The 111,940-nt window shown below is 74.3% G+C and carries 112 protein-coding genes and 1 pseudogene (1 of these 113 cut by a window edge); 64 read left to right on the top strand and 49 right to left on the bottom strand.

The window, feature by feature from the left end:
• Window positions 1-65 carry the 3' end of a LysR family transcriptional regulator gene (locus tag Ae331Ps2_RS24675; protein WP_075306227.1) on the top strand. Its footprint begins 835 nt before the window's first position, so 65 of the gene's 900 nt are visible here — the last part of the coding sequence; its start codon lies off the left edge, out of view; its stop codon occupies window positions 63-65.
• A 34-nt stretch (window positions 66-99) separates the two neighbouring features.
• On the opposite strand, the gene Ae331Ps2_RS24670 is transcribed toward Ae331Ps2_RS24675, so the two are convergent.
• Window positions 100-894: a hypothetical protein gene (locus Ae331Ps2_RS24670; protein ID WP_075306229.1), complete on the bottom strand. Its 795-nt coding sequence runs from the start codon at window positions 892-894 to the stop codon at window positions 100-102.
• A 145-nt stretch (window positions 895-1,039) separates the two neighbouring features.
• Between Ae331Ps2_RS24670 and Ae331Ps2_RS24665 the strand changes: the two genes are divergently transcribed.
• The 3 genes from Ae331Ps2_RS24665 to Ae331Ps2_RS24655 all read left to right on the top strand — a co-directional run bounded on the left by Ae331Ps2_RS24665 (window position 1,040) and on the right by Ae331Ps2_RS24655 (window position 3,778).
• Window positions 1,040-1,879, top strand: a complete 840-nt coding sequence (locus Ae331Ps2_RS24665) for a DUF3097 domain-containing protein (protein ID WP_075311749.1) — start codon at window positions 1,040-1,042, stop codon at window positions 1,877-1,879.
• A 113-nt stretch (window positions 1,880-1,992) separates the two neighbouring features.
• Complete coding sequence (locus Ae331Ps2_RS24660) at window positions 1,993-2,442, top strand: NfeD family protein (RefSeq protein ID WP_075306231.1); 450 nt, start codon at window positions 1,993-1,995, stop codon at window positions 2,440-2,442.
• Between the two features lie 88 nt (window positions 2,443-2,530).
• Window positions 2,531-3,778: an SPFH domain-containing protein gene (locus tag Ae331Ps2_RS24655; protein WP_075306233.1), complete on the top strand. Its 1,248-nt coding sequence runs from the start codon at window positions 2,531-2,533 to the stop codon at window positions 3,776-3,778.
• A gap of 123 nt (window positions 3,779-3,901) precedes the next feature.
• On the opposite strand, the gene Ae331Ps2_RS24650 is transcribed toward Ae331Ps2_RS24655, so the two are convergent.
• The 7 genes from Ae331Ps2_RS24650 to Ae331Ps2_RS24620 form a co-directional block, all read right to left on the bottom strand.
• Complete coding sequence (locus tag Ae331Ps2_RS24650) at window positions 3,902-4,336, bottom strand: type II toxin-antitoxin system VapC family toxin (RefSeq protein WP_075306234.1); 435 nt, start codon at window positions 4,334-4,336, stop codon at window positions 3,902-3,904.
• Between the two features lie 5 nt (window positions 4,337-4,341).
• Window positions 4,342-4,584 (bottom strand): AbrB/MazE/SpoVT family DNA-binding domain-containing protein, encoded by a 243-nt coding sequence (locus tag Ae331Ps2_RS24645; RefSeq protein WP_075311751.1) that lies wholly within the window; start codon window positions 4,582-4,584, stop codon window positions 4,342-4,344.
• 204 nt (window positions 4,585-4,788) lie between these two features.
• Window positions 4,789-5,547 carry an energy-coupling factor ABC transporter ATP-binding protein gene (locus Ae331Ps2_RS24640; protein ID WP_075306236.1) on the bottom strand — a complete coding sequence of 253 codons (759 nt, stop codon included), beginning with the start codon at window positions 5,545-5,547 and terminating at the stop codon, window positions 4,789-4,791.
• On the bottom strand, window positions 5,544-6,308 hold the full coding sequence (gene cbiQ / locus Ae331Ps2_RS24635) for a cobalt ECF transporter T component CbiQ (RefSeq protein ID WP_075306237.1): 765 nt from the start codon (window positions 6,306-6,308) through the stop codon (window positions 5,544-5,546). Before cbiQ ends, Ae331Ps2_RS24640 begins: the two co-directional genes overlap by 4 nt.
• Entirely contained in the window at window positions 6,308-6,658 is a 351-nt protein-coding gene (locus Ae331Ps2_RS24630) for a PDGLE domain-containing protein (RefSeq protein WP_075306239.1), read from the bottom strand. The genes cbiQ and Ae331Ps2_RS24630 overlap by 1 nt, the downstream gene beginning before the upstream one ends.
• A complete protein-coding gene (locus Ae331Ps2_RS24625) occupies window positions 6,655-7,368 on the bottom strand; it encodes an energy-coupling factor ABC transporter permease (RefSeq protein WP_170918281.1) in 714 nt (237 codons plus the stop codon). Before Ae331Ps2_RS24625 ends, Ae331Ps2_RS24630 begins: the two co-directional genes overlap by 4 nt.
• 194 nt (window positions 7,369-7,562) lie before the next feature.
• On the bottom strand, window positions 7,563-8,444 hold the full coding sequence (locus tag Ae331Ps2_RS24620; RefSeq protein WP_075306241.1) for a glycosyltransferase: 882 nt from the start codon (window positions 8,442-8,444) through the stop codon (window positions 7,563-7,565).
• 556 nt (window positions 8,445-9,000) lie between these two features.
• Here Ae331Ps2_RS24620 and Ae331Ps2_RS30675 point away from each other — a divergent pair.
• The 5 genes from Ae331Ps2_RS30675 (at window position 9,001) to Ae331Ps2_RS24595 (ending at window position 14,505) form a co-directional block, all read left to right on the top strand.
• Window positions 9,001-10,071 carry a glycosyltransferase family 2 protein gene (locus Ae331Ps2_RS30675; protein ID WP_233147547.1) on the top strand — a complete coding sequence of 357 codons (1,071 nt, stop codon included), beginning with the start codon at window positions 9,001-9,003 and terminating at the stop codon, window positions 10,069-10,071.
• Window positions 10,072-10,171: 100 nt separating this feature from the next.
• Complete coding sequence (locus tag Ae331Ps2_RS24610) at window positions 10,172-10,549, top strand: hypothetical protein (RefSeq protein WP_020623972.1); 378 nt, start codon at window positions 10,172-10,174, stop codon at window positions 10,547-10,549.
• Between the two features lie 13 nt (window positions 10,550-10,562).
• A complete protein-coding gene (locus tag Ae331Ps2_RS24605) occupies window positions 10,563-12,110 on the top strand; it encodes a lipopolysaccharide biosynthesis protein (RefSeq protein ID WP_075306243.1) in 1,548 nt (515 codons plus the stop codon).
• Window positions 12,107-14,176, top strand: a complete 2,070-nt coding sequence (locus Ae331Ps2_RS24600) for a hypothetical protein (protein WP_075306245.1) — start codon at window positions 12,107-12,109, stop codon at window positions 14,174-14,176. Before Ae331Ps2_RS24605 ends, Ae331Ps2_RS24600 begins: the two co-directional genes overlap by 4 nt.
• Window positions 14,173-14,505, top strand: a complete 333-nt coding sequence (locus Ae331Ps2_RS24595) for a hypothetical protein (RefSeq protein ID WP_020623378.1) — start codon at window positions 14,173-14,175, stop codon at window positions 14,503-14,505. The genes Ae331Ps2_RS24600 and Ae331Ps2_RS24595 overlap by 4 nt, the downstream gene beginning before the upstream one ends.
• A gap of 64 nt (window positions 14,506-14,569) precedes the next feature.
• Here the strand turns inward: Ae331Ps2_RS24595 and Ae331Ps2_RS24590 are convergent, their stop codons facing one another.
• A complete protein-coding gene (locus Ae331Ps2_RS24590) occupies window positions 14,570-16,042 on the bottom strand; it encodes an NAD-dependent succinate-semialdehyde dehydrogenase (RefSeq protein WP_075306247.1) in 1,473 nt (490 codons plus the stop codon).
• A gap of 64 nt (window positions 16,043-16,106) precedes the next feature.
• Here Ae331Ps2_RS24590 and Ae331Ps2_RS24585 point away from each other — a divergent pair, with 64 nt between their 5' ends.
• Window positions 16,107-17,309: an acyl-CoA dehydrogenase family protein gene (locus tag Ae331Ps2_RS24585; RefSeq protein ID WP_060714566.1), complete on the top strand. Its 1,203-nt coding sequence runs from the start codon at window positions 16,107-16,109 to the stop codon at window positions 17,307-17,309.
• Window positions 17,309-18,418: an acyl-CoA dehydrogenase family protein gene (locus tag Ae331Ps2_RS24580; RefSeq protein ID WP_075306249.1), complete on the top strand. Its 1,110-nt coding sequence runs from the start codon at window positions 17,309-17,311 to the stop codon at window positions 18,416-18,418. The genes Ae331Ps2_RS24585 and Ae331Ps2_RS24580 overlap by 1 nt, the downstream gene beginning before the upstream one ends.
• Window positions 18,419-18,495: 77 nt before the next feature.
• Here the strand turns inward: Ae331Ps2_RS24580 and Ae331Ps2_RS24575 are convergent, their stop codons facing one another.
• Complete coding sequence (locus tag Ae331Ps2_RS24575) at window positions 18,496-18,954, bottom strand: pyridoxamine 5'-phosphate oxidase family protein (RefSeq protein WP_020623247.1); 459 nt, start codon at window positions 18,952-18,954, stop codon at window positions 18,496-18,498.
• A 131-nt stretch (window positions 18,955-19,085) separates the two neighbouring features.
• Between Ae331Ps2_RS24575 and Ae331Ps2_RS24570 the strand changes: the two genes are divergently transcribed.
• The 9 genes from Ae331Ps2_RS24570 to Ae331Ps2_RS24530 all read left to right on the top strand — a co-directional run bounded on the left by Ae331Ps2_RS24570 (window position 19,086) and on the right by Ae331Ps2_RS24530 (window position 28,885).
• A complete protein-coding gene (locus Ae331Ps2_RS24570) occupies window positions 19,086-20,255 on the top strand; it encodes a type III PLP-dependent enzyme (protein ID WP_249265562.1) in 1,170 nt (389 codons plus the stop codon).
• 11 nt (window positions 20,256-20,266) lie between these two features.
• On the top strand, window positions 20,267-21,583 hold the full coding sequence (gene speD / locus Ae331Ps2_RS24565) for an adenosylmethionine decarboxylase (RefSeq protein ID WP_249265563.1): 1,317 nt from the start codon (window positions 20,267-20,269) through the stop codon (window positions 21,581-21,583).
• Window positions 21,584-21,775: 192 nt separating this feature from the next.
• The gene (locus Ae331Ps2_RS24560; protein ID WP_083695942.1) at window positions 21,776-22,759 is read left to right on the top strand and encodes an SGNH/GDSL hydrolase family protein; all 984 of its coding nucleotides are present in this window, start codon (window positions 21,776-21,778) and stop codon (window positions 22,757-22,759) included.
• A 40-nt stretch (window positions 22,760-22,799) separates the two neighbouring features.
• Entirely contained in the window at window positions 22,800-25,289 is a 2,490-nt protein-coding gene (locus Ae331Ps2_RS24555) for an FUSC family protein (RefSeq protein ID WP_075329799.1), read from the top strand.
• Window positions 25,286-26,026 carry an enoyl-CoA hydratase gene (locus Ae331Ps2_RS24550; protein ID WP_075306252.1) on the top strand — a complete coding sequence of 247 codons (741 nt, stop codon included), beginning with the start codon at window positions 25,286-25,288 and terminating at the stop codon, window positions 26,024-26,026. The genes Ae331Ps2_RS24555 and Ae331Ps2_RS24550 overlap by 4 nt, the downstream gene beginning before the upstream one ends.
• Before the next feature lie 172 nt (window positions 26,027-26,198).
• Window positions 26,199-26,705 (top strand): L,D-transpeptidase, encoded by a 507-nt coding sequence (locus Ae331Ps2_RS24545; protein WP_075306253.1) that lies wholly within the window; start codon window positions 26,199-26,201, stop codon window positions 26,703-26,705.
• A 74-nt stretch (window positions 26,706-26,779) separates the two neighbouring features.
• A complete protein-coding gene (locus Ae331Ps2_RS24540) occupies window positions 26,780-27,121 on the top strand; it encodes a BlaI/MecI/CopY family transcriptional regulator (RefSeq protein WP_139318712.1) in 342 nt (113 codons plus the stop codon).
• A gap of 79 nt (window positions 27,122-27,200) precedes the next feature.
• On the top strand, window positions 27,201-28,106 hold the full coding sequence (locus Ae331Ps2_RS24535) for a M56 family metallopeptidase (protein ID WP_075306255.1): 906 nt from the start codon (window positions 27,201-27,203) through the stop codon (window positions 28,104-28,106).
• Complete coding sequence (locus tag Ae331Ps2_RS24530) at window positions 28,103-28,885, top strand: hypothetical protein (RefSeq protein WP_075306257.1); 783 nt, start codon at window positions 28,103-28,105, stop codon at window positions 28,883-28,885. Before Ae331Ps2_RS24535 ends, Ae331Ps2_RS24530 begins: the two co-directional genes overlap by 4 nt.
• On the opposite strand, the gene Ae331Ps2_RS34015 is transcribed toward Ae331Ps2_RS24530, so the two are convergent.
• Both Ae331Ps2_RS34015 and Ae331Ps2_RS24520 read right to left on the bottom strand, forming a co-directional pair.
• Window positions 28,873-30,042 carry an oxygenase MpaB family protein gene (locus Ae331Ps2_RS34015; protein WP_075306259.1) on the bottom strand — a complete coding sequence of 390 codons (1,170 nt, stop codon included), beginning with the start codon at window positions 30,040-30,042 and terminating at the stop codon, window positions 28,873-28,875. The genes Ae331Ps2_RS24530 and Ae331Ps2_RS34015 overlap by 13 nt on opposite strands.
• The gene (locus tag Ae331Ps2_RS24520; protein WP_075306261.1) at window positions 30,039-30,734 is read right to left on the bottom strand and encodes a TetR family transcriptional regulator; all 696 of its coding nucleotides are present in this window, start codon (window positions 30,732-30,734) and stop codon (window positions 30,039-30,041) included. Before Ae331Ps2_RS24520 ends, Ae331Ps2_RS34015 begins: the two co-directional genes overlap by 4 nt.
• Before the next feature lie 104 nt (window positions 30,735-30,838).
• Here Ae331Ps2_RS24520 and Ae331Ps2_RS24515 point away from each other — a divergent pair, with 104 nt between their 5' ends.
• Together Ae331Ps2_RS24515 and Ae331Ps2_RS24510 are read left to right on the top strand one after the other, a co-directional pair.
• The gene (locus tag Ae331Ps2_RS24515; RefSeq protein ID WP_075311761.1) at window positions 30,839-32,233 is read left to right on the top strand and encodes a sigma 54-interacting transcriptional regulator; all 1,395 of its coding nucleotides are present in this window, start codon (window positions 30,839-30,841) and stop codon (window positions 32,231-32,233) included.
• The gene (locus tag Ae331Ps2_RS24510; protein ID WP_075306262.1) at window positions 32,226-34,184 is read left to right on the top strand and encodes a VWA domain-containing protein; all 1,959 of its coding nucleotides are present in this window, start codon (window positions 32,226-32,228) and stop codon (window positions 34,182-34,184) included. Before Ae331Ps2_RS24515 ends, Ae331Ps2_RS24510 begins: the two co-directional genes overlap by 8 nt.
• Window positions 34,185-34,213: 29 nt before the next feature.
• Here the strand turns inward: Ae331Ps2_RS24510 and Ae331Ps2_RS24505 are convergent, their stop codons facing one another.
• The 3 genes from Ae331Ps2_RS24505 to Ae331Ps2_RS24495 are packed head-to-tail and all read right to left on the bottom strand — an operon-like array spanning window position 34,214 to window position 36,799.
• The gene (locus Ae331Ps2_RS24505) at window positions 34,214-35,095 is read right to left on the bottom strand and encodes an NAD(P)H-binding protein (RefSeq protein WP_075306264.1); all 882 of its coding nucleotides are present in this window, start codon (window positions 35,093-35,095) and stop codon (window positions 34,214-34,216) included.
• Window positions 35,096-35,135: 40 nt separating this feature from the next.
• Window positions 35,136-35,912, bottom strand: a complete 777-nt coding sequence (locus tag Ae331Ps2_RS24500; RefSeq protein WP_075306266.1) for a transporter substrate-binding domain-containing protein — start codon at window positions 35,910-35,912, stop codon at window positions 35,136-35,138.
• Window positions 35,913-35,923: 11 nt separating this feature from the next.
• Entirely contained in the window at window positions 35,924-36,799 is an 876-nt protein-coding gene (locus Ae331Ps2_RS24495) for a LysR family transcriptional regulator (RefSeq protein ID WP_075311763.1), read from the bottom strand.
• Between the two features lie 78 nt (window positions 36,800-36,877).
• Between Ae331Ps2_RS24495 and Ae331Ps2_RS24490 the strand changes: the two genes are divergently transcribed.
• The 3 genes from Ae331Ps2_RS24490 to mshC all read left to right on the top strand — a co-directional run bounded on the left by Ae331Ps2_RS24490 (window position 36,878) and on the right by mshC (window position 39,372).
• Window positions 36,878-37,870, top strand: coding sequence for a bile acid:sodium symporter family protein (locus Ae331Ps2_RS24490; RefSeq protein ID WP_075306268.1), 993 nt, complete (start codon window positions 36,878-36,880; stop codon window positions 37,868-37,870).
• Entirely contained in the window at window positions 37,867-38,046 is a 180-nt protein-coding gene (locus tag Ae331Ps2_RS24485; protein ID WP_075306270.1) for a hypothetical protein, read from the top strand. The genes Ae331Ps2_RS24490 and Ae331Ps2_RS24485 overlap by 4 nt, the downstream gene beginning before the upstream one ends.
• 87 nt (window positions 38,047-38,133) lie before the next feature.
• On the top strand, window positions 38,134-39,372 hold the full coding sequence (gene mshC / locus Ae331Ps2_RS24480) for a cysteine--1-D-myo-inosityl 2-amino-2-deoxy-alpha-D-glucopyranoside ligase (protein WP_075306272.1): 1,239 nt from the start codon (window positions 38,134-38,136) through the stop codon (window positions 39,370-39,372).
• Between the two features lie 147 nt (window positions 39,373-39,519).
• Here the strand turns inward: mshC and Ae331Ps2_RS24475 are convergent, their stop codons facing one another.
• Window positions 39,520-40,650 (bottom strand): MFS transporter, encoded by a 1,131-nt coding sequence (locus Ae331Ps2_RS24475; RefSeq protein WP_233147544.1) that lies wholly within the window; start codon window positions 40,648-40,650, stop codon window positions 39,520-39,522.
• A gap of 8 nt (window positions 40,651-40,658) precedes the next feature.
• Entirely contained in the window at window positions 40,659-41,549 is an 891-nt protein-coding gene (locus Ae331Ps2_RS24470; RefSeq protein ID WP_075306274.1) for a PAC2 family protein, read from the bottom strand.
• 69 nt (window positions 41,550-41,618) lie between these two features.
• Between Ae331Ps2_RS24470 and metH the strand changes: the two genes are divergently transcribed.
• From metH to hisG, 4 genes are all read left to right on the top strand, one after another.
• On the top strand, window positions 41,619-45,341 hold the full coding sequence (metH, locus tag Ae331Ps2_RS24465) for a methionine synthase (RefSeq protein ID WP_256371352.1): 3,723 nt from the start codon (window positions 41,619-41,621) through the stop codon (window positions 45,339-45,341).
• Window positions 45,334-46,035, top strand: coding sequence for an HAD family phosphatase (locus tag Ae331Ps2_RS24460; protein ID WP_075306277.1), 702 nt, complete (start codon window positions 45,334-45,336; stop codon window positions 46,033-46,035). The genes metH and Ae331Ps2_RS24460 overlap by 8 nt, the downstream gene beginning before the upstream one ends.
• 165 nt (window positions 46,036-46,200) lie before the next feature.
• On the top strand, window positions 46,201-46,464 hold the full coding sequence (locus Ae331Ps2_RS24455; RefSeq protein ID WP_075306279.1) for a phosphoribosyl-ATP diphosphatase: 264 nt from the start codon (window positions 46,201-46,203) through the stop codon (window positions 46,462-46,464).
• A gap of 56 nt (window positions 46,465-46,520) precedes the next feature.
• Window positions 46,521-47,411 (top strand): ATP phosphoribosyltransferase, encoded by an 891-nt coding sequence (hisG, locus tag Ae331Ps2_RS24450; protein WP_075306281.1) that lies wholly within the window; start codon window positions 46,521-46,523, stop codon window positions 47,409-47,411.
• A gap of 99 nt (window positions 47,412-47,510) precedes the next feature.
• Here hisG and Ae331Ps2_RS24445 read toward each other — a convergent pair whose 3' ends face one another.
• Both Ae331Ps2_RS24445 and Ae331Ps2_RS24440 read right to left on the bottom strand, forming a co-directional pair.
• Window positions 47,511-48,356 (bottom strand): thioesterase family protein, encoded by an 846-nt coding sequence (locus tag Ae331Ps2_RS24445; protein ID WP_083695939.1) that lies wholly within the window; start codon window positions 48,354-48,356, stop codon window positions 47,511-47,513.
• 7 nt (window positions 48,357-48,363) lie between these two features.
• Entirely contained in the window at window positions 48,364-49,290 is a 927-nt protein-coding gene (locus tag Ae331Ps2_RS24440; protein WP_083695937.1) for a PD-(D/E)XK nuclease family protein, read from the bottom strand.
• A gap of 101 nt (window positions 49,291-49,391) precedes the next feature.
• Between Ae331Ps2_RS24440 and Ae331Ps2_RS24435 the strand changes: the two genes are divergently transcribed.
• From Ae331Ps2_RS24435 to Ae331Ps2_RS24425, 4 genes are all read left to right on the top strand, one after another.
• On the top strand, window positions 49,392-50,399 hold the full coding sequence (locus Ae331Ps2_RS24435; protein ID WP_083695935.1) for a tRNA (adenine-N1)-methyltransferase: 1,008 nt from the start codon (window positions 49,392-49,394) through the stop codon (window positions 50,397-50,399).
• Window positions 50,400-50,625: 226 nt separating this feature from the next.
• A complete protein-coding gene (arc, locus tag Ae331Ps2_RS24430) occupies window positions 50,626-52,446 on the top strand; it encodes a proteasome ATPase (protein WP_075306283.1) in 1,821 nt (606 codons plus the stop codon).
• Between the two features lie 157 nt (window positions 52,447-52,603).
• Complete coding sequence (locus Ae331Ps2_RS32215) at window positions 52,604-52,750, top strand: hypothetical protein (protein WP_020624749.1); 147 nt, start codon at window positions 52,604-52,606, stop codon at window positions 52,748-52,750.
• Window positions 52,751-52,804: 54 nt separating this feature from the next.
• Entirely contained in the window at window positions 52,805-53,203 is a 399-nt protein-coding gene (locus tag Ae331Ps2_RS24425; RefSeq protein WP_075306285.1) for a VOC family protein, read from the top strand.
• A gap of 18 nt (window positions 53,204-53,221) precedes the next feature.
• Here Ae331Ps2_RS24425 and Ae331Ps2_RS24420 read toward each other — a convergent pair whose 3' ends face one another.
• The 3 genes from Ae331Ps2_RS24420 to Ae331Ps2_RS24410 are packed head-to-tail and all read right to left on the bottom strand — an operon-like array spanning window position 53,222 to window position 56,141.
• Window positions 53,222-53,542: a hypothetical protein gene (locus tag Ae331Ps2_RS24420; RefSeq protein ID WP_043279251.1), complete on the bottom strand. Its 321-nt coding sequence runs from the start codon at window positions 53,540-53,542 to the stop codon at window positions 53,222-53,224.
• Complete coding sequence (locus Ae331Ps2_RS24415; RefSeq protein WP_075306287.1) at window positions 53,529-54,830, bottom strand: acyclic terpene utilization AtuA family protein; 1,302 nt, start codon at window positions 54,828-54,830, stop codon at window positions 53,529-53,531. The genes Ae331Ps2_RS24420 and Ae331Ps2_RS24415 overlap by 14 nt, the downstream gene beginning before the upstream one ends.
• Window positions 54,831-54,839: 9 nt before the next feature.
• Entirely contained in the window at window positions 54,840-56,141 is a 1,302-nt protein-coding gene (locus tag Ae331Ps2_RS24410; RefSeq protein WP_075306289.1) for a CitMHS family transporter, read from the bottom strand.
• A gap of 110 nt (window positions 56,142-56,251) precedes the next feature.
• On the opposite strand from Ae331Ps2_RS24410, the gene Ae331Ps2_RS24405 reads away from it, so the two are divergent.
• On the top strand, window positions 56,252-57,211 hold the full coding sequence (locus Ae331Ps2_RS24405) for a LysR family transcriptional regulator (protein WP_075306291.1): 960 nt from the start codon (window positions 56,252-56,254) through the stop codon (window positions 57,209-57,211).
• Here the strand turns inward: Ae331Ps2_RS24405 and Ae331Ps2_RS24400 are convergent.
• Both Ae331Ps2_RS24400 and Ae331Ps2_RS24395 read right to left on the bottom strand, forming a co-directional pair.
• A complete protein-coding gene (locus Ae331Ps2_RS24400) occupies window positions 57,208-57,972 on the bottom strand; it encodes a helix-turn-helix domain-containing protein (protein ID WP_198932179.1) in 765 nt (254 codons plus the stop codon). The two genes, Ae331Ps2_RS24405 and Ae331Ps2_RS24400, sit on opposite strands and share 4 nt — an antisense overlap.
• Window positions 57,973-58,047: 75 nt before the next feature.
• Window positions 58,048-58,608, bottom strand: coding sequence for a YceI family protein (locus tag Ae331Ps2_RS24395; RefSeq protein ID WP_020626581.1), 561 nt, complete (start codon window positions 58,606-58,608; stop codon window positions 58,048-58,050).
• A 90-nt stretch (window positions 58,609-58,698) separates the two neighbouring features.
• Here Ae331Ps2_RS24395 and Ae331Ps2_RS24390 point away from each other — a divergent pair, with 90 nt between their 5' ends.
• Together Ae331Ps2_RS24390 and lpdA are read left to right on the top strand one after the other, a co-directional pair.
• A complete protein-coding gene (locus tag Ae331Ps2_RS24390; RefSeq protein WP_020626582.1) occupies window positions 58,699-59,217 on the top strand; it encodes a MarR family winged helix-turn-helix transcriptional regulator in 519 nt (172 codons plus the stop codon).
• Between the two features lie 9 nt (window positions 59,218-59,226).
• The gene (gene lpdA / locus Ae331Ps2_RS24385) at window positions 59,227-60,630 is read left to right on the top strand and encodes a dihydrolipoyl dehydrogenase (protein WP_075306293.1); all 1,404 of its coding nucleotides are present in this window, start codon (window positions 59,227-59,229) and stop codon (window positions 60,628-60,630) included.
• Between the two features lie 61 nt (window positions 60,631-60,691).
• Here the strand turns inward: lpdA and Ae331Ps2_RS24380 are convergent, their stop codons facing one another.
• On the bottom strand, window positions 60,692-60,886 hold the full coding sequence (locus tag Ae331Ps2_RS24380) for a hypothetical protein (RefSeq protein WP_020626584.1): 195 nt from the start codon (window positions 60,884-60,886) through the stop codon (window positions 60,692-60,694).
• Window positions 60,887-61,052: 166 nt separating this feature from the next.
• Window positions 61,053-61,610 carry an NUDIX domain-containing protein gene (locus tag Ae331Ps2_RS24375; RefSeq protein ID WP_075306295.1) on the bottom strand — a complete coding sequence of 186 codons (558 nt, stop codon included), beginning with the start codon at window positions 61,608-61,610 and terminating at the stop codon, window positions 61,053-61,055.
• Between the two features lie 109 nt (window positions 61,611-61,719).
• Between Ae331Ps2_RS24375 and dop the strand changes: the two genes are divergently transcribed.
• From dop to Ae331Ps2_RS24345, 6 genes are all read left to right on the top strand, one after another.
• Window positions 61,720-63,228, top strand: coding sequence for a depupylase/deamidase Dop (gene dop / locus Ae331Ps2_RS24370; RefSeq protein WP_075311775.1), 1,509 nt, complete (start codon window positions 61,720-61,722; stop codon window positions 63,226-63,228).
• A 118-nt stretch (window positions 63,229-63,346) separates the two neighbouring features.
• Complete coding sequence (locus tag Ae331Ps2_RS24365) at window positions 63,347-63,544, top strand: ubiquitin-like protein Pup (protein ID WP_020626587.1); 198 nt, start codon at window positions 63,347-63,349, stop codon at window positions 63,542-63,544.
• Between the two features lie 165 nt (window positions 63,545-63,709).
• A complete protein-coding gene (gene prcB, locus Ae331Ps2_RS24360) occupies window positions 63,710-64,597 on the top strand; it encodes a proteasome subunit beta (protein ID WP_020626588.1) in 888 nt (295 codons plus the stop codon).
• Window positions 64,598-64,637: 40 nt separating this feature from the next.
• Window positions 64,638-65,453, top strand: coding sequence for a proteasome subunit alpha (prcA, locus tag Ae331Ps2_RS24355; RefSeq protein ID WP_075306297.1), 816 nt, complete (start codon window positions 64,638-64,640; stop codon window positions 65,451-65,453).
• A gap of 35 nt (window positions 65,454-65,488) precedes the next feature.
• Window positions 65,489-65,968 (top strand): hypothetical protein, encoded by a 480-nt coding sequence (locus Ae331Ps2_RS24350; protein WP_075306299.1) that lies wholly within the window; start codon window positions 65,489-65,491, stop codon window positions 65,966-65,968.
• 102 nt (window positions 65,969-66,070) lie between these two features.
• Complete coding sequence (locus Ae331Ps2_RS24345) at window positions 66,071-67,096, top strand: LLM class flavin-dependent oxidoreductase (protein WP_075306301.1); 1,026 nt, start codon at window positions 66,071-66,073, stop codon at window positions 67,094-67,096.
• Window positions 67,097-67,182: 86 nt separating this feature from the next.
• Here the strand turns inward: Ae331Ps2_RS24345 and Ae331Ps2_RS24340 are convergent, their stop codons facing one another.
• Window positions 67,183-68,130, bottom strand: coding sequence for a LysR family transcriptional regulator (locus tag Ae331Ps2_RS24340; protein WP_020626592.1), 948 nt, complete (start codon window positions 68,128-68,130; stop codon window positions 67,183-67,185).
• Window positions 68,131-68,203: 73 nt separating this feature from the next.
• Between Ae331Ps2_RS24340 and Ae331Ps2_RS24335 the strand changes: the two genes are divergently transcribed.
• The gene (locus tag Ae331Ps2_RS24335; RefSeq protein ID WP_075306303.1) at window positions 68,204-69,160 is read left to right on the top strand and encodes a DMT family transporter; all 957 of its coding nucleotides are present in this window, start codon (window positions 68,204-68,206) and stop codon (window positions 69,158-69,160) included.
• A 22-nt stretch (window positions 69,161-69,182) separates the two neighbouring features.
• Here Ae331Ps2_RS24335 and fdhD read toward each other — a convergent pair whose 3' ends face one another.
• Entirely contained in the window at window positions 69,183-70,010 is an 828-nt protein-coding gene (gene fdhD, locus Ae331Ps2_RS24330; RefSeq protein ID WP_075306304.1) for a formate dehydrogenase accessory sulfurtransferase FdhD, read from the bottom strand.
• Window positions 70,011-70,060: 50 nt separating this feature from the next.
• On the opposite strand from fdhD, the gene Ae331Ps2_RS24325 reads away from it, so the two are divergent.
• Window positions 70,061-70,849, top strand: coding sequence for a molybdenum cofactor guanylyltransferase (locus Ae331Ps2_RS24325; protein ID WP_198932178.1), 789 nt, complete (start codon window positions 70,061-70,063; stop codon window positions 70,847-70,849).
• A gap of 73 nt (window positions 70,850-70,922) precedes the next feature.
• On the opposite strand, the gene Ae331Ps2_RS24320 is transcribed toward Ae331Ps2_RS24325, so the two are convergent.
• Entirely contained in the window at window positions 70,923-71,477 is a 555-nt protein-coding gene (locus Ae331Ps2_RS24320; protein WP_075306307.1) for a TetR/AcrR family transcriptional regulator, read from the bottom strand.
• Between the two features lie 45 nt (window positions 71,478-71,522).
• On the opposite strand from Ae331Ps2_RS24320, the gene Ae331Ps2_RS24315 reads away from it, so the two are divergent.
• Window positions 71,523-72,431 (top strand): SDR family oxidoreductase, encoded by a 909-nt coding sequence (locus Ae331Ps2_RS24315; protein WP_075306309.1) that lies wholly within the window; start codon window positions 71,523-71,525, stop codon window positions 72,429-72,431.
• A 4-nt stretch (window positions 72,432-72,435) separates the two neighbouring features.
• Here the strand turns inward: Ae331Ps2_RS24315 and Ae331Ps2_RS24310 are convergent, their stop codons facing one another.
• The 4 genes from Ae331Ps2_RS24310 to Ae331Ps2_RS24295 form a co-directional block, all read right to left on the bottom strand.
• Complete coding sequence (locus Ae331Ps2_RS24310; protein ID WP_337819503.1) at window positions 72,436-73,668, bottom strand: MFS transporter; 1,233 nt, start codon at window positions 73,666-73,668, stop codon at window positions 72,436-72,438.
• A 64-nt stretch (window positions 73,669-73,732) separates the two neighbouring features.
• Window positions 73,733-74,383 (bottom strand): methyltransferase, encoded by a 651-nt coding sequence (locus tag Ae331Ps2_RS24305; RefSeq protein WP_075306311.1) that lies wholly within the window; start codon window positions 74,381-74,383, stop codon window positions 73,733-73,735.
• Between the two features lie 2 nt (window positions 74,384-74,385).
• Window positions 74,386-75,888, bottom strand: a complete 1,503-nt coding sequence (locus tag Ae331Ps2_RS24300; RefSeq protein WP_337819504.1) for an amidohydrolase — start codon at window positions 75,886-75,888, stop codon at window positions 74,386-74,388.
• Between the two features lie 5 nt (window positions 75,889-75,893).
• Window positions 75,894-77,471 (bottom strand): phosphatase PAP2 family protein, encoded by a 1,578-nt coding sequence (locus Ae331Ps2_RS24295; RefSeq protein WP_226358165.1) that lies wholly within the window; start codon window positions 77,469-77,471, stop codon window positions 75,894-75,896.
• A gap of 42 nt (window positions 77,472-77,513) precedes the next feature.
• On the opposite strand from Ae331Ps2_RS24295, the gene pafA reads away from it, so the two are divergent.
• Window positions 77,514-78,875, top strand: coding sequence for a Pup--protein ligase (pafA, locus tag Ae331Ps2_RS24290; protein WP_075306313.1), 1,362 nt, complete (start codon window positions 77,514-77,516; stop codon window positions 78,873-78,875).
• Window positions 78,876-78,919: 44 nt separating this feature from the next.
• Here pafA and glsA (Ae331Ps2_RS24285) read toward each other — a convergent pair whose 3' ends face one another.
• The 4 genes from glsA (Ae331Ps2_RS24285) to Ae331Ps2_RS24270 form a co-directional block, all read right to left on the bottom strand.
• Window positions 78,920-79,915: a glutaminase A gene (gene glsA, locus Ae331Ps2_RS24285; RefSeq protein WP_075306315.1), complete on the bottom strand. Its 996-nt coding sequence runs from the start codon at window positions 79,913-79,915 to the stop codon at window positions 78,920-78,922.
• A 65-nt stretch (window positions 79,916-79,980) separates the two neighbouring features.
• Window positions 79,981-80,634, bottom strand: a complete 654-nt coding sequence (locus tag Ae331Ps2_RS24280; RefSeq protein WP_075306317.1) for a DUF6226 family protein — start codon at window positions 80,632-80,634, stop codon at window positions 79,981-79,983.
• Window positions 80,635-80,707: 73 nt separating this feature from the next.
• On the bottom strand, window positions 80,708-81,769 hold the full coding sequence (gene glsA, locus Ae331Ps2_RS24275) for a glutaminase A (protein WP_075306319.1): 1,062 nt from the start codon (window positions 81,767-81,769) through the stop codon (window positions 80,708-80,710).
• 63 nt (window positions 81,770-81,832) lie between these two features.
• A complete protein-coding gene (locus Ae331Ps2_RS24270) occupies window positions 81,833-82,072 on the bottom strand; it encodes a hypothetical protein (RefSeq protein ID WP_075306321.1) in 240 nt (79 codons plus the stop codon).
• Window positions 82,073-82,265: 193 nt separating this feature from the next.
• On the opposite strand from Ae331Ps2_RS24270, the gene Ae331Ps2_RS24265 reads away from it, so the two are divergent.
• The 8 genes from Ae331Ps2_RS24265 to Ae331Ps2_RS24230 all read left to right on the top strand — a co-directional run bounded on the left by Ae331Ps2_RS24265 (window position 82,266) and on the right by Ae331Ps2_RS24230 (window position 91,837).
• Entirely contained in the window at window positions 82,266-83,051 is a 786-nt protein-coding gene (locus tag Ae331Ps2_RS24265; RefSeq protein ID WP_075311783.1) for a YafY family protein, read from the top strand.
• A complete protein-coding gene (locus tag Ae331Ps2_RS24260; RefSeq protein ID WP_075311781.1) occupies window positions 83,048-84,079 on the top strand; it encodes a YafY family protein in 1,032 nt (343 codons plus the stop codon). The genes Ae331Ps2_RS24265 and Ae331Ps2_RS24260 overlap by 4 nt, the downstream gene beginning before the upstream one ends.
• A 160-nt stretch (window positions 84,080-84,239) precedes the next feature.
• The gene (gene tatA, locus Ae331Ps2_RS24255) at window positions 84,240-84,542 is read left to right on the top strand and encodes a Sec-independent protein translocase subunit TatA (RefSeq protein ID WP_075306322.1); all 303 of its coding nucleotides are present in this window, start codon (window positions 84,240-84,242) and stop codon (window positions 84,540-84,542) included.
• Between the two features lie 61 nt (window positions 84,543-84,603).
• On the top strand, window positions 84,604-85,620 hold the full coding sequence (gene tatC, locus Ae331Ps2_RS24250) for a twin-arginine translocase subunit TatC (protein ID WP_139319006.1): 1,017 nt from the start codon (window positions 84,604-84,606) through the stop codon (window positions 85,618-85,620).
• Window positions 85,621-85,721: 101 nt separating this feature from the next.
• Window positions 85,722-86,468: a UMP kinase gene (pyrH, locus tag Ae331Ps2_RS24245; RefSeq protein ID WP_020625403.1), complete on the top strand. Its 747-nt coding sequence runs from the start codon at window positions 85,722-85,724 to the stop codon at window positions 86,466-86,468.
• Between the two features lie 73 nt (window positions 86,469-86,541).
• Window positions 86,542-89,445 (top strand): RNA helicase, encoded by a 2,904-nt coding sequence (locus tag Ae331Ps2_RS24240; protein WP_075306324.1) that lies wholly within the window; start codon window positions 86,542-86,544, stop codon window positions 89,443-89,445.
• Between the two features lie 114 nt (window positions 89,446-89,559).
• The gene (locus Ae331Ps2_RS24235; RefSeq protein ID WP_075306326.1) at window positions 89,560-90,504 is read left to right on the top strand and encodes a DUF4333 domain-containing protein; all 945 of its coding nucleotides are present in this window, start codon (window positions 89,560-89,562) and stop codon (window positions 90,502-90,504) included.
• 67 nt (window positions 90,505-90,571) lie between these two features.
• Window positions 90,572-91,837: a GNAT family N-acetyltransferase gene (locus Ae331Ps2_RS24230; protein ID WP_075306328.1), complete on the top strand. Its 1,266-nt coding sequence runs from the start codon at window positions 90,572-90,574 to the stop codon at window positions 91,835-91,837.
• Window positions 91,838-91,956: 119 nt separating this feature from the next.
• Here Ae331Ps2_RS24230 and Ae331Ps2_RS24225 read toward each other — a convergent pair whose 3' ends face one another.
• Window positions 91,957-92,733, bottom strand: coding sequence for a cyclopropane-fatty-acyl-phospholipid synthase family protein (locus tag Ae331Ps2_RS24225; RefSeq protein ID WP_083695927.1), 777 nt, complete (start codon window positions 92,731-92,733; stop codon window positions 91,957-91,959).
• Between the two features lie 66 nt (window positions 92,734-92,799).
• Between Ae331Ps2_RS24225 and Ae331Ps2_RS24220 the strand changes: the two genes are divergently transcribed.
• Window positions 92,800-93,402 carry a helix-turn-helix domain-containing protein gene (locus Ae331Ps2_RS24220; RefSeq protein ID WP_233147542.1) on the top strand — a complete coding sequence of 201 codons (603 nt, stop codon included), beginning with the start codon at window positions 92,800-92,802 and terminating at the stop codon, window positions 93,400-93,402.
• Between the two features lie 21 nt (window positions 93,403-93,423).
• Here Ae331Ps2_RS24220 and Ae331Ps2_RS24215 read toward each other — a convergent pair whose 3' ends face one another.
• Both Ae331Ps2_RS24215 and Ae331Ps2_RS24210 read right to left on the bottom strand, forming a co-directional pair.
• The gene (locus tag Ae331Ps2_RS24215; RefSeq protein ID WP_212567660.1) at window positions 93,424-94,782 is read right to left on the bottom strand and encodes a M20 family metallopeptidase; all 1,359 of its coding nucleotides are present in this window, start codon (window positions 94,780-94,782) and stop codon (window positions 93,424-93,426) included.
• The gene (locus Ae331Ps2_RS24210; RefSeq protein WP_075306332.1) at window positions 94,779-95,744 is read right to left on the bottom strand and encodes a 5'-3' exonuclease; all 966 of its coding nucleotides are present in this window, start codon (window positions 95,742-95,744) and stop codon (window positions 94,779-94,781) included. The genes Ae331Ps2_RS24215 and Ae331Ps2_RS24210 overlap by 4 nt, the downstream gene beginning before the upstream one ends.
• A 70-nt stretch (window positions 95,745-95,814) precedes the next feature.
• On the opposite strand from Ae331Ps2_RS24210, the gene Ae331Ps2_RS24205 reads away from it, so the two are divergent.
• The 5 genes from Ae331Ps2_RS24205 (at window position 95,815) to Ae331Ps2_RS24185 (ending at window position 100,360) form a co-directional block, all read left to right on the top strand.
• Window positions 95,815-96,669: a GAF and ANTAR domain-containing protein gene (locus Ae331Ps2_RS24205; protein WP_075311786.1), complete on the top strand. Its 855-nt coding sequence runs from the start codon at window positions 95,815-95,817 to the stop codon at window positions 96,667-96,669.
• A gap of 129 nt (window positions 96,670-96,798) precedes the next feature.
• Window positions 96,799-97,926 carry a Xaa-Pro peptidase family protein gene (locus Ae331Ps2_RS24200; protein ID WP_020622649.1) on the top strand — a complete coding sequence of 376 codons (1,128 nt, stop codon included), beginning with the start codon at window positions 96,799-96,801 and terminating at the stop codon, window positions 97,924-97,926.
• Between the two features lie 126 nt (window positions 97,927-98,052).
• Window positions 98,053-98,247 (top strand): PspC domain-containing protein, encoded by a 195-nt coding sequence (locus tag Ae331Ps2_RS24195; protein WP_075311787.1) that lies wholly within the window; start codon window positions 98,053-98,055, stop codon window positions 98,245-98,247.
• Window positions 98,248-98,552: 305 nt separating this feature from the next.
• Entirely contained in the window at window positions 98,553-99,359 is an 807-nt protein-coding gene (locus tag Ae331Ps2_RS24190) for a PIG-L deacetylase family protein (RefSeq protein WP_075306334.1), read from the top strand.
• Window positions 99,360-99,583: 224 nt separating this feature from the next.
• A complete protein-coding gene (locus Ae331Ps2_RS24185) occupies window positions 99,584-100,360 on the top strand; it encodes a polyprenol monophosphomannose synthase (RefSeq protein ID WP_075306336.1) in 777 nt (258 codons plus the stop codon).
• A 26-nt stretch (window positions 100,361-100,386) separates the two neighbouring features.
• Here the strand turns inward: Ae331Ps2_RS24185 and Ae331Ps2_RS24180 are convergent, their stop codons facing one another.
• The 5 genes from Ae331Ps2_RS24180 to ligD form a co-directional block, all read right to left on the bottom strand.
• Window positions 100,387-102,141: a DUF885 domain-containing protein gene (locus Ae331Ps2_RS24180; protein ID WP_075306338.1), complete on the bottom strand. Its 1,755-nt coding sequence runs from the start codon at window positions 102,139-102,141 to the stop codon at window positions 100,387-100,389.
• A gap of 114 nt (window positions 102,142-102,255) precedes the next feature.
• A complete protein-coding gene (locus Ae331Ps2_RS24175; RefSeq protein ID WP_020627709.1) occupies window positions 102,256-102,597 on the bottom strand; it encodes an RNA polymerase-binding protein RbpA in 342 nt (113 codons plus the stop codon).
• A 240-nt stretch (window positions 102,598-102,837) separates the two neighbouring features.
• Window positions 102,838-104,163 carry an MFS transporter gene (locus tag Ae331Ps2_RS24170; RefSeq protein WP_075306339.1) on the bottom strand — a complete coding sequence of 442 codons (1,326 nt, stop codon included), beginning with the start codon at window positions 104,161-104,163 and terminating at the stop codon, window positions 102,838-102,840.
• Between the two features lie 64 nt (window positions 104,164-104,227).
• Window positions 104,228-104,995, bottom strand: a complete 768-nt coding sequence (locus tag Ae331Ps2_RS24165) for a glycerophosphodiester phosphodiesterase family protein (RefSeq protein WP_075306341.1) — start codon at window positions 104,993-104,995, stop codon at window positions 104,228-104,230.
• A 5-nt stretch (window positions 104,996-105,000) separates the two neighbouring features.
• On the bottom strand, window positions 105,001-106,974 hold the full coding sequence (gene ligD, locus Ae331Ps2_RS34385) for a non-homologous end-joining DNA ligase (protein WP_212611718.1): 1,974 nt from the start codon (window positions 106,972-106,974) through the stop codon (window positions 105,001-105,003).
• A gap of 113 nt (window positions 106,975-107,087) precedes the next feature.
• On the opposite strand from ligD, the gene Ae331Ps2_RS24150 reads away from it, so the two are divergent.
• The gene (locus Ae331Ps2_RS24150; RefSeq protein ID WP_075306343.1) at window positions 107,088-107,315 is read left to right on the top strand and encodes a DUF3072 domain-containing protein; all 228 of its coding nucleotides are present in this window, start codon (window positions 107,088-107,090) and stop codon (window positions 107,313-107,315) included.
• 10 nt (window positions 107,316-107,325) lie between these two features.
• Here the strand turns inward: Ae331Ps2_RS24150 and Ae331Ps2_RS24145 are convergent, their stop codons facing one another.
• A complete protein-coding gene (locus Ae331Ps2_RS24145) occupies window positions 107,326-107,718 on the bottom strand; it encodes a VOC family protein (protein ID WP_075306344.1) in 393 nt (130 codons plus the stop codon).
• A 222-nt stretch (window positions 107,719-107,940) separates the two neighbouring features.
• On the opposite strand from Ae331Ps2_RS24145, the gene Ae331Ps2_RS24140 reads away from it, so the two are divergent.
• The 3 genes from Ae331Ps2_RS24140 (at window position 107,941) to serA (ending at window position 110,444) form a co-directional block, all read left to right on the top strand.
• A complete protein-coding gene (locus Ae331Ps2_RS24140; protein ID WP_075306346.1) occupies window positions 107,941-108,165 on the top strand; it encodes a hypothetical protein in 225 nt (74 codons plus the stop codon).
• A 240-nt stretch (window positions 108,166-108,405) separates the two neighbouring features.
• Window positions 108,406-109,056: a hypothetical protein gene (locus Ae331Ps2_RS24135; protein ID WP_139318714.1), complete on the top strand. Its 651-nt coding sequence runs from the start codon at window positions 108,406-108,408 to the stop codon at window positions 109,054-109,056.
• A gap of 188 nt (window positions 109,057-109,244) precedes the next feature.
• Window positions 109,245-110,444 carry a phosphoglycerate dehydrogenase gene (gene serA / locus Ae331Ps2_RS24125; RefSeq protein WP_075306350.1) on the top strand — a complete coding sequence of 400 codons (1,200 nt, stop codon included), beginning with the start codon at window positions 109,245-109,247 and terminating at the stop codon, window positions 110,442-110,444.
• A 3-nt stretch (window positions 110,445-110,447) separates the two neighbouring features.
• On the opposite strand, the gene Ae331Ps2_RS24120 is transcribed toward serA, so the two are convergent.
• The 3 genes and pseudogenes from Ae331Ps2_RS24120 to Ae331Ps2_RS31475 all read right to left on the bottom strand — a co-directional run.
• Window positions 110,448-110,927, bottom strand: a complete 480-nt coding sequence (locus Ae331Ps2_RS24120; protein WP_075306352.1) for a hypothetical protein — start codon at window positions 110,925-110,927, stop codon at window positions 110,448-110,450.
• 189 nt (window positions 110,928-111,116) lie between these two features.
• On the bottom strand, window positions 111,117-111,593 hold the full coding sequence (locus Ae331Ps2_RS24115; protein ID WP_075306353.1) for a GNAT family N-acetyltransferase: 477 nt from the start codon (window positions 111,591-111,593) through the stop codon (window positions 111,117-111,119).
• Between the two features lie 202 nt (window positions 111,594-111,795).
• Window positions 111,796-111,940: pseudogene (locus Ae331Ps2_RS31475) on the bottom strand (IS5/IS1182 family transposase); the annotation flags it as partial.

Raw genomic sequence — 111,940 nt, 5'->3', positions numbered from 1 at the left:
GGCCCGGCGGCCCGGCGGCGCGGGCGCTGCTGGAGTCCCTGCTCCGGCAGCACCCGGCGCCGTGAGATCAGCTGGGATCAGCGGGAGATCAGCCGGGCATCAGCGGGGGACCGACACCAGGACCCGGACGGCCTCGGCGACGGCGGCGCGGCGCGCGACCCGGACCGCGGTGGCGATCGGGCGCAGCGCGTCGGACCGGGCGATCGCCGCCGACGCCGACAGCGCGCCGCCGGGCTCGTCGCCGGACGCTGCGGACAGGATCGCGTCGACCTCGTCGGCCTGCTGCAGGACCCGCAACGCCTGCGGGGGCATCCCACCGGGCCACAGCGCCTGCGGGCGCCGGCGCAGCCAGGCCGCGATCTCCTCGCGCACGCCCGGCCGGTGCCGGGCCACACCCAGGTCGGTCAACGCCGCGGCGGCGGCCCGCACCTGGCCGCGCAGCTCCCGCTCGGCCTCGTTCAGCGCGACGTACTCGGGGACCGGGCCGGCGTCGGTGACCGAGTGCACGGTCCAGCGGACCACCCCGTCCGCGATCGGCGACGGTACGACGCCGAACCCGGCGTCGGGGAACAGCACGCCCTCGCCCGCGGTGATCGCGGCGTCGGAGAACGGGCCAGGGCCGGGCAGGCCACGCACGTCCCCGGGAGCGGGCAGCACCAGACGGGCCTGTCCGCGCGGAGCGGCCCTGCGGACGGCGGCGAGCAGCATCGCCGTCGACGTCGGAGCCGCCCCGGGGCCGGGCAGGCCGGTCGTGGCGGCGGTGACGTCGTCGGCGGCGAGCACGTCGTGCGCCTCCGACCACGGCGCGAGCGCGTCGAGGACGTCGTCGGGTGCGGCGGACCCGGCCAGCCAGGCCGAGGCCCACACGGCGAAGGTCGTGGAGGCACAGGACACGGCGGTCAGGCTAACGGCCCATCCCGCGTCGCACACCCGGCACGTGGGTGACGCAGCGCTACGAGATTCACGCTGAGCGTGACCACCGGAGTGTGGGCGTGTCGTGCACCGGTCACCGACCGACGTCGACCGATACTGGCTCACCATGAGCCGGACCCACGACTACCGGGGCATCTTCGACACCGCGGGCACCCGTGCCCCGCGGGAGAGCCGGGTGACCGAGGTCCCCGCCGAACCGGGCCTGGTCGTCGAGGACCCGGCCAGTGGGTTCTGCGGTGCCGTCGTGACCGTCACCGGCTCGGAGGTGACGCTGGAGGACCGCTTCGGCGGTCGGCGGATCTTCCCGCTGCGCCCCGCCGGGTTCCTCCACGAGGGTCGTCCCGCGACGCTGGTCCGGCCGCAGGCCGCCCCCGCGGGTCGCACGCTGTCCGCCTCCGGGTCGGTGCACGTCGCGAACCTGAAGGCCCGCACCGCGCGCGCCGCCCGGATCTGGGTCGAGGGACTGCACGACGCCGCGCTCGTCGAACAGGTGTGGGGCCACGACCTGCGCGTCGAGGGTGTCGTCGTCGAGCCGCTGCACGGCGTCGACGACCTGGCCGCGGCCGTCCGGGACTTCGACCCCGGACCGCACCGACGCCTGGGCATCCTCGTCGACCACCTCGTCGAGGGCACCAAGGAGACCCGGCAGGCCCGCGAGGCCTACCGCGCCACCCCCGCCGCCCAGCACCACGTGCTGGTGACCGGTCACCCCTACGTCGACGTGTGGCAGGCGGTGAAGCCCTCGGTCGTCGGGATCCGCGAGTGGCCGGTGATCCCGCGCGGCACCGACTGGAAGACCGGGGTCTGCGCGGCGCTGCGGTGGGGCGAGCCCGCCGACGGTGCCCGGCGGGTGCTCGGCGCGGTCCGCAGCTACCGCGACCTGGAGACCCCGATGATCGGCGCGGTCGAGCGGCTCATCGACTTCGTCACCGCCGAGGGGGCCTGACCCCGACACCGGGGTCGAACTCCGGCACCGACCGGTAACGATCGGGCCAAGCAGTGCGGAGCATCCCGACGAAACGCCGACGGTGAATCGGACATTCTGGCACGCTGGGAGCCATGGAACCGGCACTGATCTGGCTGCTCGTCGGTCTCGTGCTGATCGGCAGCGAGCTCGTGTCCGGGGAGCTGTTCCTCGTCATGCTCGGCGGTGGGGCACTCGCCGCGGCGGCCGGGGCCGCCCTCGGGCTGACGCTCCTCCCGGCCGCCGGGCTGGGTGGGGCCGTTGCGGTCCTGCTGCTGCTGGCCGTGCGGCCGGCGGCGAAACGCAGGCTGGACGCGCACCTGGGCACCCTCGAACGCCACCAGGACCGGTTCGTCGGCGCCGCCGCCGAGGTCGTGCAGCGCGTCGACGGCGAGCGGGGGCAGGTCCGGATCGGACGCGAGCTGTGGTCGGCGCGGTCGATGGACGGGGTGGAGGTCCTCGAGGCCGGCAGCACCGTCACGATCCTGCAGGTGACCGGGGCGGCGGTGCTCGTCACCGGTCGGGGGGAACTACCGCCGTCCTGAGCTGCCACCGCGGTAGGACGGCACGACGCCCCGGGGACGCCGGGGCGACACCGGCGCCGGTTCTCCGGCGCGCAGGAGGGGAGTGCACATGGCCGAGCTCATCATCGGCATCATCCTGCTCGTGCTGGTCGTGACGATCGTCGTGAAGTCGGTCGTGATCGTCCCGCAGGAGTGGGCGTACATCATCGAACGGCTGGGTCGCTACCACAGCATCCGCGAGGGCGGCCCGGCGATCCTGGTGCCGTTCGTCGACCGCACCCGCGAGCGGGTCGACCTGCGCGAGCAGGTCGTGTCGTTCCCGCCGCAGCCGGTCATCACGCAGGACAACCTGACCGTCAACATCGACACCGTCGTGTACTTCAAGGTCAACGACGCCAAGGCGGCGGTCTACGAGATCGCCAACTACATCGCCGGTGTCGAGCAGATCACCACCACGACGCTGCGCAACGTGGTCGGTGGCATGACGCTGGAGCAGACGCTGACCTCGCGGGACCGGATCAACACCGCGCTGCGCGGCGAGCTGGACGAGGCCACCGAGCGCTGGGGCATCCGGGTCGCCCGGGTCGAGATCAAGGCGATCGACCCGCCGCCCTCGATCCAGAACTCGATGGAACAGCAGATGAAGGCCGACCGCGAGAAGCGGGCGATGATCCTCACCGCCGAGGGCCAGCGGGAGTCGGCCATCCGCAGCGCCGAGGGCAACAAGCAGTCCCAGATCCTCACCGCGGAGGGCGCCAAGCAGGCCGCCATCCTCGCCGCCGAGGCCGAGCGGCAGTCGGAGATCCTGCGGGCGCAGGGCCGCCGGGCCGCCCTGTACCTCGAGGCGCAGGGTGAGGCGAAGGCGATCGAGAAGAAGTTCGCCGCGATCAAGGCCGGCAAGCCCACCCCGGAGCTGCTCGCCTACGAGTACCTGCAGACGCTGCCGCAGATGGCCGAGGGCGAGGCCAGCAAGCTGTGGGTCGTCCCGTCCGACTTCGGGAAGGCACTGGAGGGCTTCACCCGGATGCTGGGTGCGCCCGGCGAGGACGGCGTCTTCCGCTACGAGCCCAGCCCGGACGACGGCACCGTCTCCAAGCCCGCCGAGGACGACGGCGTCGAGGACTGGTTCGACACCTCCTCCGACCCGGAGATCGCCAAGCAGGTCGCGGCGGCCACCGCGGCGGCCCAGCAGGAGGTCCCGCCGGTGGGCTCGGACGTCCCGCCGGTCCCCGGCACCGAGGTCGGCACCGGCGGCTCTGCGACCCCGGCCCAGCTGGAGTCCTCCCGTGAGGCGCCCGGCATCGGCCTGCCGGATGCGGCGCAGGGCCACCCGAACGGCCAGGAGCAGCGCGGCTGACCCACCCCGCCGCACCACACCGCACCGCACGACACCGCCCCGCCCGGTTCGCCGGGTGGGGCGGTGTCGTGTCGGACCAACACCCGGCGCTCGCACCCACCTCGGGGTGGGGTCGGGGCGGTTCTACCGGATGGGCACGACCGTGACGCCGACGTCGAGGGTGGTCCAGGCGGTGTCCGCGGTGACCGCGGGCAGTTCGAGCCGCGCGGCCAGGGCGAGACATGCCCGGTCACCCAGAGAAAGGCCCGCGGCGCGGGTGACCGGCCACAGCGTTGCCGCCGTGGTCGCGTCGGTGGCGCCGAAGGGCTCCACGTGCACGCCCAGGGTGCGGAGCTGGCGGATGGTCCGGTCGGCGTCGACGCCGTGTTGGGCGAGCTTCTGGTGGACCTCGGACAGATTCACTGCGCTGAGCACAGCTCCGATCCGGGCAGCTCCGCCGGCTGCGGTGAGATAGGGCTCGACCAGCTCCGCCCCGGGCTCGTCGCGCAACCAGGCCAGCACCGCGGAGGCATCCAGCACCGCCGACGTGCCCGGTGACGCCGCGGTGTCGGCGGGCACGGGGGTCAACGGGCGTCCTCGGCATCGGCCTCGGCGCGTCGGTCGGCGAGCAACTCGGCGGCCACGGATCGGGTGGGGGCGCCCTGCCAGGCGGCGGCGACGTCGCGGCGGATGCGCGCCATCAGCTGATCCCGGCTCTCCAAGATCACCCGGCCGTCCTCCACCGAGAGCACCAGCGTCGAGCCCGGGTCGAGCCCCAGCTCCTGGCGGACCTGCTTCGGGATCAACACCCGCCCGTCCCGGTTCATGGTCACGTCTGAAGTCAGTGGGTGATCCACGGATTCTGACACGTCCCTACTCTATCTGACGGGCAAGACCTTCAGATGTCAGACGCGTTCCGACCGCGACAGGAGCTTGCTCGCTGACAGCACTGCGTTCGGCCTGGCGGCGCTGCAGACCTGACCGAGTACGTCGGCCGACCAGCCTCTGGGGGCGCGCAACCCGTCGCCGTACTAGGCGAGGACGAAGCCGTAGGGCAGCTCCAGCCGGTGCCGGGCGAGGAGCTCGGCGTCGGCCAGCAGGTCCCGGGTCGGCCCGTCGGCGACGACGGTCCCCCCGTCGAGCACGACGCTGCGCGGGCACAGCTGCAGCGCGTACGGCAGGTCGTGGGTGACCATGAGCATGGTCCGGTCCAGCCCCAGCAGCACCTCGGCCAGCTCGCGGCGGGCCACCGGGTCGAGGTTCGACGACGGCTCGTCGAGCACGAGGATCTCCGGGTCGCACGCCAGCACCGTGGCCAGCGCCACCCGGCGGCGCTGCCCGCCGGACAGGTGCAGCGGGGAACGGTCGCCGGCGTCGGCCATCCCCACGGCGGCCAGTGCCTCGTCGACCCGCTCGCGCAGCGCCGGCCCGCGCAGCCCGAAGTTCGCCGGGCCGAACGCCACGTCCTCGGCGACGGTGGGCATGAACAGCTGGTCGTCGGGGTCCTGGAAGACGATCCCGACCCGGCGCCGGATCTCGCGCAGGTTCCGCTTCTCCACCCGGAGCCCGCCGACCTCGACCGAGCCCGCCCGGCGGTCCACCCGGCCGTCCGCGCTGCCGCCGAGGATCCCGTTGAGGTGCAGCACCAGGGTGGTCTTCCCGGCGCCGTTGGGGCCGAGCAGCGCGACCCGCTCGCCGGGGGCGATCGTCAGGTCGACACCGAACAGCGCCTGGTGGCCGTCGGGGTAGGCGAAGGCCACGTCGGTCAGCCGCAGCGACGGCGGGCTCATGCGGCCACCCAGCCGGACCCGGCCAGCAGCACCGCGACCCCGGCCACGGTCAGCCCGGCCAGCCACTGCCGCGGGGTGGTCGGGGCGTCGCCCGACGGCGGCATGGTGCCGGTCCAGCCGCGCGACAGCATCGCCAGGTGCACCCGCTCGCCGCGCTCGTAGGACCGCACGAACAGCGAGCCGATCCCACGGGCGGTCGCCCCGGCCTGCCACAGGAACCGCGGGTCGTGGCCACGGGAGATCCGGGACAACCGCATCCGCCGGGCCTCGCCGGCGATCACGTCGGCGTAGCGCAGCATCAGGGTGGCGATCGTGGTGACGATCGCCGGGGCGCGGAGGCGCGCCAGGCCGACGAGCAGGTCGCGCATCGGCGTCGTCGCGGCGAGGGTCAGCGAGGTCAGCACGCCCAGGGTGCCCTTGACCAGGATGTTCCACGCCCCGAGCAGCCCCGGCTGGGACAGCGTGAGACCGAGCCAGTCCAGCGTCGGCGCCGGGCCGGTGAACGGCAGCAGCACCGCGAGGACCACGAAGGGCAGCTCGATGACCGAGCGCCGCAGGATCCAGCCCGGCCGGATGCCCGCCAGCGCCCAGACCCCGGCGAGCAGGACGGCGAACCCGCCGAACACCGCGAACGCCTCCCGCGGGGTCGCGACCACGCACACCGTCACCAGCAGCGCCGAGACGATCTTGACCTCGGGTGGGAGCCGGTGGACGGGGGAGTCGTGGTGCAGGTGGAGCGGGTGGGAGTGCCCGGCGCCCATCAGCCGCCCCGTCGGCGCAGCAGCAGGAACACCCCGCCCGCGACGACGACCGTCACCAGCACCCCGGCCACCCCGGCGACGCCGGTGGTGCCCTCGCCGCCCACGACCGAGTACCCGGCGAGCGGGCTCGACGCCATGGCGTGGTCGCTCTCGTGGGTCGCGATGCAGGTGCCCTCCAGCCGCTCCCCGCCGTCCGGGGTCGCGACGGCGGTGCAGCCCTGCCGGGCGACGGTGTCGAGGCCGTCGGGGTCGGGGGAGGCGAGGGAGGAGACCAGCCCGGCCACGACGAGGGACACGATCAGGAACCCGGCGAAGAACAGCAGCGGACGGCGGTGGGCGGGGGCGGTCATCGCACACCCTCCTCGGAGGTCGGGCGACGGGCGAGCGGGGTCGCGGTGCCGCGCAGCAGGTACACCAGGTCCGGCCGGACGGCGGCCACCGCGCCGACGGTGGCCGCGGTGATCACGCCCTCGCCGATGCCGATCAGCACGTGCAGCCCGCCCATCAGCGCGAAGACGGTGCCGAGGGTGGCCCCACCCGCGCCGCCGATCGCGTACTCCAGGACGAAGCCCATCGCGGCGACGACCGTGTTCAGCAGGGCGGCGACGAACGCGACGACCACCAGCCCGGCCCGCGACCGCACCGCGAACCGACGCAGCGCCCGCGCCACCAGCCAGCCGACGACCACCCCGATCACGGCCATGTTCGTGATGTTGAGCCCGAGGGCGGTGATGCCGCCGTCGGCGAACAGCAGCGCCTGCACGACGAGCACGATCGAGATCGCGATGATGCCCACCCAGGGGCCCACCAGGATCGCGACGAGCGCCCCGCCCAGCAGGTGCCCGCTCGCGCCGGGCAGGATCGGGAAGTTGATCATCTGGACGGCGAAGACGAAGGCCGTGACCAGCCCGGCCATCGGCGCGGTGCGGTCGTCGAGGTCCGCGCGGGCGCGCAGGACGGCAACCGTCAGCGCGATCACCGCGACGACGGCGAACAGCAGCGCCGTCGGGCCGTTCACCAGCCCGTCGCTCATGTGCATGGCGACCGCATGCGTCCGCATCGCGCCCCCTCACCGGTCGGTCCGGCCGCCACCGGGCCGGGTGAGGGAATTCAACGCGACGGCAGTGCTGCCGCAAAGACCTGGCAGCAGATAGGCGACTGCATGTCCCCGATGTCCGGTATCGGCCCCGCCGATCGGGGAGTCCGGGATGCCGTCGGGGCGGCGGCCGCGGCCGCGGCCTGCACCCAGCGCGGTCAGCGGGCCTCGGCGGCCGCGGCCTCGTCGCGCTCGGCGATGAGCTTGTCGTCCTTGCGGGCGGCGATCCGCGACACCTTGAACAGTGCCTTGCGCCGGGCCCGGCCCAGCGGCAGGGCGAGCTGGCCGATCCGCACGTCGATCGGGCGGACGTCGAACACCCCGGAGCCGCCCAGCTCGTCGAACAGCAGCTGCTGCTCCTCGGAGATCTGCTGCTCGAACTCCGAGGAGACCGAGCCGCGGGCGATCCGGAAGGCGGCCAGGGTCTCGGGGACTCCGAGGAAGTCGCCGTACTGGAGCAGACGCATCCAGAGGTCGAGATCCATGATGAAGCGCCGCTCCGGGCGCCACCCGCCCGCGGTGACGAACTGCTCGTGACGGAACAGCACGTTGCCCGGCTCGCCGATCGGGTTCGCCCCGTTGCGGATGACCCGCCGCGCGACCTCGCTGCCCGAGTGCAGCCCGACCAGGCCGCCGCCGAGGCCGCGGCGCGGGACGATGACCCGGCTCTGCTCGTCGATCATGTGCCGGCGCGAGGCCACCACCGACAGCGAGGGGTCGTCGCGCATCGGCGGCACCTGCAGCTCCAGGCAGCGCGGGTGCAGCAGGTCGTCGGCGCACACCAGCTTCACCAGCGGCGCACGGCACAGCTCGACGGCGCGGTTCCAGTTGTCGCCCTGCGGCAGGACCTGCCGGTTGCGCTCGACCCGGATCCGCGGGTCGCGGAAGGAGGTGGCGATCTCCCAGCTCGCGTCGGTGCTGCCGTTCTCCAGCACGACGAGCTCGAAGTCCCGCCAGGTCTGCTCCAGCACGCTGCGGATGGTCTCGGCGAGATAGGCCTCGCCGTTGTGGACCGGGATGCAGACGGACACGCTGGGCACAAAGCCGCCGGGCCTCATCGGGTACCTCGCAGGGGTGGAACGGATCGGACGAGCAGGCGGCGACCCACGCTACCCGCCCCGGTCGACGTGCCGGACGGCGGCGCGGACGTGCGACGTCCGAACGGGACCATCGGGACGGAACGGATACGCACCGTGATCATGGGCCGGGTATCCCGCCGCTCGCCGCCCGACGGTCACCGCTCGTCGGCCGGGGCCCCGCGAGGCGGTCCCGCGCCGCGGTGGTCCGGAGCGCATCCGTAGTATCCGTCGTCGTGTTCGCGTGGTCGGTCCACGCCGCGGCGACGGAGTCCGGGGGCCTTGCACCGTCCGGGCGACACCCGATGCGGTGCGGCTCACGTAACGCGACCGACGGCACCGGAGATATCTCGGATGTCCCCCGTTGTGGGGTAAGGGATCCGGTCGGATCGGGATCGTCGTCACGACCGGACACGCACTGCTCGCCAACCGCGCGCCAGGACCGATCGATTCGGGGGAGAGACCGGTGAACAAGCGCCCTGACCACGGACTACGTCGTCCGAGCCAACCGAGGGTGTCGGTGATCGTGCCGACCCGCAACGAGGCACGGAACCTCGAGGTGGTGCTGCCGGCCGTCGCGGCCGTGCGTCCCGCCGTGCACGAGGTCATCGTCGTCGACGGCGACTCCCGGGACGGCACCGTCGAGACCGCACGCCGTGTCCTGCCCGGCGTCCGGATCGTCCGCCAGACCCGCAAGGGCAAGGGCAACGCGATGGCCTGCGGGTTCGCCGCGGCCACCGGGGACGCGATCGTCATGTTCGACGCGGACGGCTCCGCCGACCCACAGGAGATCCCGCGCTTCGTGGCCGCGCTCGTCGACGGCGCCGACTTCGCGAAGGGCAGCCGGTTCACCAAGGGCGGCGGCAGCGACGACATCACGCTGCTCCGCAAGGGTGGCAACGCCGGGCTGAACCTGATCGCCAACACGCTGTTCGGCACCCGCTACAGCGACCTCTGCTACGGCTACAACGCCTTCTGGGCCGACATCCTGCCGCTGCTGGACCTGCCCGCGGTCGACATGCCCCCGCACCCGGACGGCGGGATGTACTGGGGCGACGGCTTCGAGATCGAGACGGTCCTGAACTGCCGCGTCGCCGCCGCCGGTCTGACGATCACCGAGGTCCCCTCGGTGGAGAAGGAGCGGATGTTCGGCGAGACGAACCTGCGCACCTTCGCCGACGGCACCCGCGTCCTGCGGACCCTCGCCGCCGAGCGGCGTCGCGCCGGTCGCGAGGACCGGCCCGCCGTCCCCGGCCCCGCCGCGGTCGCCCCGCCCGCCGGACACCCGGCGGCGCCCACCACCCCGCCCACGGGCCCGGTGCCGCCCACGACGCCGGACCGGATGGTCCCGCCGGCCCACCAGCGACGCCCGGCCCCGCGACCGCGTGCCGACGCCCCGGCCCCGCAGCGCCGGCAGCAGCCGTCGCGACCGGCCCCGCAGCCGCAGCCCGGCACCGCCCAGCCCGCTCCGGCGCAGCCGGCCCCGTCGCCGGTCGCCCGCGAGCAGCGCCCCGTCGGCGCCGAGCGGGACGGGTCCGCCCGTCCCGAGCGGACCGGTGTGCGGTACGCATGGGGGGAAGAGGCGTCCTGAACGCCCCGGGACCGGATCGATCCGGTCCACGCCCCACCGGCACCCGTCCCACGGGGGACGCCGTGCCGGGAGAACCACCAGTGAAGAGGAGTGAGCCGCGGTGAGCGTGCAGTCCGCAGCAGAGCTGACCCGCGCGAGGACCGCGCGGCGGTACGTCGCGATCCTGCTCGTCCTCGCCGGCATCGTCGCCTGCGGACTGAACGTCGCCGGGGTCACCGGTGGCGCGTTGGGCGAGTTCCGGCTGCTGGTCACCATCGGCTTCCTGCTGCTCGGCCCCGGCTGGGCCGCCGCGGGATTCCTGCGCCGCGCGCCCGCCGCGCACGTCTGGCTGCTGACCCTCGGGGTCGGCACCGCCGTCACCCTGATCGGCGGCCAGCTCATGGTCAGCCTGGGGCTCTGGTACCCGAGCGTCGCCCTGTTCGTCGTCACGCTCCTGTCGGTCCCGTTCCTGCTGCGCCACGCCGTGGTGGCCCAGTGAGCGGGACCTTCCGGTGAGGCCGGTCGGGCCGGCGCGTCCCCGCCCCGCCGCGGGGACGCCCGGTCCCGGCCCCGTCCCCGGACCGCACGCGAGGGGCGTCGACCCGGAAGCCCCGACCCAGCGTCTGTCCACGGCGCACGCCCGGGCGCACTCGCGCCGCAACGCCGAGCAGCACACCGAGTTCCTGCCCCCGCTGGTCGGGCTGCGCGGGCCCGGTGAGAACCCGCCTACCCCGCCGCCCACCCCACCACCCGGACCGGGCGGCGGAGGCGGCGACGGCGAGCAGGTCCCGGACCGCAACGGCGGCATCGGTGACGGCATCGCCCTGACCCTGTGCTCGGGCTTCGGCTCGGTCGCCGGGCTGCTCGGCGTGCTGATCGCGACCCGGATCATGCCGCAGTCCGAGGTGGGCCGGGCCTCGGAGTTCGTGTCGGCCTTCCAGCTGATCGGCGGCGTCGCCCAGCTCAACCTGGGGCTCGCGCTGCTGCGCTGGCTCCCCGGGGCCGGCCGCAAGTCGGTCCGGCTGACCTTCGGCTCGCTGCTGCTGATCATGCCGCTGTCCGGGCTGATCGGCCTGATCTACGGCACGCTCGTGCCCCGGGTCGCGGAGGCCGCCGGCGGCGGATCGTTCGGCTGGGGACTGGTCGTCCTGGTCCTGACCTGTGCCGGCTGGTGCGTGTTCGTCGTCCACGACTTCGTCATGGTCGCCATCGGGCGGCCGTGGGTGGCGGTGTGGCGCAACGGCACCTTCGCCGTGACCCGGATCGTGCTGCTGCTGGCGCTGGGCAGCACGCTCGCGTCCGAGGCGCTGGTGCTGTCCTGGGCGATCCCGGTCGTGCTGTGGATCGCGGCGGGCACCGTCCTGCTCTGGTTCATGGTGCGGCGCTTCGCCCGCGCCGGCGGGCCGGGCACGCTCCCGTCGCGCCCGGAGATGATCGCGTTCCTCGCGCCGACCGCGCTGGCGCAGTGCGGCAACGCGCTGCTCTACAACCAGGTCCCGTTGTTCGCGAACTTCCGGATGGGCAACGAGATCGGCGCGGTCTTCTTCATCTGCTGGCAGGCGGTGACCGTCATCGACCTGGCCGCGACGTTCTTCACCAACTCGTTGACCGTGCAGACCGCCCGGGAGCCGCACCGCGCCGAGGAGTTCGCCCGCGTCGCCCGGCGCCGGATGCTCCTGCTGTTCGTCCCGGCGCTCGGGCTCGGCGCGGCACTGGGCTACCCGGTGCTGTCGCTGCTCGGGGAGGGCTACGCGCCCGGCGCCCCGGCGCTGGCCGTGCTCATGGGCGGGCTGTTCTTCCGGCTGATCGTCGTGTTCGAGCTCGCCCGCCGCCAGGCCGACGGCGACGGCATGGGCTACGCGAAGATCCAGCTGCTCAACACCGGCCTGGTCGTGGCCTTCGCCGGTCTGGTCCCGCTGCCCGAGCCCGGGACCGCGGCGGTCAGCATGACCATGCTGCCGGTCGTCCTCGGCTACGTCGGCGCGCAGGTCCTCTGCGCGCTGGCACTCAGATTCGTCCCGGCGTGGAACCGCCGGAGCACACCGGAGGTGAAGTCGTGACGTCGGAGACCCGCCGGCCGGGCGGCCCCGACCCGTCCACCCGCGGCCACCGCGGCGAGGAGCCCGCCGTCGCGCGGACCCGCGTCGCGGAGGAGAGCGCGAGCGAGCGGACCCAGTTCGTCACGCCGCCGGGTCCGGACTCGCCGACCATGGCCGTCCGCGGCCCGGTCCCGCGCCCGCCCGGTGACGGTCCGCCACCGCCTCCGCCGCCCGCGCCGGAGACCGCCGAGCCGCTGTCCCCGCTGTGGGTCTGGGGCGCCCCGGTCCTGGCCGTGCTCGCGGTGCTGCTGCTGCCCGTCGCCGCGGCGACGACCGACCTGTCCGACCTGGGCGGCTGGGGCCTGGCCCCGGCGCTGAGCCCGTTCGCGTGGGTGGCCCTGTTGCTCGCGATCGGGGCCTGCCTGGTCGAGCTGTGGTCGCGCCGGCCGCGGATCCCGATGCTGGGCGCCGCGACGGGTGTGCTGCTGCTCTGCTCCACCGGTCTGCCCTCGGTCGTGCAGCCCCAGGCGCGGTTCACCACCGCGTGGCTGATCTCCGGCTTCGTCGACGCCGTGGCCAGCAACAACGGCGTCCCGCCCACCGGTGTGGACGCCCGGTTCTACTGGCCGGCGTTCTTCGCCCAGTGGGCGTGGATCCGCGACGCCGCGGGCGCCGACCAGCTCGACACGGTCCTGCGCTGGTACCCGCCCGCCGTCACCGCGGTGTGGGCGATCGGTGTCTACGCGCTCGCCCGCTCGATGCTCGGGGGCACCCGCGCACCGTGGGTGGCGGCCTGGCTGTTCATCGGCCTGAACTGGATCGAGCAGGACTACTTCTCGCCGCAGGCGACCGCGATCGTGCTGCTGCTGACGGTGCTGACCTTCGCGCTCGGCCCGCTGGCCACCCGTCGCGTCGACAACGCAGGTGCCCCGGGCTGGCCACGGGCGCACCGTGGGGCACCACCGCTGCCACGGTGGCGGCGCTGGCTGGTGTCGGCGTTGACCCCGCCGAACACACCGACGCTGCCCGCCCGGCAGCTGCTGCTGATCTACTTCTGCGCGGCGCTGTGTGTGATCGCGGTGGCCCCGGCCCACCAGCTGACCCCGTTCGCCATCATCGGCCAGCTGGCCGTGCTGGCGATCGTGGGCCGGTTCCGCGGCCGCGGGCTGGTGATCGTCGCGATCGCCGCGGTGGCGGTGTTCGTGCTGATCGGCGCCCGCGACTTCTGGATGAACCAGATCAGCATGATCATCGGCAGTGGCGACGAGGGCAGTGCGCTGCAGGCCGGCGTCGCCGACCGGTTCCAGGGCGACACGGGCCAGCTGGTGGGCAAGGGGCTCCGGGTCGTCATGACCGGCCTGACCTACATCATCGGGTTCGCCGGTGCCTGGGTCTACTGGCGCCGCCGTCGCGACCTCGTGCCGATCCTGCTGGCCATCATCCCGATGGGCATGGCGGTCGTGCAGAGCTACGGCGGCGAGCTGCTCCTGCGCGTGCTGCTCTACGGCCTGCCGATCCTGTCGATCCTGGCCGTCGACGCGCTGCGGGCCTTCGCCCGGGTCGACCGCAAACGCGAACGGTTGCTCGCGGTGGGCATGGTGGTGGTCTTCGGCTTGCTGATCTTCATCCGCGGCGGCAACGAGGCCTACACCGACGTCACGACCGAGGACGTCCAGATGACCCGCAAGGCCTACGACGAGGCGCCGCCCGGGGCGACGGTGCAGCCGTTGTCGACGGTCGGGCCGTACGCCCTGGAGGGCGTCGGCGAGCACAACAACATGGCCTCGGGCGGTCAGGGCTGCGCGGTGCTCGCCGCGGACCCGTTCCGCTGCATCGACCAGGTCCAGCCGCAGACACTGCTGTTCTACCCGGCGATCGAGAAGCAGGGCGTCGTCCTGAACGACCGCCAGCCGGGCTGGACGCTCGAGATCCGCAACCAGCTGATCGCGTCGGGCCAGTACCGCGCGACCTACGAGAGCGGCTTCGACGCGATCCTGGTGCGCAACGACCCGCCCCCGGCGCCGGCTGTCCCGGCACCGGCGACGGCCCCGGCCCCGGCGGCCGGCGGGGAGGTGCCGAACCCGTGAACGGATTCGTCCTGACCTGGATCGCCTTCGGCCTGATGCTGGCGGTGTTCGCCGCCCGCGCCTGGGTGGTGGAGACCAGCCGTGGCCGGTTGGTCACCAGCGGGTCCGCGCAACGCGGACTCACCGCGGCCGCCGTCGCCTCGGTGGCGCTGTTGATCGTGATGCTGACCCTCAACGGCGGTGTCGAGCTGGTCGAGCTCGTCTCGGGCGGTCGGGCCGACGTGACCCAGCCCGCCGAGCCGGTGCCCGGGCAGGATGCGGCGGTCCCGATCCAGCCGCAGGCCCCGGCACCTGCGGCACCTGCTGCACCCGCGGCCCCGGCCAACTGACCGGTCCGCGAACCACGAGGGCCCCGGCGCCGTACGGCGCCGGGGCCCTCGTCCGTGCCCGTGGTCAGCCGCTGTAGCCGATGGCCACGTACTTGGTCTCGAGGAACTCGTCGATGCCGATGGCGCCGCCCTCGCGGCCCAGCCCGGACTCCTTCACTCCGCCGAACGGGGCGGCCGGGTTCGACACCAGGCCGGTGTTGAGCCCGATCATGCCGCTCTCGAGGTTCTCGGCGATGTGCAGCGCCCGGTTCAGGTCGCGCGTGTACACGTAGTTGACCAGGCCGAACTCGGTCGCGTTGGCCGCGGCCAGCGCCTCGTCGGCGGTGTCGACGACGGTGATCGGCGCGACCGGGCCGAAGATCTCCTCGTGGTTGAGCCGGGAGTCGACCGGCACGTCGGTGAGCACGGTCGGCGGGTAGAAGTAGCCCGGCCCGTCCTGGGCCTTCCCGCCGAGCGCGACCGAGGCGCCCGCGGCGACGGCGTCGGCGACCAGGTCGGTGACCTTGTCCCGGCCCTTGGCGTCGATCAGCGGGCCGACGTTCACGCCCTCCTCGGTGCCCCGGCCGACCTTGAGCGCACCCATCCGCTCGGCGAGCTTGGCGGTGAACGCCTCGGCGACGCCGCGCTGGACGTAGAACCGGTTCGCCGCGGTGCAGGCCTCGCCCATGTTCCGCATCTTGGCGATCATGGCGCCCTCGACGGCGGCGTCGACGTCGGCGTCGTCGAGCACGATGAACGAGGCGTTGCCACCCAGCTCCAGCGACGAGCGCAGCACCTTGTCCGAGGCCTGGGACAGCAGCAGCTTCCCGACCGGGGTGGACCCGGTGAACGACATCTTCCGGGCGCGGCCGTCGCGCAGGATCGGCTCGATCACCGCGCCGGCGTCGGTGGCGTTGATGACGTTCAGGGCGCCGTCGGGCAGGCCCGCGTCGGCCAGCACCTGCGCGAACGCGAACATCGTCAGCGGTGTCTGCGGTGCGGGCTTGATCACCGAGGCGCAGCCGGCGGCGACCGCCGGAGCGATCTTGCGGGTGCCCATGGCCAGCGGGAAGTTCCACGGGGTGACGAACACGCAGACCCCGACGGGCTGGCGGATGGTGAGGAAGCGGGTCTGGCCGTTCGGGGCGACCTGGTAGCCGCCGTCGATCCGCACGGCCTCCTCGGAGAACCAGCGGAGGAACTCCGCGGCGTAGGTGACCTCGCCCTTGGCCTCGGCGAAGGGCTTGCCCATCTCCAGGGTCATGAGCAGGGCCAGGTCGTCGATCCGCTCGTGGAGCAGGTCGTAGGCGCGGCGCAGGATCTCGCTGCGCTCCCGCGGTGCCATCGCGGCGATCGTGGGCTGCGCGGCGTGCGCGGCGGCGAGGGCGTCCATGCCGTCGGCGGGGGAGGCGTCGGCGACCTCGGTCAGGACCTCTCCGGTGGACGGATCCTCGACCTTCGCGGTCGCACCGTTCTCCGCCTGCCGCCACTGGCCGCCGATGAACAGGCCGGTGGGGACGGCATCCAGCACCCTGCGCTCGTCAGCATTGGTGGTCATGCCCGGAACGTACCCCGGTGAGTCGGCCCATAGACACCGGCGGCGTCGGCGGGGCTGGGTCATGATGAGGCCCGTGGCAGTGACATCGACAGCGGCAGCGACGCTGCCCGAGCTCGTGCCCGACCCGGTCGAGCTCCCCGCCGGGCTGGCGGACCTGCGGGCCGAGGTCCGGTCCTTCCTCGACGAAGAGCGCGACGCCGATCGCTGGACCCCGCGCGCGGACGTGTGGCTCTCCGGCTGGGACGAGTCGTTCTCGCGGCGGCTGGGGGAGCGCGGCTGGCTCGGTATGACCATCCCCACCGAGTACGGCGGGCACGGCCGCACCGCGCTGGAGCGCTACGTCGTCACCGAGGAGCTGCTCGCCGCGGGCGCCCCGGTGGCCGCGCACTGGATCGCCGACCGCCAGATCGGGCCGTCGCTGCTGCGCCACGGCACCGAGGAGCAGCGTCGCGCGTTCCTGCCCGGCATCGCCCGCGGCGAGGTGTACTTCGGCATCGGCATGTCCGAACCGGACTCCGGCTCCGACCTGGCGTCGGTGCGGACCCGGGCGACCCGCGTCGACGGCGGGTGGCGGCTGTCGGGCACCAAGGTCTGGACCTCCGGGGCCCACCACGCGCACGCGTTCTTCGCGCTGGTGCGCACCGAGCCGCGCGACGACGCCCACCGGCACGCGGGGCTGTCCCAGTTCCTGGTCGAGCTGGACTCGCCCGGGGTGGAGATCCGCCCGATCCCGCTGCTCACCGGGGCACACCACTTCAACGAGGTCCGCTTCGACGACGTGTTCATCCCCGACTCGCGGGTCTTCGGCGAGATCGGCAACGGCTGGGCCCAGGTCACCGGCGAGCTGGCGTTCGAGCGGTCCGGACCAGAGCGGTTCCTGTCGACCTACCCGCTGCTGTCGTCGCTGGTCGGAGAGCTGACCGCGGCGTCGGGCGGTGTCGACACCGGCACCCGGCGCCGGGTCGGGTCGCTGGTGTCGCGGCTGTGGACGCTGCGGGCCATGTCGCTGGCCGTCGCCGGGGCCCTGGAGTCGGGTGAGGCGCCCGAGCTGGCCGCAGCCCTGGTCAAGGACCTCGGCACCCGCTTCGAGAACGAGATCGTCGACGCCGCCCGGCTGCTGGTCGACATCCCACCGGACCCCGGCGCGGAGTCCGGGTTCGCTCGGCTGCTCGCCGACGCCGTGCTGCACGCGCCCGGGTTCACCCTGCGCGGCGGTACCAACGAGGTCCTGCGCGGCATCGTCGCGCGGGGGATGGGACTGCGCTGATGGCCCGCAACACCGACCTCGCCGACCTGGCCGCGTCGATCCTGGCCGCCGGGTCCGACGACCGCGAGGGCACCGGCCTGGACACGGCCGCCTGGAAGGCGTGCGCCGGGGCCGGGCTGACCTCGCTGACCGACCCGGAGACCGGCGGCACCCTCGACGACGCCGCCGTGCTGCTGGAGGTCGCCGGCGCGGCGGCGGCCCGGCTGCCGCTGGCCGAGACCGACCTGCTCGCCGGGTGGCTGGCCCGCGCCGCCGGACTCGCCGTGCCCGACGGGCCGCTGGCCGCGGTCGTCACCGACGCGACCGGCGGGGACCGCCCTGCCGGGGCCGCCGGGGGCGCGCTCACCGGCGGCGGCACTCACGGCGGCATTGGTGGTGGCACCGACGGCGGCACCGGCGGCGTCACTGGCAGCGGCACCGTGTCGGCGGAGCTGACCCGGGTGCCGTGGGGGCGCTCGCTCGCCGCGGTCGTCGTGCTCGACGGCGACCGGGTGCTCGTGCTCGACGCGGCCGCGGCGCGGGTCACCGAGGGCGTCAACCTCGCCGAGGAGCCCCGCGACGGACTGACCCTCGACGCGGTCACCCCGACGGCCATCGGCACCGCCCCGGCCGACGCGGCCACGGAGCTGACCCTGCGGGCGGCGCTGGCACGATCGCTGCTGCTCGCCGGCGCGGCCCGCGGCGCGCTGGCCGCCTCGGTCGCCTACGCCGGGGAGCGCACCCAGTTCGGCCGCCCCATCGGCCGCTTCCAGGCGGTGCAGCAGATGCTCGCCGAGGCCGGGTCGGAGGTCGCCGCCGCCTCGGCCGCCTCCGCCGCGGCGACCTCGACCGCGCAGCGCGCGGGGTTCGCCGCCGCGGAGACCGCGTTCGCCGTCGCCGCGGCGAAGGCCCGCTGCTCGGAGGCGGCCACGGCCGTCGCCCGGATCGCCCACCAGGTGCACGGCGCGATCGGGTTCACCCGTGAGCACGCGTTGCGGCTGGTCACGACCCGGCTGTGGGCCTGGCGGGACGAGGACGGCACCGAGGCGTACTGGAACGACCGGGTCGGTGCGGCCGCCCTGGCCGCGGGCGCCGACGGCCTCTGGCCGCTGGTGACCGGGCGGCCCTGACCCGGCCGGAACCCGGTGATCGTCACGGGTGAGGGGATCGGTGCCACATCCGGCACCGATCCCCTCACCCGTGACGATCACATCTTCCGGAAGTCCCAGCTGGTGATCTTCTCCGGGCGCAGCCGCAGCCAGGCGTGCCGGCCGTCGATCACGACCTGCCCGCCGAAGTAGCGGTCGGCCATCGCCTGCTCGACCCGCTCCAGCTCGGGGTGCGGCTCCCCGGTGCGCGGGACCTCGCCGACGACCTCGACCGAGCCACGCAGCTCGACCCCGCGCAGCTCGGAGTAGTCGTGGCCGGCGTCGACGACGACGGCGATCCGCGGGTCGCGCTGCAGGTCGGTCCAGCGCTGCGAGCGCGACAGCGAGGTCAGCCAGAGCGCCTCGCCGTCCCACACGTACCAGAGCGGGGTGGCGTGCGGGCCGTTCACGCCGTTGGTGGCGACCCGGCAGGTGCGCTCGGCATCGAGGAACGCGGTGACCTCCTCCGGGGTCATGGCGATCTTCCGGGCGCGGCGCTGCGGCTTCGGTGCGGTCATGGGTCGAACCTAGATCAGGGGCCCGGCGCCCGGAGCGGTCCGGTCGGGCCGGTCCGGGCCCCGGCGGGTCGTGGCCCCGCAGGTCGTGCCCCGGCGGTGGGGCGCGGCCCGGCCCGGGAGACGATCGCGGTGTGCCCGACACCCTGAGCCCCGGCCTGGAGCGGCTGCTCGCCACCGACCGTCCGACGCCGTACCTGGCGCTGGACCCCGTCGTCGTCGGGGAGCGGTACCGCGCGCTGACCGCGGCGTTCGGCGACGCCCGCATCCTCTACGCCGTCAAGGCCTGCCCGGAACCCGCGGTGCTGCGCACCCTCGTCGCGGCCGGGGCCGGGTTCGACGTCGCCTCCCAGGCCGAGATCGACCTGTGCCTGGCCGCCGGGGCGGACCCGGCGACCCTGCAGCACGGCAACCCGGTGCGCGGCCCCGGTGCCGCCGCCCGGGCCGCCCGCGACGGCGTCACCCGGTTCGTCACCGACAGCGCCGAGGACGTCGACGCCCTCGCCGCCGAGGTCCCCGGCGCCCGGGTGCAGGTCCGCCTCTCGGTCGACGACACCGGCTCGGCGACGCCGTTCCACGGCAAGTTCGGCGCCCCGCCCGACGCCGCCGTCGCGCTGCTGGACCGGGTCGCGGACCGCGGCCTGGTCGCGGCCGGGGTCACCTTCCACGCGGGCTCCCAGCAGACCCGCCCCGCCACCTACGCCGGGGCCGTCGCGCTCGCGCTGCGGGTCGCCGGGCGGGCCGGGCTGCGCCGCCCCGAGCTGGACCTGGGTGGCGGCTGGCCGGTGGCCTACCGCACCGCCGTCGCCCCCGCGCAGGACTACGCCGCGGCCGTGCGCAGCGCGGTGGCCACGGCCGTCGCCGCCGGGCACGTGGACGACGCGACGCTGCTGCTCGAACCGGGCCGCGCGCTGGTCGCCCCGGCCGGGGTGCTGCGCGCCCGGGTGCTGCGGGTGTCCCGCCGCCCGGGGGTCGACCACCGTCGCTGGGTGTACCTCGACGTCGGCCGCTACCAGGGCCTGGCCGAGACCGAGGGCGAGGCGATCGCCTACCCGCTGCGCGTGCCCGGCCGCTCCGGCCCGTGCGGACCGGTCGTGGTCGCGGGCCCCACCTGTGACGGCGACGACGTCGTCTACCGCCGGACCACGGTCGCGCTGCCGCTGGACCTGGCCGCGGGCGACGTCGTCGACCTGCTCGGGACCGGCGCCTACACCTCCAGCTACGCCTCGATCGGGTTCAACGGCTTCGGACCGCTGAACGTGGTCGTCGGCGAGGAGGGGGCGGCGTTCCCACATCGCGGTTAACGTGTCCGGACGTGTCATCTTCCACCTCGCCCACCATGTCCGTGCCCGCCACCGCGGCCGGAGAACTGCATCCGGGCACCGGGCTGGGGACGGGCGCGCCCGCACTGCCCAGCACCTCGTCGCCGGTCGGCAGGCACGTCCTGGCCGAGCTCGGCGGCATCGCCCCCGAGATCCTCGACGACTGCGCCCGCCTGCGCAGCGACCTCACCGCCGCGCTGACCGAGGCCGGAGCCCAGGTCCGCCAGGTGGTCGTCGAACGGTTCGAACCGCAGGGGGCGACCGTCGTCGCGGTCCTGGCCGAGTCGCACGCCTCGATCCACACCTGGCCCGAGCACGGCGGCATGCACGTCGACGTGTTCACCTGCGGCGAGAGCGCCGACCCGGTCGACGCCGTGCGCCGCCTCGCCGACCGCGTCGGCGCGACCGACACCGCGCTGCAGGTCGTCGACCGCGGCGGCGCCCCGCGCACGGTCACCGAACCCCTCTCGCCCGGCCTGACCCGGCGCTGGGACCTCGGCCGGGTCCACCACGTCGCGGACACCGGGTTCCAGCACGTCGTCGTCGCCGACACCGCGCACGGCGTCACCCTCTTCTGCGACGACGAGCGCCAGTCCACCGAGCACACCCAGCTCACCTACCACGAAGCGCTGGTGTGGCCGGGTGCCCTGCTCGCCCGCGAGCTGGACCGGGTGCTGATCATCGGCTCCTCGGAGGGCGTCGCGTCGGAGATGGCGGTCGCGGCCGGCGCGAGCCGGGTCGACCACGTCGACATCGACGCCGAGGCCGTCCGGATCTGCGCCGAGCACCTGCCCTACGGCTACACCCCCGAGTCCCTGGCCGCGGCCGAGCGCGGCGAGGGCCCGGTGCACCTCACCTACGGCGACGGGCGGCAGTTCGTCCTGGACGCGCGCGAGCACTGGGACCTGGTGATCGTCGACCTGCCCGACGAGCGCCCCGACGTGCCCGACGCCCAGATCAACCGGCTCTACGAGGAGGAGTTCGTCCGGGCCTGCGCACAGCGGCTCACCCCCGGCGGGGTCCTGGTGTTCCAGGCGGGCAGCCCGGCCGTGTGGCGGGACGCGACGCTGCGCTCGGCCTGGCAGCGCTTCGCCGCGGTGTTCGGCGAGACCGGCGGTCGCGGGGTCTACATCGGGTGCGAGGAGCACGAGTGGGCGTTCCTCGCCGGCGTCCGCGAGCCGATGGCCGACCCCGGCGCGGTGGCCGCCGAGCGGCTCGCGTCGATGCCGTTGCAGCCGCAGCTGTGGGACGCGACCGCGCTGCGGCACCGCCTGGTCGCGCCGCTGTCGCTGCGCAGGCTCACCGACTGAGCGAGCCCCGTCCACGGTGCGTGACGGGCCGGGCGGTCCCGGCCCGTCACGTGCGCCGAACGGGGCGTAACCGGTCCGCGACGATGATCGTTGGTCGGTCAGGACCGGCGTGCCCACGCCGGCGACGTCCGACCGGAGGTCCGAGAACCCGTGCGCCGTCCCCGCCCGTCCCGGTGGCTCGCCGTGGCGACTATGACCCTGCTGAGCTCGGCCGGGATGAGCGCCCTCGCGCCCGCGCAGGCGGAGGCGCCGACCACGTTCGCCGAGACCACGCTGTCCGCGCGCAACCTCGACTCCGCCCCGGTCGGGCGCTTCGTCGCCCTCGGCGACTCCTACGCCGCGGGCCCGCTGGTCCCGGTGCAGCAGGGCACGCCGTCGGGCTGCCAGCGCTCGAACCAGAACTACCCCTCGGTGCTCGCCCGCTCCGCCGGCATCGGCCGGTTCACCGATGTGTCCTGCAGCGGTGCGACGACCGAGGTCATGACGGCCCCGCAGGAGGTGAAGGCCGGCCCGAACCCGCCGCAGCTCGACGCTCTCGACGGGTCCGAGTCGCTGGTCACGCTGACCATCGGCGGCAACGACATCGGGTTCTCCGGTATCATCGGCGAGTGCGTGCGCCGCTCCTCGGCGAACCTGTTCGGCGCGGCCTGCAAGGACTTCTTCACCGCGGGCGGCACCGACCAGCTCGCCGAGCGGATCGACGGCACCGAGTCGAAGGTCTCCGACGTGCTCGAGCAGATCCGCGAGCGGTCGCCCGCCGCGCGGGTCGCCGTCGTCGGGTACCCGTCGATCCTCCCGGACACCGGTCCCGGCTGCTACCCGGTCATGCCGTTCAGCGCGGGCGACACCGCCTACCTGCGCGAGACCGAGAAGAAGCTCAACGCGATGCTGGCCGGCGCCGCCCGCGACGCCGGGGTGGACTACGTCGACACCTACACCCCGACCATCGGCCACGACGCCTGCACGCTGCCCGGCGTGAAGTGGGTCGAGGGCCTGCTCCCGACCTCCCCGGCCGCGCCGGTGCACCCCAACGCGCAGGGCATGCGCGCGATGGCCGCGGCCGCGGGCGACGTGCTCGGCATCCGGGTCGCCCGGCCCGCCTCGCAGCCGGTCCCGGGGGCGACGAACCCGGTGCCGACCGCGTCGCTGCCGCCGCAGGCCCGCACCGCGGGCTGACCCCCGGAGCGGCGGTCGCGGTGCGTGTCAGACTCGCACCGTGACGCGGACGGTCGAGCGCGGACGGCGCATGCCGGTGCCGGCCCGGTGGGGCGAGCTGCGGACGTGGGCGGCCGCGGTCGACCCCGGCCACACCCGGCTGCACCTGGCCTCGGTCGCGACGGCGGCGATGCTGCTCGCCGCGGTGCTGGCGAGCGTGCTGCGCGCGCTGACCGGGCAGCCGGTCACGATCGTGCTGTTCTCCGTGGTGCTGGCGATGGTCAGCAACCTGGCGGTGAACGAGAACGACCTGCGACGGCGGCGGGTCACCACCGCCCTGATGGTGCTGCCCGCCGCGGCGTCGGCGACGGTGTCCGCGCTGCTGTCGACGAACCGGGTCGCGGCCGACGTCGTGTTCGTCCTGGTCATGGTCGTCGCCGTCGCGGTCCGGCGGTACGGGCCGCGCGGGGTCGCGCTGGGCATGGCGGCGTTCATGCCGTTCTTCTTCGTGCAGTTCCTGCACGCCGGCCCCGCCGAGCTGCCGTACCTGCTGGCCGGCGTGGTGATCGGCATCGGCAGCACCTTCCTGCTGCGCTGCCTGGTGTTCACCCGCCGCTCCGAGGCCGTGCTGGACGCGCTGTTCCGGGCGTTCGAGGCGCGGCTGCACGCGCTGCTGCTCACCGCCGTCGAGGCGGTGGAGACCACCGAGGGCGAGCCCGACCTCGACCCGCTGGTGCGCGCCCAGGCCCGGCTCAACGAGACCGCGCTGCTGGTGACCGACCGGCTCGACGACACCGACCCCGACCCCGACACGAACACCGACACCGACACCGCCGCCGGGACCGACACCCCGACCGACACCGCGACCGACGCTGGGAACGACACCGCCGCCACCGCGGGACCCGCCGCCGGCCTGCGGCAGTGGATCATCGACTCCGAGCTGGCCGCCGAACGGGTCGCGATGTCGGTCCGCCGGTCGGTCGAGCACCACGACCCGATCCCCGACGACGACCGCGCCGCGCTGGCCGAGGGACTGCGGGCCCTCGCCGCGGCCACCGCCGTCGGGACACCCGGCGCGATCGCCGCCCGCCTCTACGACGGCGCCCGGTCGGCCGTCGCCGAGATCGTGGACCGGCCGTCCGGGGTCGGGCCCGCCGCTCGTGAGCAGCGCATCGGGTTCGCCGTCGTCCGGCTCGCCGACGCGATGCAGACCACCGTCGAGCAGGCCCGGCTGCGGATCGCCGAGCACCACGACACCGACCGGGCGACCGCGGGCGGCGACCCGGTCCCCTCCGGCGACCCGGCCCCGCCCGGCGACACCGTTCCCTCAGGTGCCCCTGCTCCCTCCGGTGAGACCGTTTCCTCCGGTGAGACCGGTGGCGACACCCCGGCGGGTCGGGACCGGTTCGAGGGGCTCGCGCTGCACACCCGCCAGGCGGTGCAGGTCGGCGTCGCCACCAGCCTCGCGATCGTGGTCGGCGAGCTCATCTCACCGGCCCGCTGGTACTGGGCGGTGATCGCCGCGTTCGTGGTGTTCGCCGGCACCGCCAGCCGCGGCGACGTCCTGAGCCGCGGCTGGGCCCGCGCGGTGGGCACCGCGGGCGGCGTCGTGGCCGGGATGCTGCTGGCGCTGCTGGTGGGCGGCAACGTCGTCGCCAGCCTCGCGCTGCTGTTCGTCTGCGTGTTCCTCGCCCTGTACCTGGTGCGGATCTCGCAGGCGATGATGGCGTTCTGGATCACCGCGGTGCTGGCCCTGCTCTACGGCGTGATCGGCCAGTTCAGCGTGCAGACCCTGGTCCTGCGGGTGGAGGAGACCGTCGTCGGTGGCGCGCTGGGCATGCTCGCCGCCTACCTGATCCTGCCCACCCGCTCGCGCACGGCCTTCGCCGAGGCCCTCGACGACGCCCTCACCGCGGTCGACGTCTCCCTGCGCACCTCGGTCGACGCGGCACTGGGCCGCCCCGGAGCCGGTGACCCGCTGGAGCGGGCCCGCGCCGTCGACGCCGCGGTGGCCACCGTGCGGACCCGTGCGGTGCCGCTGGAGCACCCCGTCGCCCGCAGGCCGCTGCGCCGCGGGGTGCACCACACCGTCCGCGTCGTCGGGGCCATCGACCACTACACCCGCCAGCTCGCCGCCCAGGCCGCGACGGCGTCGGCGCCCGGCTGGGCCGCGACGCTGGAGCCCGCGGCCGAGCGGGTCCGCGCGGACCTCGACGGCCTGCGCCGCATCCTCGACGACGGCTGGGGCCCCGCCGACCGGCGCGAGCACCCGCCCGGCGCGAGCCCCGCCGACTACGGCGTCGGCTCCGCGGAGGAGCTGCTCGACGCCGCCGAGGCCGACGCCGCGTCGCGGGCGGTGGTCGGCCCCGGGACCGAGCGGACGCGGCGGCTGGCCGCGGCGCGGAGGCTGCGCCGGATCGACCAGCTCGCGGTCGGGCTGGCCCGGGAGCTGTGCGGACAGAGCTGGAGCGAGCCCGCGCCCGCCGGGCGCGGCGCCGGTCACGCGGACGGGTCCGGGGGGGTCGACCGCGGGTTAGGGTCCGGCCCGTGATCTCCGTGAGCACCCACGACGACGTCGGTCTGATCGAGCTGAACCGCCCCGAGCGCCGCAACGCCCTGGACATCGCGACCTGCCGGCAGCTGGTCGACGCCGCCGCCGAGGTCCGCGCGGCCGGCGCGCGGGCGGTCGTCGTCGCCGGGAACGGGTCGGCGTTCTGCTCCGGCGCCGACTTCGGCGAGGTCTACACCGACCAGTTCCTCGACGCGCTCTACACCGGCCTGCACGCGGTCGCCGACCTTCCGATGCCGACCGTCGCCGCGGTGACCGGGCCCGCGATCGGCGGCGGGCTGCAGCTGGCGCTGGCCTGCGACCTGCGGGTCGCCGCCCCGGAGGCGGTGTTCGGGCTGCCGACCGCGCGGCTCGGGCTGGCCGTGGACCCGTGGACGATCGAGCGGCTGGTGCAGATCGCCGGCGGCGGCACGGCCCGCAGTCTGCTGCTGGCCTGCGCCACGGTCGACGCCGCCACCGCGCACGCCCGCGGCCTCGCCGACACCCTCGGCGACCGCGACGCCGCACTCGCCCTGGCCCGTGACGTCGCGACCATGGCCCCGCTCACGCTGGCCTACAACAAGCGTGCGGTGAACGCGTTCGGCCGTGGCGGGCACACCGACCCGGCCGTCGTCGACGGGCTCGCCGCGGACTTCCGCGGCTGCTGGGCCGCCGAGGACATCGCCGAGGGCCGCGCCGCCCGCACCGAGAAGCGCGTCCCGGTGTTCCGGGGCCGCTGACCGCCGCCACCGACCGTCCGGCGCGCCTCGCGTACCGCCGATCGGGGGTATGCGATGCACCCGTTCAGTCCAAGATCGTGATCGAACTACGGTTCGAGGACGACCGGTCGCGCTGTGCATCCGGTCGGTCCGGGCGGGTCGAGCCCGCCGGACCCGACGGAGGAGCGGACGGATGCGGGCACGGGGACGGAGCCGGATCGTCGGGCTCCTCGTGGCGGGTGTCGCACTGAGCGGTGCCCTCGCCGGGCTCGTGGTGGGCCCTGCGCTCGCCGAGCCGTCGGAGCAGCCCGACCCCACCGACCGGCAGGTCGCGACCGGCTCGCTCGTCGCCGGGACGCCGTGCACCTCCTCGGCGCGCGCCTGTGTGGACCTCGCGAGCCGCTCCACCTGGCTGATCGAGGCGGGCCAGGTCGTCGCCGGGCCGGTCGCGATGCGCCCGGGCGACCCGGAGGCCCCCACGCCGACCGGCACCTTCGCGGTGCAGTGGAAGGCCGAGCAGCGGACCAGCCGGGAGCGGCTGACCCAGATGCCGTGGTCGGTGTTCTTCGCCCAGGGCGGGATCGCCTTCCACCAGGGCGACCTCTCGACCCCGTCGGCCGGGTGCGTCAAGCTCGGCGAGTCCGATGCGCGCCAGTGGTTCGAGAACCTGCAGGTCGGCGACCAGGTGCAGATCCACTGACGACACACCCGGGTGTGAGCCATCTCCCGCGGGGGTTCTACGCGCAGTAGAAAGGTTCGCGTAGGATGACCTACGTGACGAGTCTGGGCGAGTTGGAGCGGGCGGTCATGAACGTCCTCTGGGAGTCGGACCGGGACATGACGGCCCGTGAGGTGCAGGATCAGCTCGCCGACCGCGACCTGGCCACGACGACCGTGCTCACCGTCCTCGGTCGGCTCGAGCGCAAGCAGCTGGTCCGGCGCATCCGCGACGGCCGCGCCCACCACTACCGCCCGGTGGCCAGCCGGGAGGACCACGTGGCCGAGCTGATGACCGACGCGCTCGACGACGCGTCCGACCGCGGCGCCGCCCTCGCGCGATTCCTCGGTTCGATGTCGGAGGAGGAGCGGTCGCGCCTGCGTGACCTGCTCGGCTGAGCGCCGGACGGTCGAGGATCCTGTCCGGTCGCGGGGGTGATGCGGCGCCGCGGCGCGCCCTCCGCGACGATGTGACGCGATGGAGCTGACCGCGCTCGGACTCGGGCTGCTCGGCGTACTGCTCGCCGAGCCGGTCAGCCGTGCCCTGGCCCGGGCGCGCTGGCCCGGCCGCGACCCGGTCGGCGCGCTGCTGCTGTGGCAGGCCGTCGGGCTGGGCGGCGGCATTTCGCTGTTCGGTGCCGGGCTGGCCTACGGGCTCTCCCCGATGGGGGAGAGCCTGCCCTCGGCGGCCGCCGCGCTGGCGTCGTCGCTGTCGGCCGGGGAGTGGCCGGAACGGATGGACCCGTTGCACGTCGGGGCGCTGCTCATCGCGGTCGGGGTGCTGCTGCGGCTGCTGTCGGTGCTGGTGATCACCACCGTGCGGACGCTGCGGGCCCGTCGCCGCCACCGCGACCTGCTCGACGTGCTCGCCTCGCCCTGGCCCTACGCCTCCGGTACCCGCGTGCTCGACCATCCCGTACCGGTCGCCTACTGCCTGCCCGGGCGCAGCTCCCGGCTGGTGGTGTCGGCGGGGGTGCTGGACGCGCTCGACACCGCCGGGGTCGTCGCGGTGCTCGCGCACGAGCGGGCACACCTGCGCGAACGCCACGACCTGGTCGTGCTGCCCTTCATCGCGTGGGGTGCGACGGCACCGTTCGTGCGCGGCATGGTGCACGCCCAGCTCGCGGTGGCCCGGCTGATCGAGATGCGGGCCGACGACGTCGCCCGCAAGCTCTGCGACCCGACCGAGCTGGCGACCGCCCTCAAGGCCGTCGGCGGGTCCGCGCCGGCGGCGGCGCTGTCCTCGTTCACCGATGCGCTGGAGGCCCGGATCGACCGGATCACCGCGCCGCCGGCCCCGCTGCCGCGTGTCGTGCACGGGCTGGTCCGGCTGGTCGCGGTCGCGCTGGTGGCGATCCCGGTGTGGCTGCTGGTGGCCCCGTGAGCGGCCCGGTCCGGGCGTTCCCCGGGGCGGAGGCGCTGGTGCGGGTGCACGCGGCGTCGCTGCCCCAGCCCGACCAGCTGGCCGGGCCGTTCGTCGCCCGGCTGCTCGTCGCCGCGCTCTCGCCGCTGCCCGCACCGACGGTGGCGGCGTTCGCCCACGCGGCGGGCACCCGGGTGCGGCCCGGCGACGACGTGGCGTCGCGGCCGCCCGGGGCACCCGCGGACGCCGACTACCTGCAGGGACTGCCGGTCGCCGCGGACGACGAGCCCTCCGGCACCCCGGTGGCCGGCCTCGGACGCGCGGTCGAGGAGTTCTCCGGCGAGTCGCTCGCGGCGGTCCCGGCGGCCGGGGACTGGACCGGCGACCGGCTCGTGGGGCTGCTCGGTGCGGTCACCGGCGACGGCCCGGTCGGGGTGCTCGCGTCGCTCGCGACCGGTGAGCTGGGCGCCGCCGCGACCGCCGTCGCCGACCTCGACGCCGGGGCCCGCCCGGGGCCGGACTGGTCGGTCGCGCACGTCGTCGCACTGTGGGGGCGCCGGGACGGCCCGGCCGGGCCGCTGCTCGCCGTCGCCGACACCTACCCGCAGCTCGGGTCGCCGGACCTCGGCCCGGGTCTGCACCTGCAGCCCGCGGACCGGGTCGCCGCCGCACTCGGCCACGGCGGAGGCATCGTCCTGGTCGGGCCGGACCGGCGGCGCGCCGCGCTGGCCGGGGCCGTCGAGGCCGCCGGGCTGTCGTCGCGCTGGTGGGACGGCCCGGACCGACCTCAGGCGCCGTAGGCCTCGAACAGGGTGGGGCCGTCGTCGGCGAGCAGCGCCCGGGTCGCGGCGATGTTGCGGACCCGCACGGCCTCCAGCGACGCCGGGCTGCGCCGGACCCACCGGCGCTGCAGCGCGACCATCCGGCCGAGGGCCGCGACGGCCAGCTCCCACCCGGGGCTGCGCCGCAGACCCAGCCCGGTGGTCACCGCGGCGCCGTGGAAGCGCCGGGCCAGTGCCCGCAACAGGCGCCGGCCGTGGGGCACGGGCAGGCGCAGCGGCTCGACGAGCAGCACGGCGACGGCCCCGATCAGCGCCCCGGCCAGGGCGCGTGACTCGGGGGCTGGCGGTCCGGTGACGGCGCTGACCAGCGCGTCGAGCTCCTCGGCCGCGGCGTGCGAGGTGACGTCGCGGACCAGCTCGGGGTCGATGCCGAGCTGATGGGCCAGCAGCTGCCAGCAGGCGTAGACCTCGGTGATCTCGGCGGGGGTGAGCCCGAACCCGATCGTCGCCTCGGCCCGCATCGAGACGAGCGTGAAGTCCAGCCAGGTGCGGACCAGGTCGAGCTGGTTGACCGGGGTGCCGTGCACGGCCTCGTCGAGGCCGCGGTCGCGGGCGAGCACGCGCATGTGGGCGTGCAGCACGCGGACCTGCAGGGTGCCGACGTAGCCGGGGCTGCCGGGCCGCATGCCGCCGGGCAGCGTGGCGGCGAGCAGCCAGGCGCCGGTCTCGGTGAGGCGGCGCTCGGCGGACTCCACCAGCCGTCCGGTGGTGCCGAGCAGCACCGCGATCGACGGCGAGCCGTAGGTGCGCAGCAGTGCCCCCGCCGACAGCGACAGGGTGTGCACCGCGGGCGGCGCGGTGAACATCGGTCGGACCCCGGTGTCGAGGATCGCGGGGTCGGTGCCCGCGGGCACCGACTCGGCGGAGCCGAGCAGGGCCGCGACGGCGGGGGAGGGGTCGGTCAGCGAGGCGAGTCCCTCGCGGATGCCGCGCTGCAGCTGGGCGGTGAGCGCCCGGCCGCCGTCGCGGCCCGCGGCGCGGATCTCGGCGACGACGGCGTCGGCGAGCGGGTCGCCGGTGGTCCTGGCGCGCAGCGCGAGGTCGGCGCGGGCGGGGCCGAAGCGGGCGGCGACGGCGCCGCGGTCGGGCGCGCCGGGGGATCGGGTGGCGGTCACGGGAACCGGTCCTCCTGGGTCTCGGGCCGCGGCCGTCGGGTCCGGCGGCGGGTCTCGGGCCGGGGCCCGTGGCGGGTCTCGTCGCGGTCGTCGTCGGTGGGGAGCCCGGCTCCGGCGAGCAGCCGCGCCATCCGGGCCCGCAGCTCGTGCTCCGTCGGCGGTGCGGGGGCGAACACGGCGAGCGCGGACAGCCCGAAGACCCCGGCGAACAGCTCGCGGGCCCGCTCCCGGTTCCCGACGTGGTCCTGGATGAGGTCGATCAGGGCCGCGTCGGGTTCCGGGTCGGGTTCCGTGCCGTGCGGGCCGGTGGCGCCGCCGTGTCCCCGGGCGACGCGGACGCGCAGCTCCAGCATGGTCAGGAACACCGGGCGGCGGGGGCCGAGCAGGTCGGCCAGGTAGGCGGTGCAGGCGTCGAGCAGGGTCAGCTCGCCGGAGCGGGCCCGGCGCGTGAGCTCGCTCAGCCGTGCGACGGCGTCGCGCTCCAGCTCGACCACGACCGCCTCCAGCAGCGCGTCGACGGTGCCGAAGTGATAGGTCGCCGCCGCGGCGGAGGCGCCCGCACGGTCCGCGACCTGGCGCAGCGTGAGCCGGTCGAAGCCGTGGGCGACGACGACGTCGACGGCGGCCCGCACCAGCGCGCGACGGGTGTCGGCGCCGCGTCGTCGTCGTCCGTCGGGGCGGGCATCGGCCATACCGACAAACTATCTGTACAGCCAGACAGATTCCAGTCCGGTCCCGCGGAACATCGTTCCGCGACGACGCGCTGCACCCCGGGAGCGGGCGTAGCGTGGAGAGCGTGCCCGTCACACCTGACCTTCCCCGTACCGTCGGCTCACTGCGTGCGTCCGGTCACGTACAGCGCCCTGTGAAGCACGAGATCCGCGACAACCTCCTGGCGGCCCTGCGCGAGGGCCGCGACCCCTGGCCCGGCATCGTCGGCTTCGACGACACCGTCGTCCCGCAGCTGGAGCGGGCCCTGATCGCCGGCCACGACCTGGTGCTGCTCGGTGAGCGGGGCCAGGGCAAGACCCGGCTGCTGCGCTCGCTGGCCGGGCTGCTCGACGAGTGGGCCCCGGTCATCGAGGGCTCCGAGATCGGCGAGCACCCCTACGAGCCGATCGTCCCCGCCTCGATCCGGCGCGCCGCCGAGCTCGGCGACGACCTGCCCGTCGCGTGGGTGCACCGCGACCACCGCTACACCGAGAAGCTCGCCACGCCCGACACCTCGGTCGCCGACCTGATCGGCGACGTCGACCCGGTCAAGGTCGCCGAGGGCCGCTCGCTGGGCGACCCCGAGACGATCCACTTCGGGCTCGTCCCGCGGTCGCACCGCGGGATCGTCGCCATCAACGAGCTGCCCGACCTGGCCGAACGGATCCAGGTCGCGCTGCTCAACGTGATGGAGGAGCGCGACATCCAGGTCCGCGGCTACACGCTGCGGCTGCCGCTGGACGTGCTGCTCGTCGCGAGTGCGAACCCCGAGGACTACACCAACCGCGGGCGGATCATCACCCCGCTCAAGGACCGGTTCGGCGCCGAGGTCCGCACCCACTACCCGCTGGAGCTGGCGCCCGAGGTCGAGCTCGTCGCGCAGGAGGCCGACCTCGTCGCCGAGGTGCCGCGACACCTGCTCGAGGTCGTCGCCCGGTTCACCCGGCACCTGCGCGACTCCTCCGCGGTCGACCAGGGCTCGGGGGTGTCGGCCCGGTTCGCCGTGGCCGCCGCCGAGACGGTCGCCGCGGCGGCGCTGCGCCGTGCCGCGCTGACCGGGGAGGAGACCCCGTACGCCCGCCCGGTCGACCTGGAATCCGTCCCCGCGGTGCTCCGCGGCAAGATCGAGTTCGCGTCGGGGGAGGAGGGGCGCGAGGACGAGGTGCTGGAGCACCTGCTGCGCCGCGCCACCGCCGACACCGCCCGGTTCGCGCTCCGCGGCGTCGACCTCGACGAGCTCGCCGACGCGGTCTCGACCAGCCCGGTCCGGACCGGCGAGCGGATCCCGGCGAAGGACGTCGTCGCCGCGCTGCCGCAGGTCGACGCGCTCACCGAGATCGCGGCCAAGCTGGGCGCCTCGGGCACCGAGGACCCGGGGCCGATGGCCTCGGCGGCGGAGCTGACGCTGGAGTACCTGTTCCTGACCCGCAAACTGGCCAAGGACGAGAGCGACGACGGAGACACGGTGTCGTATGGCTGATCCCAGGCGTCGTCGCCGCCGTTACGCCTACGGCCCCTACGCCGGCGGGCCCGACCCGCTGGCGCCGCCGTACGACATCCGCGCGGCGATGGACCAGATCGGTCGCGACGTCATGGAGGGCTCCTCGCCGCGCCAGGCGCTGCAGGAGCTGCTCCGCCGCGGTCTCGACGGGCGACGCGGCCTCGACGACCTCACCCGCCGGGTGTGGGAGCGGCGCCGCGACCTGCAGCGCGACAACCGGATCGACGGGACGCTGCAGGAGGTCCGCGAACTCCTGGCCCGGGCGCTGGACGCCGAGCGCGAGTCGCTGGGCAGCGAGGACTCCGACGACGCGCGGTTCCGCGAGATGCAGCTCGACGCCCTGCCCACCGACACCGGCGGCGCGGTGCGCGAGCTGGGTGAGTACGACTGGCGCTCCTCCGACGCCCGCGAGGCCTACCAGGAGATCCGCGACCTGCTCGGCCGGGAGATGCTCGACCAGCGCTTCGAGGGCATGAAGCAGGCGATGCAGAACGCCACCCCCTCCGACGTCGAGCGGATCAACGCCATGCTCGACGACCTCAACGACCTGCTCGACCGCCACGCCCGCGGCGAGGACACCACCGAACGGTTCGCCGAGTTCATGCGCGAGCACGGCGAGCACTTCCCGGAGAACCCGCAGAACACCGAGGAGCTGGTCGCCGCGCTCGCCGCCCGGGCCGCCGCGGCCCAGCGGATGATGAACTCGATGTCGGCCGAGCAGCGGGCCGAGCTGGCCGAACTGGCCCAGCAGGCGTTCGGCGACCCGCGGCTGGCGCAGTCGCTGGCCCGGCTGGACACGCAGCTGCAGGGCCTGCGTCCGGGCGAGGACTGGTCGGGGAAGGGGAACTTCCGCGGCGAGAACCCGATGGGCATGGGCGAGGCGACCCGCGCCCTGGAGGAGCTGGGGCAGCTCGACGCGCTGGCCGAACAGCTGGCGCAGAGCTACCCCGGTGCGCGGATGGAGGACATCGACCTCGACGCGCTCACCGAGATGCTCGGCCCGGAGGCCGCCGCCGACGCCCGCACCCTGGCCGAGCTGGAACGCGAGCTGCAGCGCCAGGACCTGTTCCGGCGCGCACCCGACGGCTCGCTGCTGCTCTCGCCGAAGGCGCTGCGCACGCTCGGGCAGTCGGTGCTGCGCGACGTCGCCGACCGGATCTCCGGGCGGTCGGGGCAGCGCGACACCCGGCGTGCCGGGGCGGCGGGCGACGCGACCGGGGCGACCCGGCCGTGGGCCTTCGGGGACACCCAGGCCTGGTCGGTGCCCCGGACCCTGCTCAACGCCCAGCTGCGCCGCGCCGGTGGCGACGGCCGGGCACTCGACGTGTCCGACGTCGAGATCGTCGAGACCGAGCAGCGCACCCGGGCCGCCGTCACGCTGCTGGTCGACACGTCGTGGTCGATGGTCGCCGAGGGCCGGTGGGTGCCGATGAAGCGCACCGCCCTGGCCCTGCACCAGCTCATCTCCACCCGCTTCCGCGGCGACGACCTCTCGCTGATCACGTTCGGCCGGCACGCGCAGACCGTCGAGCTGGGCGAGCTGATCGGGCTGGAGGGCGTGTACATGCAGGGCACCAACCTGCACCACGCCCTGCTCCTGGCCCGCGAACGGCTGGCCCACCAGCCCGACGCGACGCCGGTGGTCCTGGTGGTGACCGACGGCGAGCCGACCGCGCACCTGGAGCCCGACGGCGAGGCGTTCTTCGACTACCCGCCCAGCCCGTACACCCTGCGGGCGACCGTGGACGGGCTGGACAAGCTGATCGGGATGGACGCGGCGTTCACCTTCTTCGTGCTCGGCGACGACCCGGGGCTGCTGTCGTTCGTGAACCGGCTCGCCCGCCGGGCCGGGGGACGGGTGGTGCAGCCCGACCTCGACGGTCTCGGTGCCGAGGTGGTCTCGGACTACCTGCGCCGCCGCACCGGCTGAGCCGCAGCAGCGTCGGCGGCCCGCTGCGGTCAGGTGGGTTCCGGTGCGCGCAGGTGTTCGGCGGCCCAGCTCCGCAGGGTCGTCGGGGTCGTCGAGACCGCGTCGCGGCGCTGCTCGGGCACGTACCCGGGGGCGGCGAGCCCCTCCGCCATCCCGGCGACCGCGTCGACCTCGGCCGGGGTCATCCCGGCCCCGGCCAGGATCTCCCGGAACTCCCGGCTCCCGAGGGGCACCGCACGGACCGGGTGGCCGAGGACCTCGGTGAGCACCGCCGCGGCGTCGTCGAACGTCAGGTCCGCCGGCCCGTGCACCGCCTGGACCAGCCGCCCCGACCACACCGGACCGAGCAGCCGCACCGCGGCGACGGCGGCGATGTCACCGGGCGCCACCCACGGCAGCGGACGGTCCGGCGGCCACGGCGTCGACAGGGTCCCGCCGGCGAGCTCGTCGGCCGCGTGCAGCAGGTTCGACATGAAGTAGCCGCACCGCAGGTGCAGCACCGGCGCACCGGTCGCGTCGAGGGCCTGCTCGGTCGCGGCGAGGCCGTCGATGTCCCCCACCCCGCGACGCAGCTTCGCCCCGCCGCTGCTCTGGAACACCGTCGCGCTGATCCCGTTGCGTCGCACCGCCTCCGCGGCGGCGGCCGCGCAGGCCGCGTGGTGGGCGAGCGGGTCGGTGCCGGGTCGGCCCGGCGGGTTCACCCAGTACAGCCGGTCCGCGTCCAGGGTGGCGCCGACGACGGCGTCGGCGTCGGTCTGGTCCGCGACCACCGGCTCGACCAGACCGGCCAGGTCGGGTGGCAGTCGTGCCGGGTCGCGGAGCAGGGCCACCGGCCGGACCCCGGCCTGCACGAGCAGGCGCAGGACCCGGGAGCCGACGGTGCCGGTCGGTGTCGTCACGACGATGCGCATGCCCGCACCGTCGCACAGGGGTCCGACAGCGGGTGTGGGGTCAGCCGAGCCAGGGGCGGGCGAGGCGGTCCCAGGTGCCGTCGGTGCGGGCGGTGCGCAGCCAGTCGTTGACGCGGGCGGCGAACACCGGATCACCGGGCGGCATCAGGTAGGCCTTCTCCGAGTCGGTGAACGGGGCGTCGGGGTGCACCGCGCAGAGCACCCCGGGGTGCCGGGCGGCCTGCCAGCGGGTCTCGATCGCGTCGGTGACCATCAGGTCGGCGCGGCCGGCCACGATCTCGTCGAAGATCGTGGAGTTGTCCGGGTGGTCGACGATCGTCGCGCGGGTGAAGGTCTCCCGGGCGAAGCGCTCGTTGGTCCCGCCCGGGTTCACCACGACCCGCACGCCGGGCCGGTCGATGTCGGCGACCGTGCCGTAGCGGGCGACGTCGGGGCAGCGCACGATGGGCGTCTTGCCGTCGCGCAGGTAGGGCTCGGTGAACACCGCCCGCGCCGCGCGGTCGGGGGTGACCGAGATGCCGCCGACGGCGATGTCGCAGCGCCCGGCGACGACGTCGTCGAGCAGGGTCGCCCAGGTCGTGCGCACCGGCTCGGCCCGGGCGCCGAGCTCGGCGGCGAGGTCGCGGGCCATGTCGACGTCGATCCCGGACCAGGTGCCGTCCGCGGCCAGCGCGGTCAGCGGCCGGTAGTCACCGGTCGAGCAGACCCGCAGCACCTGCGACGACGCGACCCGCTCCAGCGTCGGGGACCCCGGCGCGGGTGCGGCGCACCCGGTGACCAGCAGCAGGAGCAGCAGGACGATCGGCGGGCGGCACACGGTCCGGGACCCTAGCCGCCGATCGGGGGAGTCCAGGACTCCGGACGGAGGTCGGCCGAGCGGATGCTGCGGACCAGCGCCTCGGCCGGGCCGCTGCGGCGTCGTCCGTGCGCCAGCACCACGTCGACCGGACCCAGATCGGGCAGCCCGGCGTGTTCAGGCACGACCTCCAGCCCGTCGGGGACCAGCGTCGCGGCGTGCGCGAGCACCCCCAGCCCGGCGAGCGCGGCGGCCCGCAGCCCGGACAGGCTGCCGCTGGTACAGGCCATCCGCCACGGCCGCCCCGCGGCCTCCAGGGCCCCGACGGCGGCGGTGCGCGAGAGGCTCGGCGGGGGATAGGCGACGACCGGCACCGGGTCGCCGGGGCCCAGCGGCAGCCCGGGCGCCCCCACCCAGACGAACCGGTCGCGGCGCACGACCAGCCGGCCGTCGTCGGGGCCGGGCAGGCGCTTGGCGAACATGAGGTCCAGCTCCCCGGCGGCGAGGCGGCGTTCGAGATCGCCGGCGAGGCCCACGGTCAGCTCCAGGTCGACCTCGGGATGGCGACGGCGGAAGTCCGCAAGCACCGCGGGCAGCCGGGTCAGGACCAGGTCCTCCGACACCCCGAACCGCACCCGGCCGTGCACCCGCGAGGCCCGGAAGTGCGCCATCGCCCGGTCACCCGCGTCGAGGATGGTGGCGGCGAACTCCAGCATCGCCTCGCCGTCGACGGTGAGCGACACCGAGTGGGTGTCGCGTTCGAGCAGCGCGCGTCCGACCGTCGCCTCCAGGCGTCGCACGTGCTGGCTCACGGTGGACTGGCCGACGCCGAGGCGCGCGGCGGCCCGGGTGAAGCTGCGGGCGCGCGCGACGGCGGCAAAGGACCGCAGCTGTACGGGGTCGAGCACCCGGTCATCGTAGTTCGCGGACACAGTCATGGTGATCAGCCGGTTTCCCGATCGGGACCCGGCTTGCAGGATGGAACCATGCGTGTCCGTCCCGACCCCTTCCTCGTGCTGCTCCTCGTGACGGTCGGTGTCGCGTCGCTGGTCCCCGCGCGCGGCGCGGCGGTCGGGGTGGTCGACGTCGCCGTCACCGCGGCGATCGCGCTGCTGTTCTTCCTCTACGGCGCCCGCCTCTCTGCCGCCGAGGCACTGGGCGGGCTGCGGAACTGGCGGCTGCACGGCACCGTCCTGGCGGCCACGTTCGTCCTGTTCCCGCTGCTCGGGCTGTCGGTGCTGCTGCTGCCGGAGTGGCTGCTGCCCGCGCCGCTCGCCGCCGGGGTCGTGTTCCTGTGCTGCCTGCCCTCGACCGTGCAGTCCTCCATCGCCTTCACCGGCGTCGCCCGCGGCAACGTGCCCGCCGCGATCGTCGCGGCGTCGGTGTCGAACGTGCTCGGCGTGGTCCTCACCCCGGTGCTGGCCGCACTGCTGCTGGCGACCAGCGGCGGCTTCGACGCGTCGAGCTTCGGCGACATCGCGCTGCGCCTGCTGGTGCCCTTCCTCGCCGGGCAGGCCGCACGGCCGCTGATCGGCCGGTTCGTCGCCCGGCACCGGACGCGGCTGGCGCTGGTCGACCGCGGATCGATCCTGCTGGTCGTCTACGCCGCGTTCAGCGAGGGCGTCGTGGCGGGGATCTGGGGACGGCTCACCCCGGTCTCGCTGCTCGTGCTGCTCGGGATCTGCCTGGTGCTGCTCGCCCTGGTGCTCGCCGCGACCGCGTACGGGTCCCGCGCGCTCGGGTTCGACGACGCCGACCGCATCGCGATCGTGTTCTGCGGGTCGAAGAAGTCGCTGGCCAGCGGACTGCCGATCGCCGGCGTGCTGTTCGGTGGCCCCGCCGGGGCACTGGTCGTCCTGCCGCTCATGCTGTTCCACCAGATCCAGCTGATGGCCTGCGCGGTGATCGCCGAGCGGGTCGGCCGGCGTCGCGCGGCCCTCGACACCGAGCGGGCCGCCGAGGCAGCATCGCAGGCGTGACGCCGTCCGCCTGCCGCCTCTGCGGCGCCCCCGGCCCCGACGACGCCGGGGTCGCCGCCGTCGCGGGCTGGGTGACCGACCGCGACGAACGCGGCCGGGACGGGCGGCTCTGCCCGGCCTGTGCCCGCCGCCACGTCCGCGACATCAAGTCCAAGCTCGACCACCGGTGGTGGTGACCGGCGCCAGGGCCTCGCCGGAATCTGCGACGGGCACCGCGCGTTCGCATGCGTGACCGCTTCCGAGAGCTAGGTAGGTTTGACCGCATGGAGACCTGGGCCCCGACCGACGTCCCGGCACTGGAGGGCAGCGGCCCGCCGCTGCGCCTGCACGACACCGCCACCGGCCGGGTCCGGCCCACGGCGCCCGGCCCGGTCGCGACGATGTACGTCTGCGGGATCACCCCCTACGACGCGACCCACCTCGGCCACGCCGCCACCTACCTGACGTTCGACCTGGTCAACCGCTACTGGCGCGACCTCGGACACGACGTGCACTACGTCCAGAACGTCACCGACATCGACGAGCCGCTGCTGGAGCGCGCCGAGCGCGACCAGGACGACTGGATCGTGCTGGGCCTGCGCGAGACCGCACTGTTCCGCGAGGACATGAAGGCCCTACGGGTGCTGCCGCCGCGGGAGTTCGTCGGCGCGGTCGAGGCGATCCCCGAGATCGCCGAGCTGGTCGAGAAGCTCGTCGCCTCCGGCGCGGCCTACCGGATCGACGACCCGGAGTACCCCGACGTCTACCACGACGTGTCCGCCACCGGGCACTTCGGCTACGAGTCGAACTACGACCTCGACACCATGCTGGCCTTCTCCGCCGAGCGCGGCGGCGATCCGGACCGGCCGGGCAAGCGCAACCGGCTCGACCCGCTGCTGTGGCGCACCGCGCGCCCCGGTGAGCCGGCCTGGGACTCGGGTCTCGGTCGCGGTCGTCCCGGCTGGCACGTGGAGTGCGCCGCGATCTCGCTGAACCGGCTCGGCCCGCAGATCGACCTCAACGGCGGCGGCTCGGACCTGATCTTCCCGCACCACGAGTGCGGTGCCCTGCACGCCGAGTCGCTCACCGGTGAGCACCCGTTCGCCCGGCACTACGTGCACACCGGCATGATCGGCCTCGACGGCGAGAAGATGTCGAAGTCCAAGGGCAACCTGGTCTTCGTCTCGAAGCTGCGCAACGCCCGCGTCGACCCGAACGTCATCCGGGTCGCCCTGCTCGACGGGCACTACCGCACCGACCGGGCCTGGACCGACGAGGTACACGCGACCGGCGACCGGCGGGTGGCCCGCTGGCGCGAGGCCGTGGGGCTCGACGCCGGGCCGGACGCGACCGAGCTGGTCGCCAAGGTGCGAACCCATCTCGCCGACGACCTCGACACCCCTGGTGCGCTCGCCGCCGTCGACGCCTGGGCCGAGGAGGCGCTGACCCGCCGCGGCACCGACACCGCGGCCCCGCAGCAGGTGCGCACCGCGCTGGACGCGCTTCTCGGGGTGCAGCTGTAGATCGGCTGTAGAGCAGATGAGGACTGCGCGGCCCGCGCCGCACTGAGCGCAGGTGCGGCGCCGCCGGTGGTGCCGGAGGCCACCCACGCCCGCACCCCGGAACGGGTCTACCTCGACGACCTGCGGGCGCACGCCGTCGGGCGGGCCTCAGACGCGGCGCGCCCGGTCGACCGCGAGGACGGCCGGCGCGCCCGCCGCGAGCAGCGCCGCCGGCGCGAGGAACGCCACCAGCGGGTCCGCGTGGTACACCGGCGTCAGCGCCACCGGCGACGCCGCCGTCCCGGCGAAACGGACCGCCTGCACCACCGACACCGCCCCGCCCCCGCCGCCCCCGGCCGGACCGAGGACCAGCGCGTTCACCCCGACCAGGACGAGCTGGCTGCACACCCCGCCGACCGCCCACAGCGCGACGACCACCCCGAGCCACGGGACCAGCCCGATCGCCGCGACGAGCACGCCGCCGACGACCGACCCGGCCAGTACGCAGCGCCGCGCCCCGAACCGGTCCACCGCCCCGCCGATCACCCGCGCGGTCAGGATCCCGGCGACCCCCAGCGCGGTCAGCACCAGCCCGCGCGGCCCCGAGCCGAGCCCGAAGACCTCCTCCAGCCGCAGCGCGAGCAGGAAGTTCAGCCCGGCCAGGCAGCCCCAGCCGATCCCGGCGACCAGCCCGAGCCGCAGCACCGGGCCGGTCCAGGCCGCCCGCAGCCGTGGCCGGGGGTCGCCGTCGGACGGCGCCCCGCCGCCGGGGATGCCGATCACCGCCAGCACCAGGGCCACTCCCGCGGCGCCCCAGAACGCCCACCGCCAGTCCACCTCCGCGGCCAGCCCGCCGACCAGCGGCGCCGAGGTCTGTCCGGCCGCCTGCAGCGACCCGAACCAGCCCAGCACCCGGCCGAGGCGGTCCGGCTCCACCGCGGCGGCCAGCGCCGCCAGCAGCAGGGGAGTGGTGAAGGCGTTCGCGACGCCCTGCAGTGCCCGCCCCGCCAGGAACAGCGGCCAGGACACCGCCAGCACGCAGACCAGCGAGGCGACGACGTAGAGCGCGTACCCGGCGACGACGGTGCGCCCCCGCCCCCACCGGTCGCCGAGGGTGCCCGAGACGAGCATGACCCCGGCGAACGGCAGCAGGTACGCGGTGATCGAGACCGACGCGGTCGCCGTCGGGACGCCGAACTCGGTACCCAGCTCGGGCAGCATCGCCGCGGTCATCCCGCCGCCGAACGGGCCGAGGAACGCCCCGGCGAACAGCGCCCCCCGGCGCAGGGCGGTGACCACCGGGCGGGTCAGGAGTTGGGGCCGCGGCGGCGCAGGTAGCGCTCGAAGTCCGCCGCGATCGAGTCCCCGGAGGTCTCGCGCAGCTCGGTGCGGGCCTCCTCGTCGTCGGACTCCGAGGCCTGCTCCTCCAGCTGGCGGACGTACTCGCGGACCTCGTCGTCGGCGTCGGCCATCTCCGAGACGGTCCGCTCCCACTCCTCGGCCTTCTCCGGCAGCACCCCGAGCGGCGCCTCGACGTCGAGGGACTCCTCGATCCGGTGCAGCAGCGCGACCGCGGCCTTGGGGACCTGGGCCTGCGAGACGTAGTGCGGCACCTCGGCCCAGTAGGAGACGGCCGGGATGCCGGCCTGCACGCAGGCCTGCTGGAAGACCGCGACGATCCCGGTCGGGCCCTCGTAGTTCGACGGCTCGGTGCCCATCGCCTTCTGCGACTCCGCGTCCCAGGATGTGCCGTTCACCGGCGTCGGCCGGGTGTGCGGGACCTCGGTGAGCAGGGCCCCCAAGGTGATGACCTTCGTCACGCCGAGACGCTCCGCGTGACCCACGAGCTCGGCGCAGAACGTCTTCCAGCGCAGGTTCGGCTCGATCCCGTTGACCAGGACGACATGGCGGTCGGTGCCCGGCAGCGTCGCCCAGGACAGCCGGGTGGTCTGCCACTCGATCCGTCGGGTGACACCGTCGGCGAGCTTGACGTGCGGACGCGTGACCTGGAAGTCGTAGTACTCCTCTGGATCGATCGAGGTCAGAGGCTTCGCGTCCCAGCTGAGCTCGAGGTGCTCCAGCGCGGTGCTCGCGGCCTCACCGGCGTCGTTCCATCCCTCGAACGCGGCGATGAGGACCGGATCGACCAGGTGCGGAGTGCTGTCGCCACCCGTGATGCTCGGCTCTCGGTCGGTCATCTCCCCAGCCTACGACCCCGCGGTCGCGGGGCCTGGTCGCTACCCCTCCAGCAGGTACCCTGGGGGATCGTGTCATCTACGACGGGAGCGGATCACTCGGTGGGCACCTCGGCGCACGACAGCACCCTCCGCCCGGTCGACCCCGAACGGGTCCGGCGGGCTGCGCAGCGTACCGAGCAGCTGACGGAGCTCCTCGGCCGTCGCATCGCGGTGATCGACGGCGCCTGGGGCACCGTCATCCAGGGCCTCGGCCTGACCCCGGAGGACTACTCCGCGGACTGGCTGAAGGGCCACCCCAAGGACACCAACGGCGACCCGGACCTGCTCAACCTCACCCGTCCGGACCTGATCCTCCAGGCGCACCGCAACTACTTCGACGCGGGCGCCGACCTGACGACGACCAACACCTTCACCGCGACCACGATCGGCCAGGCGGACTACGGCCTGGAGTCGAAGGTCGACCAGATGAACGTGGCCGCGGCGCGACTGGCCCGCGAGGCCGCCGACGAGGCCGAGAAGGCCACCGGCGAGCCGAAGTGGGTGGCCGGCTCGATCGGTCCGCTGAACGTCACGCTGTCGCTGTCGCCGAAGGTCGAGGACCCCGCCTACCGCGCGGTGTCCTACGAGCAGGTCTACGACTCCTACGCCCAGCAGATCGCCGCGCTCGACTCCGGCGGCGTCGACATCCTGCTGATCGAGACCATCTTCGACACGCTGAACTCGAAGGCCGCGCTGCAGGCCGCGCACGACGTCGCCCCGCACCTGCCGGTGTGGATCTCGGTGACCATCGTCGACCGCTCCGGGCGCACGCTGTCCGGGCAGACCGTCGACGCGTTCTGGACCTCGGTGCGCCACGCCGCGCCGCTCGTCGTCGGGCTGAACTGCGCGCTGGGCGCCGACGAGATGCGCCCGCACGCCGTCGCGGTCGCCGAGATCAGCGACGCGTTCGTCGCCACCTACCCCAACGCGGGCCTGCCGAACGCCTTCGGCGGCTACGACGAGACCCCCGAGCAGACCGCGGACTACCTCAAGGAGTTCGCCGAGTCCGGGCTGGTCAACATCGTCGGCGGCTGCTGCGGCACCGGCCCGGAGCACATCCGGCACATCGCCGACCGGGTCAAGGGGCTGCCGCCGCGGGTCCCGGCCGAGCCGCCGCAGCGCACCCGCTTCTCCGGTCTGGAGCGCTTCGAGATCGGCCCCGACACCGGCTTCGTGATGATCGGTGAGCGCACCAACGTCACCGGGTCCAAGCGGTTCCGCAGGCTCATCGAGTCGAAGGACTACAACGGCGCGCTGGACGTCGCGCTGGACATGGTCCGCGGCGGCGCGAACATGCTCGACGTCAACATGGACGCCGACCTGCTCGAGTCCGCCGACGAGATGCGCACCTTCCTCAACCTGCTGGCCACCGAGCCCGAGGTCGCCCGGCTGCCGATCATGATCGACAGCTCGCGGTGGTCGGTGATCGAGGCCGGCCTGCAGTGCGTGCAGGGCAAGGGCGTCGTCAACTCGATCAGCCTCAAGGAGGGCGAGGAGCCCTTCCTGGAGCAGGCCCGCAAGGTCAAGGCCTACGGCGCGGGCGTCGTCGTCATGGCCTTCGACGAGGACGGCCAGGCCGACACCGCCGACCGCAAGGTCGAGATCTGCGGACGCGCCTACGACCTGCTCGTCGAGAAGGCCGGGCTCGACCCGCACGACATCATCTTCGACCCGAACATCCTTGCCGTCGCCACCGGCATGGAGGAGCACAACGACTACGCGAAGGCCTTCATCGAGGCCTGCCCCCGGATCAAGGAGCGCTGCCCCGGCGCCCACATCTCCGGTGGTGTCTCGAACCTGTCCTTCGCCTTCCGCGGCAACAACGTCGTCCGCGAGGCCATGGACTCGGCCTTCCTGTTCCACGCCATCAAGGCCGGCCTGGACATGGGCATCGTCAACGCCGGCCAGCTCGCGGTCTACCAGGACATCCCCGCCGACCTGCTCGAGATGGTCGAGGACGTCCTGTTCAACCGTCGGCCCGACGCCACCGACCGGCTCGTGGAGAACGCCGACCGGTTCAAGGGCGAGGGCACCCAGCGCAAGGTCGATCTGACCTGGCGGGAGAACGACGTCCGCGCCCGCCTGGAGCACGCCCTCGTGCACGGCATCGTCGACTTCGTCGAGGCCGACACCGAGGAGGCCAGGGCGCAGGCCGCCCGGCCGCTCGACGTCATCGAGGGCCCGCTGATGGACGGCATGAAGGTCGTCGGCGACCTGTTCGGCGACGGCAAGATGTTCCTGCCTCAGGTCGTGAAGTCCGCCCGCGTGATGAAGCGCGCCGTCGCCTACCTCGAGCCCTTCATGGAGAAGGAGAAGGAGGAGGCCAAGGCCCGCGGTGAGATCGACACCCGTGGCAACGGCAAGGTCGTCATGGCCACGGTCAAGGGCGACGTGCACGACATCGGCAAGAACATCGTCGGCGTCGTGCTGGGCTGCAACAGCTACGAGGTCATCGACCTCGGTGTGATGGTGCCCGCCCAGACCATCCTCGACACCGCCGTCGCCGAGGGTGCCGACGTCGTCGGGCTGTCCGGCCTGATCACCCCCTCGCTCGACGAGATGGTCAACGTTGCCACCGAGATGGAGCGGCGCGGCCTGAAGCTGCCGCTGCTCATCGGCGGCGCCACCACCTCCCGCCAGCACACCGCGGTGAAGATCGCCCCGCAGTACCAGGGCACCGTGCTGCACGTCCTGGACGCCTCCCGGGTCGTCGGGGTCGTGTCCGACCTGCTCGACGACGACCGCGCCGAGGCCCTGTCCGCGCGCAACGACGACGACCAGCAGCGGCTGCGCGAGCAGCACGAGGGACGGCAGGCCAAGCCCCTGCTGCCCTTCGCCGACGCCGTCGCCAACCGCGAGGTCGTCGACTTCGGCGAGCTGCCCGTCCCGGAGTTCACCGGGGTCCGGCCCTGCGAGCCGACGATCGCCGAGCTCCGTGAGCTGATCGACTGGCAGTTCCTGTTCCTGGCCTGGGAGCTGAAGGGCAAGTTCCCGCAGATCCTGAACTCCCCGGTCGCGAAGGAGCTCTACGACGACGCCAACGCGATGCTCGACCAGATCATCGCCGAGGACCGGTTCACCGCCCGCGGCGTCTACGGCTTCTGGCCGGCCCACGCCGAGGGCGAGGACATCGTGATCTCGCCCGACGGCGGCGACGTGCGGCTGCCGATGCTGCGCCAGCAGACCGTCAAGCCACAGGGGCGGGCCAACCGGAGCCTCGTGGACTACGTGGCGCCCGAGGGGGACCACCTCGGCGCGTTCGCGGTGTCCATCCACGGCGCCGAGGACATGGCGGCCGAGTTCGAGGCCGCGCTCGACGACTACAAGGCCATCATGGTGAAGGCGCTGGCCGACCGGCTCGCGGAGGCCTTCGCCGAGTACGCCCACCGGCAGGCCCGTCGCGAGTGGTTCGAGCCCGACGCGAACCAGGCCGTCGAGGACCTGCACGCCGAGCGGTTCCGGGGCATCCGGCCCGCGTTCGGCTACCCGGCCTGCCCGGACCACACGCTCAAGCGGCCGCTGTTCGACCTGCTGGGCGCGGAGGAGACCGGCGTGGGGCTCACCGAGTCCTTCGCCATGACCCCGGCGGCCGCGGTCAGCGGCATGATGTTCGCCCACCCGGAGTCGCGGTACTTCACCGTCGGCCGGATCGGGCCCGACCAGGTCGCCGACTACGCCGGCCGGCTCGGCGTGGACGTCGCCGTCGTCGAGAAGTGGCTGCGCCCGAACCTGGGCTACACCCCCGATGCCTGAGCCGACGACGATCCGGCCCGCGGGCGTGCTGCTGGACATGGACGGCACCCTGATCGACTCGGAGAAGGTGTGGGAGGTCGCGCTCAACGACCTCATGAAGCACCTCGGCGCCCCCGAGCTGAGCCTCGGGGCCCGGCTGGAGTCCGTCGGCGGTTCGCTGGACTCGTCGCTGCGGATCTGCTTCCGGGAGGCCGGACGCGACCCGGACACCGTGCCCGCCGACGAGTACCGCGAGACCGGCGAGTGGCTCTACGACCGCGCCGGGGAGCTGTTCACCCACGGTGTGCCGTGGCGGCCGGGCGCCCGGGAGCTGCTCACCGCGCTGCGCGAGGCGGACATCCCGGCCGTGCTCGTCACCAACACCATCCGGGTGCTGGCGGAGCGGGCGCTGGAGACGCTGGGCCGGGAGCACTTCGTCGCCGTCGTGCCCGGCGACGAGGTGCGCGAGCCCAAGCCGCAGCCCGAGCCCTACCGGCGCGGCGCCGAGCTGATCGGGGTCGACCCCGGCGACTGCGTCGCGGTGGAGGACTCGCCGACGGGTGCGCTCTCGGCGGAGCGGGCCGGCTGCGCGGTGCTGGTGGTGCCCTGCGAGCTCGACGTGCCGGCCGGACCGCGCCGGGTGCTGCGCGAGACCCTCGCCGGGGTCGGCCCGGCCGAGCTCGGGGCGGTCCTCGCGGAGGTCCGGGCCCGCTGAACGGCGCAGGCACCGGCGTGAGCGGGCCGTTCGCGGCGATGAACGGCACCGCACCCGGGGGTTGCTCACTCCGGGTGAACCACCCGGCGCGGTCCGTTGCCCACACGGCTTACCGCCCCGGATGCGCCCGGCATGCGGCACAGGTCACCGTTCACACTGGTACCCGTGAAGACTTTCGACGACTTGTTCGCCGAGCTGGCGGCCAAGGCCCGGGACCGGCCGGCCGGCTCGGGGACCGTCGCCGCGCTCGACGCCGGGGTGCACGCCCAGGGCAAGAAGGTGCTCGAGGAGGCCGGTGAGGTCTGGATCGCCGCCGAGTACCGGGGTGACGACGAGCTGGCGGAGGAGATCTCGCAGCTGCTGTACCGGCTGCAGGTGATCATGCTTCAGCGGGGGCTCACCCTCGAGGACGTGTACAAGCATCTGTAGGCCGACCCGGCCCACCGACACCACCACCACCGATGACGACCGTCAGGAGAGCGGAAATGCTCCGCGTGGCACTGCCGAACAAGGGCACCCTGGCCGAGCCCGCCGCGACGATGATGCGCGAGGCCGGGTACCGCCAGCGGACCGACTCGCGCGACCTCAGCGTGGTCGACGAGGAGAACGAGATCGAGTTCTTCTACCTGCGGCCCAAGGACATCGCGACCTACGTCGGCAAGGGTGACCTGCACCTGGGCGTCACCGGCTTCGACCTCATGGAGGAGTCGGGCAGCCAGACCCAGGAGATCATCCCGCTCGGCTTCGGCAGGTCGCGGTTCCACTTCGCCGCCCCGGCCGACGCCGACTGGAAGATCGAGGACCTCGACGGCCGCAAGATCGCGACGTCCTACCCCCGCCTGGTCCGCTCCTACCTGTCGGGCAAGCGGATCGGCGCCGAGATAGTGAAGCTCGACGGCGCGGTGGAGATCTCCATCCAGCTCGGTCTGGCCGACGCGATCGCCGACGTCGTGTCCTCCGGCCGCACGCTGCGCCAGCACGGTCTGCAGATCATCGGCGAGGCCATCGCCACCTCGCAGGCCACGCTCATCGAGCGGGAGAAGCGGCACGACCGCGCCGAGGACGCCGAGACCACCCGTCTGAAGAAGGTCTTCGCCGACCGGCTGCAGGGCGTCGTCGTGGCCCACGAGTACCTGATGATGGACTTCGACTGCCCGGAAGGGCTGCTCGAGGCGGTGGAGAAGGTCGCGCCGGGCCTGCAGGCGCCGACGGTCTCGCCGCTGTCGAAGAAGGGCTGGGTCGCGGTCCGCACGATGGTGCGCACCAAGGACACCAACCGCGTGATGGACAAGCTCGCCGACATCGGCGCCACCGCGATCCTCACCTCGGAGATCCGGTCCTGCCGCGCGATGACGGTCAACGGCCACGGCCACTGAGCACGTCCCCGTCCGACGTCCGTTCCCCCCGCGGCGGCCCGCCCCCGGTGACTCCGGTGGGCGGGCCGCCGTCGTGTTGCCGGGATCTCCGGCGGGCCGCTAGCGGGCCCGGACGGTCAGCGCCTGGGCGCTCCGACCGGTGTGCCCGTCGTCGTCGAACAGGGTGGCCGAGCAGGTGCCCAGCCCGTCCGGCCCGACGACGGTCGCGGCGTCCACGCCGATCCACTCGCCGGTCGGGGCCCGGTGCAGGTGCACCGTCAGGTCGGTGTTGACGAACAGCCAGCGGGCCGCGTCCAGCGGTGCGGCGAGCCCGTTCGCGCAGTCCGCGGCGACCATCAGCCGCTGTGCCGGGCTCGGCTCCTCGCCCTCGACGAGCGGGACCCGCATCCGGATCCAGCCCCGTCCCGGGCCCTCGGTGCCGAGGCGGCCGCCGTCGAGCCAGGCCCACTCGACCGCGTCGAGGAACCCGGGCAGCCAGCCGTCCGGCCGCTCGGTCCGCACGACGGCGGTGTCCCGGCCGGGCAGCGGCGCTGTCTGCCCGACCGCGACGGCGGCGGTGTCGGAGGCGGCGAGCCGCCAGGCCCGCGCCCGGAGCACGTCGCGGTCGCCGGCGCGCATCGTCGCCGACAGCAGCTCGATCGTCCGCCCGGGCCGCTCGACGCCCGCGGTCACCGTGACAGGCCCGGCGGGCACCGCCCCGAGCACCTCGACGGTGACGCGGGCGATCCACCAGTCGTCCCCGGCGCCGCCGGGCCGGGACGCGGGCAGCCGTTCGAGCGCACGGACGAGCAGCCCCGAGGGCGGTCCCATGTGCTGGGCGTCGGCGAACCAGGGGCCGGTGGTCGACGGGGTCGCCTCGAACGCGGCGTGGGTGACGCCGTCGGCGGAGTGCTCGCCGCGGGGCAGGTAGAACGGGCCGGGCGGGATCGGGGGCGGTGCGCTCACCCGTCGATCATGCCCCGCCGCCCGGCCAGCCGGGGTACGGCGGGGGAGTGCCGCCCCAGGCGGGGCAGCGGGCCTGGTGGTCGCAGGTGCGGCAGGCCGGGCCGGGGCGGGGCCGGAAGTCCCCGGTGGGGGCGGCGAGCCGGATGGCGGTCCACACCGCGTCGAGCAGGCGTCCGAACCGGGTGAGCTCCTCGGCGTCGGGCCGGTAGGTCAGGGCGGTGCCGTCGGCCAGGTAGAGCAGGCGCAGCTCGTCGGGGACGCGGCCGTGGGTCAGCAGGACCGCCAGCGCGTAGAACTTGAGCTGGAACAGCACGCCGGACTCGTAGCCCTCCCCGGGCGTCGCGCCGGTCTTGTAGTCGACGACCCGCAGGCCGTCGGGGCCGTCGTCGAGCCGGTCCAGGATGCCGCGCAGCGGTACCGGGGCCGCGCCGTCCGCGCCGTCCGCCCCGTCGAGGGTCGCCTCGATGCGGGCCTCCACCGCCGTCGCGGTGACGCCGGCCGGGTCCTCCAGCGCGAAGTAGCGGTCCAGCAGTGCCGAGGCCGAGTCCAGCCAGAGCGCGAGCTGCGGGTCCTCCGGGCCGGTGAACAGCGCCGTCACGGCGGGATCGGCCGCGGCGAGGTCGTCCCAGCAGGGGCCGAGCAGCTCCCGGGCCGCGCGTGGGGTCCGGTCGGCCGGCTCCCGGGCGAACAGCTGCTCCAGCACGGCGTGCACCAGGGTGCCGCGGACCTGCGCCCGCGACGGCGGCTCCGGCAGCCGGTCGACCGCGCGGAACCGGTAGAGCAGCGGGCAGCGGCGGAAGTCCGCCGCCCGCGACGGCGACAGCGCGGGCGGGCGCGGTGGCGCCGCGACGATCGGGCGGACGGCCGGGGTGACGACCTCGGGGCCCGCCTCGTCCGGGAAGGGGCCGGACTCGTCGGAGGGGGCTGCGGTCATGGCGGCAGGCTAGCCGCGACCCCCGACGGTTCCGGGCTGCCCGGTGCTGCCCTGTGCCCCGGCGTCGGGGCCGGGGGTGCGCGCGGATAGCGTCGTCGTCCGTGCACGACGCCCCGACGCCCGACGCGCCGACCGAGTCCGCGCCCCTCGACTCCCCTCACACCGAGTCCCACACCGAGGAATCCGTCGACGCGGAGCTCGTCGCCCCCCGGCCCGTCGACGCCGAGCCCGCCGCCGGGCCGGCCACCGACGAGCCCGCCGACGAGCCGGCCACCTGGGTCCCCCCGCGCCGCGGCGGGCCGTTCCGCGAGGGCGACCGGGTGCAGCTCACCGACCCCAAGGGGCGCCACTACACCGTCGTCCTGCAGGCGGGCGGGTCGTACCACACCCACCGCGGCCAGATCGACCACGACGACATCATCGGCTCGCCCGAGGGCGGGCTCGTGCACTCGGCGGCCAACACGCCGTACCTGACCCTGCGCCCCCGCCTGGCCGACTACGTGCTGTCGATGCCCCGCGGCGCCCAGGTGATCTACCCGAAGGACTCGGCACAGATCCTGATGTGGGGCGACGTGTTCCCTGGCGCCCGGGTGCTGGAGGGCGGCGCGGGGTCCGGCGCGCTGACCTGCTCGCTGCTGCAGGCCGTCGGGCCGACCGGGAAGGTGATCTCCTACGAGGTCCGCAAGGACCACGCCCCGCACGCGGTCACCAACGTCGAGACCTTCTTCGGGCAGCGGCCCCCGCACTGGGAGCTGACCGTCGGCGACGTCCGGGACCACCGCGGCGAGGTCGACCGGGTCGTGCTGGACATGCTTTCCCCGTGGGACGTGCTCGACACCGTCCGCGACTGCCTGGTCCCGGGCGGGATCCTCGTCGGCTACGTCGCGACCACCACCCAGCTGTCCGTGCTCACCGAGGCGCTGCGCGAGATGCAGTGCTGGACCGAGCCCGAGTCGTGGGAGGCGATGGTCCGCCCCTGGCACGTGGTCGGTCTCGCCGTCCGTCCGGAGCACCGGATGATCGCCCACACGGCCTTCCTGCTGACCACCCGGCGGCTCGCCGACGGCGTCACACCGCCCCGGCAGCAGCGGCGGCCGACCGGCCGCTGACCTGGGCGTTGTGTCCGGTTTCGGTCGGATGGTGACCGCGACGCGCCCGAACGCGGAACGAGAACGTTACGAACTACCCTCCGTGTGGACGTGGCGGTGACGCCCGCGAAGCCGCAGAGTGACCACATGGTGCCGACCGGCTGAGGCCCGGATCACCGGTTCGACGCACCGTCGCGGTCACCCGTCACGGGTACCGTGGTGAGACGGAACACGGAGGGAGGCTGCCGTGAACCACCCCTACGACGACGGTCCCGGCAACCAGGGTTTCCAGTCTGACCGCGACCTCAGCCCCGCTGAGGCCGCCGAGCACATCCGTCACCTCGAGCACGAGATCTCCACACTGCGTCAACGGCTGACCGAGACGCCCCGGCACGCCCGAGTGCTGGAACAACGTCTCGCCGAGACCACGAGCCGGCTGTCCGCGCTCAACGCTCGGAACGAGAAGCTGACCGAGACCCTCAAGGAGGCCCGCGGCCAGCTGGTCGCGCTCCGCGAGGAGGTCGACCGGCTCGCGCAGCCGCCGTCCGGCTACGGGGTCTTCCTCGGCCGGTACGACGACGACACGGTCGACGTCTTCACCTCCGGCCGCCGGATGCGGGTTCCCGTGTCCCCGGCGGTCGAGGGCGAGACGCTGCGCAGCGGCCAGTCCGTCCGGCTCAACGAAGCACTCACCGTGGTCGAGGCCATGGGCTTCGAGCAGGTCGGTGACCTCTACTCGCTGCGGGAGATCATCTCCCGTCCGGGGGAGGACGGGTCGGCCGGTCGCGGTCTGGTCGTCGGCCACTCCGACGAGGAGCGCGTCGTCTGGCTGGCGGCGCCGCTGTTCGAGCTCGGGCAGGAGGAGGGCACCAGCCCGCTCAAGTCCGGTGACTCGGTCATGGTCGACTCGCGGGCGGGCTACGCCTACGAACGGGTCGCCAAGGCCGAGGTCGAGGACCTCGTGCTGGAGGAGGTCCCGGACATCGCCTACTCCGACATCGGTGGCCTGACCCGGCAGATCGAGCAGATCCAGGACGCGGTCGAGCTGCCGTTCCTGCACACCGAGCTCTTCACCCAGTACGAGCTGCGTCCGCCCAAGGGCGTGCTGCTCTACGGGCCGCCCGGCTGCGGGAAGACGCTCATCGCGAAGGCCGTCGCGAACTCGCTGGCGAAGAAGATCGCCAAGCAGCGGGGCGACGACCCGGACGAGGGCCGCGCGTTCTTCCTCAACATCAAGGGCCCCGAGCTGCTCAACAAGTTCGTCGGTGAGACCGAGCGGCACATCCGTTTGATCTTCCAGCGCGCGCGGGAGAAGGCGAGCGCCGGCACCCCGGTGATCGTGTTCTTCGACGAGATGGACTCGATCTTCCGGACCCGTGGGTCGGGTGTGTCCTCCGACGTGGAGACGACGATCGTCCCCCAGCTCCTCGCCGAGATCGACGGCGTCGAGGGCCTGGAGAACGTCATCGTCATCGGCGCCTCGAACCGCGAGGACATGATCGACCCGGCCATCCTGCGCCCGGGCCGGCTCGACGTGAAGATCAAGATCGAGCGTCCGGACGCCGAGGGCGCGATCGACATCTTCTCGAAGTACATCACCGACACCCTGCCCATCCACGAGGACGACCTGGCCGAGTTCGGCGGGGACCGGAGCGCCTGCACCTCCGCGATGATCCAGCGGATCGTCGAGCGGATGTACGACGAGTCCGAGGAGAACCGGTTCCTGGAGGTCACCTACGCCAACGGTGACAAGGAGACGCTCTACTTCAAGGACTTCAACTCCGGCGCGATGATCCAGAACATCGTCGACCGCGGGAAGAAGTCCGCGATCAAGGCGGTGCTCGAGTCCGGCCAGCCGGGCCTGCGGGTCCAGCACCTGCTGGACGCGATCGTCGACGAGTTCGCCGAGAACGAGGACCTCCCGAACACGACCAACCCCGACGACTGGGCGCGGATCTCGGGCAAGAAGGGGGAGCGGATCGTCTACATCCGCACCCTGGTCACCGGCAAGAACGACGCCACCGGCCGCGCGATCGACACCGCGTCGAACACCGGCCAGTACCTGTAGGCACGCTCTGCTCGCACGGGCCCCGCCGCATCCCGCGGCGGGGCCCGTCGTGCGTCCGGCGGCGGTGCCCCGGAGGAGTGAGGGCCGGACGAAACGGGCATCCTGTGCAGGGAGCCGTGCACGTCCGTGTCGCGGCCCGCACCACGGAGGACCACACATGGCCGGCATCATCGGGCGGATCACCGCATTCCTGAAGAGCCCGCAGGGACGTCGCTACACCGACCAGGCCAAGCGGATGGCGAGTGATCCGCGCAACCGGCAGAAGGCGCAGGACATGCTGCGGCGCTTCCGCGGCAAGCGCTGACCCCTGTCCGATCCGTTCACGACGCCGGGCCGCCCGCGGCCTAGCGTCGTGGGCATGGACACCTCGATCGGCGCCGAGCTCGACATGATCGGCATCGTGGTCACCGACATGACCCGTTCGCTCGCCTTCTACCGCTTGCTGGGGCTGGAGTTCCCCGAGGGCTCCGACACCGAGACGCACGTGGAGACCACCCTGCGCGGCGGCCTGCGGCTGGCCCTGGACCTGCAGTCGGCGGTGGAGGGCTTCCACCCGGGCGCCGCGCCGGTCGGCAACGGCCGGGTCACGCTGGCGTTCCGGGTGCCCAGCGCCGCGGCCGTCGACGAGGCCTGGGGCCGGGTCACGGCGGCCGGGCACACCTCGGTGCTGGACCCGTTCGACGCCCCGTGGGGCCAGCGTTACGCGACCGTCGCCGACCCCGACGGGTCGTCGCTGGACCTGTTCGCCTGGGCCTGACCGACCCGGGCGAGCAGGTCACCGTGAGCCGGGCGGCAGGGGGAGCTCCAGTGCGAGCAGCCGCGACGAGAGCGACTTGCCGTGCGTGTCGAGCTGGGTCGACACGGTGACCCCGCCGCCGTGGATCCCGGTGCAGACGAACTGCAGACAGCTCACCCGGGGCAGCTCGTAGCGGGTGACCTCGCCGCCGACCCAGCGGCTCAGGCCCGTCCGGACCAGCTGCGGGGTGAGCACGGCGACGAGCAGCGGGTAGGTCGCGTCGTCGTGCGGGACCACCGTCAGCGTCGCCACCGTCCCCTTGTCGCCCGCGCGACAGTGCGCGATCTCATGCAGCAGCACGGCCGGCCCCCAGGACGGTGACCCGCGGGACGACGGCCGCACGGGGGACGAGGGTGGACAGCACTCCGACGACCTCGTCGAGCCGGGTGCGCACGCCGCCCCCGCCCGCCGGGCCGTTGGTGTAGAGCGCCTCGACCTCGTGGGCGAGGACGTCGAGCAGGCCCGGGTCGCGGTGCAGCGCCGCGACCCGCAGCCGGGCGTCGGTGTCGCCGCCGCGGACCTCGATCCGGGGAGCGACGGCGAGCCCGCGGACCCGCTCGGCGACCACGTCGGCGGCCAGCCGGGCCCGGGCGGCGGCGTTCGGGCCCACGTAGGAGATCCCGGCCTCGACGCGGTGCCCGGCCCGGTAGCCGACGCTGACCTTCAGCTCGTCCGGGCGGGCGCGGCCGGTGGCGCCGGAGACGCGGACCCGGTCCGGGCCGTCGTGGTCCACGGAGACGCCACGCAGGTCCAGGACGACGTCGGGGGTGCGGTACCCGGTCGGGTCGGTCACCTCGTAGAGCAGCTGCTCGCGCACCGTGTGCCGGTCGAGGCGGCCGCCGGTGCCGTCGAGCTTGCCGTAGCGGGCACTCCCGTCCGCGGCGACGTCGGCGAACGGGAACCCGAGCTCGGCCAGCCGGGGGACGTCGAGGTGCCCGGGGTCGGCGGCGTACCCGCCGGTCAGCTGACCGGCGCACTCCAGCAGGTGGCCCACCAGGGTGCCCGCGGCGGCCCGGTCCGGGCGGTCGAGGTCCCAGCCGAGCCGGTGCGCCAGCGGCGCGAGGAACAGCGACGGGTCCGCCACCCGCCCGGTGACGACCACCGCGGCCCCGGTGTCCAGCGCGGGCGCGATCGCGTCGGCGCCGAGATAGGCGTTGGCCGACACCAGCTCCCCGTGCTCGCCCAGCGGGACACCGTCCTCGGCCGCGGGTGCCGCCGGGTCGACCACGTCGAGCACGTCGTCGCCGGTCACGACGGCCACCGGGGCCACCGACCCGAGACCGTCGAGGTGCTCGCGGACGATGCGACCGGCCGCGGGAGGGTTCGCCGCGCCCATGTTGGTGAGCAGCCGGACCCCACCCACCAGCAGGTCCGGCAACAGCGCCGTCAGCCGCTGTCCGAGCCGTGGGTCGTACCCGGTCGCCGGGTCGGCGAGACGCCGGAGGTGGCCGAGCGCGATGGTGCGCTCGGCCAGGCACTCCAGGACGAGGTCGTCCAGCCCGCCGCGGCGGACCAGGTCGACGGCAGGCTCGATCCGGTCGCCGGCGAAGCCGGCACCGCTGCCGATCCGGGTGGTCGTCCGGGTCATCGGGTCTCCTCAGAGGCTCAGGGCGCCGGTGAGCAGCGCGACGACGGTCATGACGGCGGTGGTGCCGAACGCCCACCCGAACACGAACCGCTGGTGGCGGCCCAGCTCGACGGCGGTGAGCCCCAGCAGGATGAAGGTGGAGGCGGTGAGCGGGCTGAGCGGGAACCCGGTGGTCATCTGGCCCAGGATCGCGGCCCGGGCGACCTCCGCGGGGTCGCCGCCCAGCGCCGCCGAGGTCTCCGCCAGCACCGGCAGGACACCGAAGTAGTAGGCGTCCGGGGTGAACACCAGGCTGAGCGGCATCGAGGTCAGCGCCACCGCCACCGGCAGCGCTCCGCCCGCGCCGTCGGGGACGAGCCCGACCAGCGACTGCGCCATCGCGGTGATCATCCCGGTGCCGCCGAGGACACCGGTGAACACACCCGCCGCGAAGATCATCGCGGTCACCAGCACGACGTTGTGACCGTGCTTCTCGAACAGCGCGCGCTGGCCGTCCCAGGTGGGCCGGTTGACCAGCAGCGCGACGACGAAGGCGCAGAGGAACACCACCGGCAGGTCGGCCAGCTGCAGGAGCAGGACCACCACCAGGGCCAGGGTCAGCACGACGTTGACCACGAACCTGACCCGGTCGGCCCGCGACCACACGGCGGGCGCTCCGGCGGCCCCGGGCGCGTCGGCGGGCTCGGGCAGCTCGACGACGCCGAGCCGGGCCCGCTCGCGGCGGCCGATGACCCAGGCCGCGAACAGCACCCAGACGATGCCGGCGGTCATGGCGGGCAGCAGCGGCACGAACACGTCGGAGGCGGTGAGGTCGAGGGCGGCCATCGCCCGCGCCGTCGGGCCACCCCAGGGGATCATGTTCATCACCCCGGCGCCGAGGCACACCAACGCCGCCAGGACGATCCGCCGCATGCCGAGCCGGTCGTAGAGCGGCAGCATGGCGCTCACCATGATCAGGAAGGTGGAGGCGCCGTCGCCGTCGAGGGCGACGAGTACCGTCAGCGCGGCCGTACCGACGCAGATCTTCAGCGGGTCCCCGCCCGCCCACCGGACCACCCGGCGGATCGCCGGGTCGAACAGCCCGGTGTCGAGCATCAGGCTGAAGTACAGGATCGCGAAGGTGATCATGATGGCGACGGGCGCGACGGTCTCCAGGCCGGTCGCGACGTACTCGCCCAGCCCGCCGCCCAGCCCGGCGACGACGGCGGCGGCCGCGGGCACGACGGTCAGCGCCAGGAGCACCGACACCCGCCCGGACAGCACGGCCGCCAGGAACACGGCGATGGTCAGGAATCCGATCGCGGCGAGCATCGTCGACCTCCTCGTCGGCGGGGCGGACCGGCGTCGGCCCGGGGGAACGGTGCGCGCGCGGACCTATGATCGTCAAAGACCGAATCCGGATGGACTGATGCGGTGGGCACATGGATCTGACGTTGCAGCAGCTCAGGGCCGTCGTCGCGGTACACGAGGCGGGTGGGTTCACCGCGGCCTCGGCCGTGCTGCGGACCGCGCAGCCGTCGTTGAGCCGCACGGTGGCCGACGTGGAGCGGCTCCTCGGGGCGCGGCTGTTCGAGCGGACCACCCGGCGGCTGGAGCCGACGCCGGTGGGGGAGACCGTCGTGGCGGCCGCTCGCCGGGCGCTGGACGGTGTCGCGACCGAGCTGCGCCACGTCGAACACGTCCTGGACGGGCTGTCGGGCACCGTGCGGATCGCGACGCTGCCCTCGCTGGCCGCGATCCTGCTCCCCGGGGTGGTGTCGGCGTTCCGGCGGGAGCGGCCGGGTGTGCGCCCGGAGATCTCCGACGCCCTGGCCGACGAGGTGACCGCACGGGTGCGCTCGGGGCGTGCCGACCTCGCCGTCACCGTGGTGCACGGCCGTGTCCCCGACGACCTCGTGGTCACCCCGGTGGCCGCCGACAGGTTCTGCGCTCTGGTGCCTCCCACCCATCCGCTCGCCGGGCGCAGCACGCTGCGCTGGGCCGAGCTCGACGGCGTCGAGTTCGTCGACTTCGACTCCTCCACGAGCATCCGCCAGCACGTGGACCGCGCCCTGGACGAGTCTGGATGCCGGCCCGGCCGTGGCCTGGCGGCCCGCAACATCGCCGCGGTGGCGGGTCTCGTCGCCGCCGGCCTCGGTGCGACGGCGGTCCCGGGGCTGGTCGTGCCGCTCACCGGTTTCGCCGGGCTGACCGCGGTCCCGCTGACCGACCCGGTCGTACGACGGCGGATCGCGCTGGTCCTGCCGCGGGGACGGCAGCCGGTCCCGGCCGCCGCCGCCTTCGCCGGGCTGCTCACCGGCTCCGTGCGGCGTCCGTCGCTGCCGGCGCACGCCCGGTGGGCGCCACCGGACGGGGCGTCCGGCGCGGGCGACGGGAGCTAGCGGATGTCGGCGGCGTCGGCGGCGGGGACGGCCCGCAGTGAGCCCGGCGACACCCCGGCCAGGGCGCGGACCTCGCGGGACAGGTGGGGCTGGTCGGCGTAGCCGGTGCGGGCGGCGACCTCGGCCGGGGCGACGCCGTCGTAGAGCAGGGCGGCCGCGGCCCGGAAGCGCAGCACCCGCCGCGCGACGGCCGGTCCGTAGCCGAGGGTGGCGACGCAGCGCCGGTGCAGCGTGCGGCCGGTGACGCCGAGCCGGTCGGCCAGCTCGGCGGCGGGCACACCCCCGGCCAGGGCGCGCAGCGCGGCGTGCGGCAGCGGAGCGGGCGTCGGACGGTCCGCGGCGGCGATACGCAGGGCGAGTGCCAGCCGGGTGAGCCACACGACGTCGCCGCTGCCCGTGTCGCCGGGGTCGCCGGTCCCGGGGGCGGCGGGTCGGAGCAGCCTGCGCCGTCCGGGGTCGAGCACCTCGGAGAGGGGGACGCGGCGGTCGCGCAGCGCGTCCGCCGGGACGCCCAGCAGCTCCGGGAGGGCGCCGGGACGGAACCGCAGGCCGGTGGTCACCCCGCCCGCCGGCGAGGTGGCGAGGTGCGCGGTGGTGTCCGGTCCGGCGACGACGAGGTCACCACCGGACAGGAGCAGGTCCATGCAGCCGTCGGGCAGCACTCGCTGGGTGTGCGGCTCGGCACCCGAGCGCGCCTGCCAGGCCACCTCGACGACGGCGCGCAGCGGTCCGGTCGGGGGCGTCTCGGCGTAGCTGCGCACCGCGCCAGCCTACGGACGCGGCACGGCCCCGGTACCGGCGTCGCCGGTCCGGGGCCGTGGCCGCGTGTGCGGAGATCAGGAGGCGCGCAGGACCGCCTCGATCTCCAGCTCGACGCTGACCTTGTCGCCGACCACGACGCCGCCGCCGTCCATCGGCATCTCGATGTCGACGCCGAACTCCGAGCGCTTGATGGTGGTGGTCGCGGTGAAGCCGGCGCGGGTGCCGCCGTAGGCGTCCGGGCCGAAGCCGTTGACCTCGAGGGCGAACTCGACGGGGCGGGTGACGCCCTTGATGGTCAGGTCGCCGGCGAGGACGTAGTCGTCGCCGCCCTTCGCGACGAGGCCGGTGGAGCGGAAGGTCCACTCCGGGTACTTCTCCACGTCGAAGAAGTCGGCGGAGCGGATGTGGCCGTCGCGCTGCTCCTGGCCGGTCGTGATCGAGGTGGCGTCCACGGTCGCGGTCACACTGGAGTCCTGGAGGCGCTCGGCGGTGACGAGCTCGCCGGTCACGCCGGTGAAGCGGCCCCGGACCTTGCTGACCATCATGTGACGGACGGAGAAGGAGACGTCGGAGTGCGCAGCGTCGATGTCCCAGGTGCCGACGACGTAGCCGGGGATGGCGGTGGCGGTGGTCATGATCTCTCCCGGAGAACTAGTTGAACTCTCACTTGTTGAGAGCGATACTAGAACTAACGGATCGCACGTCAAGATGTTTCGGAGGGTGCTGTGGGTCACACACGCTGGCTCGACGACGAGGAGCAGCGCACCTGGCGCGCCTTCCTGGCCGCGCAGCGGCTGGTCTCGGAGAAGGTCGAGCGACGGCTGCAGTCCGGGGCCGGGATGCCCCAGGCCTACTACGAGATCCTGGTCCGGCTGTCCGAGGCGCCGGAGCGGACCCTGCGGATGAGCGTCCTCGCGGACTCCGCGCTGTCCTCACGCAGCCGGGTGTCGCACGCGGTGGCCCGGATGGAGGAGGCGGGCTGGATCGAACGGCGGTCGTGCCCCACCGACCGGCGTGGCCAGCTGGCCCATCTGACCGACCGCGGCTTCGAGGTCCTGGCCGGCGCCGCACCGGACCACGTCGAGAGCGTCCGCGAGGCGGTGTTCGACGGCCTGACCCCTGCTCAGCAGGCCGGGCTGCGCGAGGCCTGCGAGGCCGTCGTCGCCCACCTGTCCGGTGGCGGGGAGTGGCCGGTGACCCGGGACTCGGGACCGGACGGCCCGAGCCCGGCTCAGGCGTCCTAGGCTGGGCACATGCCTCATTTCGACGTCGTCGTACTCGGAGCCGGACCCGGTGGATACGTGGCGGCCATCCGTGCCGCCCAGCTCGGCCGCAGTGTGGCGGTGATCGAGGAGAAGTACTGGGGCGGTGTCTGTCTCAACGTGGGCTGCATCCCGTCCAAGGCGCTGCTGCGCAACGCCGAGATCGCCCACATCGTCACCAAGGAGCAGAAGACCTTCGGCCTGTCCGGTGAGGTGTCGCTCGACTTCGGCGCCGCCTTCGACCGCAGCCGTTCGGTCGCGGACGGGCGCGTCAAGGGCGTGCACTTCCTGATGAAGAAGAACAAGATCACCGAGTTCGACGGGTTCGGTCGGTTCACCAAGCCGGGCGAGATCGAGGTCGAGCTGTCGAAGGGCGGCAACGAGACCGTCACCTACGACGACGTGATCATCGCGGCGGGCTCCACGGTCAAGCTGCTGCCGGGCACCGAGTTGTCCGAGCGCGTCGTCACCTACGAGGAGCAGATCCTCACCCGTGAGCTGCCGGAGAGCGTGATCATCGCCGGCGCCGGTGCGATCGGCGTCGAGTTCGCGTTCGTGCTGGCCAACTACGGCGTCGACGTCACCATCGTGGAGTACCTGGACCGGTTGCTCCCGCTCGAGGACGCGGACGTGTCCAAGGAGCTGGCCAAGGCCTACAAGAAGCTCGGCGTCACGGTGCGGACCTCCACCAAGGTCGAGTCCATCACCGACGACGGCAAGGGCGTCACCGTCTCGGTCTCCTCGTCCAAGGGCAGCGAGGAGCTGCGCGCGGACAAGGTCGTGCAGGCCATCGGCTTCGCGCCCCGGGTCGACGGCTACGGCCTGGACAAGCTCGGCGTGAACCTCACCGAGCGCGGCGCGATCGAGATCGACGACTACATGCGCACCAGCGTGGAGCACGTCTACGCGATCGGTGACGTCACCGCGAAGCTCATGCTCGCCCACGTCGCCGAGGCGCAGGGCATCGTCGCCGCCGAGACCCTGGCGGGCGCCGAGACCCAGGAGCTGAACTACAAGATGATGCCGCGCGCGACCTTCTGCAACCCGCAGGTCGCGTCGTTCGGCTACACCGAGGCCGAGGCCCGGCAGCTGGCCGACGAGAAGGGCTGGAAGGTCAACACCGCGACCTTCCCGTTCACCGCGAACGGCAAGGCGCACGGCCTGGCCGAGCCCGCAGGCTTCGTGAAGCTGATCGCCGACGACACCTACGGCGAGCTGCTCGGCGGGCACATCATCGGCGCCGAGGCGACCGAGCTGCTGCCCGAGCTGACCCTGGCTCAGAAGTGGGACCTGACCGTCCACGAGATGGCGCGCAACGTGCACGCGCACCCGACCCTGTCGGAGTGCCTGCAGGAGGCGATCCACGGCCTGGCCGGCCACATGATCAACTTCTGACGACGGCCGCGACGGGCCCGCATCCCCACCCCGGGGTGCGGGCCCGTCGGCGTACCGGGGGTCAGGACCTGCGGGCGTCCGGCTCGCGCCGGGCCGTGTGCTCGCGACGCGTGGTCGAGCTCGCGGCGACGCGCTGCTCGTGCCGCTCGGCGGCCAGTGCCGCCTCCACCGCGGCCTGCACGGCGGCGGTGTTGACATCGGGATCGATCAGCCTGGCGGCGGCGAGGGATCGGGCCGAGACCGAGATGCTGACCATGGTGGCTCCTGGAACTGTCGCGTGGTGGGTGTGGTGGTCCGTCGGGGAGGCCTCACGCTGGGCCCTTCCCGGGGTGGCGTCGCGCGACCCGCTCGGCATGGACCGATTCAGGTACCGGTGTGGGTGACATATGTTACCCATTGGTAAACGCGCTGGCCCGAGGACTTTAACGGACGAGATCTGCCAGGAGGAGGCGGGTGACGTAGAGGCCGTCGGGGACCCAGGGCCGGTCCGGGGTGCCGATCCGGGCCACCAGCTCGTCGAGGGTCCACCAGCCGCCCTCGGCCACCTCCGAGGGCTGGTGGGTCACCGGGCCGTCGGAGAAGGCGCGGTAGACGTGCACGTGGGCCCGCAGCCCGTCCGGGCCGGTGCCGGGCCCGGTGTCGACGCCCAGCGCGGCGGCGTCGAAGGGGACCACGGCGAGCTTCTCCAGCGGCACACCGGTGACGCCGAGCTCCTCGCCCAGCTCGCGGGCGGCGCCGGCGTCGGGCGTCTCGCCCTCGTCGAGGACCCCGCCGGCCAGGCAGTCCCACATCCCGGCCATGACCAGCTTGGTGTCGGTGCGCCGGTGCACGTAGGCCCGCGTGCCGTCGGCGGAGCGGAGCAGGACCGCGGTCGTCGCATGCCACAGCGAGCGCGCGTAGACCTCGCCGCGCTCGGCGACGCCGGTGGGCCTGCCCTCGGCGTCGAAGACGGTCAGGCGCTCACGTGCGGGATCGGTCACGCCACGATGATCCCGCCGGGCCGCGGTGCACCCCGGACCGGGGCGCGGACGGTTAGTCTCGTGCAATGCACTCTCGCGCAGGGGGCCGGTCGTGACGGCCCGCCGGATCATGGGCACCGAGGTGGAGTACGGCATCGCCGTGCCGGGTGACCCCACCGCGAACCCCGTCGTCACCTCGACGCAGGTGGTGCTCGCCTACGCCGCCGCGGCGGACGTGCCCCGCAACCGTCGGGCGCGCTGGGACTACGAGGTCGAGTCGCCGCTGCGCGACGCCCGCGGGTTCGACCTGTCGGCGCCGTCGCTGGCGCCGCAGCTCGACACCGACCTCGACGACCTCGGTGCGGCGAACGTCATCCTCACCAACGGTGCGCGGTTCTACGTCGACCACGCCCACCCGGAGTACTCCACACCCGAGGTCCTGTCCCCGCGCGACGTCGTGACCTGGGACAAGGCCGGCGAGCGGATCATGCTGGAGGCGGCGAACCGCGCGGCCACCGTGCCGGGCGCGCCGCGGATGCAGCTGTACAAGAACAACGTCGACGGCAAGGGCGCCAGCTACGGCTCCCACGAGAACTACCTGATGGCCCGCTCGACGACGTTCCCGTCGATCGTCACCGGGCTGACCCCGTTCTTCGTGACCCGCCAGGTCGTCTGCGGCGCCGGCCGGGTCGGCCTGGGCCAGCAGGGCGACGAGGCCGGCTACCAGATCGCCCAGCGCTCGGACTACGTCGAGGTCGAGGTCGGCCTGGAGACCACGCTCAAGCGCGGCATCATCAACACCCGCGACGAGCCGCACGCCGACGCCGACAAGTACCGCCGTCTGCACGTCATCATCGGCGACGCGAACCTGTCCGAGGTCGCGACGCTGCTCAAGGTCGGCACCACCGCCCTGGTCCTCGACATGATCGAGAAGGGGCGCTCGTTCGAGGACCTGCGCCTGGCCGAGCCGGTGAAGTCGGTCTCGCGGATCAGCCACGACCCGACGCTGCAGCGGACCGTCCCGCTGGCCGACGGCCGTCACCTCACCGCGGTGCAGATCCAGCAGGAGTACCTGGCCCGCGCGGTCGAGCACCTGGAGCAGACGGTCTCCCCGCGCCGCGAGGAGTGGGACCCCGACACCCGCGAGGTCGTCGAGGAGTGGGAGTCGGTGCTGGTCGACCTGGAGCGCGACCCGATGCTGACCGCCGACCGGCTCGACTGGACGGCCAAGCTCAAGCTGCTCGAGGCCTACCGCGAGCGCGACGGCCTGACCTGGGCGTCGGGCCGGCTCGGGATGGTCGACCTGCAGTACTCCGACGTCCGGTTGGCGAAGGGCCTCTACAACCGGCTGGTCACCCGGGGGTCGATGCGCCGGCTGGTCACCGAGGAGCAGGTCGCCGCGGCGATGACCGAGCCGCCCGAGGACACCCGGGCCTACTTCCGCGGCACCTGCATGGGCCGGTTCCCGGTCGAGGTCGCCGCCGCGTCGTGGGACTCGGTGATCTTCGACCTGGGGCGCGAGTCCCTGGTCCGGATCCCGACGCTGGAGCCGCTGCGCGGAACCCGCAAGCACGTGGGGGAGCTGTTCGAGGCGGTGTCGACGGCCGAGGAGCTGGTCGACAAGCTCACCGCCTCCTGAGCCGTCCCGCCGGGAAGCGGATCACACGCCGCTGCGCAACAGGCGATTTTGTCGCCCCCGGTAGGTAGGGTGAGCAGGCAGGCAATTCTCTGCGAGGAGATCTGCAAGGAGGAGCGTCATGTCCCAGGAGCAGACCAAGCGCCAGGGTGGCGGCGACGGAGACGACGAGTCCGGCGAGAACGCGTCCGGATCCGGCCAGGAGCGCCGCGAGAAGCTCGGTGAGGACGTCGACACCATCCTCGACGAGATCGACGACGTGCTGGAGGAGAACGCGGAGGACTTCGTGCGGTCCTACGTGCAGAAGGGCGGTGAGTGAGCTCCACGGGGCCATTCACCGTGCCGCACCCCGGCACCAGCAGTACCGTCCCGGCCGGGTCCGCACCTGCGGGCCCGGCCGTGCCGGAAGGGCCGCCGACCCCCGCCGAGATGGGGGAGCGGGACCCCCGGCGCACGCAGTTCGAACGAAAGGCACGTCCGAGAGATGGAGTTCCGGCCGTCGGTCACCTCCGGGCTGGTGCCCGGGCACCACACGGGTCAGCTCGGCACCTTCCTGACCGGGTCGCAGTCGTTCTCCGACTTCGTCGGCGGCGCGGCCCCGCACCTGCTCCCCGGCGCGGGCCTGGACCGGACAGCCGGTCCCGGCACCTCCGCCGACGCCCTGGGCGTCCCGCACGGCACCACGATCGTCGCGCTGCTGTTCTCCGGCGGCGTCGTGATCGCCGGTGACCGGCGCGCGACCGCGGGCAACGTGATCGCCCAGCGCGACATCGAGAAGGTGTTCGTCACCGACACCCACTCCGCGGTCGGCATCGCCGGCTCCGCGGGGATCGCGCTGGAGATGGTCCGGCTGTTCTCGGTGGACCTCGAGCACTACGAGAAGCTCGAGGGCGTCCCGCTCTCGCTGGACGGCAAGGCCAACAAGCTCGCCGGGATGGTCCGCCAGAACCTGGGCGCGGCGATGCAGGGCTTCGTCGTCGTCCCGCTGTTCGCGGGCTACGACACCGACGCCGCCGACCCGGCCCAGGCCGGCCGGATCGTCACCTTCGACCCCACCGGCGGCCGGTACGACGAGAACCTCGGTTTCCACGCCGTGGGATCGGGCTCGGTGTTCGCCAAGTCCTCGCTGAAGAAGCTGCACGACCCGGCCGCGGACCTCGACGGCGCGGTGCGCACCGCGGTCGAGGCGCTCTACGACGCCGCGGACGACGACACCGCCACCGGCGGGCCGGACACGGTGCGGCGCATCTACCCGGTGGTCGTCGGCATCACCGCCGAGGGCGCCGTGCGCCGCGACGAGGCCGAGATCGCCGCCGTCGTCGACCAGGTGATCGCCGGGCGCCGGGAGCGCCCGGGCGGCCCGTCCCGCTGACCCCCTCCCTGCACGAAGCACGAGCCTGGAGCGCCTCCCCATGACGATGCCGTTCTACTCCTCCGTCGACCAGCTGCTGCGCGACCGTTCCGAGCTGGCCCGCAAGGGCATCTCGCGCGGCCGCAGCGTGGTCGTGCTGACCTACGCCGGTGGCGTGCTGTTCGTCGCGGAGAACCGGTCGACGGCCCTGCACAAGGTCTCCGAGATCTACGACAAGATCGGCTTCGCCGCGGTCGGCCGGTACAACGAGTTCGAGAACCTGCGCACCGGCGGGATCCGGATGGCCGACTTCCGCGGGTTCACCTACGACCGGCGCGACGTGACCGGCCGGATGCTGGCCAACGCCTACGCCCAGGCGCTGGGCACGGCGTTCGTCGAGCAGCAGAAGCCGTTCGAGGTGGAGCTGTGCGTCGCCGAGGTCGGCGTCGAGGCCTCCGGGGACCAGCTGTACCGGATCACCTACGACGGCTCGATCACCGACGAGCCGCGGTTCGTCGTCATGGGCGGGCAGACCGAGCCGATCTCGCAGAAGCTGTCCGAGACCTACGCGCACGGCCTGGAGCTGGGCGCGGCGATCGAGGTCGCGCTCGGCGGGCTGCAGGTGCCCGGGGCGGACCCGGCGTCGGCCGGCAACGGTGCGAACGCGCAGCCGCGGGTCCTGGGCGCCGAGGCGCTCGAGGTCGCGGTGCTCGACCGGACCCGTCCGCGGCGGACCTTCCGTCGTCTCGAGGGGGCGGCGCTGGCGGACCTGCTGCCGGCCGCGAACCGCGGCACCGAGGAGCCGGAGCCCGACGTGGCGGGCGGGGACGACACCCCGGCCGCCGGTGGGGCGCTGGGTGGGGACGGGGCGTCCTGACCCGCTTCTCCGCGACCACCGCGTCCGAGGCCGTCGTGACGGCCTCGCGTGACGACGTCTGGCGCGTCCTGACCGACCCCGCCGTGCTGCCGACGTTGACGCCGCTGCTCAACCGGATCGAGGCCGACCCCGCGCGGGACGCGGCCGTCGACGGCTACGAGCTGTGGCGCTGGCACATGGTGCGGATCGCGGTGCTCGGGGTGGGCATCAAGCCGGTGTTCACCGAGCGGATGACCTTCGTCGAGGGCAAGCGGATCGAGTTCACCCACGCACCGCCCGCCGGGGCCACCGAGTGGGCGGGCGCGGAGGGCTACTACGCGTTGAGCGACGCCGAGCCGGAACCGGACGGCACGCCCGCGACACATCTGGAGATCTCGCTGACCGTCGACGTCGACATGCCGCTGTCGCGGCTCGCGGCGCCGGTGGTGACCCGCACGATGAAGGCGACGATGGACGTGACCGGGGACCGGTTCGGAGCGAACCTGCTGCGTCGCCTGGGGGCGCGGGAGCGCTAGTCCTGTCCGGGGTGGTCGACCAGCACCACCACCCCGCCGTGCGGTGCCTCCGGCCCGTGGAACCCGTGGCATGATTGAGCCATCAACCAACTGGGGGACCGGATGAGCGAGATCATCTTCGGCATGGACACCTTCGGCGACGTCCCGGTGGGCGACGACGGCACGCTGCTGTCGCACCCGCAGGCCATCCGTCAGGTCGTCGACGAGGTGGTGCTGGCCGACGGGGTGGGCGTCGACGTCGTCGCGCTGGGGGAGCACCACCGCCCCGAGTACGCGATCTCCACCCCGGAGACGGTGCTCGCCGGCATCGCGACCCGGACCTCCCGGATCCGGCTGTCCTCCGGCGTCACCGTCCTCAGCTCGGACGACCCGGTGCGGGTGTACCAGCGCTTCGCCACGCTCGACGCGCTGTCCGACGGCCGCGCCGAGGTGATCGTCGGCCGCGGATCGTTCACCGAGTCCTTCCCGCTGTTCGGCTACTCCATGAACGACTACGAGCGGCTGTTCGAGGAGAAGCTCGAGCTGTTCGTGCAGCTCCTCGACGAGAAGCCGGTGAACTGGCCGGGTGGGACCCGCGCCGCGATCGACGGCATCGAGGTCTTCCCGACGACCGGCCGCCGGCTGCCCGTGTGGGTCGGCGTCGGCGGCTCGCCGGAGTCGGTGGTGCGCACCGCCCGCCACGACCTCGGCCTGATGCTGGCTATCATCGGCGGCCCCGCCGGGCGGTTCGCGCCCTACGTCGACCTCTACCACCGCGCCGTCGAGCAGTTCGGGCACGCGGCGAAGCCGGTGGGCATGCACTCGCCGGGGTTCGTCGCCGACACCGACGCCGAGGCGAAGGAGATCTTCTTCGCCCCCTACAAGGCGCAGATGGACCGGATCGGCGCCCAGCGCGGCTGGCCCCCGCTGGACCGCGCCCGGTTCGAGGCCGAGGTCGCCGACGGGGCGCTGCACGTCGGGTCCCCGGAGACGGTGGCCCGCCGCATCGCCGACTCGGTGCGCTCGCTGGGCGCCCAGCGCTTCGACCTGATCTACACCGTCGGCCCGCAGCCGATCTCGGCACGCCTCCGTGCCGTCGAGCTGTACGGAACCCGCGTGATCCCGATGGTCCGCGACATGCTCGCCTGAGCGGATCCGCACCCGCTCCCGGGCAGTCACACCCAGTGCGACGGGTGTGGCTGGCGGCCAGGGGGTGTGGCTGCGGGCCGGGGCGGTCAGGCGGGGATGATGCGGGCCGCGGCGGCGCGCAGGCCGTCGACCAGGGCGCGCAGCGCGGGCAGGTCGGCGTCGGACCCGCGGGTGGCCAGCACCAGGGAGCGGCCCGCCGCGGGCCGGCAGGGGAGCAGCCGGACGCCGTCGTCGGCGGTGACCGGGACCGGGCCTGTGCCGCCGGGGACGGCCGACCCCGCCACCGCCATGCCCGGGACCAGCGCGATCGCGAGCCGCGCGCGGACCAGCGCCAGCTGGGTGGCGAAGTCGCCCACCCGGTAGCGGATGTCCGGCTCGAACCCGACACCGCGCAGCAGCTGCAGCAGGGCCGCGTAGGGCTCGGTGCCGACCGGGCCGGAGGTCCACACCCGACCGGCCAGGGTGCGCAGCGGCACCGGATCGGGCCCGGTGAGCGGGTCGTCGGCGGGGACGGCGAGCATCGCGGGCTCGGTGGCCAGCGCGGTCACCCGGATCCCGGCGGGCAGCCGGGCCGGGGCCTGCGTCCAGCTCTCCATGAGCACCGCGTCCAGGTCGCGGGACTGCAGGGCGGGCAGCAGGTCGACGACCTCGCCGTCGTCGACGGTGGGGACCAGCCGCGGGTGCGCGGCGGCCAGCCCGTCGATGACCTCGGGCAGAAGCGTGCGCAGCGCGCTCGCGACCGAGCCGATCCGCAGCGGTCCGGCGGCGTCGTCGTGCAGGGCGGCGAGGTCGCGCTCGGCACCGGCGACGGTCGCCGCCGCGGCGGCCGCGTGCCCGGCCAGCACGTGTCCGGCGGCGGTGAGCCGGATGCCGCGCCCGTCCGGTTCGACGAGCCGGGTGCCGGTCTCGCGTTCGAGCTTGCGCAGCTGCTGGGTCACCGCCGGCCCGGTGATGTGCAGTGCGGCCGCGGCGGCGCCGACCGAGCCGTGCTCGGCGACGGCGTCGAACACGCGCAGCCGGTCCCAGGAGATCACACAGCAGAGCTTAGCGGTATCGGGTAGGAACAATCATTGGATCTTCGCGGTGCGGAGAGGGATCGTGGATCACGTGAACGCACGCACCGCCCCCGACCCGCACTCCGCCCTGCTCCTGCTCGCCGGCGCCTCCGTCCTGGCCTGGACCGGCATCCTCGTCGCGATGGCGGGTACCGACCCGGCGACGGCGTCGTTCTGGCGGTGCGTGCTCGCCCTGGTCGTGCTGGGTCCGTGGGCACTGGCCGAGTACCGGCGGGTGGGCGGGCTCCCGCTCGCGACGGTCGGCACCTCGCTGCTGTCCGGGGTGTTCCTGGGTGCGGACTTCCTGCTCTGGACCCACGCGGTGCTCGACGCGGGCGCCGGGATCGCGAACGTCGTGCTCAACATCCAGGTGCTGGCGCTGCCGCTGATCGCCTGGGTCGTCGCGGGCGAGCGGGTGCCGCGCAGGCTGGTGTACGCCGCGCCGCTGCTGCTGGGTGGCATCGCGCTGGCCGGCGGGGTGCTCGGCGCCGGCGTCGGGGGGCCGGAACCGGTGCGTGGCGCGGTGCTCGGCACCCTCGCCGGGATCGCCTACGCCGGCTTCCTGCACCTGAACCGCTCGGTGTCGCGGCGCCGTGCGCGCCACCTGGTGACCCCGGTCGCGCTGGCGACCGTCGGGGCCGGACTGACCTGCGGGCTCGTCGGCGTCGCCGGGGGCGGGATCGCGGTGGCACTGCCCGCGACGACATGGGCCTGGCTGATCGTGCTGGCCCTGACCGGGCAGGTCGTGTCCTGGGTGCTGATCGGGCGCGGCTCGGCCGGGCTGGCGCCGGGCACCGCGGGTGCGCTGCTGCTGGTGCACCCGGTGTTGTCGGTCGTGCTCGGCATGCTGGTGCTCGGGGAGACCCTGACCGGCTGGCAGGCCGCGGGCTGCGCGCTGGTCGTCGCCACCGTCGCCGCACTGGTCGGCCCGGCCGGGACCGCGGGGCGGCTGCGCCGGGTGGTGGACCGGCACGAGCGGGCCTGGGCCACGCTCACCCCGCGCGTCTGACCACCGCCGGGCGCGGCGGCACTCACAGGTCGATGCGCTCGGCCCCGGTGTAGACGTTGCCGGTGTCGCCGCGCAGGAACCCGACCAGGGTCATCCCCGACTCCTCGGCCAGCTCCACCGCCAGCGACGACGGCGCCGACACGGCCGCGAGCATCGGCACCCCGGCCATCACGGCCTTCTGCACGAGCTCGAACGACGCCCGCCCGGACACCATCAGCACGGTGCCCGCCGCGGGCACCCGGCCGTCCATCACCATCCGGCCCAGCACCTTGTCCACCGCGTTGTGCCGGCCCACGTCCTCGCGGGCGGCGAGCAGATCGCCGTCGGCGTCGAACAGGGCGGCGGCGTGCAGCCCACCGGTGGAGCCGAACACCTTCTGGTGCTCGCGCAGCCGGTCGGGCAGCTCCAGCAGCAGCTCCCGGCCGATCCGCAGCGGGTCCGCGGCCGGGGAGTGCCGGGTCTTGAGCTTCACCGCGTCCAGCGACGCCTTCCCGCACACCCCGCACGACGAGGTCGTGTAGAAGTTGCGCTCCACCGACACGTCCGGCGGGGCGACGCCCTCGGCCAGGTCGACGTCGAGCACGTTGTAGGTGTTGCGGCCGTGCTCGTCGACGGAGTTGCAGTAGCGGGCCCCGGCCAGGTCCAGCCCGGAGCCGATCACACCCTCGGTCAGCAGGAAGCCGTGCGCGAGCTCCACGTCGTGGCCGGGGGTGCGCATCGTGACCGTCAGCGCCTTCCCCCCGACGCGCAGCTCCAGCGGCTCCTCGGCGACGAGGGTGTCCGGCCGCGAGCGGGTGCTGCCGTCCGCGTTCAGGTGCAGCACCGGGCGCCGCACGGTGAGCCGTCCCATTCCGATCCCCTCCCGCTGTCGACCCCCAGGGTAGGAGGAGGATCGGCGGCGTGCGCGGGTACGGGGGTCGGCGGCCGGGGGCGGGGATCGTGCCGGCGGGCGGTGCCTCGTCGCGGATGGGGACGGCGAAGGCGTCGCTGGACTGGCACGGGGCGGCGCTGCTGACCCGCACCGTCGCCGTCCTGGGCCGGGCGGTGGACGGGCCGCTGGTCGTGGTCCGCGCCGCCGGGCAGGACCTGCCGGAGCTCCCGCCGGGCACCGAGGTCGTCGACGACCCGGTGCCGGGCCTCGGCCCGCTGCCCGCGATCGGGGCCGGGCTCGCCGCCGTCTCGGGCCGGGCGCAGGTGGCGTTCGTCGCGTCGGTCGACCTGCCGCTGCTGCATCCCGCGTTCGTCGCCCGGGTGCTGGACCTGCGCGGGGACCACGACGTCGCGCTGCCCGAGGCGTTCGGGCACCACCAGCCGCTCGCCGCCGCCTACGCCACCACGCTCGCCCCGGTGATCGACGGGCTGACCGCGGCCGGGCGGGGGCGCCCGCCGTCGCTGTTCGAGCGGGTCTCGGTCCGCCGGATCGGCGAGCAGACCCTGCGCAGCGACCCGGTGCTGGCCCGCCTCGACCCGGACCTGGCGTCGCTGACCAACGTCAACACCCCCGGCGAGCTCGCCGCCGCCCGGGCCCGGCCGCTGCCGGCGGTGCGGCTGCACGAGGGGGGTCGGGGCCGCACCGTCCGCGCCCGCACGGCGGGGGAGCTGGGACGCCCGGTGGCCGTGGCCGGCGGGACGGAGCCGCTGCCGTCGTGGTTCCCGCTGGTGACCGGCGACGAGCTCGACGGTCTCTGACGCGCCCTGGCTTCCCCGGGGTGCGGGGAGCCGGTGACAAGCCGGCCGGTCCCACGGCGCGCTCCTGTGCCGGTCAGGCCGGGCGCAGCACGGTCGTGACGAACGCGGTCAGTTCGCGCCGCACGTACTCGGTCACCGGGAGGGCCGGGTCGAAGCTCCACCACAGCAACGTGCCCTGCCAGTAGGTCGCCAGCACCGCGCCCGCGCCCGGCGTGCCCTCCAGACAGGTGTCCAGGATCCGGCCGAGCGTCTCCCGCCACTCGCGGCCGCGGCGCCGGGACTCGGGGTCCAGCAGGTCCTCGCGCAGCACGAGCAGCGCGTCGGCGTAGCTGTCGATGCCCCCGTACTGCGCGGAGAGCCCGACCAGGAAGGCCACGGCTCCCTCCGGCCCGGGCGCGGCGGCCTCGCCGAGCTCGGCGGTCCGGCGCTCCAGCTGGTCCCAGGCGTGCATCAGCACCCGGTGCAGGAGCTCGGCCTTCCCGCCGAAGCGCTGCACCAGGGTGGCCGGGGCCAGACCGCTGACCTGCGCGAGCGCCGCGAACGTCAGCGCCTGGGCGCCGCCGGTGTGCAGGACGCCGAGGGCGAGGTCGAGGACGTCCGCGTCGGGGACCTGCTTGCGCCGGGGCATGACACCAGCTTATATGAACGAACACTCGTTTATATAAGGAGGACCATGGACCTCACCGGACGCATTGCCCTGGTGGCCGGCGCGACCCGCGGCGCGGGCCGCGGCATCGCCGTCGAGCTGGGCGCCGCGGGCGCGGTCGTCTACTGCACCGGGCGCACCACCCGCGACCGTCGGTCCGAGTACGACCGCCCGGAGACGATCGAGGACACCGCCGACCTGGTCACCGCCGCGGGCGGGACCGGCATCGCGGTGCCGACCGACCACCTCGACCCCGCGAGGGTCGCCACGCTGGTGGCGCGCGTCGAGCGCGACCACGGCCGGCTCGACGTGCTGGTCAACGACATCTGGGGCGGCGAGATGATGGTCGAGTGGGACACCCCGGTCTGGGAGCACGACCTGGACAACGGGCTGCGCACCCTGCGCCTGGCGATCGACACCCACCTCGTCACCGCCCACCACGCGCTGCGGCTGCTCTCCCGGACCCCGGGTGGGCTCGTCGTCGAGATCACCGACGGCACCGACGCCTACAACGCCGAGAACTACCGGCTCAACGTCTTCTACGACCTGGCCAAGATCGCACCGATCCGGCTGGCCCGGTCCTGGGCGCACGAGCTGCGCGGGCACGGCGGAACGGCCGTCGCGGTCACCCCGGGCTGGCTGCGCTCGGAGATCATGCTGGAACACTACGGGGTCACCGCCGACACCTGGCGCGACGCGTGCGCGGCCCAGCCGCACTTCGCGATCTCGGAGACACCGCGGTTCGTCGGCCGTGGGATCGCCGCGCTGGCCGCCGACCCCGACCGGCACCGGTGGAACGGCCGCTCCACCTCCTCGGGGGAGCTCGGCCGGGTCTACGGCGTCGACGACGTCGACGGGTCCCGCCCCGACGCCTGGCGCTACGTCACCGAGGTGCAGGACGCGGGTCTGCCCGCCGACACGACGGGCTACCGGTGACGGCTCACCCCGGGCTCCGCGCGTCACGACGGTCGAGCACCAGCAGCGCCGCCAGCGCCAGCAGCGCGAGCACCGCGACCGCCACGCAGAACACGATGCCCGCGGTCCGCAGCCCCCACGCCTGGCTCGCCGCCCCCAGCCCGACCACCGGCAGCGAGATCGCGACGTAGAGCACCACGAAGTACGACGACGTCGTCCCCGCCCGCTGGTGGGCCGCCACCCGCGCGTTCACCGCGGCCAGGCCCTTGGAGAACGTCATCCCCTGACCGACGCCCGCGACCACCGCGCCGACGACCAGCTCGACCATCGAGCCCCGCGCCACCGACACCGCGACGAGCGCCGCCCCGGCCGCCAACAGCACACAGCCCAGGTGCAGGATCCGCCCGGTCGGCGCGGTGCGGACCGCGAGCTGGGCGAGCACCGAGGCGCCCAGCAGCAGCAGCGACATCGCCCCGGCGACGGCGTGGCTCGGGTTCCCGATCAGCTCGGACACGATCCGCGGGGACAGCGCGGTGAACAGGCCCAGCACCGCGAACCCGGCGACCCCGGCCGTCGCGGCGACCCCGAACACCGCGCGCACCGCGGGCGGCACCTCGGGGCGCTGGGGCCGCAACACCGGGCGCGCGGGCAGGTCGGTCACGGTCTCCGGTGCGCCCAGCACGAGCAGCCCGCACAGCGCGACGGCGACGGCGTGCACCGCGAAGGACAGGTGCAGCGGCGCCGGCAGGTACTCCACGGCCACCCCGGCGAGCGCCGCGCCCAGCCCGAGCCCGCCGATGTTCGCGACGGTCGCGACCGCGGCCCCGCGTTCCCGCCAGGACTCCGGCGCGGCCTCGATGACCGCGGCGGTCGCCGCCCCGGCGAAGATGCCGGCGGAGAAGCCGGACAGCAGCCGTCCGACCAGCAGCACCCACACCGGGCCCGCCACCAGGAACACCAGGCTCGACGCCAGCGACAGCGCCACCCCCGCCAGCAGCATCGGCCGCCGTCCCAGCTGGTCCGACCACCGTCCGGTGACCAGCAGCGCGGCGAGCACCCCGACCGCGTAGACGGCGAAGATCACTGTCTGGACGGTGGCGGAGAACCCGAGCTCGTGCTGGTAGAGCGCATACATCGGGGTCGGCATCGTCGCCCCGAGCATGACCACGGCGAACGTCACGGCCAGGCCGGCGAAGGCGGCGGCCCGAGGCAGTCGGAGGATGGCGGAACCCCTTCCGGAGGTCGTTGCGCGGCGCACCGCTCATGATCGCAGCCGGTCGGGGCGACGGCATCCGCAGCGCCCGGCACACCCCGCCGCACGGTCAGGGACGGCGCAGGACGTGCAGGTCCACCCCGTCGGGCAGCGGCCGGGTCGTGACCGTCCAGACCTCCCGGGCGGCGGCGAGCCAGCGCGGCGTCTCGGGGCGACCCGGGTCGGCCAGCCACACCTGCCCGTCGGGGGCGGTCACCCGCGGCAGCAGCGCGGCGAGCGCGTCGGCGGCGGCCACGCCGTAGAGCACGTCGGCGGCCAGCACCAGGTCGCAGCGCGCGCCGCCGTCGCCCGCCCGGTCGAACGGGACCGCCGCGGTGCCCACCGCCAGCCCGCACCGGCGGGCCGACGCCGCGACCCAGGCGACGGCGGCGGCCGACCGGTCGGTGGCGAGCACCGTTCCGGCCCCGGCGCGGGCCGCGGCCAGCGACGGCAGTCCCAGCCCGCACCCCAGCTCCAGCACCCGACGCCCGGCGAGCCACCCCGGACCGGCCTCGTCGACCGCGTGCGCCAGCGCCCGGCCCGCGGGCCAGAGCCGCGCCCAGTGGGGCGGGTGCAGCTCCTCGCTGCCACCGGGCCCCGGCACCGGCTCGAACGCCACGACGTCCGGGTCGGCTGGGCGCAGCACCGTCAACGGCCCGGACGGCAGCGCGATCTCCTCCAGCACACCCGGCCCGGTCGGCCCGGTGACCCGGCGGTGCACCCTCAGACCCCCGAGCGGTGGGTCCAGCGCCCGCCGACCAGCGTCCCGGCCACCGGCATGGCGCGCAGCACGGCCGGTTCGCAGGAGGTGGGGTCGGCCTCGGTGAGCACGAGGTCGGCCCGGGCGCCGACGGCGACCGCCGCGGTCGCGCCGTCGACCACCCCGAACGACGCGTCGAGCGCGGTCGCCCGGTCGATCTCCTGCTCGGGGTGCCAGCGGTCCCGGTCGTCGGCGGTGCGGTGCACGGCGGCGGCGAGCGCGATCCACGGGTCCAGCGGCGCGACCGGGGCGTCGGAGCCGAGGGCGAGGCGGGCTCCGGCGCGGTGCAGCGACGCGAACGCGAACGCCCGGTCGGTGCGGCCCGCCCAGAGCCGGTCGGCGACGTCGCGGTCGTCGAGGGCGTGCTCGGGCTGCACGCTCGCGACCAGGCCGAGACCGGCGAAGCGGGGGACGTCGTCGCCGGTCAGCAGCTGGGCGTGCTCGACCCGCCCGCGGGCCCCGGTCGCGGCGAACGCGTCGAGGACCAGGGTGTTGGCGTGGTCACCGATGGCGTGCAGGGCCGCGGTGAGCCCACCCGCGTGCGCACGGGCCAGCAGCGGGCGCAGCTCGTCCGGCGGCACCAGCAGCAGCCCGCACGGGTGCTCCAGGGGGTTCTCCGGCGGCGCGGGGTAGGGGTCGTAGCAGTAGGCGGTGCGGGTGTTGAGCGACCCGTCGGTGATCACCTTCAGCGGGCCGGCGGTGAGCAGGCCGTCGGTGCCCTCGACGACGTCGCCGGTGCGCAGCCCGGTGGCCAGGGCGTCGTCGAGACGGTCGGGCCACACCGACGCCTCGACCCGCAAACCGGTCGTGCCGCCGGCGATCCGGCGTCGCCAGTCCGGCAGCGACCACGGCGCCTCGAAGTCGACGACGCCGACCACCCCGCGTGCCGAGGCCGCGGTGACGGCGTCGGCGACGAACCCGTCGAGGGCCTCGGTCGGCGCGTCCTGCAGCGCGGGGGAGACGACGGCGAAGAACTCCGACTCCCGGATCCGGCCGGTCGGGTGCCCGTCGTGCCCGAAGCGGGCCAGCGCGGCGCCGTTGAGCCAGCCCTGGTGCAGGTCCCCGGACACGAGCACGACGGGGGTGTCACCGGTGACCGGGTCGAGCAGCGCGCGGTGCGCCTCGTCGGGCCACAGCGCGTCGCGGAACCCGAACCCGACCAGCACCTCACCGGCGGCCGGTGGCGCGGTCGCCAGCCGCCGCGCGACGAGCGCCGCGGCGTCGGCGGCCGAGCGGGCGCCGGACACGTCCAGCCTGCGGCGGGCCAGCGCCCACTGGGCCATGTGCACGTGGTGGTCCCACAACCCCGGCAGCAGCGCCCGCCCGTCGCACTCGACGACCTCGGCGCCGCCCGGGTCGAGCCCGGCGCCCACGGCGCGCACCCGGCCCCCGTCCAGGAGCACGTCGACCGGACCGCCCAGGCCGTCGCAGCCGGGCCGCAGCGGGCGGACCGAGCGCAGCAGCACGGGTCTCACCCCTGGAACGGCCGGTCCCGCCCGGTCCAGCGCTCCTCGTCGCGGCGGTAGACCGGGATCGGCTTCTCGGCGAGCCGGAAGGTGTAGCGCCCGGCCTCCTCGACGACCTCGCCGTCGGTGGCCAGCATGCTCGGCTCCAGCAGCTCGACGTCGAGGCTGGGCACCTCCCGCTGGTGGTAGACCCGGCTGTGCCCCAGGGCGCCCAGGATCAGCGCGATCACCACCCGCAGCCGGGAGAACCGCACGTCGGCCCGCAGCCAGCGCACGTCGAGCAGGCCCGAGTCCAGCGTCGGCCGCCACGCCGGGACCGCGCCGCGCGGGTAGTACGGCCCGTTCCCGACGAACAGGAACCACACCTTGTACCAGCGGCCCTCGATCTTCACGCTGATCTTCTCCGAGCGCTGCAGCACGGTGATCAGGGCCGCGGCGAACGCCGGCCACTTGCCGTAGCGCGGCTGCCACTGCTCCCGCAGCCGCACCAGCTCCGGGTAGGAGCCGATCGAGGCGGTGTTGATGAAGTAGCGGGTGCGGGTGACCGAGATGTCCTCGGGGTCGTCGAGCCGGCCCGGGTGGGCCTCGACCAGCGCCAGATCGACCGCGACGGCCTCCCCGGCCTGGGTGGCGTCGACGGCCTCCTGGGTGTCGTAGACGCCGACGTCGCGCGCGAAGTGGTTCAGCGTCCCGCCCGGCACGACGACCAGCGGCAGGCCGTGCCGGTCGGCGACCGCGGCGGCGGTGGCGACGGTGCCGTCGCCGCCCGCGACACCCACGGCGCGCACCCACTGCCCGCGCTCGGCCAGCGCGTCCTCCAGCATGTCCTCGACCTTCACCCCGTCGCCGACCACCAGGTGGTGCGCGGCGGGCAGCCGCTCCCGGACCTCCTCGGACACGTCGGTGTCGGGCGGCCCGGAGAACGGGTTCGACACGATGACCAGGCCCTCGCCCTGCGGCAGCGCCGGCACGGTGTCGATCGGGCGGGCACGGGCCTCGTCGCTGGGGCGCACCGGCCACCAGCGGTTCGTCAGCTTCGCCACGCCGGTGCCGATCGCCGCGCCGACGAGCACGTCGGAGGTCCAGTGCACCCCCACGTGCACCCGTGACCAGCCCACCAGCGCCGCCAGCGGCACCACGACCGGTGCGGCCCGGCGGTTCTCCATCACCACCGCCGTCGCGAACGCCGCGGCCGAGGCGGCGTGCCCCGACGGGAACGACGACGACGACGGCGGGTCGGCCACCGTCCGGTAGGCCGGCAGCTCGGCCGCGGCCGGGCGCCGGCGCGGCAACAACGGCTTGAGCAGCGCGTTCGCGGTGAAGCTGGTCAGCGCGATGGACGCGATCCCGCGCATCGCCGCCTTGCGCCCGGCTCCCCGGCGCACCGACAGCACCGCGGCGATCGCGAACCACAGCACGCTGTGGTCGGCGGTGCGGGTCAGCCGCCGCAGCGAGGTGTCCACCCGGCTCGGTGGACGGCTCGAGATGAACTCGGTGACCGCCCGGTCGGCCCGGGACACCGAGTCCGCCCCGCGGTCCAGTCGACGGGACCTGCGGGCGACGCGTTCGAACCATCCACTCACAGTCGTGACAGTAGAGGGGGTCGGGCGCCTACCCTGAACGGCATGCAGCGTCGGATCTTCGGGGTCGAGACGGAGTTCGGTGTCACGTGCACCTTCCACGGGCAGCGCCGGCTGTCCCCGGACGAGGTGGCGCGCTACCTCTTCCGTCGGGTGGTGTCGTGGGGCCGGTCCTCCAACGTCTTCCTCCGCAACGGTGCCCGTCTCTACCTCGACGTCGGGTCGCACCCCGAGTACGCCACGGCGGAATGCGACTCCCTGACCCAGCTGGTGTCCCACGACAAGGCCGGTGAACGGATCCTCGAGGACCTCCTCGTCGACGCCGAACGACGGCTGGTCGACGAGGGCATCGGCGGCGACATCTACCTGTTCAAGAACAACACCGACTCCGCGGGCAACTCCTACGGCTGCCACGAGAACTACCTCGTCGCGCGGCAGGGCGAGTTCTCCCGGATCGCCGACGTGCTCCTGCCGTTCCTGGTCACCCGCCAGCTCATCTGCGGTGCCGGGAAGGTCCTGCAGACCCCGCGCGGCGCGGTCTACTGCCTGTCCCAGCGCGCCGAGCACATCTGGGAGGGCGTCTCCTCCGCGACGACCCGGTCCCGGCCGATCATCAACACCCGCGACGAGCCGCACGCCGACGCCGAGCGCTACCGGCGGCTGCACGTGATCGTCGGGGACTCGAACATGTCCGAGGTGACGACCCTGCTCAAGGTCGGGTCGGCCACCCTGGTGCTGGAGATGATCGAGGCCGGCGTCCAGTTCCGGGACTTCACCCTGGACAACCCGATCCGCGCGATCCGCGAGATCAGCCACGACCTCACCGGGCGTCGCCCGGTGCGGATGGCCGGTGGCCGGGAGGCCTCGGCGCTGGACATCCAGCGCGAGTACCACGCCCGCGCCGTCGAGTACCTGGAGGCGACCGGGCACCCGGACCCGGCGATGGCGCGCGTCGTCGAGCTGTGGGGACGCACGCTGGACGCCATCGAGTCCCAGGACCTGTCGAAGATCGACCGCGAGATCGACTGGGCGATCAAGCACCGGCTGGTGGAGCGCTACCGGGCCAAGCACGACCTGGACCTGTCCAGCGCCCGGGTCGCCCAGCTCGACCTGGCCTACCACGACGTCCGCCGGGGCCGCGGCCTGTTCGACATGCTGCAGCGCAAGGCGCTGGTCGACCGGGTCACCGACGACGGCGAGATCGAGGCCGCGAAGGACACCCCGCCGCAGTCGACCCGGGCGAAGCTGCGCGGTGACTTCATCGCCGCGGCCCAGGCCGCCGGGCGGGACTTCACCGTCGACTGGGTGCACCTGAAGCTGAACGACCAGGCCCAGCGCACCGTGCTGTGCAAGGACCCGTTCCGCGCCGTCGACGAGCGGGTGGACCGCCTGATCGCCTCGCTCTGACCGCCGCCCCCGGGGTGGGGGTGCACCCACCCCGGGGCCACGGCTCAGTCCGGCTGGGCGATCCGGCCGAAGCGCGACTCCTGCGGGTCGGCGAACACGTGCAGCCCGAACCGCGACGACAGCTCCCGGCAGACCGCGACCCCGCGCACCGAGTTGCCGTGCCGGTCCAGGCCGGGGGAGTACACGCCGAGCCCGAACCAGCGCGGCAGCACACCCATGATCCCGCCGGACACCCCGCTCTTGGCCGGGATGCCGACGTCGTGCGCCCACTCGCCCGCGGCGTCGTACATGCCGCACATGCTCATCACGCTGATCACCGTGCGCAGGTGCTCGCGGGACAGCGCCCGCTCACCGGTCAGCGGGTTGACCCCGCCGTGCGCGAGTGTCGCGCCCATCACCGACAGCTCCGGCGCGGTGACCGTGATCGAGCAGGCGGCGAGGTAGACGTAGAGGGTGTCGTCGATGTCGCCGTGCAGCATCCCCAGGCTCCGCATGAGGTAGCTGAGCCCGAGGTTGCGGTCGTTGGAGACCAGCTGCTCGTCGAGGACGTCCTGGTCGATCTCCAGCGACGGGTTGCCGGTGTAGACCCGGTTGCGCTCCAGCAGCCGCCCGGCCCGCTCCTCCTTCGTCGCCCCCTGCACCATGTTCGCCGCGACCAGCGCCCCGGCGTTGATCATCGGGTTGAACGGGCGGTGGTGCACGTGGTCGAAGGTGATGGAGTTGAACGGGTCCCCGGAGGGCTCCACGCCGATCCGGCGCAGCGTCTCGGCCAGGCCGTTGTCCTCCAGCGCGAGCCCGTAGGTGAAGACCTTCGAGATCGAGTGCAGTGGGAAGCGGACCTCGCAGTCGCCGACCTGCCACTGCGTGCCGTCGACGTTCGTGCCGGCCAGGCCGAACTCCTCGGCCCGGGCCTCCATCTCCGGCGGGTAGTAGCTGACGACCTCCTCGCCGGGCAGCAGGATGCCGCTCCCCGCGGTGCAGGTGCTGCGGAGCTCCTCGAACTGCTGCTGGACCAGTTCACGCTCGGCCTGGGCGACCATCGGTGTCCCTTTCGTCGGGGGTGTCCGGGCGCACCGTACCGACGGCGCCGGGCCCGGCCGCGGGCTCAGCCGTCGCGCCGGGTGGGCCAGGGGGCCCAGCGACGGTCGTTCGGGCCTGCCGGGCCGAGGTCCTCCTCGTCCTCCGTCGCGGCCCACGACTCGCCGGAGGACGACCCGCCCGCGTAGGGGCCGAGGGCGTGGCCGTGCCACATGCGGTCGGCCCGGCGGACCCGCCACTCCCGGAAGGCGCCCGCCGTGATCGCCCCCACGGTCCGCTCCAGTTCGTCGGCGAGCCGCTCCACGTCGTCGTCGCAGGCGTCGCAGCCGCACACGGGCAGCGACGACCGCCACCAGGCCCCGGCGGCGAGGCCGAGCCCGGGAAGCGCCGTCCACGTAACGGTCAGCGTGGCGGCCGCCGGATCGCGCGGACGCAGCGACGTCGTCCGCAGGACGGTGTCGGGCAGAAGCTCCGCGGCGTCCCCGGTGGTCGCCGGGTCCTCGGGCAGCTCGGACAGCTCGACGTCGAACCGTTCCGCCAGGTCCGCGACCAGCGCGTCGGCGACGGCGTGCAGCGGCCGGAACCGCTCCGGGTGGGTCACCACCGAGTAGCTGTCCTCGGGCGGGCCGTCGGAGTCCCACCGGTGGCCGTAGGGGATCACCGAGCCGTCGGCGTCGCGGAACGGCCCGGTCACGACGACCGGACGGCGGTAGCTGGACACCCCCGCAGCATGACCGCGGCCCGGACCCGCGGCACCCGGTTTCCGTCCGCCGGGGCGACGGCCCGCGCCCCGGTCAGGGCGCCTCGCCGATCCCGTCGGGCAGCCAGCCGTCGCCGGAGGGGTACATCTCGGTGGTCTCCTCGCGCCGGCCCGGGCGCACGATCCGGCCCAGCCGCGACTCCGACGGGTCGGCGAACACGTGCAGCCCGAACCGGTCGGACAGCTCCCGGCACACCGCCACCCCGCGGACCGAGTTGCCGTGCCGGTCCAGCCCGGGGGAGTAGACGCCGACCCCGATCGCGTCCGGGATCGCCGCCAGGATCGCCCCGGACACGCTGGACTTGGCCGGGATGCCGACCTCGTAGGCCCACTGTCCGGCGGCGTCGTACATGCCGCACATGCTCATCACGCTCAGCACGTCCCGGGTGTAGGTGCGGGGCAGCGCGGGCACCCCGGTGAACGGGTTCGCCCCGCCCCGGGCCAGGGTCGCCGCCATCGTCGACAGCTCGCTCGCGGTGACCGTGACCGAGCAGGCCGCCAGGTAGACGTAGAGGTTGTCCTCGATGTTGCCGTGCAGCATCCCCAGGCTGCGCATGAGGTAGGACAGGGCGACGTTGCGGTCGTTGGAGACCAGCTGCTCGGCGAGGACGTCCTCGTCGACGGCCAGGTCGGGGTTGCCCGCGTAGATCCGCAGCCGGGTCAGCAGCCGCTCGACCTTCTCCTCCCGGGTCGCGCCGTGCACCAGGTTCACCGCGACCAGCGCCCCCGCGTTGATCATCGGGTTGAACGGGCGGTGGTTGACCTCGTCGAAGCTGATCGAGTTGAACGGGTCCCCGGACGGCTCGACCCCGACCCGCAGCAGGACCTCCTCGCGGCCGTTGTCCTCCAGCGCCAGGCCGTAGGTGAACACCTTCGAGATGGAGTGCAGCGGGAAGCGGACCCTGGCGTCGCCGACCTCCCACTGGGTGCCCTCGATGTCGGTGGCGGCCAGCCCGAACAGGTGCGCCCGCTCGGCCATCGCCGGCGGGTAGTAGGCGACGACCCGCCCGTCGGGCACCCCACCGGGGCCCCCGATCGCCGCGTGCAGCTCCTCGAGCTGCCGCTGCACGATCGCGCGCTCGGTCTGCTGCTCCATCGGCGCCCCTCCCCGCGGACCGGTCCGTCCGTGCGGAGCGCAAACTAGATCACCGGCGCGCGGTCACTCGATCCCGGGCATGATCCGGCGCCGCAGCTCGGCCAGCTCGTCCTGGACCTCCGGGTCGGCCGGACCCGCCTTCTCCGGTGCCGGGGCGATCCCCAGGGACCGCAGCAGCCCGGTCGCGGCCGCGGCCGGGTCCCCGGTCTCCCCGAGCACCGGGCGCAGGCCCTGGTCGGCCAGGTGGTGGAACACCAGGTTCACCACGGTCCACGGGTTGTAGGTCTCCTGCTCGCCGGACATGCGCCACCTCCACGTGCCGGTACGGCCGCGGCGCCGCACCCGGGGTCGAGCCTTTGCCGTGCGCGGGCCGTCGTCAACGACCCTGTCGCAGGATGAGACACCGGTCAGCGGTGACCGGTACCCGGCGCGGTCCCGGGTGCCCGCGGCCCGGGGCGCCCGATCCGCCCCGTCCGGCCTGGCTACGATGCCCGTCGTGTCCTCCGCCCGCGCCGAGCGACTGGTCAACCTGGTGCTCTGCCTGATGTCGACGCGCCAGTACCTGTCCGCGGAACGGATCCGGTCCATCGTCCCCGGCTACGCCGACGGCGCCGGCGACGAGGCGTTCTTCCGGATGTTCGAGCGGGACAAGGCCGAGCTGCGGGAGCTGGGCGTGCCCCTGGAGACCGGCCACAACTCGGTGTTCGACACGGTCGAGGGCTACCGGATCGCCCGGGCCGACTACGAGCTCGGCGAGATCCACCTCGACCCGGACGAGGCGACCGTCGTCGCGCTGGCCGGGAACCTCTGGGACTCCCCGGAGCTGGCCGGGGCCGCGCACGGCGCGCTGGTGAAGCTGCGCGCCGCCGGCGTCGAGGTCGCCGAGACCCCGGCCGCGGCGATCCGCCCCGGTGCCGCCGCGGGCGAGCCGGCGCTCGCGCCGCTGCTGGGCGCGGTCACCGTGCCCGACGGCGTCGACCTGCGGGCCCTGGTGCGCGCCTCGGCGGGCCCGCAGCCGGTGTCGGGGACCGCGCGGGTCTGGGTCGCGGCGGGACGCGCGGCCGGGCTGCGCCGCACCGGCCGCGAGCGCGGGCCGCGCGAGCACGCGGGCCGTCCGGGCGTGGAGATCGAGCTGGACCTGCGTGACCGGGGCACCGTCGCGCGCTGGCTGGCCGGGCACGGCCCGGACGTCGCCGTCCTGGACCCGCCGGAGCTGGCCCGCGCGGTCCGCGAGCTGTGGGAGGCCGCGCTCGGCGCCGGAGCCCGGGGGGCCCGCACGTGAGCCGTCAGGGCGTCGCCCAGCGCCTGCCCCGGCTGTTGTCGCTGGTGCCCTACCTGCGCGCGCACCCAGGGGTGCCGGTCGCCGAGGCCGCCGCGGACTTCGGCGTCGACGAGCGGCAGCTGCGCAAGGACCTGGAGCTGCTGTGGATGTGCGGCCTGCCCGGCTACGGGCCGGGTGACCTGGTCGACCTGTCCTTCGCCGGGGACACCGTCGACGTCGTCTTCGACGCCGGGCTGACCCGGCCGCTGCGCCTGACCACGACCGAGGCGACCGCGTTGCTCGTGGCGCTGCGCATGCTGCACCAGACCGCCGGGGTGGTCGACTCCGACGCCGTCGGGCGGGCCATCGCCAAGGTCGAGGCCGCGGTGGGGGAGGCGGCCGGTCCGGGCGGCCTGGTCACCGTCGAGTCCGGGATCGGCGAGCGCGACACCACCGCCGTCGTGCGCCGGGCCCTGGACCGCGGGCGCGCGCTGCGCATCGTCTACTTCACCGCGGGCCGCGACGCGGTGTCCCGCCGCGACGTCGACCCGATGCGGCTGGTCGTCAGCGGCGGGCGCGGCTACCTGGAGGCGTGGTGCCGCCGGGCCGAGGACGTGCGGATGTTCCGCCTGGACCGGGTCGAGCAGGCCGAGGAGCTCGACGAACCGGCCCGCGCACACCCCGAGGCACGGCCCGTCGACGTCTCGCACGGGCTGTTCAGCCCGCGTGCCGAGCACCGGTACGCGGTCCTGGAGCTCGAACCGGACGCCCACTGGGTCGCCGAGTACTACCCGGTCGACGAGGTGCGCACCGCCGCCGGCGAGCTGGTCGAGGGCGACCCGCCGCCCGGCGCGCCGGACCCGGTGCCCGCACCGGCGGGCGGCGACGACCGGCTGCGGGTGCTGCTCCGCTTCGCCGACGACGACTGGCTGGTCCGTCTCGTACTCGGCCTCGGCGGCTCGGCCCGCATCCTCGAACCGCCCGAGCTGGCCACGGCGGTGCGCGACCGGGCCCGCGAGGCCCTGCGGACCGCCGACGCGTCACCCTAGGTCACACCGCCCGTCACCGACGCGTGAATGCGACAGGATGACGACGACGGGATGAACACCGGGTGACCGTGGCCACGTCCGACGACGGGGGGACCGGGCGACCGATTCGCCCGTGTCTACACTCGGTCCTGACCCGGCCCGATCGACGCGAGGTGGACCCATGCCCGGTGGCTACGAGTGGCTGATCATCATCGCCGTTCTGCTCCTGCTGTTCGGCGCGAAGAAGCTGCCCGAGATGGCGCGTTCGGTCGGCCAGTCCGCCCGCGTGTTCAAGGGCGAGATGAAGGGCCTCAAGGACGACGACGCCCGCACCCGTCAGGGCGAGGAGCCCAAGCCCGCCCAGGAGCTGCCCGCGGCCGCCCCGGCGCCGCAGCAGACCACACCGGCCCCGCAGCAGCAGGCCCCGCAGCAACCGCAGGCACCGGCGCAGGCCACCGACCGGCCCGCCGGCCCGGCCGCCTGAGGCACCTCCTCCCGTGAAGGCACCGTTCCGTCGGAAGCGCAGGCTCAACCCCGACGGGACCATGACCCTGATCGAGCACCTCTACGAGCTGCGCAACCGGCTCGGCATCTCGCTCGCCGCGATCGTGGTGACGACGGTGTTCGGCTACATCTGGTTCGAGGTCTCGTTCTTCGGCTTCCCCAGCCTGGGGGAGCTGCTCAAGGAGCCCTACTGCTCCCTGCCGCCCTCGGCGCGCGCGTCGCTGACGGCGGACCCGAACGTCTGCACCCTGCTCGGCACCACCCCGTTCGACCAGTTCATGCTGCGCCTGAAGGTCGGGGCCACGGCCGGGATGATCCTGGCCTGCCCGATCTGGCTCTACCAGCTGTGGGGGTTCATCACCCCTGGTCTGCTGAAGAAGGAGCGCCGCTACGCGCTGAGCTTCGTCTCGGTCGCCGCGGTGCTGTTCGTCGCCGGCGCGGTGCTGGCCTACCTGATCATCCCGCAGGCGCTCGGCTTCCTGCTCACCATCGGTAGCGAGATCCAGACGACGGCACTGACCGGCACGTCGTACTTCTCCCTGGTCGTCAACCTGATCGTCATCTTCGGGGTCAGCTTCCTGATCCCGCTGCTGGTCGTCGCGCTCAACGCGGCCGGGGTCGTGTCCTACGACCTGTTGCGCCGCTCCCGGCGCGGGCTGATCTTCGGGCTGTTCTGCTTCGCCGCGATCGCCACGCCCGGCCAGGACCCCATCTCGATGCTGGCGTTGGCGTTCGCGCTGACCCTGCTGTTCGAGGCGGCCATCCAGGTCTGCCGGATCACCGACCGCCGCCGGGCCCGCCGGCGGGCCGCCGAGGGCTGGGACTCCCTGGACCCGGACGAGCCGTCGCCGCTGGACACCACGCCGTCGCCGATCGAGGGGCCGTCCCGGATCGAGCCGCCCGCCCCGGTGTCCGCCCCGGTGTCCGCCCCGGTGTCCGCCACCCCGACGCACGTCGTTCCCCCGACCGGTGGCGCCACGGGCGCGGCGAACGGCCGCCCCGGTGCCGGGGCGAACGGGACCGCACCCGAGCCGCCCCGCTACGACGACATCACCTGACCGGGCGGCGCCGCAGATCCCCCCGCGGCCCGGTCCGGCACGGCTCCGTAGGCTGGCTCCCCGGATCGGGTCGGGCGGCACTGAGGAGCGGGTCGGGACAGATGAAGTACAACCGGGTGGTCATCAAGCTCAGCGGACAGGCGATGGCCGGTGCCGACGGCTTCGGGTTCTCCGCGCAGGCCCTCGCCCACCTCGCCGACCAGATCCGGCAGATGCGCGCGCTCGGGGTGCAGGTCGCGGTCGTCGTCGGCGGCGGGAACGTGTTCCGCGGCAACCGGTCCGAGACCTGGGGGATCGACCGCGTCGAGGCCGACAACATCGGCATGCTCGGCACCGTGATCAACGGCCTCCTGCTGCGCGGCAAGCTGTCCGCCGGCGGCGAGGAGAACGTCCGCGTCATGACCGCGATCCCGATCAACGCCGTCGCCGAGCCGTTCCTGCGGCTGCGCGCCAAGCGGCACCTGGAGAAGGACGCGATCCTGATCTTCTCCGGCGGCAACGGGCAGCCGTTCATCACCACCGACTACCCGAGCGTGCAGCGCGCCCTGGAGATCGGCGCGGACGCGCTGCTGGTGGCCAAGCACGGCACCGACGGCGTCTACGACACCGACCCGCGCACCAACCCCGACGCCCGCCGCTACGAGCGCCTGCCCTACGACGAGGTGCTGTCGCGCCGGCTGGCCGTGATGGACCAGACCGCGTTCATCCTGGCCCGCGACCACGGCCTGCCGCTGCACGTGTTCGACATCGAGAAGGACGGCCTGATGGCCGCCATCTGCCGTGGCGAGCACCACGGCACCGAGATCAACCCGGACATCGTCGAGGCGGAGTTCGCCCGGCCGGAGTAGGCCGGCGGTCACACGTGGCCCGGCTCACCCTGTGACGGAGCAGGGTGTCGGTGCCGTGTGACAGCCTGGGGCGGTGAATGGTTCCGCCGACCCGGCCGCCGCGTACGCGGCGGCGAAGGCCCGCGCCGCCTACCCGCGGCTGGCCGAGTTCACCGGTCTGATGCCCTTCGACCTGGACCCGTTCCAGCGCGAGGCGTGCGAGGCACTGGAGGACGGCCACGGTGTCCTGCTGTGTGCGCCCACCGGCGCCGGGAAGACCGTCGCGGGCGAGTTCGCCGTGCACCTGGCCCTGTCCGAGGGCCGCAAGTGCTTCTACACCACGCCGATCAAGGCGCTGTCGAACCAGAAGTACGCCGACCTGGTCGCCCGCTACGGCGCGGACGCGGTCGGCCTGCTCACCGGCGACACCGCGGTGAACGGCGACGCCCAGGTGGTCGTGATGACCACCGAGGTGCTCCGCAACATGATCTACGCCGACTCGGACAAGGCGGCGAACCGGCGGCTGGACCACCTCGGCTACGTGGTGATGGACGAGATCCACTACCTGGCCGACCGGTTCCGCGGCGCGGTCTGGGAGGAGGTCATCCTCCAGCTGCCCGAGCACGTCGCGGTGGTGGGTCTCTCGGCCACGGTCAGCAACGCCGAGGAGTTCGGCGACTGGCTGGTCGAGGTCCGGGGCGACACCCGCGTCGTGGTCGACGAGCACCGCCCGGTGCCGCTGTGGCAGCACATGATGGTCGGCAACCGGCTGTTCGACATGTTCGGCGAGCGGCGCACCCCCGGCGGGCCCGGGGAGGTCGTCGTCGACCCGGAGCTGGTCCGCTACACCCGCGAGATGGCGCGGCGGGACTTCACGACCTCCCGCGCCGCGGACCGGGCGGGCGATCGCGGTCCGCGCGGGCGGGGCGGCCCGCAGCGCGGACGCACCCGGGGCGGGAAGACCGACTCCACGGCCGTCGTCGGGAGGGGGCCGCGCGGGGGCGGGCCGTCGCGCGGGGGGTTCCGGCCGCCGTCGCGGGTGCAGGTGATCGACCGGCTCGACCGCGAGGGGCTGCTGCCCGCGATCACGTTCGTCTTCTCCCGGGCCGGCTGCGACGCCGCCGTCGGGCAGTGCGTGCGGGCCGGGGTGCGCCTGACCGTGCCCGAGGAGGTCGACGAGATCCGCCGGATCGTCGAGAAGCACACCGGTGACCTGCCGCAGGCCGACCTGGGTGTGCTCGGGTACTGGGAGTGGCGCGAGGCGCTGGAACGCGGCGTCGCCGCCCACCACGCGGGGCTGCTGCCGGCGTTCAAGGAGACCGTCGAGGAGCTGTTCGTCGCCGGCCTGGTGCGCTGCGTGTTCGCCACCGAGACCCTGGCGCTGGGCATCAACATGCCCGCCCGCACCGTCGTGCTGGAGCGGCTGGTCAAGTACAACGGCGAGGCCCACGTCGACCTCACCCCCGGCGAGTACACCCAGCTCACCGGGCGCGCCGGGCGGCGCGGGATCGACGTCGAGGGCCACGCCGTCGTGCTCTGGACCCCCGGCATGGACCCGGAGCAGGTCGGCGGGCTGGCCTCCACCCGCACCTACCCGCTGCGCAGCTCGTTCCGGCCCGTCTACAACATGTCGGTCAACCTGGTCGGGCGCCTCGGCACCGACGCCGCCCGCGAGCTGCTGGAACGCTCCTTCGGGCAGTTCCAGGCCGACCGGTCGGTGGTCGGGCTGGCCCGGCGGATCGACCGCAACAACGAGGCCCTGGAGGGCTACCGGGAGGCGATGACCTGCCACCTCGGCGACTTCGCCGAGTACGCCGACCTGCGGCGGCGCATCTCCGACCGGGAGAAGTCGCTGCGTCGCCAGAACACCGTCGCCGCCCGGGACGAGGCCACGGAGTCGCTGCGCGAGCTGCGCCCCGGCGACGTGATCGCGGTGCCCTCGGGCAGGCGCGCCGGGATCGCCGTGGTGCTCGACCCGGGGATCGGGGCGGTGTCGGCCGCGGGCCGTGACCCCGAGGTCCGGCCGCTGGTGTGCACCGAGGACCGGTGGGCGGGGCGGCTGTCGGCCGCGGACTTCCCGGACGTGGTGGAGGTGCTGGGCCGGATCAAGCTGCCCAAGCGGGTGGAGCACCGCTCCCCGCAGGTCCGCCGGGACCTGGCCGCCTCGTTGCGCGCCGCCCGGCTGGGGGAGGGGCGCGCCGTCGGGCGTCGTCGCCGGCCCGGGGTGCAGGACGACCCGGAGCTGTCCACGCTGCGTCGGGCCCTGCGGGCGCACCCCTGCCACGGCTGCGACGACCGGGAGGCGCACGCCCGCTGGGCCGAGCGGCACGCCCGCCTGGAGCGGGAGACCGAGTCGCTGCGGCAGAAGGTGCGGGCCACGACGCACTCGCTGGCCCGGGCGTTCGACCGGATCCGGGCGCTGCTCGCCGAGCGCGGCTACCTCGTCCCGGCCGGGGAGACCGAGCCCGGCGAGGAGGAGATCACCCCGCACGGCCGGATCCTGGCCCGGCTGTGGGGCGAGTCGGACCTGCTGGCCGCCGAGTGCCTGCGGCACGGCGCGTGGGACGGCCTGGAACCCGAGGAGCTGGCGGCGGTCGTCTCGGCGCTGGTCTACGAGTCCCGTCGGGACGACGCCCCGATGCCGCGGCTGCCCCCCGGCCCGGTGTCCGAGGCGCTGGAGCGCACCGTGCGGCTGTGGGAGGAGCTCGACGCCGACCAGCGCCGGCACAAGGCCGAACGCACCCGGGCACCCGACCTGGCCTTCGCCTGGCCGATGCACCGGTGGGCCCGCGGGGAGTCCCTGGCGCAGGTCCTGGAGGCCGCCGAGCGGAACGGGCACGAGCTGTCCGCGGGTGACTTCGTACGCTGGACCCGGCAGGTCCTCGACCTGCTCGACCAGATCGCCGGGGTCGCCGGGCGGTCGAGCCCGGTCGGGAAGGCGGCCCACCGGGCCTCCGGTGCCGTCCGGCGCGGTGTGGTCGCGGCCGGTATGCAGTAGCGGTCACCGGCACACGGCACCAGCGCACGGCACGAACGGACGGCCACGAACAGCGGCCACGAGCACGGCCACAGGCAGCAGGAACGACGAGAGAGACGGGCGGACGAGTAGGCGATGAACAACCCGCAGGGACCGGACCGGCATCCCGAGGATGCCGCGGAGCGGACCGGGGAGATCCCCGCCTGGGGCACGCCACCGCCCGGCGGGTGGGGCGCGGACCCCGAGACCACCGGAGCCTGGTCCCCCGAGCGCGACGACCGTGACGGCTGGGCCACCCACGGCAGCACCGACGCGGGCTGGGACCCGGCCACGGCCCGCCGGGACGCCACCCACGACGCCGGCGGCGCGCCCGTGCAGGGCACCGGCGGCTGGGACGCCGTCCCGCCCGCCGGCGGGCGTCACAGCGGCGACACCGGCGGCTGGGCCGCCCACGACGGATCGGCCCCCGGCGGCGACACCGGGGACCGGACCCGCGCCGAGCCGCTGTGGGGCGACGAGGCGGGTACCGGCACCGATACCGGCACCGACGGCGGGTGGGCCGTCCCGACCGGGCGCCGCGCCCGTCGCCGGGCCGCCGGGGCCGGAGCCCCCACCGACGCCGTGCCGGCGTCCTCGCCCGGGTCGCCCTGGGCCGACGCGCAGTCCACCGCGGCGGTCCCCGCCGACGGCGGGGCCGGTGCGGGCGGGTGGCAGAACCCCGGCCCCGGCGAGGACGAGCCCTGGGTGTCGCGGGACGCGGTCCGCTCCCCGTCGAGGACCCGGGTGTGGATCCTGGCCGGGATCGGCGCCGTGGTGGTGGCCGCGCTCGTCGTCGGTGCGCTGTTCTGGGCGGGCGTGCTCGGCAGCGACCGGCTCGACCGCACCGCGCTGCAGGCCGGGGTCACCCAGGTCCTCACCCGGGACTACGGCCTGCAGGTCGGTGCGATCGCCTGCCCGGAGGACGTCGAGGTGTCGGCCGGCACCCGGTTCACCTGCCAGGCCGTCGTCGACGGCGAACAGGTCGAGGTCCCCGTGGTCGTGACCAGCGACCAGGGCGACTACCAGGTCGGGCGGGTCTGACCGGGCCGCGGTGACGGCCGGCTAATCGGCTGGCGCGCGGGGCGCGCGGGCGCGAGGCTCGTCGGATGTGAGCACCGATGCCCCGTTCGCCCCGCACCCCGCCCCGCCGACGGTCGCCCCGCACACGGTCCGCACCCTGACCGACCCCGCCGACCGGCGGCGTGCGTTCGACCTGTTCCTGGGCACCCTGCACCACGGACCGATCACCGACGACGCGTGGGAGGCCCACGGCCAGGCCGCCGAAGAGCACTGGCTCGGCGTCACCGACCCCTCCGGCGCGATCGTCGGCTCCGCGTACTCCTTCCCGACCCGGCTGACCCTGCCCGGCGGGACCCGGATCCCCGCGGCCGCGGTCAGCGGCGTGGGGGTGCGACCCGACAGGACCCGCGCCGGGCGGCTGACCGCCCTCATGCGCGCCCAGCTGAGAGCGGCCCGCGACCGCGGCGACGTCGCCGCCGTGCTCCGCGCGTCGGAGGCCACCATCTACGGCCGCTACGGCTACGGCGTCGCCTCCCGCGGCGACCACGTCCGGGTCACGACGGGCGCCACGTGGCGCCCGGAGGCCCCGGCCGGGGGCGCGGTGCGGATGCTCGACCCCGACGAGGCGACCGCGCTGCTGCCCGACCTGCAGGAACGCCTCGCCGCGCACCGCCCGGGCGGGCTGACCCGCTCCGCGCGCTGGTGGCGGCGGGTGCTGCGCCCCGCTGGCCCGTCCGCCGGGGAGTACAAGGGCGTGGCGGTGCACACCGGCACCGACGGCGTCGACGACGGGTTCGTGGTGTGGGGCGTCTCCGAGGGCGACCTGGCCACCGGCGCCACGGACGAGGTCCGCCTGCAGCAGCTCTGGGCCGCCGGGCCCGCCGCGACGGCCGGGCTGTGGCGGTTCCTGACCGGTCTCGACCTGGCCGGTGCGGTGATCGGCTGGGTACGCCCCCTCGACGAGGACCTCGACCTGATGCTGACCGACTCCCGGGCCCACCGGGTCACCGGGCGCGGCGACGACCTGTGGCTGCGCCTGCTCGACCCGGGCGCGGCGCTGAGTGCCCGCACCTGGGGGCCGGGCGACCCGGTCGTGCTGCGGGTGCACGACGCGTTCCTCGGCGACACCGGCACCTGGCGCCTCGCCGGCGGCGCCGCCGAGCCCGCCGCGGCCGCCGATCCGGACCTGGAGTGCACCGTCGACGCGCTGTCGGCGGCGTTCCTCGGCGACCGGTCGCCGTCGTCGCTGGTGGCGGCGGGGCGCTGGAGCGAGCGCACCCCCGGAGCGGCGGTCCGCGCGGACGCGCTGTTCGCGGTGCCCGGCCCGGCCCCGTGGTGTGGCACGTTCTTCTGAGCGCGGCGGGCGACCCGGATCCGGCGGCTCCTGCCCCCGCCGGCGACCCGATCCGTCCCGATCCGGCGCCACCGGCCCGGCGGCCGGGGCGGACGAACGGGGCGGGACGGACGGGGCGCTCAGGCCCGGCGGCGGGCGCGCACGACCGCGTCGTGCCCGGTCACCGTGCTCCCGTCGGGCAGCGTCACCGGCCGCGGACGGGCGTCGGCGACCAGCACCTCCCACCGGTCCGGGTCGAGAGCCCCGGCGAGCTCGTGCTCGTCGGGGAACATCTCCGGCTCGGGCGGGCGCGGGATCCTCGCGGCCAGGTCGCGCGGGTGGTGCAGCACCAGCAGCAGGGTCCCGCCGGGCGCGACGGCGTCGGCGAGCACGGCGTACAGCGGGCGGCGCACGTCCGGGGGCAGGTGCAGGAACTGGGCGGTGACCAGGTCGTAGACGCCCGCGGCGGGCGGGTCGGAGCGCAGGTCGGTCGCGGTGAGGGTGACCGCGTCGGTGACCCCGGCCCGTGCCACGGCGGCCCGGGCCCGCTCCAGCGCGACGGGGGAGACGTCGACGGCATCCACCCGCCATCCCCGCGCGGCGAGCCAGACCGCGTCGCCGCCCTCCCCGCAGCCGACGTCGAGGGCCCGCCCGGGCGGCAGGTCCGCGGCCTCGGCGACGAGGGCGGCGTTGGCGTCGCCGCTCCACAGCTGCGGGCGGGTGGCGTAGTGGGTGTCCCAGAACGCCGCGGACCAGCGGTCCTCGGTCACGGTGGCTCCTCGGGTGGGTGCAGAAGAGGGAGTGGGTGTGCGGGGTGCAGCGGTGCCGGCGGTGAGCCCGTGCGGGTCGCCGCCGACGAGCGCGGCGACCCGGCGCTCGGAGGCGGCACCGAACGGGTCCGTGGGGGAGGGCGTCATGGCACCAGCGTGCGCGCCACGACGCGGAGCTGGCAAAGCTCGTTGCCGAAGTGGCAAACTGCCCGGGTGGACGAGGCGATCGCGGACACCCTGGCCGGCGTCGGCCCCCGGCTGGCCGGGCTGCGCACCGCGCAGGGCATGACCCTGGCCGACCTATCGGAGGCCACCGGCATCTCGGTGAGCACGCTGTCACGGCTCGAGTCCGGCGGGCGCCGCCCGACCCTGGAGCTGCTGCTGCCGATCGCGGCCGCCCACCAGGTGCCGCTCGACGAGCTCGTCGCCGCCCCACCGGTCGGCGACCCGAGGGTCCGGCTGCGGCCGCGCCGGGCCAACGGGATGACCGTCGTGCCGCTGACCGAGCGGCCCGGTGGGCTGCAGGCGTTCAAGATGGTCATCCCGTTCCGCGGCGACGAGCCCGACCCGCGGGTGCACGAGGGCTACGAGTGGCTCTACGTCCTCGACGGCAGGCTGCGCCTGGTCCTCGGCGGGCACGACGTCGTGCTCGGCCCGGGGGAGGCCGCCGAGTTCGACACCCACGTCCCGCACTGGTTCGGCTCGGCCGACCGCGACCGCGCCGTCGAGCTGCTCAGCCTGTTCGGCCCGCAGGGCGAGAAGATCCACACCCGCGCGGCGCCCCGCGACCGCCGTCCCGGCAGCACCGACGACTGAGCCCCACCCGGGGAGAACGGCTCACTCGAAGAACGCGGGCACGTCCACCGGGCCGCCCGCCTCGGCGAACTCCGCCGCGACCGCCTCGCGCAGCGCCGCGTCGTGCAGCAGGTCGGCCACCACCGTCGCCAGCCCGGCGGCTCCGTCGAGGACCGCACGGTCCCCGGCCGCGCCCGCCGCGGCCTCGGCGAACCCGGTGGTGTGCAGTGCGGTGCCCGGCTCGGCGATCGCGATCATCGGGTGGATCGAGGGCACCCGCAGCGAGACGTTGCCCAGGTCGGTCGACCCGGTCTCGGACTCCGGCACCACCCCGCGCGGGTACACCGTGCGCCCCCGCCCGGCCTGGGCCACCGCCCAGCGCGCGGCGAGGGTCCGGTTGTGCCGGATCGGCAGGTACGGCGGGCGGGGGTCCCAGTCCAGGGTGTGACCGCAGCCGGTCATCGCCGCCGCCGCGACCACGATCGCCTCCACCCGGGCGGTCAGGTCCCGCAGCGTCTCCGGGTGCTGCGAGCGCAGGTAGTAGCGCGCCGCCGCCCGCTCCGGGACGACGTTGGGTGCCTGCCCGCCGTCGACGACGACACCGTGCACCCGGTCCCCGTCGGGGATGTGCTGGCGCAGCATCGCGATCCCCTGGTACCCCATGACGACCGCGTCGAGGGCGTTGCGGCCGCGGTGCGGCTGGGCCGAGGCGTGCGCGGCCACCCCGTGGTAGGTCACCTCGAGCTGCCGGCGCCCCAGGAACGGGTGGTCGGCGATGTCGTGGGCGAACGGATGCAGCATCACCGCGGCGTCGACGCCGTCGAAGGCGCCGTCGCGGGCCATCGTCTCCTTCCCGCCGCCGCCCTCCTCGGCCGGTGTGCCGAGCAGCACCACGGTGCCGCCCACCGGGTGCGCCGCGAGCACCCGCGCGAGCGCCAGGAACGCCCCCACCGCCGCCGCGCAGATCACGTTGTGCCCGCAGGCGTGCCCGATGCCGGGCAGCGCGTCGTACTCGGCGAGCACCGCGACCGTCGGGCCCTCCCCGGAGCCGAGGGTCGCCCGCAGCGCCGTGTCCAGCCCGTGCACGCCGACGGCCGCGTCGATCCCGTGCCCGGCCAGCAGCGCGGCCACCGCGGCGACGGAGCGGTGCTCGGAGAACGCGGTCTCGGGGTGGGCGTGCAGGTCGTGCGACAGCGCCAGCAGCTCGTCCCGCAGCCCGTCGACCGCGGACGCCGCCGCCTCGCGCACCGCGGCCGGGGCGCCGTCGTACGGAGAGGTGATCGGCTCGGCCGCAGCCGCGCGCACCGCGGTCTCCCGGGCCACCGCCTCGTCGTACGCCGACGACGGCGGGACCGGCAGGCAGTGGTCGTGGTCATGGTCGTGCTGGTCGTGGCGGGTCACGACGACGCCGCCGCGTCGAGGGCCTTGCGCAGCCGCCCCACCGAGGACTCCAGACCCCACCGCGCCGCCAGCTCGTCGAGCCGGTCCGGGTCGGCGAACGCCACCGGGAGCACGTCGTCGCGGCTGAGGTCCACCTCGGCGTCGGTCCGCACCCGCACCACCGGCTCGACGACGTCGAGGTAGTCCCGCGCCGCGGCCAGCTTCGCCCGCGGCCCGGCGCCGATCCGGGGGTCGCCGTCGCCGACGGCGGCCAGCAGCTCCGCCCACGAGCCGAACCGGCCCACCAGCGTCGCCGCGGTCTTCGCGCCGACCCCGGGCACGCCGGGCAGCCCGTCGGAGGGGTCCCCGCGCAGCATCGCCATCTCCGCGTAGGCGGCACCGGCCCGCTCCGGGGGCACCCCGAACTTCGCCGCGACGTCGTCCGGGCCCAGGTTCTCGGCCTTGTTCAGCCCGCGGCCGATGTAGAGCAGCCGCACCGGCGGGGCGTCGCGCACGATCTGCATGAGGTCCCGGTCCCCGGACACCCCCAGCACCGGGTCGACGGCCTCGCGGTGGGCCAGGGTCCCGATCACGTCGTCGGCCTCGCAGCCCGCGGCCCCGCCGGTCGCGATCCCGGCCGCCGCCAGGACCTCCATGATCAGCGGCACCTGCGGGGCGAGCGTGTCCGGCACCTCCTCGGCCACCCCGGCCGGGACCTCGTCCCCGGCCCGGCCCGCCTCCACCCGGTGCGCCTTGTACGACGGCAGCGCCGCCACCCGGAACGCCGGCCGCCAGTCCAGGTCCAGGCAGGCAACCAGCCGCGCCGGGCGGTGCTCGGTGACCAGCCGCGCGATCATGTCGGTGAACCCGCGGACCGCGTTCACCGGCGTCCCGTCCGGGGCGGTGACGCTCTCCGGGACGCCGAAGTAGGCACGGAAGTACATGCTCGCGGAGTCCAGCAGCATCAGCGGGCGCTCACTCATGCCGAGAGTCTGGCACCGTCGCCGTACCCGGGTGGGCGCCGGACCCGGCCGGACCGTGCAGAATGTGGTCGTGGAGAACAGCGGAACCACTACGAGCAGCGGACCTGCGGCGGCCGCCGCGGGAGACGAGGACTGGAGCGCCGAGCGCGCCCTCTTCGTGGCCGCCGAGCAGCGCGGCGGGCCCGCCGAGGCCGCCCTCGCCGAGACCGGTCCGCTCGCCCGCGAGTTCACCGCCCTCACCACCGCCCTGCTCGCCTCCGGCTCGGTCGCCGACGTCCTCGCCCGGATCGTCGCGGCGGTCCGCCGGGTCGTGCCCGGCGCGGACATGGTCAGCGTCACCCTCCGCGACGAGGACGGCCGCTTCCACACCCCCGTCGAGACCGACCCCGCCGCCTCGTCGATCGACGAGGCCCAGTACGCCAGTGGCCTCGGACCCTGTGTCGAGGCCGCCCGCGCGGACGGCCCCGCGCTGGCCTCCGCCGACGACCTCACCACCGAGACCCGCTGGACCGACTTCGCCCGTGCCGCCGTCGGGCACGGCTACCACTCGGTGCTGGCGGTCTCGCTCATCCCCAACGCCGAGCCGCCGCGGCTGCCCGGCGCGCTCAACGTCTACGCCACCGAGCGGCACGCGTTCACCCCCGAGGACCGCGACCGCCTCATGCTGCTCGCCACGCACGCGTCGCTGGCCCTGGCCACCTGCGTCGCCGTGTCCAGCTCCGCGCTCCAGGAGACCCAGCTGCGCCAGGCCATCGTCTCGCGCGACGTGATCGGCCAGGCCAAGGGCATCCTGATGGCGCGCCGCGGACTCACCGCCGACGAGGCCTTCGACGTGCTCCGCCGCACCTCCCAGGACCTGAACGTCAAGCTCGTCGAGCTCGCCGGGACCGTCACCGCGCACCCGACCGCCCTCGACACCGACTGACCCGCCGACCGGCTCCGCGGGCGTCCGGTCACGCAGCGCGTCCGGCCGCGATCCGGCCGCCGCCCGGTCCACGCCGCGGTGCTCCGGGTGGCGGTCGTGTACCCCCCGTGCCCGCCTACGCTCACGGTCATGACCGATGCCGTCCCCACCGAGCTGTTCGCCGACCGGCTGCGCCGTGCCGGCGAGCACGCCGCCGAGCAGGGCTCCGACGTGCTGTTCCTGACCCCGGGAACCGACCTGCGCTACCTGACCGGGTTCGACGGGTCCTCGCACGAGCGCCTCACCTGTCTGATCGTCCCGGCCGCCGGGCACCGGGCGCCGCCCGCGCTCGTCGTCCCGTCGTTGGAGGCGCCGGGGTTCGCGGATGTGCCGCTGGAGGCCCTCGGCATCGACCTGGTCACCTGGACCGACGGGGAGGACCCGTACCTGCTGGTCAGTGACCTCGCCGGCGGTCCCACCCGGATGTCGGTCGACGACGACATGCCCGCCCGCCACGTCCTCGGCCTGCGTCACGCCTTCCCCGACGTCCCGCAGTACCTCGGCGGCACCGTGCTGCGCGAGCTGCGCATGCGCAAGGACCCGGCCGAGATCGATCGCCTGCGCGAGGCCGGCGCCGCCATCGACCGGGTGCACCGGCGGATGGGCGAGTTCCTGCGCCCCGGCCGCACCGAGGCCGAGGTCGGCGCGGACATCTCCGCCGCGATCGTCGCCGAGGGCCACACCGAGGCCGCGTTCGTCATCGTCGGATCCGGACCCAACGGCGCCAGCCCGCACCACGACGTCTCCGACCGCGTGATCGAGCCCGGCGACGTCGTCGTCATCGACATCGGTGGTCCGCTCCCCGGCGGCTACAACTCCGACTGCACCCGCACCTACGCCGTCGGCGGCGAGCCCGGCGCGGAGGTCAAGGAGACCTACGCGGTGCTGCAGGAGGCCCAGGAGCGCGCCGTCGCCGCGGTCCGGCCCGGCGCCACCGCGGCCGACATCGACCGCGCCGCCCGCGAGCACATCGCCGCCGCCGGGCACGGTGAGCACTTCATCCACCGCACCGGGCACGGCATCGGGCTCGACGTGCACGAGGAGCCCTACATCGTCGACGGCAACGACCTCGTCCTCGCCGAGGGCATGACCTTCTCCGTCGAGCCCGGCATCTACCAGGCCGGCAGGTGGGGCGCCCGGATCGAGGACATCGTCGTCGTCACCGCCGACGGCGTGGAGCGGCTCAACACCACCGCCCGCGACCTCGTCGTCCTGTAGCGCCGCCTCTGCAGGGTCTCCGGGTGCGTTCGGGGTCACCGTCGGGGTGTTCCCCGAGCGCGCCGGGGCCCGGTGGTGCCAAGGTGGGGGAGGTCCGATCCGCACCACCAAGGAGCACCCGTGAACATGCCCGTGTCCCAGCGCCTCGTCCGTCCCCGCAACGGGAATGTGATCGCCGGGGTGTGCGCCGGGCTGGCCGACCGCTTCGGGTTGGGCCGCAACACCGTGCGGTTCCTGTTCGTGTTGTCCTGCCTGCTGCCCGGCCCGCAGTTCGTCATCTACCTCGCGCTCTGGCTGATCATGCCGAAGAGCACGGTCTGACCAGCGCCGATCGAGGGCTGACCGAGCTCTGACCGAGCGCTGTGAGCGCCGTCGCGGGACCCGGTGTGGACCCGCGACGGCGGCCCTGCCATCATCTCCCGCGTGATCGACCCGACGACCGCCACCGCCGCCGCGCGCCCCGTGCGTGCCGCCGCGTGTCGCTGTCGTCGGGGTCCGTCCCCGCGCGGCTGACACCGCCGTCCCGACTCACCGTCCGTGGACCGCTCCCGCCGCCCGGGTACCGACCCGCTCCGGACCGACGTCCGTACCGGCCACCCCGGCCCCGCACGCGAAGCGATCACCAGGTGCACACCCTCTCCGGCCAGACCGTCCTGGCCCTCCACGCCCACCCCGACGACGAGTCGATCTTCACCGGCCTGACCCTGCGCCGCCTCTCCGACGCCGGCGCCCGCGTCGTGCTCGTCATGGCCACCGGCGGTGACCTCGGCGGCTCCCGGCTCCCGCTGGAGCCCGGCGAGACCGTTCCCGAACGCCGCCGCCGCGAGCTCGCCGACGCCGCAGCGCTGCTCGGCGTGCACCGGCTGGTGCTGCTCGGGCACCGCGACTCCGGCCTGCCCGGTGGCGAGGGCCTGCGCCACCCGCAGGCACTCGCCGGTGCCGACCCGGTCGCGCTCGGCCGCGCCGTCGCCGAGATCGTCGACGCCGAGGGCGCCGGCACCGTCCTGCACGACGACGACGCCGGCATCTACGGCCACCCCGACCACCGCGCCGCACACGCCGCGGGCGCCATCGCCTGCTCGCTCACCGGTGCCCACGGCTACCGGATGACCGTCGACCGCGAGCACCTGGCGCTGGCCGCGCGCGACCGGCACCTCGTCCACGGCGCCGCGCACGCCGCGGGCGTCGGCTACGGCCGGGTCACCGCGGAGATCGCCGTCGCCGTCGGGGGCGGGCCTGCCGAGCTCGCCGTCAAGCGGGCCGCGATGCTCGCCCACGCCAGCCAGATCGCGCCCGGCTCGGTCGACGAGGAGAGCTTCGCCGCCACCTACGGCTACGAGTGGTTCCTCCCCGGGGAGAACACCGGCGGCCGGGTCGGCGGCGGGGTCCTGGAGGCGCTCGGCAACGCCCACCTGCTCGCCGGGACCCGCTGACCGCCGCCCCCGTCCCTGCCCCGGCACCGACCGCGTCCGGGCCCGGGTGCGATCCCCTGTCCGGTTCCGTGGCAGAAGCCACCGCGTCGGGCGATCGCACCGCTCCACTACGCTGTCCGCACGACCGCGCTCGGCCACAGCACGACGAGCGGTGACCGAACAGGTGCGGTCCGTACGGGTAGGGTCGTCCGGTCGACACCGATCGGGCGGGGGAGAGGACGAGCATGGTCGAACCGCCGGGCCCGGTCCTGGTCGTGGTTCCCACCTACGACGAGCGGGAGAACCTCGGTCCCGCCGTCGCGCGGCTGCACGCCACGCTGCCCGACGCCGACGTCCTCGTCGTCGACGACGCCAGCCCCGACGGCACCGGCGAGCTCGCCGACTCCCTCGCCGCCGCCGACGAGCGGATCAGCGTCATGCACCGCTCCGGCAAGGACGGCCTCGGCGCCGCCTACCTCGACGGCTTCCGGCACGCGCTGACCGGCGAGCACCAGGTGGTCGTCGAGATGGACGCCGACGGCTCGCACGCCCCCGAGGACCTCCCCGCGCTGCTCGCGGCGCTGGCCGACGCCGACGTCGTCCTGGGTTCCCGTTACGTGCCCGGCGGGCGCGTCGTGAACTGGCCCTGGCACCGCGAGGTCCTCTCCCGCGGCGGCAACCTCTACTCCCGCCTCGCGCTCGGTGTCCCGCTGCGGGACATCACCGGCGGCTACCGGGTCTACCGGCGCACGGTGCTCGAGCAGCTGCAGCTGGACTCGGTCGCCTCGCAGGGCTACTGCTTCCAGGTCGACATGGCCTGGCGGGCGCTGCAGGCCGGATTCCGGGTCCGCGAGGTCCCGATCACCTTCACCGAGCGTGAGCGCGGCGCCTCCAAGATGAGCGGCGGCATCGTCGCCGAGGCGCTGTGGCGGGTCACCTGCTGGGGGCTGTCGCACCGGCTCGGCCGCGACATCCCCCAGCACCCCGCGGGCCCGGTCACCGAGGGCGCCACACACGGCTGAGCCGCGCGCGGCGCCCCGGTGCGCCGTCAGGCGCGCGCTGCCGGCAGCGCCGCCAGCTCCGGCACCAGGTCGTCGAGACCCAGAGTGCCCTGCGCGAGCGCGGCGGCGTGCCACGCGGCCAGGTCGAACTCCTCGCCGCGCGCGGCGTGCGCGGCCCGCGCCCGCTCCCGCCCGGTCAGCCAGGCCCGCTCACCGAGCTTGTAGCCGATCGCCTGGGCCGGACCGCCGAGGTAGCGCAGCAGCTCCGAGTCGGCCATCGCGTCCCCGCCGCCGACGTGCCGGCCGAAGAACTCCCGTCCCAGCTCCGGGGTCCACCGCAGACCGGGCCCGACCGGGGAGTCGTCGGGGATCGGCAGCGACAGGTGCATCCCCAGGTCGATCACCACGCGCACCGCGCGCAGCATCTGCGCGTTGAGGTAGCCCAGCCGCGAGCCCGGGTCGGTGTGGTGGCCCAGCTCGTCCATCAGCAGCTCGGCGTAGAGCGCCCAGCCCTCCACGTCCGCGCTCACCGCGCCCACCAGCGACGTCTGGAACGTCGACAGCTCCCGGCTGCGCACCGCCCACGACGCCAGCTGCAGGTGGTGACCCGGGACGCCCTCGTGGTACCAGGTGCTGATCAGGTCCCACAGCGGGTAGCGGTCGTCCTCGCTCCGGGGCAGCCAGGTGCGGCCCGGACGGGAGAAGTCCAGCGCCGGCGGTGTGTAGTACGGCGCCGTCGCACTCCCCGCGGGCGCCAGCCGTGACTCGACCTCCCGCAGCCGGCCGGACAGGTCGAAGTGGACGCCGTCGAGCTCCGCGATCGTCTCGTCCATGATCTTCTGCAGGTGCGCCCGGGCGGCCTCCCCACCGACGACGACCCCGGTCGTGCCTCCGTCGGTCTCCAGGAGCTCCATCGCCTCGCGCACGCTGCCGCCGGGCACGATCCGCGCGGCCTCGACGGCCATCTCCGCGCGGATCCGGTGGAACTCCGACCAGCCCCACTCGTAGGCCTCGGTGGTGTCGATGTCGGCGCCGTTCCAGAACCGGTTCGCGATCCGGTACCGGTCGGGGCCCACGCCGTCCGGGGTCCCCGCGGCGGCGGGCAGGTACTCCGCGGCCAGCCAGTCCCGCAGCTCGCCCAGCGCGGTCGTCGCCTCCTGGGCGCCGCGGTCCAGGTCGGCGCGCACGGCGTCACCGACGGAGGCCTCCGCGGCGAACGCGGCGAACCAGCCGCGGCCGCCCGCGTCGCGGTTCCAGGCGTCGATCTGCTCGGTCACCCGCACGACCTGGCGCGGCGCGGCGAACAGCCCGCGACGGCATCCCTCCGCCAGCGACGCCCGGTACCCGGCGAGTGCCTCGGGGACCCGGGTCATCCGCGCGGCGACGGTGGCCCAGTCCTCGTCGCCGTCGACGGGCATGAGGGTGAACGCGGTCCGCAGGGTCGCCAGCGGGCCGAAGAGCTCCTGCACCGCGCGCAGGGGCTCCCCGGAGGTCAGGTGGTCGAGCTGGGCGCCGAGACGCTCGCCCAGCAGCCGCGCGCAGCGACGCTCGTCGGGGTCGGCCGGCTCCCGTGCGCCCGTGGTGGCGTCCAGCCGGTCCAGGGTCTCCCGGCAGACGGCGACGAGCGCGGCGGTGCCGTCGGGGGACAGGTCGGGCAGCTCGTCCTGCCGCGCGGTACCGCCGAGCTCACCGGCGAGGATCGGGTCGAGCTCGGTGAGGCGCCGGACGTGGTCGTCGGCGAGGTCCCGGACCGCCCGGCTGGGGCGTGCGGTGCGGTGGGTCCCGGTCTGCGTGTCGTTCATCGCCGGTCATCATGCCCGGACGCCATGGAGCCCGGACCCCCTGAGGGGTCCGGGCTCCATGATCACCGCGGTCACCGGGCGGTGGTCCGGTATGTGCCTGTGGCGCGGCCGGGATCAGGCGATCTCGGCGCGCCGCTCGCGCAGCAGCTCCAGGCGCTCGTCGAGCAGCTCCTCGAGCTCGGCGATCGACCGGCGCTCGAGCAGCATGTCCCAGTGCGTACGCGGCGGCTTCTGCTTCTTCTGCTCCGGCTCGGTCCCGTCCACCCGACGACCGACGCCGCCCTGCGGGGACTCCCACGTCGCGGGAGCCTCGGCGTCGTTCGCGAACGGCACCTGGAACTCGTAGCCGGACTCGGACACATAACGGACCATCTGCCGCGGCGCCAGGTCGTGGTTGCGGTCCGTCTCGTAGCTGACAGCCCCGAGCCGGCTGCCACGCAGAACGCGGTCGGCCATGCGTCACCCTCCTGTAGCGCGATGTCGAGGGAGCACCTCGACGGTTACGTCTCCGCCACCGGGTGTAACGTGCGTAGAGCTAGGATATTCCGGCGGCAGGGCAGAACGGACCGCTCGAGTTACCTCGCGGTAACCCGCTCTGCGCCCGATTGACCAGTGTTCCCTATCGCCGCCATCTACACACTCTGATGTGACGTGTCAGCCATGTGTGATGGTGCTCACGTCGACGTCGACGAGTGTTCACACGGCGGACCGGACCGGTGCACGGTCGGGGGAGCGCACCGGCAGCAGCGCGACCAGTCCCGCCGCCAGGACCAGCACGATCCCGACCGTCCCGGCCCGGTCGGAGCCGAACGCGTAGGTGAACACCCCGATCAGCGCCGGCGCCAGGAACGACACCGCGCGCCCGGTCGTCGCGTACAGGCCGAACAGCTGGCCCTCCTGCCGCGCCGGGCTGACCCGCAGCAGGTACGACCGCGACGACGCCTGCGCCGGCCCCACGAACAGCCCCAGCACCAGCCCGAAGATCCAGAACATGGTCGGACCGGACACGAACAGCAGGACCACGCCCACCGCGACGCTGCCGGCCAGCGACCCCACGACCACGGCCTTGGGCCCCAGCCGGTCGTCGAGCCGGCCGCCCACCACGCAGCCCAGCGCCGCGACCACGTTGATCGCCACGCCGAAGATCAGCACCTGTCCCGGCTCCAGGCCGTACACGGTGACGGCGAGGACCCCGCCGAAGGCGAACACCGCGTTGAGGCCGTCCCGGTACAGCGCGCTCGCCCCGAGGAAGTACACGGTGTGCGGGCTCGTCCGGTACAGCTCGCGCAGGTCGGCCACGAGCCTGCGGTACGAGCCGACGACGCCCAGCTTCGGCGCGTCCGGCGTCGCCGGCGGTGTCTCGGGCAGCAGGAGGAACATCGGCGCGGCGAACACCGCGAACCACACCGCCGCCACCAGCACCGCGATCCGCACGTCGAGGCCGTCGGTGGTGGGGACACCGAGCAGCCCGCCGTCGCCGGACAGCAGGAACACGTACACCGCGAGCAGCAGCACGATCCCGCCGATGTAGCCCAGCGACCAGTCGAATCCCGACACCCGCCCGACCGTCGCCGGCGTCGACACCTGCGCCATCAGCGCGTAGTAGGACACGTACGCCAGCTCGACGAAGATCGACGCCAGGGCCAGCAGCAGCAGACCCAGCCACAGGTAGGACCAGTCGTCGCGGACGGCGAACATCCCGGCCATGCAGAGCACGACCAGTGCCGTCCACAACCCGGTCGCGCGCACCCGCCGGCCCGTCCGGTCCGCGCTCTGCCCGATCACCGGCGCCATCAGTGCGATCAGCACCCCGGCCGCGGCCGTCGACCAGGCCAGCCAGCTGTTCGCGCTGACCGTGCCGGGCAGGTCCGCCCCGACCGCGTCGGTCAGGTACACCGAGAACACGAAGGTCAGCGCGATGTGCTGGAACCCCGACGAACCCCAGTCCCACAGCCCCCAGGCCCACACCCGGGATCGGCGGGGCGGGGCCGGCTCTGCGGTCGGGACGGTCGAGGCGGTCACGGCGCGAGCGTATCGACGCCCGCGGGACCCGGCCTCCGATCATCTACGCAGACGCCCACCCCGGTCAGCTCCCGACGACGTCGAGCAGCCGGTCCGGCCGGTCGGACAGCAGCCCGTCCACCCCGAGGGCCAGCAGCCGTCGCATCTCATCGGGCTCGTCCACCGTCCACACGTGCACCTCGTGCCCGGCCCGGTGCGCCGCCTCGACGAACCGCCGGTCCGAGGCCACCGGGATCGGCCCGAACGCCGGTGGCACCTGCGCGAACACCCCCGCCGGCGACGGCAGCAGCCGGCCGGGGACACCCCACGCGCGGGCCCGCAGCGCGACCACCTCGGCCTGCCCCATCGACGTGCACAGCCGCGCCCCGGCCAGCGTCCGGGCGACGTTGAGCCACCGGGCGGAGAACGAGCCCAGGCACACCCGGTCCCAGGCGTCGGCGGCGTCGAGCACCGCCAGCGTCGGCGCGACGACCTCGGCCGACTTCAGCTCGATCGTCACCCGCACCCCGGGCAGCGCGGCGAGCACCCCGGCCAGCCGGGGCAGCGGCTCGGTGCGCTGTGCCCCGGTGACCCGCACGGTGTCGAGCTCCGCTGCGGGGCGCGCGTCGATCCGGCCGGTGCCGTCGGTGGTGCGGTCCAGCGTCGGGTCGTGGTGCACGAACGGCACCCCGTCGGCACTGGCGTGCACGTCCATCTCGACGTAGCGCAGACCGTGGTCGGCGGCGGCGGTGAACGCGGCGACGGTGTTCTCGCAACCTGCGAGCTCCCCGACGTGCCAACCGCGGTGGGCGTAGGCGCGCGGGTGCGGACCGTCGAGGTACGGGTGGTGCACGGCGGTCAGCCTGGCACCTGCCCGATCACCCCACCACGGGGGAGCACGAAACCCTGGGTGTCGATCAGGGGACGCATCAGGTCCCCGTGGGTGTCCAGCCGTGCGGGGAGGTCGTCGAGGGTGAACACCAGGTCGGCGGGCTCGCGACAGCCCTCGACCTCGGCCCAGGTGAGCGGGGTCGCCACCGTGGGGCGCTCGCGCCCGCGCAGCGAGTAGGAGGCGATCGTGGTCTTGGCGGTGGCGTTCTGGCTCCAGTCGACGAAGATCTTCCCGCGGCGACGCGCGCGGGTCATCACTGCGATCACCTCCCGCCGGTGCTCCAGCGCCAGCCGCTCGGCCACCTCACGGGCGAACCCGCTGGTCCGTTCCGGGTCGGTGACCCGCACCGGCAGGTAGAGCTGCATCCCCTTCCCGCCCGACGTCGACGGGTACACCGGCAGACCGTGATCGTCGAGCAGGTCCCGCAGCCACAGCGCCACCCGGGCGCAGTCCACGATCGTCGTGCCCTCGCCCGGGTCCAGGTCGAACACCACCCGGTCCGGCGGCCGACGCCCGTCGCGCGGGCCGAGCCGCCACTGCGGCACGTGCAGTTCCAGCGCCGCCAGGTTCGCCGCCCAGGCCAGCCCCTCGGCGTCGGAGAGCACCGCGAAGTCGGCGGACTCCGACCGGCCGCCGGGCGTCCCCACGCGGGCGGTGCGCAGCCAGTCCGGGGCGTGCCGGGCCACGTTCTTCTCGAAGAACGACTGCCCCTCCACCCCGTCCGGCCAGCGCTTCAGCGTTGCCGGCCGGGCCTCGATGTGCGGCACCATCACCTCGGCGACGGCCAGGTAGTGCCCCAGCACGTCGGCCTTGGTCGTGCCGGTGGCGGGGTAGAGCACCTTGTCCGGGTTGGACAGCGCCGCCCGCCCGTACCCCGCGCGCTGTGCAGACCCGCGCTGTGCAGACCCGCGCCGGGCCGCCTTCCGGCTCGCGCCGTCCACCAGGACCTCCCGCCAGTCGTCGCCCGCGCCCTCGGGGTACCCGGAACCGGCCCGGACGGCGACCACCCCGGGCAGCCCCTGGTCCCGCACCGCGTCGAGCAGCCGGGCACCCGCGTTCGGGTACGACGGCACCGCGCGCCGGTGCGGCCCGTCCAGCGGCAGCTCCTCCAGCAGTGCCCTCCGCTGCTCGACCGGCAGGGCCCGGACGTCGCGGCCACCGGTGTGCAGCACGTCGGCGACCCACAGCTCGCCCCGGTCGGTCAGCTCGGCGTCGAGCAGGTGCCCACCGGCGCCCAGCGCGGGCCCCAGGCCCCGCAGCGCGCCCGGCGGGTCGAACGCCTCCCCGGGGCGGCCCTCGGCGTCCACCGGGCGCAGGGTGAGCCAGCCGCCGTCGGACCGCACCAGCACCCGCCGGCCACCGAAGACCGGGCGGACCGTCCAATCGTCCCCGGTGGGCAGGCGGTCGGCGGACCGGGGGACGGCCAGGACGACGTCGTGGGGGAGCGGGTCGCCGCCGGCGCCCATGCCGTCGGGCTGGTCCCGGGTGCGACGCAGCAGCCAGCCGTCCTTCCGGCCGCCGGAACTCCGGTGCAGCAGCACGAACCGGCCGCGGACCCGCTCGCTGTGCAGGACGAACGCGATCTCGCGGTCGTCCCACTTCTCGGTGTCGTAGCGACCGTGGTCCCAGATCGCCATCCTGCCGCCGCCGTACTCGCCGCGCGGGATCTCCCCGGAGAACTCCAGGTACTCCAGGGGGTGGTCCTCGGTGCGCACCGCCATCCGGACGGTCTCGGAGTCCTCCGGCAGCCCCTTGGGCACCGCCCACGACGCCAGGACACCGTCACGTTCGAGCCGCAGGTCCCAGTGCAGCGCCGTCGCGTGGTGCTCCTGGACGACGAACCGGTTGCCCACGGCGCCCGGCGGGCCGGCGTCGTGCTCGGGCACCGGCTCCGGCGTGCGCCGCGGGTCGCGCCGGCGGCGGTACTCGTCCAGGGGCACGACGGCAGCGTAGTGACCGGCACCGACACCGGCCGGGTTCTTGTTATGACAGTTCCGGTGACGGCGGGACGGCTCGACGTGCGGGGAGTGGCGGTCGAAGATATGTTCGACCCATGACCAACGACCACAGCACCGACGCCGTCGACCCCGGTGCGGCCGAGAAGGACCCCGCCGACTGGACGACCGGCGACGAGCCGATGACCGGCCCGCAGCGGTCGTACCTGGAGACGCTGCTGCAGCAGGCCGGGCAGGACGCCCCGGACGACCTCGACGGGCTCACCAAGGCCGAGGCGTCGAAGCGGATCGACGAGCTGCAGGACGTCACCGGCCGCGGGAACTGACACCGTCCGCTCAGGGCGCGACGAGCTCCACCTCGAAGCCCTCGGCGTTCTCCAGGAACAGCGCGGTGTGGTCCGGGCCGCCGGCGTGCGGGTAGGTCTCGCCGAACAGCTCGGACCACCCGTGCGCTGCGCAGTCCGCCCGCAGCGCGTCGAGCCGGGCACGACCGGGCACGGTCAGGGCCAGATGGTTCAGGCCCGGCCGCATGCGGTCGTGCACGCCGTGGACGGCGGGCGACTGCTCCAGGACGACGTACACGCCCGACGGATGGGTCCAGATCCGTCCGTGGTCCCAGTCGTCGCCACGCAGGGTCCAGCCGAGCCCGGTGAGGAGCCAGTGGAACGACGGCGCCGTCCCGGCGAGGTCTCGGGTCCAGAGTTCGAGATGATGGATGGCGGCAGTCACCGGGACATCTTAGTGCTGAGCCGATAATGCACGTTATGACAGTTCGAGTGCTGCGAGGAGGGGCCGCGGATCCACCCCGGCGCCCCGTCGCCCGATCTGCTAGGACTGCCATGGCACCGGCGAGCGCGCCCAGTTCAGGCAGGCGTTCGTGGGTGGCGTCGGCACGGCCGCCCTGGTGTCCAGCCGGTGCCCGGCGTGCCATGGGACCGGGAAGGCGGGCGCGTGATGCTCTCGGAGTGGTGGATCGTCGCCGCGGCAGTGGTCGGCGTCGTTGCCGTGCTGTCGATCGGCGAGTTGATCATTCGCAGGCGGCGACAGGCGCGGGTGGCGGGTCTCCAGGCGAGGGTCGACCGCCTTCGCGAGGAGCTGGCCGAGGCCGTGGAGAAGGTCGAGGACGACGCGCAGCAGCAGACGCCCGACGCCCGGAAAGCGATGGGCGGCGAGTAGAACGAAGCGGCCCCCGCCCGGGAAGGCGGATTCAAGAGGTCGCTGCAACACCGCTGGCGGGTCAGGCGGACAGCAGTTGACGCAGACGCTCGGCTGGAGTTTCCAGCCGAGCGTTGTGCGTGGGGCGCCCTCCTTCTCGAGCACGCACCGTATCTAGTCAGTTCTGATGAGTTACATCGGACGAAGCAATCTTCTCACCCGTACGGGCGACATACGTGACAGTTCGGGTCGGTGCTGTGCGTGTGCGGCAGCCTGGCGTTCTGGCGGGCCGACATCGTGAAGCAGCGCACCGACGAGTTCCTCGGGCAGCAGTTCCTCGGCGAGACCTGCTCCTACGGCGACGATCGGCACCTCACCAACTTGTCCCTGCTGCACGGCCGGGTCGTCATCGCGCACCGCGCCGTCGCCCGCACCGCCGTCCCCGAGAAGGGCGGCCACCTCATCCGGCAGCAGGTCCGGTGGGGCCGCAGCTTCTTCCGCGAGAGCCTGTTCGCGCTGACGAACCTGCGCCCGAAGCGGGCCGCGTGGTGGCTGACGCTGCTGGAGACCGTGTCCTGGGTGGGGTTCACCGCGGGCCTGGTGCTCGCGCTGTTCATCCTCCCGGCGATGACCGGTGAGGCCCACTGGATCGACTACCTCGTGTGGGTCGTCCTCGCCGGGTACGCCCGCTCGGTGCACATGTTCTCGGTGCGGCGCGCCGGCCGCCCCTGGTGGGTGCAGACCGGGGTGTTCCTCATGGCCCCGCTCTACGGGATGATCCACGTCCTCGCGCTGCTCCCCCTGCGGCTCTGGTCGCTGGCCACACTGCGCTCCACCTCGTGGGGCACCCGCGCCAAGGGCGTCGGGGTCGCCGCCGCCACGAGCTGGCGGGGGCACGCCTGCCCCGCATGACCTCCGAGGGCCTGCCATCCCGCGTCGTCGACCGCGAGCACCGCCGATGGATGCTGACGTTCGAGCGGCTCGGCGGGCCCCTCGTCTGCAAGGACGCCTCGAACGTCCGGGCATCCCGGCATCTCGCCCCCCCCCGCTCCCCCGGCCCCGATACCCCCGCGCCCCACCCGGCGTCCTAGGTTGGACACGTGAAGGTCCTGCTGCTGGAAAACATCCACCCCGGCGCCGCCGAGGCGTTCCGACGCGACGGCTTCGAGGTCGAGACCCGACCCGGGTCGCTCAGCGGCGACGAACTGCGCGAGGCGCTCGACGGTGTGCAGCTGCTCGGCATCCGCTCCAACACCACGATCACCGCCGAGGTGCTCGACGCCGCGAAGGATCTGCTCGCCGTCGGCTGCTTCTGCATCGGCACCAACCAGGTCGACCTCACCGCGGCCGCCGAGCGCGGCATCGCGGTGTTCAACGCGCCGTACTCCAACACGCGCAGCGTCGTCGAGCTGGTCATCGGCGAGATCGTCGTCCTGGCGCGACGGTTGACCGAGAAGACCCAGCGGATGCACGAGGGCGTCTGGGACAAGTCGGCCAAGGGCGCCCACGAGATCCGCGGCCGCACCCTGGGCATCGTCGGGTACGGCAACATCGGCACCCAGCTGTCCAACATGGCCGAGGCCATCGGCCTGCAGGTCGTGTTCTACGACACCGCCGACCGGCTCGCCCACGGCAACGCCCGGCGGATGCCGAGCCTGGACGCCCTGCTGGCCGAGTCCGACGTCGTCTCCATCCACGTCGACGGCCGCCCCGGCAACGCAGGTCTGTTCGGCGCCGAGCAGTTCGCCCGGATGAAGCCCCGCTCGATGTTCATCAACGCCTCGCGCGGCATGGTCATCGACGAGCTGGCGCTGCGGGAGAACATCCTGTCCGGGCACATCGCCGGAGCCGCCGTCGACGTGTTCCCGGTCGAGCCCAAGGCCCAGGGTGACCAGTTCGACTCGCCGCTGCGCGGCCTGGACAACGTGATCCTGACCCCGCACATCGGCGGATCCACCCAGGAGGCGCAGGAGGGCATCGGGGCGTTCGTCTCGCGCAAGCTGCTCGACTTCGTGCAGCTGGGCGCCACTCCCCTGTCGGTCAACCTGCCCAATGTCAGCGCCCCGAACCCGCCCGGGGTGTTCCGGACCGCCTACCTGCACACGAGCACCCCTGGCGTGCTCGCCGACATCAACCGGCTGCTGGCCGACGCCGGCGTCAACGTCGTCGGGCAGGCGTTGTCCACCGGCGGCGACCTCGGCTACGTGCTGACCGACACCGACCAGGTCCTGCCCGAGGACGTGCTGTCGGCGCTCCGCCGGGCCGCGCAGACCGTCTGGCTGCGCTCCTTCCGGCTCTGAGACTCACGCACAGGCGTTCGCGCCGTACTCCTCGACGTCGGAGGGGTGCATCGGACCGTGCACCCCGTGGAAGACGACGAACTCGACGCCGGTCGGGCGGTGGAACAACCCGCCCGTCCGGCGTCGGTACACCAGCGGAGCGCAGCGGTACCCGAACACGGCCCGTGCCCAGCCTTCGGCCTCGCCGCGCGCCAGCGGCTCCGACCCGGTGACGGCGAGCTCCCAGATCCCCACACCGGTCGCCGGGGAGCTCGTGTCCGGCGCGGTCGAGGCCACCAGCGTCAGCTCGCCAGCCCCCCGCATCGCCGGGACGACGGTCCGCACGCGGTGCCAGTCGGGCACCGGCTGCGGGTAGGGGTAGGCCAGCAGTCCCGCGCGCAGCGCGGTGACCGGTCCCCCGTGTCGTTCGTGGATCAGCTGTGCCAGATCCACCGAACGCTTGCGGCGCAGGTCGGCGTTGACCAGACGCGCTTCGACCGTCATTCCCGTGGCCCTCATTCCCGTCCCCGCGCCCCGGGACGGACCTCCGGCGCTGAGGCGGCGCGGTGGGGCCCGACGCCCGGGTGGGAGGACCCTCGAACGGTCCGGCGTCGGCGCCGTGTTCTACGGCTCGTAGAGCATTCTAGATCACATCTCGCAGCCGGGCGAGAGCGGGATCACATGACGGCCCGATCACACCTCGCGCCGGTAGTGCGCGCTCAACGGATCGACCGGGTAGTCGGCGAACGGCGGGCAGCGGACGAAGCCGGAACGCTCGTAGAGCCGCCGGGCCGGGGTCCAGTACTCCCCCGAGCCCGTCTCCAGGTACACCGCCCGGTGTCCGCGTTCACGCGCCGCGTCGAGCAGCCGGGTCAGCACCGCGGCGCCCACACCGCGACCGCGGGCGTGCTCGGCCGTCCGCATGGACTTGATCTCCGCGGCCGGGTGCTCGGGCACCGCCCCGGCTGCCAACGTGCTCAGCGCGCCGCAGCCGAGCAGGGAGCCGTCGTCGTCGCGGGCGACCCACAGGGTCACCCCGGGCCCGCGGAGCCCGTCGAGGTCCAGGGCTTGTGTGCTCTCCGGCAGCCCCTGGGCGTGCATGTCGGCGACGTGCCCGGCGAGGAACCCCTGGACCTCCGCCCCGGACAGGTCGTCGGTGTCGATCTCCATGTGTACCGTCCCTGTCCTTCCCCGGCCGACCCTGCTCAAGAATTGCTCAAATACCGCGCCGACCCATTCGGCACGCTCCTATCGTCGGTGCATCGCACTTTCACCGGCGGCGGGCGGCCGCGTACCGACCGGCGAGGAGAACATCGTGAGCGCAGTCGTCGCAGTAGTGCTGGTCATTGAGGTGTTCTCAGTAGCGGGTTGATCATGTCGTGCGGTCGTACTCGGTGTGGAGTAGTACGAGCGCAGCTGCGGTGATCGCGCCGGTGCGCCAGGGACATAGCGTGACTCGCCGCAACGCGGCGAAGGTGGTCTTGAGCAGGGCGTTTCCGCGTTCGGCCAGAGCACGA

It is taken from the genome of Pseudonocardia sp. Ae331_Ps2 (genome assembly GCF_001932405.1).
In the GTDB taxonomy this organism is placed as follows: domain Bacteria; phylum Actinomycetota; class Actinomycetes; order Mycobacteriales; family Pseudonocardiaceae; genus Pseudonocardia.
This window is presented reverse-complemented; position numbering and strand designations above follow the sequence as displayed.

Bases quoted from the DNA above. Each gene is read 5' to 3' on its own strand.
- Ae331Ps2_RS24645 (WP_075311751.1), bottom strand. From the start codon at position 4,584: ATGAACCGGGACGGGCGGGTGTTGATCCCGAAGCAGGTCCGCCAGGAG.
- Ae331Ps2_RS24200 (WP_020622649.1), top strand. From the start codon at position 96,799: ATGACCGATGCCGTCCCCACCGAGCTGTTCGCCGACCGGCTGCGCCGT.
- Ae331Ps2_RS24505 (WP_075306264.1), bottom strand. From the start codon at position 35,095: ATGCGCATCGTCGTGACGACACCGACCGGCACCGTCGGCTCCCGGGTC.
- Ae331Ps2_RS24195 (WP_075311787.1), top strand. From the start codon at position 98,053: ATGCCCGTGTCCCAGCGCCTCGTCCGTCCCCGCAACGGGAATGTGATC.
- lpdA (WP_075306293.1), top strand. From the start codon at position 59,227: ATGCCTCATTTCGACGTCGTCGTACTCGGAGCCGGACCCGGTGGATAC.
- dop (WP_075311775.1), top strand. From the start codon at position 61,720: ATGGGCACCGAGGTGGAGTACGGCATCGCCGTGCCGGGTGACCCCACC.
- hisG (WP_075306281.1), top strand. From the start codon at position 46,521: ATGCTCCGCGTGGCACTGCCGAACAAGGGCACCCTGGCCGAGCCCGCC.
- pafA (WP_075306313.1), top strand. From the start codon at position 77,514: ATGCAGCGTCGGATCTTCGGGGTCGAGACGGAGTTCGGTGTCACGTGC.
- Ae331Ps2_RS24660 (WP_075306231.1), top strand. From the start codon at position 1,993: ATGGAACCGGCACTGATCTGGCTGCTCGTCGGTCTCGTGCTGATCGGC.
- prcB (WP_020626588.1), top strand. From the start codon at position 63,710: ATGGAGTTCCGGCCGTCGGTCACCTCCGGGCTGGTGCCCGGGCACCAC.
- Ae331Ps2_RS24210 (WP_075306332.1), bottom strand. From the start codon at position 95,744: ATGAGTGAGCGCCCGCTGATGCTGCTGGACTCCGCGAGCATGTACTTC.
- Ae331Ps2_RS24535 (WP_075306255.1), top strand. From the start codon at position 27,201: ATGGAGCTGACCGCGCTCGGACTCGGGCTGCTCGGCGTACTGCTCGCC.
- Ae331Ps2_RS24575 (WP_020623247.1), bottom strand. From the start codon at position 18,954: ATGACCGCACCGAAGCCGCAGCGCCGCGCCCGGAAGATCGCCATGACC.
- Ae331Ps2_RS24380 (WP_020626584.1), bottom strand. From the start codon at position 60,886: ATGGTCAGCATCTCGGTCTCGGCCCGATCCCTCGCCGCCGCCAGGCTG.
- cbiQ (WP_075306237.1), bottom strand. From the start codon at position 6,308: ATGGGCGCCGGGCACTCCCACCCGCTCCACCTGCACCACGACTCCCCC.
- Ae331Ps2_RS24120 (WP_075306352.1), bottom strand. From the start codon at position 110,927: ATGACGGTCGAAGCGCGTCTGGTCAACGCCGACCTGCGCCGCAAGCGT.
- Ae331Ps2_RS24655 (WP_075306233.1), top strand. From the start codon at position 2,531: ATGGCCGAGCTCATCATCGGCATCATCCTGCTCGTGCTGGTCGTGACG.
- Ae331Ps2_RS24425 (WP_075306285.1), top strand. From the start codon at position 52,805: ATGGACACCTCGATCGGCGCCGAGCTCGACATGATCGGCATCGTGGTC.
- Ae331Ps2_RS24440 (WP_083695937.1), bottom strand. From the start codon at position 49,290: ATGACCGCAGCCCCCTCCGACGAGTCCGGCCCCTTCCCGGACGAGGCG.
- Ae331Ps2_RS24665 (WP_075311749.1), top strand. From the start codon at position 1,040: ATGAGCCGGACCCACGACTACCGGGGCATCTTCGACACCGCGGGCACC.
- Ae331Ps2_RS24585 (WP_060714566.1), top strand. From the start codon at position 16,107: ATGAGGCCCGTGGCAGTGACATCGACAGCGGCAGCGACGCTGCCCGAG.
- Ae331Ps2_RS24410 (WP_075306289.1), bottom strand. From the start codon at position 56,141: ATGCTCGCCGCGATCGGATTCCTGACCATCGCCGTGTTCCTGGCGGCC.
- Ae331Ps2_RS24630 (WP_075306239.1), bottom strand. From the start codon at position 6,658: ATGACCGCCCCCGCCCACCGCCGTCCGCTGCTGTTCTTCGCCGGGTTC.
- Ae331Ps2_RS24470 (WP_075306274.1), bottom strand. From the start codon at position 41,549: ATGACCGACCGAGAGCCGAGCATCACGGGTGGCGACAGCACTCCGCAC.
- Ae331Ps2_RS24270 (WP_075306321.1), bottom strand. From the start codon at position 82,072: ATGTCCGGCGAGCAGGAGACCTACAACCCGTGGACCGTGGTGAACCTG.
- Ae331Ps2_RS24395 (WP_020626581.1), bottom strand. From the start codon at position 58,608: ATGACCACCGCCACCGCCATCCCCGGCTACGTCGTCGGCACCTGGGAC.
- Ae331Ps2_RS24560 (WP_083695942.1), top strand. From the start codon at position 21,776: ATGACCCTGCTGAGCTCGGCCGGGATGAGCGCCCTCGCGCCCGCGCAG.
- Ae331Ps2_RS24185 (WP_075306336.1), top strand. From the start codon at position 99,584: ATGGTCGAACCGCCGGGCCCGGTCCTGGTCGTGGTTCCCACCTACGAC.
- Ae331Ps2_RS24415 (WP_075306287.1), bottom strand. From the start codon at position 54,830: ATGACCCGGACGACCACCCGGATCGGCAGCGGTGCCGGCTTCGCCGGC.
- tatA (WP_075306322.1), top strand. From the start codon at position 84,240: ATGCCCGGTGGCTACGAGTGGCTGATCATCATCGCCGTTCTGCTCCTG.
- Ae331Ps2_RS24235 (WP_075306326.1), top strand. From the start codon at position 89,560: ATGAACAACCCGCAGGGACCGGACCGGCATCCCGAGGATGCCGCGGAG.
- Ae331Ps2_RS24640 (WP_075306236.1), bottom strand. From the start codon at position 5,547: ATGAGCCCGCCGTCGCTGCGGCTGACCGACGTGGCCTTCGCCTACCCC.
- Ae331Ps2_RS24490 (WP_075306268.1), top strand. From the start codon at position 36,878: ATGCGTGTCCGTCCCGACCCCTTCCTCGTGCTGCTCCTCGTGACGGTC.
- Ae331Ps2_RS24365 (WP_020626587.1), top strand. From the start codon at position 63,347: ATGTCCCAGGAGCAGACCAAGCGCCAGGGTGGCGGCGACGGAGACGAC.
- Ae331Ps2_RS24320 (WP_075306307.1), bottom strand. From the start codon at position 71,477: ATGCCCCGGCGCAAGCAGGTCCCCGACGCGGACGTCCTCGACCTCGCC.
- Ae331Ps2_RS24520 (WP_075306261.1), bottom strand. From the start codon at position 30,734: ATGGCCGATGCCCGCCCCGACGGACGACGACGACGCGGCGCCGACACC.
- Ae331Ps2_RS32215 (WP_020624749.1), top strand. From the start codon at position 52,604: ATGGCCGGCATCATCGGGCGGATCACCGCATTCCTGAAGAGCCCGCAG.
- Ae331Ps2_RS24225 (WP_083695927.1), bottom strand. From the start codon at position 92,733: ATGACGCCCTCCCCCACGGACCCGTTCGGTGCCGCCTCCGAGCGCCGG.
- fdhD (WP_075306304.1), bottom strand. From the start codon at position 70,010: ATGGGACGGCTCACCGTGCGGCGCCCGGTGCTGCACCTGAACGCGGAC.
- Ae331Ps2_RS24590 (WP_075306247.1), bottom strand. From the start codon at position 16,042: ATGACCACCAATGCTGACGAGCGCAGGGTGCTGGATGCCGTCCCCACC.
- Ae331Ps2_RS24315 (WP_075306309.1), top strand. From the start codon at position 71,523: ATGGACCTCACCGGACGCATTGCCCTGGTGGCCGGCGCGACCCGCGGC.
- glsA (WP_075306315.1), bottom strand. From the start codon at position 79,915: ATGGTCGCCCAGGCCGAGCGTGAACTGGTCCAGCAGCAGTTCGAGGAG.
- Ae331Ps2_RS24580 (WP_075306249.1), top strand. From the start codon at position 17,309: ATGGCCCGCAACACCGACCTCGCCGACCTGGCCGCGTCGATCCTGGCC.
- mshC (WP_075306272.1), top strand. From the start codon at position 38,134: ATGGAGACCTGGGCCCCGACCGACGTCCCGGCACTGGAGGGCAGCGGC.
- Ae331Ps2_RS24180 (WP_075306338.1), bottom strand. From the start codon at position 102,141: ATGAACGACACGCAGACCGGGACCCACCGCACCGCACGCCCCAGCCGG.
- Ae331Ps2_RS24345 (WP_075306301.1), top strand. From the start codon at position 66,071: ATGAGCGAGATCATCTTCGGCATGGACACCTTCGGCGACGTCCCGGTG.
- pyrH (WP_020625403.1), top strand. From the start codon at position 85,722: ATGAAGTACAACCGGGTGGTCATCAAGCTCAGCGGACAGGCGATGGCC.
- Ae331Ps2_RS24115 (WP_075306353.1), bottom strand. From the start codon at position 111,593: ATGGAGATCGACACCGACGACCTGTCCGGGGCGGAGGTCCAGGGGTTC.
- tatC (WP_139319006.1), top strand. From the start codon at position 84,604: ATGACCCTGATCGAGCACCTCTACGAGCTGCGCAACCGGCTCGGCATC.
- Ae331Ps2_RS24150 (WP_075306343.1), top strand. From the start codon at position 107,088: ATGACCAACGACCACAGCACCGACGCCGTCGACCCCGGTGCGGCCGAG.
- Ae331Ps2_RS24405 (WP_075306291.1), top strand. From the start codon at position 56,252: ATGGATCTGACGTTGCAGCAGCTCAGGGCCGTCGTCGCGGTACACGAG.
- Ae331Ps2_RS24545 (WP_075306253.1), top strand. From the start codon at position 26,199: ATGCGGGCACGGGGACGGAGCCGGATCGTCGGGCTCCTCGTGGCGGGT.
- Ae331Ps2_RS24175 (WP_020627709.1), bottom strand. From the start codon at position 102,597: ATGGCCGACCGCGTTCTGCGTGGCAGCCGGCTCGGGGCTGTCAGCTAC.
- Ae331Ps2_RS24625 (WP_170918281.1), bottom strand. From the start codon at position 7,368: ATGCGGACGCATGCGGTCGCCATGCACATGAGCGACGGGCTGGTGAAC.
- Ae331Ps2_RS24460 (WP_075306277.1), top strand. From the start codon at position 45,334: ATGCCTGAGCCGACGACGATCCGGCCCGCGGGCGTGCTGCTGGACATG.
- prcA (WP_075306297.1), top strand. From the start codon at position 64,638: ATGACGATGCCGTTCTACTCCTCCGTCGACCAGCTGCTGCGCGACCGT.
- Ae331Ps2_RS24510 (WP_075306262.1), top strand. From the start codon at position 32,226: ATGGCTGATCCCAGGCGTCGTCGCCGCCGTTACGCCTACGGCCCCTAC.
- glsA (WP_075306319.1), bottom strand. From the start codon at position 81,769: ATGGAGCAGCAGACCGAGCGCGCGATCGTGCAGCGGCAGCTCGAGGAG.